General features: G+C 42.3%; 116 protein-coding genes, 1 tRNA gene and 2 pseudogenes (1 of these 119 running past the window's edge). 43 read left to right on the top strand and 76 right to left on the bottom strand.

Features of this window, described 5'->3' with window-relative positions; all coding sequences use genetic code 11:
- The 18 genes from gspJ to MSG93_RS04400 all read right to left on the bottom strand — a co-directional run.
- A protein-coding gene (gene gspJ, locus MSG93_RS04485; RefSeq protein ID WP_324620720.1) for a type II secretion system minor pseudopilin GspJ crosses the window boundary here: on the bottom strand, positions 1-94 show its start. Its footprint begins 521 nt before the window's first position; 94 of the gene's 615 nt are visible here — the first part of the coding sequence; it begins with the start codon at positions 92-94; the stop codon falls past the left edge of the window.
- Positions 91-519: a type II secretion system minor pseudopilin GspI gene (gspI, locus tag MSG93_RS04480; protein WP_324621013.1), complete on the bottom strand. Its 429-nt coding sequence runs from the start codon at positions 517-519 to the stop codon at positions 91-93. Before gspI ends, gspJ begins: the two co-directional genes overlap by 4 nt.
- A gap of 247 nt (positions 520-766) precedes the next feature.
- Positions 767-1315 (bottom strand): type II secretion system protein, encoded by a 549-nt coding sequence (locus MSG93_RS04475; protein ID WP_324620719.1) that lies wholly within the window; start codon positions 1313-1315, stop codon positions 767-769.
- An 11-nt stretch (positions 1316-1326) separates the two neighbouring features.
- The gene (locus MSG93_RS04470) at positions 1327-1935 is read right to left on the bottom strand and encodes a TetR/AcrR family transcriptional regulator (RefSeq protein ID WP_005230824.1); all 609 of its coding nucleotides are present in this window, start codon (positions 1933-1935) and stop codon (positions 1327-1329) included.
- A gap of 41 nt (positions 1936-1976) precedes the next feature.
- Positions 1977-2750, bottom strand: a complete 774-nt coding sequence (locus MSG93_RS04465; protein WP_324620718.1) for a TatD family hydrolase — start codon at positions 2748-2750, stop codon at positions 1977-1979.
- Between the two features lie 24 nt (positions 2751-2774).
- The gene (locus MSG93_RS04460; RefSeq protein WP_324620716.1) at positions 2775-3119 is read right to left on the bottom strand and encodes a PilZ domain-containing protein; all 345 of its coding nucleotides are present in this window, start codon (positions 3117-3119) and stop codon (positions 2775-2777) included.
- Positions 3120-3478: 359 nt separating this feature from the next.
- Positions 3479-3784 (bottom strand): hypothetical protein, encoded by a 306-nt coding sequence (locus MSG93_RS04455; RefSeq protein WP_005286255.1) that lies wholly within the window; start codon positions 3782-3784, stop codon positions 3479-3481.
- A gap of 206 nt (positions 3785-3990) precedes the next feature.
- Positions 3991-4974, bottom strand: coding sequence for a DNA polymerase III subunit delta' (locus MSG93_RS04450; RefSeq protein WP_279695195.1), 984 nt, complete (start codon positions 4972-4974; stop codon positions 3991-3993).
- Between the two features lie 4 nt (positions 4975-4978).
- Positions 4979-5740: a 3-deoxy-manno-octulosonate cytidylyltransferase gene (gene kdsB, locus MSG93_RS04445; RefSeq protein WP_324620715.1), complete on the bottom strand. Its 762-nt coding sequence runs from the start codon at positions 5738-5740 to the stop codon at positions 4979-4981.
- A gap of 9 nt (positions 5741-5749) precedes the next feature.
- Positions 5750-6757, bottom strand: a complete 1008-nt coding sequence (gene lpxK / locus MSG93_RS04440) for a tetraacyldisaccharide 4'-kinase (RefSeq protein ID WP_324620714.1) — start codon at positions 6755-6757, stop codon at positions 5750-5752.
- 2 nt (positions 6758-6759) lie between these two features.
- Positions 6760-8487: a lipid A export permease/ATP-binding protein MsbA gene (gene msbA, locus MSG93_RS04435; RefSeq protein WP_324620713.1), complete on the bottom strand. Its 1728-nt coding sequence runs from the start codon at positions 8485-8487 to the stop codon at positions 6760-6762.
- Positions 8484-8912: an ExbD/TolR family protein gene (locus MSG93_RS04430; protein WP_005230836.1), complete on the bottom strand. Its 429-nt coding sequence runs from the start codon at positions 8910-8912 to the stop codon at positions 8484-8486. Before MSG93_RS04430 ends, msbA begins: the two co-directional genes overlap by 4 nt.
- Positions 8913-8926: 14 nt before the next feature.
- Positions 8927-9556 (bottom strand): MotA/TolQ/ExbB proton channel family protein, encoded by a 630-nt coding sequence (locus MSG93_RS04425; protein ID WP_262753536.1) that lies wholly within the window; start codon positions 9554-9556, stop codon positions 8927-8929.
- A 47-nt stretch (positions 9557-9603) separates the two neighbouring features.
- Positions 9604-10491, bottom strand: coding sequence for a ParB/RepB/Spo0J family partition protein (locus MSG93_RS04420; RefSeq protein ID WP_005230838.1), 888 nt, complete (start codon positions 10489-10491; stop codon positions 9604-9606).
- Entirely contained in the window at positions 10488-11270 is a 783-nt protein-coding gene (locus MSG93_RS04415; RefSeq protein WP_324620712.1) for a ParA family protein, read from the bottom strand. Before MSG93_RS04415 ends, MSG93_RS04420 begins: the two co-directional genes overlap by 4 nt.
- A 17-nt stretch (positions 11271-11287) precedes the next feature.
- A complete protein-coding gene (rsmG, locus tag MSG93_RS04410) occupies positions 11288-11923 on the bottom strand; it encodes a 16S rRNA (guanine(527)-N(7))-methyltransferase RsmG (RefSeq protein ID WP_324620711.1) in 636 nt (211 codons plus the stop codon).
- A 452-nt stretch (positions 11924-12375) separates the two neighbouring features.
- Positions 12376-13065: an N-acetylmuramate alpha-1-phosphate uridylyltransferase MurU gene (gene murU, locus MSG93_RS04405; RefSeq protein ID WP_324620710.1), complete on the bottom strand. Its 690-nt coding sequence runs from the start codon at positions 13063-13065 to the stop codon at positions 12376-12378.
- Positions 13065-14078: an aminoglycoside phosphotransferase family protein gene (locus MSG93_RS04400; protein WP_005286286.1), complete on the bottom strand. Its 1014-nt coding sequence runs from the start codon at positions 14076-14078 to the stop codon at positions 13065-13067. Before MSG93_RS04400 ends, murU begins: the two co-directional genes overlap by 1 nt.
- A gap of 118 nt (positions 14079-14196) precedes the next feature.
- Here MSG93_RS04400 and MSG93_RS04395 point away from each other — a divergent pair, with 118 nt between their 5' ends.
- Positions 14197-16668, top strand: coding sequence for an LPS-assembly protein LptD (locus MSG93_RS04395; RefSeq protein WP_324620709.1), 2472 nt, complete (start codon positions 14197-14199; stop codon positions 16666-16668).
- A complete protein-coding gene (locus tag MSG93_RS04390; protein WP_262764290.1) occupies positions 16668-17984 on the top strand; it encodes a peptidylprolyl isomerase in 1317 nt (438 codons plus the stop codon). Before MSG93_RS04395 ends, MSG93_RS04390 begins: the two co-directional genes overlap by 1 nt.
- A gap of 105 nt (positions 17985-18089) precedes the next feature.
- Here the strand turns inward: MSG93_RS04390 and fba are convergent, their stop codons facing one another.
- The 3 genes from fba to MSG93_RS04375 form a co-directional block, all read right to left on the bottom strand.
- A complete protein-coding gene (gene fba / locus MSG93_RS04385; RefSeq protein ID WP_005230849.1) occupies positions 18090-19127 on the bottom strand; it encodes a class II fructose-bisphosphate aldolase in 1038 nt (345 codons plus the stop codon).
- A 203-nt stretch (positions 19128-19330) separates the two neighbouring features.
- On the bottom strand, positions 19331-20482 hold the full coding sequence (gene rhlB / locus MSG93_RS04380; RefSeq protein WP_005230851.1) for an ATP-dependent RNA helicase RhlB: 1152 nt from the start codon (positions 20480-20482) through the stop codon (positions 19331-19333).
- Between the two features lie 101 nt (positions 20483-20583).
- Positions 20584-20796 (bottom strand): cold-shock protein, encoded by a 213-nt coding sequence (locus tag MSG93_RS04375; RefSeq protein ID WP_004653893.1) that lies wholly within the window; start codon positions 20794-20796, stop codon positions 20584-20586.
- 356 nt (positions 20797-21152) lie between these two features.
- Here MSG93_RS04375 and MSG93_RS04370 point away from each other — a divergent pair, with 356 nt between their 5' ends.
- The 5 genes from MSG93_RS04370 (at position 21153) to MSG93_RS04350 (ending at position 23882) form a co-directional block, all read left to right on the top strand.
- Entirely contained in the window at positions 21153-21392 is a 240-nt protein-coding gene (locus tag MSG93_RS04370) for a sulfurtransferase TusA family protein (protein WP_005230859.1), read from the top strand.
- Positions 21393-21523: 131 nt separating this feature from the next.
- Complete coding sequence (rpoH, locus tag MSG93_RS04365; RefSeq protein ID WP_005230860.1) at positions 21524-22393, top strand: RNA polymerase sigma factor RpoH; 870 nt, start codon at positions 21524-21526, stop codon at positions 22391-22393.
- Between the two features lie 107 nt (positions 22394-22500).
- On the top strand, positions 22501-22866 hold the full coding sequence (locus MSG93_RS04360; protein ID WP_324620706.1) for a DUF423 domain-containing protein: 366 nt from the start codon (positions 22501-22503) through the stop codon (positions 22864-22866).
- Between the two features lie 9 nt (positions 22867-22875).
- Positions 22876-23073: a sulfur carrier protein ThiS gene (gene thiS, locus MSG93_RS04355; protein WP_005286303.1), complete on the top strand. Its 198-nt coding sequence runs from the start codon at positions 22876-22878 to the stop codon at positions 23071-23073.
- Between the two features lie 23 nt (positions 23074-23096).
- Positions 23097-23882: a thiazole synthase gene (locus tag MSG93_RS04350; protein WP_324620705.1), complete on the top strand. Its 786-nt coding sequence runs from the start codon at positions 23097-23099 to the stop codon at positions 23880-23882.
- A gap of 63 nt (positions 23883-23945) precedes the next feature.
- Here the strand turns inward: MSG93_RS04350 and MSG93_RS04345 are convergent, their stop codons facing one another.
- Genes MSG93_RS04345 through yaaA form a run of 4 tightly spaced genes read right to left on the bottom strand, consistent with a single transcriptional unit; the run spans position 23946 to position 26349 of the window.
- Positions 23946-24638, bottom strand: coding sequence for a hypothetical protein (locus MSG93_RS04345; RefSeq protein WP_324620704.1), 693 nt, complete (start codon positions 24636-24638; stop codon positions 23946-23948).
- 13 nt (positions 24639-24651) lie between these two features.
- Positions 24652-25272: a metal-dependent hydrolase gene (locus MSG93_RS04340; RefSeq protein ID WP_324620703.1), complete on the bottom strand. Its 621-nt coding sequence runs from the start codon at positions 25270-25272 to the stop codon at positions 24652-24654.
- Between the two features lie 9 nt (positions 25273-25281).
- The gene (locus MSG93_RS04335; protein WP_032881552.1) at positions 25282-25545 is read right to left on the bottom strand and encodes a hypothetical protein; all 264 of its coding nucleotides are present in this window, start codon (positions 25543-25545) and stop codon (positions 25282-25284) included.
- Positions 25546-25566: 21 nt separating this feature from the next.
- A complete protein-coding gene (gene yaaA, locus MSG93_RS04330; protein ID WP_324620702.1) occupies positions 25567-26349 on the bottom strand; it encodes a peroxide stress protein YaaA in 783 nt (260 codons plus the stop codon).
- Positions 26350-26475: 126 nt separating this feature from the next.
- On the opposite strand from yaaA, the gene MSG93_RS04325 reads away from it, so the two are divergent.
- The gene (locus MSG93_RS04325) at positions 26476-27105 is read left to right on the top strand and encodes a hydrolase (protein ID WP_324620701.1); all 630 of its coding nucleotides are present in this window, start codon (positions 26476-26478) and stop codon (positions 27103-27105) included.
- 95 nt (positions 27106-27200) lie between these two features.
- On the top strand, positions 27201-28271 hold the full coding sequence (locus MSG93_RS04320; RefSeq protein WP_324620700.1) for a DUF2157 domain-containing protein: 1071 nt from the start codon (positions 27201-27203) through the stop codon (positions 28269-28271).
- Here the strand turns inward: MSG93_RS04320 and rtcR are convergent, their stop codons facing one another.
- Positions 28272-29873, bottom strand: coding sequence for an RNA repair transcriptional activator RtcR (rtcR, locus tag MSG93_RS04315; protein ID WP_324620698.1), 1602 nt, complete (start codon positions 29871-29873; stop codon positions 28272-28274). It abuts the gene before it with no gap.
- A 67-nt stretch (positions 29874-29940) separates the two neighbouring features.
- Between rtcR and MSG93_RS04310 the strand changes: the two genes are divergently transcribed.
- The 6 genes from MSG93_RS04310 (at position 29941) to MSG93_RS04285 (ending at position 35432) form a co-directional block, all read left to right on the top strand.
- Entirely contained in the window at positions 29941-30903 is a 963-nt protein-coding gene (locus MSG93_RS04310) for a ribonuclease Z (RefSeq protein WP_324620697.1), read from the top strand.
- A 297-nt stretch (positions 30904-31200) separates the two neighbouring features.
- Positions 31201-32469 carry an RtcB family protein gene (locus MSG93_RS04305; RefSeq protein ID WP_005286329.1) on the top strand — a complete coding sequence of 423 codons (1269 nt, stop codon included), beginning with the start codon at positions 31201-31203 and terminating at the stop codon, positions 32467-32469.
- A 29-nt stretch (positions 32470-32498) separates the two neighbouring features.
- Positions 32499-33056, top strand: a complete 558-nt coding sequence (locus MSG93_RS04300) for a hypothetical protein (RefSeq protein WP_324620696.1) — start codon at positions 32499-32501, stop codon at positions 33054-33056.
- A gap of 27 nt (positions 33057-33083) precedes the next feature.
- Positions 33084-33542, top strand: coding sequence for a DIP1984 family protein (locus tag MSG93_RS04295; RefSeq protein WP_324620695.1), 459 nt, complete (start codon positions 33084-33086; stop codon positions 33540-33542).
- Between the two features lie 258 nt (positions 33543-33800).
- Positions 33801-34850 (top strand): RNA 3'-terminal phosphate cyclase, encoded by a 1050-nt coding sequence (gene rtcA / locus MSG93_RS04290; RefSeq protein ID WP_324620694.1) that lies wholly within the window; start codon positions 33801-33803, stop codon positions 34848-34850.
- Positions 34851-34862: 12 nt separating this feature from the next.
- A complete protein-coding gene (locus MSG93_RS04285) occupies positions 34863-35432 on the top strand; it encodes an RNA 2'-phosphotransferase (protein WP_324620693.1) in 570 nt (189 codons plus the stop codon).
- Positions 35433-35450: 18 nt separating this feature from the next.
- On the opposite strand, the gene MSG93_RS04280 is transcribed toward MSG93_RS04285, so the two are convergent.
- The 4 genes from MSG93_RS04280 to pheA all read right to left on the bottom strand — a co-directional run bounded on the left by MSG93_RS04280 (position 35451) and on the right by pheA (position 41120).
- Positions 35451-36911 carry an aminoacyl-histidine dipeptidase gene (locus MSG93_RS04280; RefSeq protein ID WP_324620692.1) on the bottom strand — a complete coding sequence of 487 codons (1461 nt, stop codon included), beginning with the start codon at positions 36909-36911 and terminating at the stop codon, positions 35451-35453.
- A gap of 103 nt (positions 36912-37014) precedes the next feature.
- A complete protein-coding gene (locus MSG93_RS04275) occupies positions 37015-37398 on the bottom strand; it encodes a hypothetical protein (protein WP_005286345.1) in 384 nt (127 codons plus the stop codon).
- 287 nt (positions 37399-37685) lie between these two features.
- A complete protein-coding gene (locus tag MSG93_RS04270) occupies positions 37686-39935 on the bottom strand; it encodes a bifunctional prephenate dehydrogenase/3-phosphoshikimate 1-carboxyvinyltransferase (protein WP_324620691.1) in 2250 nt (749 codons plus the stop codon).
- Positions 39936-40010: 75 nt separating this feature from the next.
- On the bottom strand, positions 40011-41120 hold the full coding sequence (gene pheA, locus MSG93_RS04265) for a prephenate dehydratase (protein WP_004772565.1): 1110 nt from the start codon (positions 41118-41120) through the stop codon (positions 40011-40013).
- 195 nt (positions 41121-41315) lie between these two features.
- Between pheA and MSG93_RS04260 the strand changes: the two genes are divergently transcribed.
- A complete protein-coding gene (locus MSG93_RS04260) occupies positions 41316-42254 on the top strand; it encodes an alpha/beta hydrolase (protein ID WP_324620690.1) in 939 nt (312 codons plus the stop codon).
- Positions 42255-42370: 116 nt separating this feature from the next.
- Entirely contained in the window at positions 42371-42997 is a 627-nt protein-coding gene (locus MSG93_RS04255; RefSeq protein ID WP_324620689.1) for a hypothetical protein, read from the top strand.
- A gap of 50 nt (positions 42998-43047) precedes the next feature.
- Here the strand turns inward: MSG93_RS04255 and MSG93_RS04250 are convergent, their stop codons facing one another.
- Positions 43048-44193, bottom strand: a complete 1146-nt coding sequence (locus MSG93_RS04250) for an acyl-CoA dehydrogenase family protein (protein WP_005286359.1) — start codon at positions 44191-44193, stop codon at positions 43048-43050.
- Between the two features lie 247 nt (positions 44194-44440).
- Between MSG93_RS04250 and MSG93_RS04245 the strand changes: the two genes are divergently transcribed.
- On the top strand, positions 44441-45439 hold the full coding sequence (locus MSG93_RS04245) for a glycosyl transferase family protein (RefSeq protein WP_324620688.1): 999 nt from the start codon (positions 44441-44443) through the stop codon (positions 45437-45439).
- A gap of 120 nt (positions 45440-45559) precedes the next feature.
- Positions 45560-45829 (top strand): hypothetical protein, encoded by a 270-nt coding sequence (locus MSG93_RS04240; protein ID WP_324620687.1) that lies wholly within the window; start codon positions 45560-45562, stop codon positions 45827-45829.
- A gap of 173 nt (positions 45830-46002) precedes the next feature.
- Here MSG93_RS04240 and MSG93_RS04235 read toward each other — a convergent pair whose 3' ends face one another.
- Positions 46003-46275, bottom strand: a complete 273-nt coding sequence (locus tag MSG93_RS04235) for a YeaC family protein (protein WP_005230905.1) — start codon at positions 46273-46275, stop codon at positions 46003-46005.
- A complete protein-coding gene (locus MSG93_RS04230; RefSeq protein ID WP_032869750.1) occupies positions 46272-47180 on the bottom strand; it encodes an NAD(+) kinase in 909 nt (302 codons plus the stop codon). Before MSG93_RS04230 ends, MSG93_RS04235 begins: the two co-directional genes overlap by 4 nt.
- A 234-nt stretch (positions 47181-47414) precedes the next feature.
- On the opposite strand from MSG93_RS04230, the gene mrcB reads away from it, so the two are divergent.
- Positions 47415-49829 (top strand): penicillin-binding protein 1B, encoded by a 2415-nt coding sequence (gene mrcB, locus MSG93_RS04225; RefSeq protein ID WP_005230907.1) that lies wholly within the window; start codon positions 47415-47417, stop codon positions 49827-49829.
- 21 nt (positions 49830-49850) lie between these two features.
- A complete protein-coding gene (locus tag MSG93_RS04220; protein WP_279694400.1) occupies positions 49851-50396 on the top strand; it encodes a tetratricopeptide repeat protein in 546 nt (181 codons plus the stop codon).
- Positions 50397-50398: 2 nt separating this feature from the next.
- Here the strand turns inward: MSG93_RS04220 and MSG93_RS04215 are convergent, their stop codons facing one another.
- Positions 50399-51310, bottom strand: coding sequence for an NUDIX domain-containing protein (locus tag MSG93_RS04215; RefSeq protein WP_324620686.1), 912 nt, complete (start codon positions 51308-51310; stop codon positions 50399-50401).
- 176 nt (positions 51311-51486) lie between these two features.
- Between MSG93_RS04215 and hemP the strand changes: the two genes are divergently transcribed.
- Positions 51487-51657 (top strand): hemin uptake protein HemP, encoded by a 171-nt coding sequence (gene hemP, locus MSG93_RS04210; RefSeq protein WP_004661888.1) that lies wholly within the window; start codon positions 51487-51489, stop codon positions 51655-51657.
- An 86-nt stretch (positions 51658-51743) separates the two neighbouring features.
- Here hemP and MSG93_RS04205 read toward each other — a convergent pair whose 3' ends face one another.
- The 5 genes from MSG93_RS04205 to tsaA all read right to left on the bottom strand — a co-directional run bounded on the left by MSG93_RS04205 (position 51744) and on the right by tsaA (position 56834).
- Positions 51744-53075 carry a HAMP domain-containing sensor histidine kinase gene (locus MSG93_RS04205; RefSeq protein WP_324620685.1) on the bottom strand — a complete coding sequence of 444 codons (1332 nt, stop codon included), beginning with the start codon at positions 53073-53075 and terminating at the stop codon, positions 51744-51746.
- Between the two features lies 1 nt (position 53076).
- On the bottom strand, positions 53077-53739 hold the full coding sequence (locus MSG93_RS04200) for a response regulator transcription factor (protein WP_324620684.1): 663 nt from the start codon (positions 53737-53739) through the stop codon (positions 53077-53079).
- Between the two features lie 102 nt (positions 53740-53841).
- Positions 53842-54207, bottom strand: a complete 366-nt coding sequence (locus tag MSG93_RS04195) for a NirD/YgiW/YdeI family stress tolerance protein (protein ID WP_324620683.1) — start codon at positions 54205-54207, stop codon at positions 53842-53844.
- Between the two features lie 87 nt (positions 54208-54294).
- Entirely contained in the window at positions 54295-56073 is a 1779-nt protein-coding gene (locus tag MSG93_RS04190; RefSeq protein WP_324621012.1) for a GspE/PulE family protein, read from the bottom strand.
- Between the two features lie 47 nt (positions 56074-56120).
- Positions 56121-56834, bottom strand: coding sequence for a tRNA (N6-threonylcarbamoyladenosine(37)-N6)-methyltransferase TrmO (tsaA, locus tag MSG93_RS04185; RefSeq protein ID WP_324621011.1), 714 nt, complete (start codon positions 56832-56834; stop codon positions 56121-56123).
- Positions 56835-56952: 118 nt separating this feature from the next.
- On the opposite strand from tsaA, the gene MSG93_RS04180 reads away from it, so the two are divergent.
- On the top strand, positions 56953-57732 hold the full coding sequence (locus tag MSG93_RS04180) for a ferredoxin--NADP reductase (RefSeq protein ID WP_004772583.1): 780 nt from the start codon (positions 56953-56955) through the stop codon (positions 57730-57732).
- A gap of 116 nt (positions 57733-57848) precedes the next feature.
- On the opposite strand, the gene MSG93_RS04175 is transcribed toward MSG93_RS04180, so the two are convergent.
- Entirely contained in the window at positions 57849-58409 is a 561-nt protein-coding gene (locus MSG93_RS04175; RefSeq protein ID WP_005230921.1) for a TetR/AcrR family transcriptional regulator, read from the bottom strand.
- 448 nt (positions 58410-58857) lie between these two features.
- Between MSG93_RS04175 and MSG93_RS04170 the strand changes: the two genes are divergently transcribed.
- Complete coding sequence (locus MSG93_RS04170; RefSeq protein ID WP_324620682.1) at positions 58858-59712, top strand: hypothetical protein; 855 nt, start codon at positions 58858-58860, stop codon at positions 59710-59712.
- Between the two features lie 174 nt (positions 59713-59886).
- Positions 59887-60342: a DUF441 domain-containing protein gene (locus MSG93_RS04165; RefSeq protein ID WP_005230925.1), complete on the top strand. Its 456-nt coding sequence runs from the start codon at positions 59887-59889 to the stop codon at positions 60340-60342.
- A gap of 77 nt (positions 60343-60419) precedes the next feature.
- Here MSG93_RS04165 and MSG93_RS04160 read toward each other — a convergent pair whose 3' ends face one another.
- The gene (locus MSG93_RS04160; RefSeq protein WP_005230927.1) at positions 60420-61340 is read right to left on the bottom strand and encodes a LysR family transcriptional regulator; all 921 of its coding nucleotides are present in this window, start codon (positions 61338-61340) and stop codon (positions 60420-60422) included.
- Positions 61341-61611: 271 nt separating this feature from the next.
- Here MSG93_RS04160 and MSG93_RS04155 point away from each other — a divergent pair, with 271 nt between their 5' ends.
- Complete coding sequence (locus MSG93_RS04155; protein WP_005286393.1) at positions 61612-62505, top strand: hypothetical protein; 894 nt, start codon at positions 61612-61614, stop codon at positions 62503-62505.
- A gap of 121 nt (positions 62506-62626) precedes the next feature.
- Complete coding sequence (locus MSG93_RS04150; RefSeq protein WP_005286397.1) at positions 62627-63298, top strand: epoxyqueuosine reductase QueH; 672 nt, start codon at positions 62627-62629, stop codon at positions 63296-63298.
- A 52-nt stretch (positions 63299-63350) separates the two neighbouring features.
- Here MSG93_RS04150 and MSG93_RS04145 read toward each other — a convergent pair whose 3' ends face one another.
- The gene (locus tag MSG93_RS04145; RefSeq protein WP_005286399.1) at positions 63351-64142 is read right to left on the bottom strand and encodes a DUF4198 domain-containing protein; all 792 of its coding nucleotides are present in this window, start codon (positions 64140-64142) and stop codon (positions 63351-63353) included.
- Positions 64143-64404: 262 nt separating this feature from the next.
- Between MSG93_RS04145 and MSG93_RS04140 the strand changes: the two genes are divergently transcribed.
- Positions 64405-65313 carry a nuclear transport factor 2 family protein gene (locus MSG93_RS04140; RefSeq protein WP_005286402.1) on the top strand — a complete coding sequence of 303 codons (909 nt, stop codon included), beginning with the start codon at positions 64405-64407 and terminating at the stop codon, positions 65311-65313.
- A gap of 230 nt (positions 65314-65543) precedes the next feature.
- The gene (locus MSG93_RS04135; protein ID WP_324620681.1) at positions 65544-66758 is read left to right on the top strand and encodes an MFS transporter; all 1215 of its coding nucleotides are present in this window, start codon (positions 65544-65546) and stop codon (positions 66756-66758) included.
- Positions 66759-66779: 21 nt separating this feature from the next.
- Here MSG93_RS04135 and MSG93_RS04130 read toward each other — a convergent pair whose 3' ends face one another.
- The 6 genes from MSG93_RS04130 to MSG93_RS04105 form a co-directional block, all read right to left on the bottom strand.
- Positions 66780-67388 carry a DUF2238 domain-containing protein gene (locus MSG93_RS04130; protein WP_324621010.1) on the bottom strand — a complete coding sequence of 203 codons (609 nt, stop codon included), beginning with the start codon at positions 67386-67388 and terminating at the stop codon, positions 66780-66782.
- A gap of 93 nt (positions 67389-67481) precedes the next feature.
- Entirely contained in the window at positions 67482-68435 is a 954-nt protein-coding gene (locus MSG93_RS04125; RefSeq protein ID WP_324620680.1) for a siderophore ABC transporter substrate-binding protein, read from the bottom strand.
- Positions 68436-68444: 9 nt separating this feature from the next.
- On the bottom strand, positions 68445-69209 hold the full coding sequence (locus tag MSG93_RS04120; RefSeq protein WP_312049082.1) for an ABC transporter ATP-binding protein: 765 nt from the start codon (positions 69207-69209) through the stop codon (positions 68445-68447).
- On the bottom strand, positions 69200-70156 hold the full coding sequence (locus MSG93_RS04115) for an iron chelate uptake ABC transporter family permease subunit (protein WP_324620679.1): 957 nt from the start codon (positions 70154-70156) through the stop codon (positions 69200-69202). The genes MSG93_RS04120 and MSG93_RS04115 overlap by 10 nt, the downstream gene beginning before the upstream one ends.
- The gene (locus MSG93_RS04110) at positions 70146-71102 is read right to left on the bottom strand and encodes an ABC transporter permease (protein WP_324620678.1); all 957 of its coding nucleotides are present in this window, start codon (positions 71100-71102) and stop codon (positions 70146-70148) included. Before MSG93_RS04110 ends, MSG93_RS04115 begins: the two co-directional genes overlap by 11 nt.
- A gap of 268 nt (positions 71103-71370) precedes the next feature.
- A complete protein-coding gene (locus MSG93_RS04105) occupies positions 71371-72354 on the bottom strand; it encodes an ion transporter (protein WP_324620677.1) in 984 nt (327 codons plus the stop codon).
- Between the two features lie 269 nt (positions 72355-72623).
- Between MSG93_RS04105 and MSG93_RS04100 the strand changes: the two genes are divergently transcribed.
- Entirely contained in the window at positions 72624-74081 is a 1458-nt protein-coding gene (locus MSG93_RS04100; RefSeq protein WP_324620676.1) for a DASS family sodium-coupled anion symporter, read from the top strand.
- A gap of 47 nt (positions 74082-74128) precedes the next feature.
- Here MSG93_RS04100 and MSG93_RS04095 read toward each other — a convergent pair whose 3' ends face one another.
- The 11 genes and pseudogenes from MSG93_RS04095 to MSG93_RS04045 form a co-directional block, all read right to left on the bottom strand.
- Positions 74129-74629 carry a hypothetical protein gene (locus tag MSG93_RS04095; RefSeq protein WP_032873050.1) on the bottom strand — a complete coding sequence of 167 codons (501 nt, stop codon included), beginning with the start codon at positions 74627-74629 and terminating at the stop codon, positions 74129-74131.
- A gap of 10 nt (positions 74630-74639) precedes the next feature.
- On the bottom strand, positions 74640-75221 hold the full coding sequence (locus MSG93_RS04090; protein ID WP_324620675.1) for a hypothetical protein: 582 nt from the start codon (positions 75219-75221) through the stop codon (positions 74640-74642).
- A 94-nt stretch (positions 75222-75315) separates the two neighbouring features.
- The gene (locus MSG93_RS04085) at positions 75316-76740 is read right to left on the bottom strand and encodes a formylglycine-generating enzyme family protein (RefSeq protein WP_324620674.1); all 1425 of its coding nucleotides are present in this window, start codon (positions 76738-76740) and stop codon (positions 75316-75318) included.
- 407 nt (positions 76741-77147) lie between these two features.
- Positions 77148-79787, bottom strand: a complete 2640-nt coding sequence (locus MSG93_RS04080) for a bifunctional aconitate hydratase 2/2-methylisocitrate dehydratase (RefSeq protein WP_005230954.1) — start codon at positions 79785-79787, stop codon at positions 77148-77150.
- A 259-nt stretch (positions 79788-80046) separates the two neighbouring features.
- Complete coding sequence (locus MSG93_RS04075; protein WP_324620673.1) at positions 80047-80406, bottom strand: hypothetical protein; 360 nt, start codon at positions 80404-80406, stop codon at positions 80047-80049.
- A gap of 104 nt (positions 80407-80510) precedes the next feature.
- The gene (locus MSG93_RS04070) at positions 80511-80969 is read right to left on the bottom strand and encodes a DUF4124 domain-containing protein (protein WP_324620672.1); all 459 of its coding nucleotides are present in this window, start codon (positions 80967-80969) and stop codon (positions 80511-80513) included.
- A 127-nt stretch (positions 80970-81096) separates the two neighbouring features.
- Positions 81097-81351 carry a hypothetical protein gene (locus MSG93_RS04065; protein WP_005286447.1) on the bottom strand — a complete coding sequence of 85 codons (255 nt, stop codon included), beginning with the start codon at positions 81349-81351 and terminating at the stop codon, positions 81097-81099.
- Between the two features lie 94 nt (positions 81352-81445).
- The gene (locus tag MSG93_RS04060) at positions 81446-81745 is read right to left on the bottom strand and encodes a DUF4189 domain-containing protein (protein WP_324621009.1); all 300 of its coding nucleotides are present in this window, start codon (positions 81743-81745) and stop codon (positions 81446-81448) included.
- A gap of 57 nt (positions 81746-81802) precedes the next feature.
- Complete coding sequence (locus tag MSG93_RS04055) at positions 81803-81961, bottom strand: hypothetical protein (protein WP_324620671.1); 159 nt, start codon at positions 81959-81961, stop codon at positions 81803-81805.
- Positions 81962-82358: 397 nt separating this feature from the next.
- Positions 82359-86864, bottom strand: coding sequence for a translocation/assembly module TamB domain-containing protein (locus MSG93_RS04050; RefSeq protein WP_324620670.1), 4506 nt, complete (start codon positions 86862-86864; stop codon positions 82359-82361).
- A 48-nt stretch (positions 86865-86912) separates the two neighbouring features.
- Positions 86913-89372 (bottom strand): annotated as a pseudogene (locus MSG93_RS04045) (autotransporter assembly complex protein TamA); the annotation flags it as partial.
- Positions 89373-89786: 414 nt separating this feature from the next.
- Here MSG93_RS04045 and MSG93_RS04040 point away from each other — a divergent pair.
- Together MSG93_RS04040 and coq7 are read left to right on the top strand one after the other, a co-directional pair.
- Positions 89787-91106, top strand: a complete 1320-nt coding sequence (locus MSG93_RS04040) for an MFS transporter (RefSeq protein WP_005286459.1) — start codon at positions 89787-89789, stop codon at positions 91104-91106.
- 3 nt (positions 91107-91109) lie between these two features.
- The gene (gene coq7, locus MSG93_RS04035) at positions 91110-91745 is read left to right on the top strand and encodes a 2-polyprenyl-3-methyl-6-methoxy-1,4-benzoquinone monooxygenase (RefSeq protein ID WP_009509536.1); all 636 of its coding nucleotides are present in this window, start codon (positions 91110-91112) and stop codon (positions 91743-91745) included.
- Positions 91746-91818: 73 nt separating this feature from the next.
- Here coq7 and MSG93_RS04030 read toward each other — a convergent pair whose 3' ends face one another.
- The 6 genes from MSG93_RS04030 to MSG93_RS04005 all read right to left on the bottom strand — a co-directional run bounded on the left by MSG93_RS04030 (position 91819) and on the right by MSG93_RS04005 (position 95883).
- The gene (locus tag MSG93_RS04030) at positions 91819-92271 is read right to left on the bottom strand and encodes a hypothetical protein (protein WP_005230965.1); all 453 of its coding nucleotides are present in this window, start codon (positions 92269-92271) and stop codon (positions 91819-91821) included.
- Between the two features lie 137 nt (positions 92272-92408).
- Entirely contained in the window at positions 92409-92960 is a 552-nt protein-coding gene (locus MSG93_RS04025; protein ID WP_005230966.1) for a DUF2799 domain-containing protein, read from the bottom strand.
- Positions 92961-93001: 41 nt separating this feature from the next.
- Positions 93002-93436 carry a 2-amino-4-hydroxy-6-hydroxymethyldihydropteridine diphosphokinase gene (locus MSG93_RS04020; protein ID WP_324620668.1) on the bottom strand — a complete coding sequence of 145 codons (435 nt, stop codon included), beginning with the start codon at positions 93434-93436 and terminating at the stop codon, positions 93002-93004.
- On the bottom strand, positions 93393-93773 hold the full coding sequence (folB, locus tag MSG93_RS04015) for a dihydroneopterin aldolase (protein ID WP_324620667.1): 381 nt from the start codon (positions 93771-93773) through the stop codon (positions 93393-93395). Before folB ends, MSG93_RS04020 begins: the two co-directional genes overlap by 44 nt.
- Positions 93774-93799: 26 nt before the next feature.
- Complete coding sequence (locus MSG93_RS04010) at positions 93800-95098, bottom strand: ABC1 kinase family protein (protein ID WP_004772617.1); 1299 nt, start codon at positions 95096-95098, stop codon at positions 93800-93802.
- A gap of 56 nt (positions 95099-95154) precedes the next feature.
- The gene (locus tag MSG93_RS04005) at positions 95155-95883 is read right to left on the bottom strand and encodes a HesA/MoeB/ThiF family protein (RefSeq protein ID WP_420714300.1); all 729 of its coding nucleotides are present in this window, start codon (positions 95881-95883) and stop codon (positions 95155-95157) included.
- 531 nt (positions 95884-96414) lie between these two features.
- On the opposite strand from MSG93_RS04005, the gene MSG93_RS04000 reads away from it, so the two are divergent.
- Positions 96415-97305, top strand: coding sequence for an alpha/beta hydrolase (locus MSG93_RS04000; RefSeq protein ID WP_324620665.1), 891 nt, complete (start codon positions 96415-96417; stop codon positions 97303-97305).
- A 166-nt stretch (positions 97306-97471) separates the two neighbouring features.
- Here MSG93_RS04000 and MSG93_RS03995 read toward each other — a convergent pair whose 3' ends face one another.
- Both MSG93_RS03995 and MSG93_RS03990 read right to left on the bottom strand, forming a co-directional pair.
- Entirely contained in the window at positions 97472-98506 is a 1035-nt protein-coding gene (locus MSG93_RS03995; protein ID WP_324621008.1) for a lipase secretion chaperone, read from the bottom strand.
- A 74-nt stretch (positions 98507-98580) separates the two neighbouring features.
- Complete coding sequence (locus MSG93_RS03990; RefSeq protein ID WP_324620664.1) at positions 98581-99597, bottom strand: triacylglycerol lipase; 1017 nt, start codon at positions 99595-99597, stop codon at positions 98581-98583.
- Between the two features lie 429 nt (positions 99598-100026).
- Between MSG93_RS03990 and MSG93_RS03985 the strand changes: the two genes are divergently transcribed.
- Positions 100027-100602, top strand: a complete 576-nt coding sequence (locus MSG93_RS03985) for a flavin reductase family protein (RefSeq protein WP_324620663.1) — start codon at positions 100027-100029, stop codon at positions 100600-100602.
- 44 nt (positions 100603-100646) lie between these two features.
- On the opposite strand, the gene MSG93_RS03980 is transcribed toward MSG93_RS03985, so the two are convergent.
- Positions 100647-101213, bottom strand: a complete 567-nt coding sequence (locus MSG93_RS03980) for a hypothetical protein (RefSeq protein ID WP_324620662.1) — start codon at positions 101211-101213, stop codon at positions 100647-100649.
- A gap of 162 nt (positions 101214-101375) precedes the next feature.
- The gene (locus MSG93_RS03975; protein ID WP_005286495.1) at positions 101376-102146 is read right to left on the bottom strand and encodes an SDR family NAD(P)-dependent oxidoreductase; all 771 of its coding nucleotides are present in this window, start codon (positions 102144-102146) and stop codon (positions 101376-101378) included.
- A gap of 143 nt (positions 102147-102289) precedes the next feature.
- Here MSG93_RS03975 and MSG93_RS03970 point away from each other — a divergent pair, with 143 nt between their 5' ends.
- Entirely contained in the window at positions 102290-103351 is a 1062-nt protein-coding gene (locus tag MSG93_RS03970; protein WP_324620661.1) for an AraC family transcriptional regulator, read from the top strand.
- Positions 103352-103364: 13 nt separating this feature from the next.
- Positions 103365-103997, top strand: a complete 633-nt coding sequence (locus MSG93_RS03965) for an FMN-binding negative transcriptional regulator (RefSeq protein WP_324620660.1) — start codon at positions 103365-103367, stop codon at positions 103995-103997.
- Here MSG93_RS03965 and prmC read toward each other — a convergent pair.
- On the bottom strand, positions 103994-104812 hold the full coding sequence (prmC, locus tag MSG93_RS03960; protein ID WP_324620659.1) for a peptide chain release factor N(5)-glutamine methyltransferase: 819 nt from the start codon (positions 104810-104812) through the stop codon (positions 103994-103996). The genes MSG93_RS03965 and prmC overlap by 4 nt on opposite strands.
- Entirely contained in the window at positions 104812-105900 is a 1089-nt protein-coding gene (gene prfA / locus MSG93_RS03955) for a peptide chain release factor 1 (RefSeq protein WP_004772635.1), read from the bottom strand. The genes prmC and prfA overlap by 1 nt, the downstream gene beginning before the upstream one ends.
- 239 nt (positions 105901-106139) lie before the next feature.
- Between prfA and yiaA the strand changes: the two genes are divergently transcribed.
- The 4 genes from yiaA to MSG93_RS03935 all read left to right on the top strand — a co-directional run bounded on the left by yiaA (position 106140) and on the right by MSG93_RS03935 (position 109041).
- Positions 106140-106607: an inner membrane protein YiaA gene (gene yiaA / locus MSG93_RS03950; protein ID WP_005286509.1), complete on the top strand. Its 468-nt coding sequence runs from the start codon at positions 106140-106142 to the stop codon at positions 106605-106607.
- A gap of 241 nt (positions 106608-106848) precedes the next feature.
- On the top strand, positions 106849-107277 hold the full coding sequence (locus MSG93_RS03945) for a hypothetical protein (RefSeq protein WP_005230980.1): 429 nt from the start codon (positions 106849-106851) through the stop codon (positions 107275-107277).
- Between the two features lie 146 nt (positions 107278-107423).
- Complete coding sequence (gene yegQ, locus MSG93_RS03940; protein WP_324621007.1) at positions 107424-108791, top strand: tRNA 5-hydroxyuridine modification protein YegQ; 1368 nt, start codon at positions 107424-107426, stop codon at positions 108789-108791.
- 1 nt (position 108792) lies between these two features.
- Complete coding sequence (locus tag MSG93_RS03935) at positions 108793-109041, top strand: YfhL family 4Fe-4S dicluster ferredoxin (protein WP_199973093.1); 249 nt, start codon at positions 108793-108795, stop codon at positions 109039-109041.
- A gap of 52 nt (positions 109042-109093) precedes the next feature.
- On the opposite strand, the gene glyA is transcribed toward MSG93_RS03935, so the two are convergent.
- Positions 109094-110347 (bottom strand): serine hydroxymethyltransferase, encoded by a 1254-nt coding sequence (gene glyA, locus MSG93_RS03930; RefSeq protein WP_324620658.1) that lies wholly within the window; start codon positions 110345-110347, stop codon positions 109094-109096.
- A gap of 162 nt (positions 110348-110509) precedes the next feature.
- On the opposite strand from glyA, the gene MSG93_RS03925 reads away from it, so the two are divergent.
- A complete protein-coding gene (locus MSG93_RS03925) occupies positions 110510-111337 on the top strand; it encodes a DUF695 domain-containing protein (RefSeq protein WP_324621006.1) in 828 nt (275 codons plus the stop codon).
- Between the two features lie 53 nt (positions 111338-111390).
- Here the strand turns inward: MSG93_RS03925 and MSG93_RS03920 are convergent, their stop codons facing one another.
- Positions 111391-112632 carry an alpha/beta hydrolase family protein gene (locus MSG93_RS03920; RefSeq protein WP_324620657.1) on the bottom strand — a complete coding sequence of 414 codons (1242 nt, stop codon included), beginning with the start codon at positions 112630-112632 and terminating at the stop codon, positions 111391-111393.
- A 246-nt stretch (positions 112633-112878) separates the two neighbouring features.
- Here MSG93_RS03920 and MSG93_RS03915 point away from each other — a divergent pair, with 246 nt between their 5' ends.
- Both MSG93_RS03915 and MSG93_RS03910 read left to right on the top strand, forming a co-directional pair.
- A complete protein-coding gene (locus MSG93_RS03915; protein WP_009509516.1) occupies positions 112879-113562 on the top strand; it encodes a putative quorum-sensing-regulated virulence factor in 684 nt (227 codons plus the stop codon).
- Between the two features lie 146 nt (positions 113563-113708).
- Positions 113709-114281 (top strand): hypothetical protein, encoded by a 573-nt coding sequence (locus tag MSG93_RS03910; protein ID WP_324620656.1) that lies wholly within the window; start codon positions 113709-113711, stop codon positions 114279-114281.
- A gap of 24 nt (positions 114282-114305) precedes the next feature.
- Here the strand turns inward: MSG93_RS03910 and MSG93_RS03905 are convergent, their stop codons facing one another.
- The 3 genes and pseudogenes from MSG93_RS03905 to MSG93_RS03895 all read right to left on the bottom strand — a co-directional run.
- Positions 114306-114848 (bottom strand): hypothetical protein, encoded by a 543-nt coding sequence (locus tag MSG93_RS03905; RefSeq protein ID WP_324620655.1) that lies wholly within the window; start codon positions 114846-114848, stop codon positions 114306-114308.
- A gap of 181 nt (positions 114849-115029) precedes the next feature.
- A tRNA-Arg gene (locus MSG93_RS03900) sits at positions 115030-115105 on the bottom strand.
- 146 nt (positions 115106-115251) lie between these two features.
- Positions 115252-115343, bottom strand: a pseudogene (locus MSG93_RS03895) (IS5/IS1182 family transposase); the annotation flags it as partial.

The following is a 115343-nucleotide window of genomic DNA, read 5'->3' as shown; positions in this document are numbered from 1 at the left end:
AGTCAAAAACTTTCCAGCCCAACATCGAAAGTACTGCAAAGATTGCAATGGCAACCAATAATTCGACCAAGGTAAATGCACGTGTGTATTTCATTGTGTTCTGGCCTTTGCAGGATAGTTAAAGAACACAAGATTGGTAATGCCCGCTTCGACCTTGCCTTGTTCATTATTAAATAAGCTGACTTGCAACTCGATGCGCTGGATCTTCGGACTAACCGTCGATTGTGCTTTTTTATCAATTTGCCACGTTTCACCTTGAGATGTGACTTGCTTGGATTGCGTACCGTCCAGCCACTCCTGGTTCATTTCCATCATCGCCACTTCATTCATCGCTACAAATTGTGCTTTGGTTCTTAAAATGGCATTCGATGTTGACTGGGTGTATTGCATTGCCACCTTCGTTAACGCAATTGCTGCAACTGCGAAGATCGCCAGCGCCACCATCACTTCAAGTAAGGTAAATCCTGAAGCAGGTCTCCGCCGAGCAACGCTCGGCCCTGCTGCAAGACGAGAAACTATGTTTCGAGTTGCAGGATGAGTGAAACATAGTTTCACCCTGAGAAGCCCAGCTTCGAAAGAAGGCGGAGAGCTATGCTCGATGTGAACACGATTAAATCGAGCAACACTCGGCCCTGCTGCAAGACCGAAAGCTATGCTTGAGGTGTGAGATTTGTGTTCTGTTGAAAGCCGAGAAGCTATACTTGAGGTGCAAGCTTTCTCTGCTTTCACAAGACAACAAGCATTTTCTGGAAGACCTGTTAAAGACTTAATTTTCATTGACCTTACCCAAATGATCCAGCTCTAACTCATGCCCAATCGGCTGTTGCTCATAATAAAACTGGATTCGAACAGGTTTGGCTTCACCGTTTCCGAACCAGATGAGTTGAGGAGCCTTACCCGCCAGCAAATCTTCATTTTTGGCTTTGTTATAACTCGCCGTATCTAAACTCTGAATCGTTAAAGAAACATTATTGGGCAATTGACGGGTCTTAAATTCTTTATAGAGTTGCCAGGTGCGATCAGCCTGCTGAATCTGTTCACGACTCTGGTCGTGATATTCAAATAAGTTGTAACTAAAAGGTGCGACATCTGTTGCATTTTGAGTATTTAAGGCAAAGACTTTGGCCTGATCAGTCGCTTCTTTATTGATTTTCTTCAGATCAAGAATAAACATCTCTCGGGCTTGCATGGCCCTACGCTGGTCAACGCCACCGATATTCAAAACCACGAGAGATGCCATAATCGTCATAATCACGATCACCACCATCACCTCAATCAGGGTAAAGGCTTTTTGCGAATGCTGTGGTGATCTCATGCGTTTTTCAACTATGCAAGAACAGGTTCGACCAGCTTCGGCAATGCCAAAGCCTGCTCAATATAAGCAACACGTAAAGTGTCTCGAGAACCTAAATAGCGTTGATAAAAACTCGAATTCAGAATCACCGCTGCACCATAGGTCAAAGACCAGATTGAAGCCAGATAATCACGTGTCGTCATGGTACTGTTTATATCCAGTAAATAACTTTCCGTCATACGGATAATGATACGCAGACGCTGCCTACGCACTTTATATAATTCACTGAATAATAATTGAATGCCTTGTCCCGTGGTAGAAAGCCGCTCTTCGATCTGATGAAAGAGCGCGGTACGCTCCGGATGATGTAGATGGTGCAACATAAAGAAAGCCAGATGTTCAGGAAATGCTTTTTCGGTATCCTGAATCATTTCCAGCAACATGCGCTCATTACGAATAATCAGCAACATATAGAGCTCATCTTTACTTTGAAAATGCTTATATAAGGTGCCCTTTGCAAGATCCAGCTCGGCAGCTAACGCATCCAGCGTCATCCCTGCCTCACCATTTTCTAATAGGAGTTGCTCCGCGATTTGAAAAATTAATACTTCTCGTGCTCTAAACTGAGCTTGACGATCCATTTTCACGTAATAACTCTCTTTCCTAGTACAACAAAAACCGTTTATTTCAAATTTAAGAGATTTTCAAAATTTTGTGTTGTAATCATGCCAATCTCTTCAACCGATTTATCATATACATCACTTAATGCTTTTGCTACAAAAGGAACATATTTCGGTTCATTGCTTTTACCGCGATAAGGCACTGGCGCTAAGTAAGGACTATCCGTTTCGATGAGCAAGCGATCAAGCGGTACCTGTTTAGCCACATCACGCAAGTCCTGCGCATTTTTAAAAGAAACAATCCCGGAGAAAGAAATATAATAACCACAATCCAGAACAGCTTTTGCTGTTTCCCAATCCTCGGTAAAACAATGCAAAATACCATGGGTAGACTGCTCTGCACGAATAATATCAATAGTATCGTGCTTGGCTGCACGGGTATGCACAACCACAGGCTTTTTCACGATTTTTGAAGCTTCAATGTGTCGCGCAAAGCAACGTTTCTGTTCTTCAACAAAATCCGTACTGTGATAATAGTCCAGACCGGTTTCACCCAAAGCCCACACTTTAGCGGACTGAGCCAGATTGACCAGATAGTCTGTTGTTGCACGCGCCATGACCTGTTCATCCTCACAGGGATGAACACCCACCGAATAGCCAACGTCTTTATGGCGGGCAGCAATTTCTGCCAGCTTGACATGATCTTCAAGATCAACCGAAATTCCCATGAATTTCGACACACCGGCAAGACGGGCTTGTTCCAGTGCCTGATCCAAGTCGCCTTGATAAGGACTTAAATCCAGCATGGTTAAATGGCAATGCGTATCAACAAACACTCTTCTATCCTATTTACTTCATTACTACATGGTATAACTTGGACGATCCAGACCTTTAGATCCCGCCAGCAATTTCTCAGCTTCATTTTTATAATACACGCCTTTTTCACCTGCGAGCTGTATGGCAAAACCTTGTGGCTTAAAATGCGTCTGTTTATGCGAAATCCAGATCACTTTTCCCGTTAATGGAATTTTTTGCGCTTGTTCCGGCAATGTGGCCAGTACAAAAACCTCCTGTCCCATTTTTACTGCTTGCTTGGTTGGCACAAATAAACCACCGCCTTGGACAAAAGACATATAGCTGGATTGTAAGGTCGCTTTGTCTGGAATATTGACCTGTATAATTCCGCCCATCATTTGTGGTTGCATAACTTTCCCCTGTTCAATACTAAATCATTAAAATACAGAACGTGTACTTGCGATTTATCTATAAAACTTCAAACGATATTTATCGGATTTATAGCATCATCTTTCATCTTCGTTCATTTAATATGTATACGTCTTTTATGACTGAATTATAGAAAACAATCCAGCAAACAACAAATGATGTTTAGGAAAATTGTGTTTTAAATACAGAAAATGAAATTTATTTACCGCTTTCCGTATCATGCACGCGCTTGGTTTAGAATAGATGACAATCGAAAAGAAATGACAAGAAATTTAAGGACTTGATTAAAAAAACCGCTGTCATCAGCGGTTTTCAATTCAATCCTGCAAAATAAAGTGGTTTATTTTTCAGTACACTTATAATCAAAGTCTAATTTACTGATCATTTGATCAGTATTTCTGGCAATGACCGAAATATTATTGGCTCCAGCTTCAATATAGAATTTGCCACTAAACTGACTGACGCCTGAACCTCGGACATGATTAAAAGAATAACTGTACACACATTCGTAAGCCTGTGACCCTGTATTGGAGGCATTAATCTGAAAAGACGACCCATTAATATTTGAAACGAACTTGGGTTCAGCCACTGCCATAGCTGGTAAAAGCATACAAGACAATGCAATCGCGATAGATTTGTTTTTCATCTCGATATTCCTTATTTTTTAATATTATTGTGAAGTGTTTCACATTTTATATTCTTTTTTGATCAAGGATTAAAGAGCAATGTACATTTTAGATACAATTTTTATATAAATCTCGCCAAGCAGGATAAGGTATTTATTTTAAAACATTTCCTTTACCCTGCTGTTTTACTCAGATCACAAACCAGCAGAATGATTTAAATATAAACTCAAGCCACATTCATGAGCTGAATAAACAGCTCATCCATGACCAGTTGTGTTTGAACATTCTGCTCAACCATGCGTTTTTTCTGTTGTAAGTCAGAATAGATGGTAAACAGCTGCTCAAGGTTATAACACTCAACCAGCTGACTAAAATCCAGATCATCATTCTTAAGTGACTGATTAAGTTTCAAACTCACCAAATCCCCCAGCAGATATTCAAACATGGTCAAGAATTCAGAAAAACTGAGCTCTTTAGACCACTTATTTGAGTAATGCAAAGGCATGTTTTTTTCCGCAACCAACTTCAGCCAGTCGGCAAGAAAGAGAGTACGTTTCTGCAGCCAGTCACTTTTTTCAATTTCAATCGCGGTCAGCGGCATATCATTGGCAAGATTTAATAATAATGACACTTGTTGCGATGAAATTTCTGGAATTTGCTGTTTGACAAAAGTCTGCGCATCCTCAAGCGTTAAACGATCTAATGCAAAATGCTGTAATCGACTGCGAATCGTGGCAGGTAATTTCAAATAATGATCGGCAAGTAAAATTAATACGACGCGCTCGCCGGGTTCTTCCAGTGTTTTCAATAAAGCATTTGCCGAAGCCGTGTTTAAGGCTTCTGCAGGCTCGATGACCACAACACGCCAGCCTTCCCCGGTTTGTTGCACAAATGGCAGTAAGTCACGTATTTTCTCGATTTTGATTTTTGCGTTTTGTTTTTTATTTTCTTCGTCTGTGGTGATATGTACATAATTCGGATGCGTATCCGATTTCAGCCACTGACAGCTAGTACATTCACCACAAGCCGCTTGCGCCTGTTTATTTAAACAAAGCACCCAAGCGACAAAACGTTCTGCAAACTCTTTTTTGGCGCAGCCTTGTTTGCCATAAAACAGTAGCCCATGTCCAAGATGAGGAAATCGTGTACTGAGCAGTTGCCATGTCTGTGCATGCCAAGGATAAAGAGTTTTAGTTTGTGTATCGACCATCATCTTATTCAAATGCACTTACAGGTAGAGTATTGAGACGATCTAAATCTGCCTGTGTGTCTACGCCTGGTGGTAAATTTGCTTCTGCAATATCAATGGCAATACGATGGCCATTTTCCAAAACCCGTAATTGCTCAAGGCTTTCCAGCTTTTCCAGATTACCCTGTTGCCACGTCACATATTCTTGTAACAATTTCACACGGTAAGCATATAAACCTAAATGGCGGAATGCCTGGGTATGTAATGCGGCGATAGCTTGCTTGGCGCCATCACGATCATAAGGAATGGTCGCGCGACTGAAATAAAGCGCCTCATTACGCTTATTCATTACCACTTTGACGATGCTGTCACGTTGAAATTCATCTAATTGATGAATCGGTTCACACAAGGTCGACATTGAGCATTGCGGATGATCAAGCAAAAGCTGTGTGACCTGCTGTACCAGTTGAGCTGGCAATAAAGGTTCATCCCCTTGTACATTGACAATCACATCATCTGCTGCCCACCCCTTAATGCGCGCGACCTCACTTAAACGATCGGTACCAGAGGGATGTTCAGGATGGGTTAGAACCACATCTACGCCTTCTGCCTGACAGACTGCTGCAATACGCGGATCGTCTGTTGCAACACACAAATCATCAAAACCGGCAACTTTTTTCGCCTGATCCACCACACGCAAAATCATCGGTCGGCCATGAATCAGGAGTAAGGGTTTTCCTGGCAAACGAGAGCTCGCAAAACGAGCAGGAATAACAATATGCTTCATGATAGATCTCTAAGAAAGTTGAATGCCAACCTGTTTTAATTGTTGCTTTAATAGCACATAACAGTCAGGCGACAATACGGCTTCGACGGGGACCACCCAGATCGGAATATTAAATTCAGGGTGTTGCTTTAATAATGCCTTAAATTTTACCGCATCTTTTTCAGTGGTAATGATTGCATCAGGATTATCAAAGCTTAGATCAGCGATTTCATAATCATGATGATCGGGAAATTCATGTGCCTGATACTGGTTAACATCTAACTTGTTCAATGTCTGATAAAACCGTTGGGGAAAACCAATGCCGACCACCGCATTAAAATACTGTTTCGGATCAAACCAAGGCGTATCCAGATGAGGATTGAGCAGATAAGGCTGACCCACTTCCAGATGCATATTCTGCCGAAGTTGTGCCGCTTTGGTATGTTCAATCACCGTACTGTGGTTTAAGCGAGATTTAGGTTCTCTTAAATAACCTTCCGGCAATAGTTTCTCATTGCCTAGACCACGATGCTGATCCAGCACAATCCATTCTATATCGCGAGCTAGAGCCCAATGCTGTAAACCATCATCACTAATAATCAGATCAAGCTGCTCATTTTGCAGTAAGAGTTCAATTGCAGCCTGTCGATTGGGACCAACAGCCATAGACACCTGAGTCGACTGGACGATCAGACAAGGTTCATCGCCAGCAATATCCGGTTCGGATGTTTGGCTAACCAAAAGCGGAAACGGCCCTTCAGCTCCATAACCCCGACTAATCACGCCGACCCGGACACCCTGCTGTTGCAAATATTTGACCAACTGGATCAGCAAAGGGGTTTTGCCGCTACCACCGACTGTAATATTACCAATCACCATGACCGGAACGGGGGCTTTATAGACCTTTTTTAATCCACTTTTATAAAGTGCCTGATTAGTACAGAAGCCCAATCGATATAACCATGACAGTGGGCGCAACACCACCAACCATGAAGCCTGTTCATTCCAAGCATCCTGTATACGTTGCGCCATCGACATGCTTAGTCTTCCTCAAAATTGCGTTGATGTAATTGATAATACATACCATGCTTGGCCAACAACTCAGCGTGGGTACCCTGCTCAATAATCTGGCCTTTATCCATTACCACAATCAGATCGGCATTCTCAACGGTGGATAAACGATGGGCAATCACAATCGTGGTACGCCCCTGCATTGCTTCATCAAATGCTTGCTGGATAAAATATTCAGACTCATTATCCAGTGCACTGGTTGCTTCATCAAGAATCAAGATTGGCGAATCTTTAAGAATGGCACGGGCAATCGCAATACGTTGACGCTGACCACCAGAAAGGTTTAAGCCCTGCGCACCCAGAATGGTATTGTAACCTTGTGGCAGATTCATGATGAAGTCATGGGCATAAGCTGCTTTTGCTGCCGCAATCACCTGCTCATCACTTGAATCCTGTAATTGACCATACGCAATATTGTCACGTACTGAACGGTTAAATAGTACAACCTGCTGATTCACTGTGGCAATTTGAGAGCGTAAATAAGCCAGCTCGATCTCTTTGACCGCAATGCCATCATAATAAATCTGACCTTCGCTCAACTCTTGAAAACGTGGCAACATGTTAACCAATGAAGTTTTACCCGCACCAGAACGCCCCACCAGCGCGACCGTTTGCCCCGCCTTGATGGTTAAAGATAAATCTTTAATGGCATGAGTACCATCGTCATAACGCAAGTTGGCATGATCAAATTGGATATTGCCTTTTAAAACCGGTTTTAACTGACCATTATTCACTTCTTCAGGTAAATCCAATAACTCAAATACCGAGTGTGCTGCAGCCAGACCGCGTTGCAGTTTTTCATTGATATCGGTCAAATTCTTTACCGGTTTAGAGATCAAACCAGCAGCGGTAATGAATGAAATAAACTCACCAGCAGAGGTATCACCAAATACCTGTGGACGAAGTGCTAACCAGAGGATAATCGCCATCGCCATCGACAACAACAGCTGAATGATTGGGCTGTTAATATTTTGCACCACAACCATTTTCAGGCCGCGACGTAAGTTTTCCTCAGAAGACTTATAAAAACGCTTCTGCTCGAACTCTTCGCCGGTAAAGCTCTTTACCACCGAGTTTGCAGTAATGGTTTCCTGTACCACATGGTTTACATCGCCCATGGTATTTTGTACCTGAATCGAGAGCTTACGCATCTTCTTCGATGCGATTCTGACCAGAATACCAATAAACGGCATGAATACCACGATACACAGGGTTAAACGCCAGTTGGTATAAAGTAAATAACTCAACAGGCCAAGAACAATCAAACCGTCTTTAATCAAGGTCTGCAAAGACTCAGAGGACGCTGCGGTAAGCTGCTCAACGTTATACATCAGCTTTGCGCTGATATGACCGGCACTGTTATCAAGATAATACTGAGCTGGCAGTCTTAAAAGCTTTGCATAGACTTCCTGACGAATACTGAATACCAGACTCCGTGAAATCACCGCAGAGAAATATCCACCGAGGAACAAACCCACGCCACGGAAAAACATAAGCAAGACAATCAGCGCAGGAAACCAGTCCAGATTCTCTCGACTACCATTTTGAATTGCATCGATAATGTATTTCAGCAACTTTGCCACAGAGACTTCTGTGGCAGCATTGATACCAAAACCAAGCAAGACAAATAAGGCAACGCCCCAATAAGATTTTAAATATGATATTAAGCGGACATAAACCTTAAAATCTTGATTCACTCAGTAAAACCTCTAGTTGGAACTTTAGTGCTGATATTGACGTTGACGAAGCCGAGCTGACCAGCCACATCCATCACCCGAATCACGTCTTGATGAGTGGCTTTTGCATCAGCAGCAATAATAAACATCAAATCGCGACGATCTTGTGCCACCTGCTTGATGGCCGTACTTAAATCAGCAATATCTTTACTGGATAAAGCCTGGCCATTCACAGAATAATGCCCTGTGGAGTCTACCATGATTTCAATTTTATGATCGAACTGTTTAGGCGGAACACCTTGCGCATCAGGCAGTGTCAGATTTATACGACTTTGCTGACTAAAAGTCGTGGATAATAATAAAAACACCAAAATAAATAACAAACAGTCAATCATTGGTGTCAAATTAATATGAATATCTTCAACTTGAGAACGTTTAAATTTCATGATGCCACCCCGGCTCAGCTTGCGCGACGGTGTTCTTGTAAAGGAGACGCTTTTTTATAAAAAAGCGCAGCATGAAACAAAGTCGATTGCTGTTCCAGCTCTGCAATATATTCATGCACGACACGTTGAAAATAACGATAGGCAATCATGGCAGGAATCGCAATCAGCATCCCCACTGCAGTAGTAATTAAGGCTTTTGAAATGCCGGGCATCATCATGCTGGCATTACCCGCAGAGCCCACATCAATCACCAGGAAAGATTCGATAATTCCCAGCACCGTACCCAGCAACCCCAGCAAAGGTGCAATTGCACTTAAAGTTCCAAGAAAATTAATATTTTTTTCGAGTGCGCCGATCTCTTGTGAAGCAGTTGCTTCCATTTGCGCACGTGCAAATTGTTCACCTTGTGCCTGATGATCATAACCTGCTTTTAAAATGCGTCCGAGTGGACTTTTTAAAGCTTCATCTTGCTCAAGCTGAGCAATTACCGTGTCAGCATCTGTTACATTGACCAGTAAGGCCTGAGGTAAAACTTGTGATCGCTTTAAACGAATATAGCGTTCAATCGTAATCGCAACCGTAAAAATTGATGACAGAATAAGGGGCAGCATTAACCAGCCACCCGCTTTCACAAGTTCCCACATATTATTCCCCAATAATATTTAAAATATAAAAGGACGTATCCTAAATATTAGTTAGGCAAACAAATATTGAGGATTCCATCCAACTCATCCAATGAGTGATAGTGAATGACCATTTTTCCTTTACCTTTCTGGTTATGGTCAATTTTGACATTTGCTCCGAAACGCTCTGAGAGTTTCTGGGTCAATTGTTCAATGTCAGGAGAAAGCTGCGCCTTTTCCTTTTCAGGTTTTGGTTCACTCCACTCACGTACTAACTGTTCAGTTTGACGTACCGACAAGCCTTTTTCAATCACGATTTGCGCCACTGAAATCTGGTCTTTGGTTTTTAACGCAAGAATGGCACGTGCATGTCCCATATCGATTTGACCCTGTTGCATCAGGTCTTTAATCGGATCAGCAAGGCTTAAAAGGCGCAATAAATTACTGACCGTGGTACGCGCCTTGCCAACGGTATCAGCAATTTCCTGATGGCTTAAACCAAACTCGTCATGGAAACGCTGTAGAGCCATTGCCTGATCAATTGGATTTAAATCCTGACGCTGAATGTTTTCAATTAACGCCAAGGCAATCGCCACCTGATCATTCAGATCACGGACAATTGCCGGAATTTCAGTCAGACCCGCCAACTGCGCTGCGCGCCAACGACGCTCACCGGCAATAATTTCGTATGGATGCTGTTCATCCTCAACAGGACGAATCACAATCGGCTGCATAACACCATGTTTTTCAATCGATGCTGCAAGCTCTTGTAGATCTTGTTCCTGAATAAAGCGACGTGGCTGATATTCACCACGCTTTAATAAATTGACATCAATCTGCTTGAGTTGACCATGGTCTAAGGCCTGTGCTTCAAGTTGCAATTTCTCTTTCTGAATTGAACCTAATAGCGCATCTAAACCACGACCTTTAGCCAATCCGCGTTTTTTGATGCTCATACAGCACTTCCTTTTTTCACTTTACTTTTCTTCAATATTTCTGCAGCGAGATTCAAATATGAAACTGCGCCTTTAGAACTTTTCTCAAAATAGATCACAGGTAAACCATGGGCTGGCGCTTCCGCCAAACGGATATTCCGCGGAATCACGGTCTCGTATAGTTTTTTACCAAAATATTGCTCTAACTCGGCAGAGACATCACGTGTCAATGCATTACGAGCGTCATACATGGTACGTAATACCCCTACAATTTCCAAGTTTGGATTCAGGGCTTTTTGTATACGGTCAATGGTTTGTGTCAGGTCAGCCAAGCCTTCCAGCGCATAGTACTCACATTGCATTGGAATAATCACGCCATTCACGGCAGCCAAAGCATTGACCGTAATCAGACTTAAGCTTGGTGCGCAATCAACAATAATATAGTCAAAAGCAGAAGCGACTTCTTGCAGTGCGTTTTTCAGAATGAATTCACGTCCTTCCTGCTCTGCAATTGCCAGTTCCACCCCAGCAAGTTCACGGTTCGCACCTAAAACCTTATAACCGACTTCTGCTTTTTGAATCGCAGTTTCAATCGGCACTTCACCCAGCAACACATCTGTTACCGAATACAGTAAATCATTCTTTTGAATGCCAGACCCCATGGTGGCATTCCCTTGTGAGTCCATATCAATCAACAAGACACGTTTTTTCAAGATCGCCAAAGAAGCAGCAAGATTGACTGCTGTCGTGGTTTTCCCTACACCACCTTTTTGGTTTGCAATCGCAATAATTTGAGCCATGATTACCCTTAATATTTTTATTGAATACGTTGAAGTAAAAGTAAATGACGTTGTTCATCTAATCTCGGGACACGAAGTTCAATGATCTTACATGAATACTCATCTTTCATTTGCTCAATTTCATCAGCTGGAATCAAGCCTTTCATTGCAGCAATAATACTCTGCTCATGCATATATGGTTGTGCTGCATCGACAAAGTCAGTCAAAGACGCAAATGCGCGACTTGTAATGACATCGAACTGACCAAGCTCACCAATACTCTCTTCATTTTCAACACGTGTCTGAACGGCAATGACGTTTTGCAGTTTCAAATCAGCAATAAACTGCTTCAGGAACCGGATCTTTTTCCCGTTCGAATCCAGCAGCACGCAAGCACGTTCTGGCTGACATAATGCAATGATCATGCCCGGCATTCCACCGCCAGTCCCTACATCTAATAAACGACCTTGTGGTAAATCATTCAGGATACTTAAGCTATCCAATAAATGTTTAACCAGCATTTCTTTCGGCTCACGAATCGCCGTTAAATTATAGGCCTTATTCCACAGCACCAGCGCATCTTGATATTTCAATAAGAGTGTTAGGGTGTCCTCACTCAGGTTCAGACCCAGAGCTTGACTACCTTGCTTTAATTCTTGAAAAAAAGGATGCATAACAGTGCAACATCTCGATAAATTTGCTGTGCAGTATACCGATTTCTGATACAAGGCACAGTAGGACTTGTTGAACGATTATGCAGTTAATCATTTACAGACATGATAAACTGCACAATCCATTAAGTTTTTGTCTTTTCTTAGGCAAATCCAAGATAGACAAAGCAATTTTTTTAGGGTCTGTTGACATTTCAGCCATGCATTGCGTTATGGCTAAAATGACATAAACAAGGCATGAAACGCTGGCAATGGCATTCCCTTGTCAAGTTTCATAACGCAGTTTATGGAGATTTTAGCCTAACCCTACGGGACAGGGATATTTTTTGCCGCTACTGCGTTATGTCTTGCTTACTTAGAATAACTAAGTTGCGCAAAACATGCCTTGTATCATCTAAAAAATCTCCCCTGTCGCAATGAGAGCTATAGCTCGTAAGGTGAAGTGTAAACAGACCCTATGCAAACGCACCTTGCTTGATCTGCTGATCAAGCTGCTCTAGACGCTCAGGTGTCCCGACATCGACCCAGATCGCCTGCATCTTTTCTGCTGAAACTTGCTGCTGTTGCATCGCCTCTTTCAACAACGGTGCCAAAGGTCGCTTGCCATTTTCTAGCCCAATAAACATGTGTGGCGCTAAAACAGCAACACCGCTATAGGTTAAGGCTTCGCCCAACTGCTCCTGCTCAAAAGTATAAGCTAAATCATTTGCCAGGATGAAGTCTCCCTTTAAATGTTGAGGCGGGTTTTCGACCAAGACCAAATGCGCCTGCTTATCTTCTAACTGAACATTTAACAGCGTTGAAAAGTCCATCGTTGTCCAGACATCCCCATTCACCAGAATGAAAGGCTCATCACCCAGTAATGGTAAGGCATTGATGATACCGCCTGCCGTTTCCAGACCTTCACCTTCGTGCGACCACAAGATCGTCACACCAAACTGAGAACCATCACCCAACGCAGCAACCAACTTATCACCTAACCACGCGGTATTGATTACAATTTCGGTGACACCAATTTTCTGTAGTTTTTCAATGTGCCAGACAATCAGCGGTTTCCCACCGACTTCTAGTAGCGGCTTTGGTGTATGCAACGTCAGTGGACGCATGCGATTACCTAAGCCAGCGGCAAGAATCATCGCTTTCATTATGCTGCAACCTCGTAATCACCGTATTTGGCAATAAACTTAGGCATCACCACATCATTGATAAATTGCATAAACTCATTCAATTCATCATAGCCTTGGCTTTCTTCAAGTAAGTACCACATTACACGTGGTAAATCTTTTAAATAGCCTGATTTACCATCACGTTCAAACAGACGTACAAAAATGCCTAAAATCTTGATATGGCGCTGAATCGCCATCAGGTCGGCATCACGTTTAAACTGCTCAAAACTACGATTTTCCTTGGCAGAAGCTGGCAACAAGTTATAGAACACTTCAAACCATTGATACACACGTTCAGCATTCCACTGCACATAGGCGTCACGGGTAATCGAAATCAGGTCATAGGTATCCGCACCAATCACCGCATCCTGAAAATCAATCACCCCCAGTTCCTGTTCACCTTCAATTTTCATCAGATTACGACTGTGAAAATCACGATGTACAATCACTTGTGGCTGTTGAGTCGCTTCAATTGCCAGAAAGTCAAACGCTTGCTCAATGGTTTCCAACTGCTGCTCTGTCGGTTGAATGTCTAATGACGGTAACATCCACTCGGTCAGCAAACGCATTTCAGCCATCAACTTGTCGTAAGAATAAGCAGGTAAATGAGCCTGCCCATCCACCTGTTGCAATTCAATCAGCTGTTTAAAACTTTGCGCATAGTAGTCATCTACTGTCTTATCATTCAGTAAGGTGGATAGCACCACATCACCAAAATCTTCCAGTAGCAATAAACCCAATGTCAGGTCTTTGGCAACGATATGCGGAACACGCACACCATTTTTATCAAAGAACTCATCGATATTTACAAATGGTGCACAATCTTCTTTTTCAGGCGGCGCGTCCATGAGCATATATGTTTTGTTTTGTAACTTAATTCGCGCATAACGACGAAAGCTTGCATCTCCTGCTAAAAAGTTGATCTCGAACTGATCGGATTGGAGAGTGGCATGAAGCCAAGTTTGTATCAATTGTTCACGTTGTGTATTCATTTGCAATAAAATCTAAAACTAGCTGAGATTTTGAAAGCTTAAGTGTAGCCACTTATCAACTTTTTCTCTATGATGCGACAATAATTAATTGTGAATTAGCGTACTGGTTAATGAGACAATGAAACATCAGTTTAAATTTAATCCTTTAGCAACAGCTATTTTGACACTCTTGTGCGGCGGCTCGATTCAATCCAGTTTCGCGGCACCAGCTGATGCTGTCTCTACGCTTGACAACAAACAGCTCAAAGCAGCCATTCGAAATCAAGGACAGCAAGACCAGGAAAGTTATCCTGGAGAAAGTTTTTTCCAGCAATATTACGTAGACAAATCTGCACCAGAAGCACAATTGCGCGACAACCGCTATTTAAGCTCCTCTTTTTGCCAAGGTACCTGGGTTACGCCGATTAATCCCGAAACCAAGGCAGGCGATGCAAGTACAACCACCTCGGTAATTACAGCGGATTATGGACACTACAATCCAGCGGGTGACTCTGTGCTTCAGGGCAACGTGGTTATCGATCAGGAAGGTCGCACTATTCGTGCCGATCAGGTGACTATTGATTCGACTCAAACGCATGCCAATGCCGAAGGCCGAGTGCAACTAGCGCAATCTGGCCTGCTCACCCAAAGTGATGCGATTAACTATAATTTAAAGACCCAGACCGGGGATTTAAATAACAGTTTCTATATCTCAGAACAACAACATGCACATGGTCATGCCAGTCAGATCAAACGTGCCAATGAAAATCTGGTGATCTTTAAAGATGCGAGTTATACCGCATGTCCACCAGAACAAAAACCGGCATGGAAGATTCAGGCCAAAGAAATTGAGTTAAATCAGGATACAGGTCGTGGTGTGACCCGTGGTACAAAATTTTACGTAAAAGATGTACCCGTCCTTGCCGTTCCTTATTTCAATTTCCCAATCGATGACCGCCGCACCACAGGTTTACTCAGCCCAAACTTTGGCTACAGCAATGATGGTGGCGCTCAACTTGCTGCGCCGGTTTATCTCAACCTTGCACCGAATTACGACCTTACGCTTACACCAAGCTTTATGAGCAAACGCGGTGCTAAATTAGATGCCGAATTCCGTTATATGACTGAAAACTTCGGTTCAGGTCGTATTTGGGGTGGTTATATTGCTCAAGATAATCAATATGATGATCAGGACCGTGAAGACCTTCACTTTCTTCATAACTGGAATATTAATGACCAGTGGTCGACCAATCTAGAATATAACTACGCATCAGATAAAGATTATTTTGCTGACTTTAATAACAACCCCAACACCCGTACTGATCTGAATTTACGTCGTGCCTGGGAACTTAACTATGCAAATGGAATTCCTGGTCTTAGAGCGCAGTTAAAAGTCGAAGACTTCCAGACGCTAGATAAAACGATTAAAGATGCAGACAAGCCTTATGCCCGACTGCCACAATTCTTATTAAATTATGTCACGGGTGACCCACAAGGTCTGCAATATGAATTTAATAACGATACCGCATACTTCAAGAAATCAATTGAAGATGGTTCTGCGCTGGAATCAAGCGGTACCCGTATCTACAACCAGTTTGCAGTCCGATACAACTACCTGACGCCATCATGGTTCTATGTTGTGCCAGAAGTTTCTGTGCGTAGCATCAACACCTTCTTCGATCAGGATTCAAAAGAAGGTCGTGGATTATCGGCTTCTGATGATTTAGAAAAATCAGTGGTAGTACCACAGTTCACCCTAGCAACAGGGATGACCTTTGAAAAAGACGGCAAGTATTTACAAAGCATTTCACCTCGTGCTTTTTATGCTTATTCGCCTTATAGAAAGCAAGACGATCATCCAAACTTTGACTCAACTTCTGCGTCAATCAATTACGATCAACTATTTAACCCCTATCGTTTCTATGGGCATGACCGTTTAGATGATAATAATTTCTTGTCACTGGGTGTAACTTATAGCCTTTTAGATACCGAAGGTTTAGAACGGATTAAAGCCAGTGTCGGACAAAGTTATTATTTTAGTGATCGTCGTGTCAGCCTAAATGAAAAACTGGATGAATTTGACACCCAACGCCGTACCGGCCCTATCGTCAGCCTGTCTAGTCAGCTTAACCAGAACTTTACCATTAGCTCTAACTCAGCCTGGATGGAAAATGGCGATAATGCGCAACGCGATTTCCAAGCCTACTATACCGGTGATAAAGGTAATCTATATAACTTAGGTTATTTCTATAGAAAGAAAATTGAAGATCGTCAAAATTCTTATGACCAAGTGGTTGCATCCTTTATACAACCTGTAAAAGACAATTGGCGTATTATGGGGCATGCTCAATATGACATCGACAACAACGTGATGCGTGAATATTTACTTGGCGTAAATTATGAATCTTGTTGTTGGGCTGTGTCAGTCTATGGCCGTTCTTACTATAACGATCTGGATGATCCAAATACCCCAGATGTGCGTAAAAAGAATGCGGTTATGGCTGAATTCACACTAAAAGGTCTTGGTGCTTTAAACAATAAGCTCGCTTCACTTCTGGAGAGTAGAGTTTTAGGTTTCAACAAAATTAATCAATCTTGGACACAACGTTAATGAAGATAAAACCTTTTCAACATATCTTTAGAGCCACTGTTCTCGCTGCCCTAATTTCTTCATCAATGCAAAGCTTTGCTCAACCAACGGATGAGGTTGTGGCAATTGTGGACAATAGTGTCATTCTTAAAAGTGATTTAGAACAAGGTGTTGCTGAAACAGAACATCAATTAAAAGCACAAAACAAAACAGTTCCACCGCAACAGTACTTGCAAATGCAGGTTTTAGACCAACTGATTGTCCGCCAAGCCCAGCTTGAACAGGTCAAGCGTTACGGCATTAAAGCAGATGAAAAAACCTTAAATGCTGCAGTGCTAAAAGTTGCCAATCAATCCGGTGCCAACTCGCTAGAAGCGTTTCAGCAAAAACTAGACGCTATTGCGCCTGGTACTTATGAAAACTTGCGTAACCGTGTTGCGGAAGACCTTGCTATTGGCCGTTTACGTCAACAGCAAGTTATGTCACGCATCAAGATCAGTGATCATGACGTTGAAAACTTCCTGAAATCTCCAGAAGGTCAGGCCGCACTCGGTACACAGGTTCACGTGATTCATATGCGTATTTCCGGTGACAATGCCGATGCCGCTCAGCAAGTTGCTCAACAGGTTAAACAATCCCTATCAACCAGTGATGATCCTAAAGCCATCAGCAGCAAACTTTCGACCGGTGCTGTAAAAGTCGATGGTCTTGATATGGGCTTCCGTTCATTATCAGAGATTCCGACCGAACTGGCAGCGCGCATCACACCACTTCAAGTGGGACAAACAACTGAACTGATCAATGTTCGTGATGGCATACATGTCTTAAAGTTACTCGAACGCAAACAGAATGATCAAAAAGCACTGGTTCCACAATACCAGACCCGTCACATCCTGATTCAGCCTTCTGAAGTGGTGAGTCTAGATCGTGCCAAGCAAATGATTGATAGTCTGTACAAACGTGCTAAAGCGGGTGATGATTTCGCGACCTTGGCTGCAACTTATTCAAATGATACAGGCTCAGCACGTGATGGCGGTAGCTTAGGCTGGGTTAGTCCTGGTGTGATGGTGCCTGAATTTGAAAAAGTCATGAAAGAGACTCCTGTTGGACAAGTCAGCCAACCGTTCCAGAGTCAATTCGGCTGGCATATTCTGCAAGTAACCGATACTCGCCAGCAGGACATGACCAAAGAAGTGCAAGAACGTATGGCACGTCAAATTCTGGGTGAACGCCTATTTGATACTGAAGTCGATAGCTGGATGCGTGAACTTCGCGCCAATGCTTATGTTGAAATCAAAGACGCCAACCTGGACTCTAAAGCTCAGCAAAAAAAGTAAGTTAAGCTCAAGTAGAATGCCAGCAATGTGCTGGCATTTTATTTTTCCAAAAATGACATAAAAAAATAGCGGACTAGCCGCTATTTTTTGTGCATTACAAATAAATTATTTGTAACGATCAACCATTTTCTCTAAAGAAATTGGACGAATCTTGTCTGCATGCCCTGCGGTACCAAATGCTTCGTAACGCGCAACACAGATTTCTTTCATTGCTTCAACAGTTTCGCCAAAGAATTTACGTGGATCAAATTCACTTGGTTTTTCTGCCATCATACGACGCATTGCGCCCGTAGAAGCCAAACGTAAATCGGTATCGATGTTAATCTTACGCACACCATGTTTGATCGCTTCAACCAGCTGATCTACAGGCACACCATAAGTTTCTTTAATATCACCACCGTACTGATTAATCACAGCTAACCATTCTTGCGGCACAGAGCTTGAACCGTGCATTACAAGATGCGTGTTTGGCAATGCAGCATGAATTTCTTTGATACGGTCAATTGCAAGAATATCGCCTGTAGGTGGACGAGTAAACTTATACGCACCGTGAGAAGTACCAACAGCAATTGCTAAAGCATCTACATTGGTATCCGCCACGAACTGGGTCGCTTCTTCAACAGAAGTCAGTAATTGAGAATGATCGAGTACACCTTCAGCGCCTACGCCATCTTCTTCACCCGCCATACCGGTTTCAAGGCTACCCAGGCAACCAATCTCACCTTCAACAGAAACACCGCAAGCATGCGCCATTGCAACCACGCGACGGGTTACATCAACGTTATAATCATAGGTTGTTGGTGTCTTACCATCCGCACCCAGTGAACCATCCATCATCACTGAGCTGAAGCCCAACTGGATCGAACGTTGGCAAACATCTGGACTTGTACCATGATCTTGATGCATTACCACTGGAATATGTGGCCACTCTTCAATCGCAGCTAAAATAAGGTGACGTAAGAAAGGTGCACCTGCGTATTTACGCGCACCAGCCGAAGCTTGCACGATGACAGGTGAATTTGTTGCATCCGCAGCGAGCATGATTGCACGCATTTGTTCTAAGTTGTTTACGTTAAACGCTGGTACGCCGTAGTTATATTCTGCAGCGTGATCCAAGAGCTGGCGCATTGAGATTAGAGCCATAATATCCTCCCAGGTAATGCGCCATATTCTACATGTTGATTTATTTCAATTCAGCAACTAATCACAGGAATTATAAAAAAATCTTTAGTGTTTTGTGTAATTTGGGTAGCAAATCTTACTAAATAATCAAAAAGGCCAAATCGCGGAATGATTTGGCCTTTTTTTCAGAAGCAATTGTTAGTCTTAATTAAACATATTAAGACTTAGCAATAACCTTCTAAACGCGTTAAAGGCAATTTCTTACCAATCGCTTTTTCAATTTCAGGCAAATAGAAAGCATCATCTTCCGACAAGAAGCTGATACTCACGCCTTGTGCACCCGCACGACCTGTACGGCCAATACGATGAACATAATCATCAGACTGTTCAGGCAAGGTAAAGTTAATCACATGCGAAACACCATCGACATGGATACCACGCCCCGCAACATCGGTCGCGATCATGATATTGTTCTTACCCTGCTTGAATTGATCTAGCATTTTCAGACGCTTATCTTGTGCAATTTCACCCGATAACATCCCCACACGATAACCATCACGTTTCAAATGATCATATAAACGACGCACCTGATCACGACGGTTGGCAAAGATCATCACTTTATCAATCGGTTCTTCACGCAGGATTTCTTGCAACAGTTTGTATTTATCTTCTTTCGCAACCACATAAACCCGCTGTTCAACATCGTTATTGGTTTTTTGCTCAGGCTCGATTTCAACTGTAACCGGCTCAAACAACCATTGACGGGCAAGATTAAGCACATCATAGCTAAATGTTGCAGAGAACATCAGGGTTTGGCGTTGCTCTTTAAACGGTGAAAAACGAACAATTCTCTTCACTGACGGGATAAAGCCCATATCGAGTAAACGATCCGCTTCGTCAATCACCAAGAATTCAATTTTGTCTAACCAGACTTCTTTTTGCTCGACAAAATCAATTAAACGGCCTGGTGTAGCCACAATAATATCGACAAAATTACGGTCCAGCATTTTCTTTTGCTTTTCAAAATCTACACCGCCCAACAAAGTGACCAGATGCAAATTTGAAAATTTGGTTAATGCTTGTGCATCACTTTCGATCTGTAACGCTAACTCACGAGTTGGCGCTAAAATTAACGCACGTGGCTCACCACGAAAACGCTGTTCTTGAACTGGATTATTCAACAGATCATTGATCACGCTAATCAAGAAGGCAGCCGTTTTACCAGTACCCGTTTGTGCCCGACCAATGGCATCATGCCCTGCTAATGTATATTTTAAAACCTTTTGCTGAATTGGGGTCATTTTTGTAAAACCCAAAGCATCAATCGCTTTCTTCAACTGCGGATGTAAATTTAAGGTTTCAAAACCAGTCGTCATATATGCTCTCGAACCATCAATGACCAAAAGAAAGTGGCTATTATAAACAAAAACGCCCCAAATTACATTGGAGCGTTTTTATATTGCGTTAAGGCAACAAATTAGTCTAAAGGCTGAACGTTTTCAGCTTGGAAACCTTTTTGTCCTTGAACAACACTGAATTCTACACGTTGGCCGTCACGTAAAGAACGGTGGCCATCGCCCATAATTGCGCGGAAATGAACGAATACGTCATCACCACCATTACGCTGAATAAAACCAAAGCCTTTAGTGTCGTTAAACCACTTTACTACGCCTTGTTCACGAGCTGTCATAAGTCAATCCTCAGATATTGAAAGATAAGGACCTTCCGGTGTTGCAAACAGCAGAGCCAACAAGGTTTTAAAATATTTATAATTTTAAAGCTTGTAATCATTCTGTAAAACTATCAACAATTTCCGGTTACATCCATTTGTTATAGGGTTTATTACATTAATTGTGTATTAAACTCTTCCTAAAACGCATCGAGCTTATCACGGGTTTATGACAATTAATAGAATTATTTTTAGTTATTTCCATCTGTTCTATCTGTTTTTTTCAATAATTTAGCTGTTTTTTTAATGGAATTTTTATCATAAAAATTACGCAGAAATTTGTTAAGATAATTTTGAATGAAGTGATTTAATTGAATATGACCGACACAATCAACACCCCGGAAATCATTGATGCATTAGGACAACCCTGTCCTATGCCCTTGCTGATGTTAAAACGCGCTTTAAAAAAAGCGGACCATTCCAAACAGTTTTTGTTGAAATCATCTGATCCACATAGTGAAATTGATGTAACACGATATTGCCAAATTCAGCAACTTCAATGCCAGACACAAAAAATTTCAGAGCACGAATTTCACTATTTAATTGAATCTATGTGATTCTTTGCTAAACTCTTGGTAAAGATAAAATAGTTTACTTTACATTTCTATACTCAAATTTCCTTAGTGATGAAGAGCATTCGCATTAAGATGAAATTGTTGACTTAAATACCATCCTATAAGGAGAATCCATGACTACTGACAGCAGCAATCAATTGATGCCCCTGTCATTGTCTGCGCCAGGTGTAAACCTTGGTGCATATATCAGTACTGTCAATCAAATTCCAATTTTAACGGCCGAGCAGGAAAAAGAACTTGCTGAGCGTTACTATTATGACCAAGACCTTGATGCTGCCAAACTTTTGGTAATGTCACATCTCCGCTTTGTCGTACATATCGCACGTAGTTACGCAGGTTACGGATTGCCACAAGGTGATCTCATCCAAGAAGGTAACCTCGGACTCATGAAAGCAGTGAAACGTTTCGACCCTAATATGGGGGTTCGTTTAGTTTCTTTTGCCGTGCACTGGATTAAAGCTGAAATTCACGAATATGTGATCCGTAACTGGCGTATCGTCAAAATTGCGACCACCAAGGCACAACGTAAACTGTTCTTTAACTTGCGTAGCCTCAAGAAATCGAGCAAGCGATTGACTTTGGAAGAAGCCAAATCGATTGCCAATGATTTGAATGTTACACCTGAACAGGTGTTAGAAATGGAAGGTCGTTTAACTGCCTATGATGCTGCGTTTGAAGCTCAAGGCGATGATGATGACGATACCCCGCATACTGCACCAGCATTGTATCTCGAAGATAATCGTTACGACCCTGCACGTCTGATCGAGGAAGAAGATTACGAAGAGCAAAGCACTTCTGCCTTGCATGAAGCGATGGACCAGCTTGATGATCGCTCACGTAATATTTTACAGCGCCGCTGGTTAGATGATGACAAATCCACTTTGCACGAACTGGCTGCTGAATATAACGTTTCTGCTGAACGTATTCGCCAGCTAGAAAAAAATGCAATGGAAAAAATCAAAACCGCCATGTCTGCGAGTTAAGATTACATCAAACACAAGGGCTTTCATGCCCTTTTGTTTTATCTGGCTTTGTTTAAACACCCGAATATGTTAACTTTGTTCATCAAGTTTCTAGTTCCATTATCATTATGTGGATAGCAATCTCGGCGCTTAATCTTGCGCTTGCAGTGATGTTAGGCGCTTTCGGTGCCCATGGCCTCAAATCTTTTGCCACACCAGAACAACTGGCTTGGTGGAATACAGCAACCCAGTACTTTTTCTATCATGCGATTGGATTACTGGTTTTAGGTGTCCTACATAAAACCACTGCAACCTTCCCTATAAAAATTCCTTATATTTTGATCCAAATTGGCATCATCTTTTTCTGTGGTTCGTTGTACATTATGGCGCTTGGTCTGCCTAGAATCTTAGGTGCCATCACCCCGATTGGCGGTGCATTTATGATCGTGGGCTGGATCATGCTCGCATGGCAAGCGATCAAGCATGCGAAATAAGGATTTATCATGCATATCTATTTAAACGGCGAGTCAACAGACACGTCTTGTGAAAATCTGCAGCAACTCATTCAAAGCCTGACGCTTGAAGGCAAACGTTTTGCTGTAGAAAAGAACCAACAGATTATTCCGAAAAGTAGACTTGAGCAGACATTGATTGCTCCTGAAGATCGTATTGAAATTATTCAAGCTGTTGGTGGCGGCTAATTGGCTAAAAATGGAGTAAGCCCATGCAAGATTCCCCTTTAATTATTGGTTCACGTACATTTCAATCACGTTTATTGGTCGGAACTGGTAAATATAAAGATTTAAATGAAACAGACTTAGCCATTCAAGCAAGTGGTGCAGAAATTGTCACCGTTGCGATTCGTCGTGTGAATATCGGACAACATACCGATCAGCCGAATCTGCTTTCAGTGATTCCACCAGAGAAGTACACCATTCTGCCGAATACTGCTGGCTGTTTTGATGCAGATAGTGCGATTCGTACCTGTATGCTGGCTCGTGAATTACTTGATGGTCACAATCTGGTAAAGCTGGAAGTACTCGGTGATGAAAAAACCTTGTACCCGAATGTGACAGCAACGCTTAAAGCAGCGCAAACCTTGATTGATGATGGTTTTGAAATCATGGTTTATACCTCGGATGACCCGATTGTTGCCCAAGAACTTGAGAGCATGGGTTGTGTTGCGATCATGCCTTTAGGCAGCTTGATTGGCTCTGGTCTTGGTATTTTGAATCCACACACCATTTCAATCATCAAAGAAAATGCCAAAGTTCCTGTATTGGTGGATGCCGGTGTGGGTACTGCCAGTGACGCTGCCATTGCAATGGAACTTGGCTGTGATGGCGTACTGATGAACACGGCGATTGCTGCAGCTCAAAATCCAATTTTAATGGCTTCTGCGATGAAAAAAGCCGTTGAAGCAGGTCGTGAAGCATTCTTGGCGGGTCGTATGCCTCGTAAGCGTATGGCCAATGCCAGCTCGCCTGAGACAGGTTATTTCTTTAAGTAAGAAAAGAAAAAGCAAAGGGAGCTATTTGCTCCCTTTTTTAATCGCCAAAACACTCATTTCTTTCTAGCATTTTAATGCTATCTGTAATGAACTTTTTATATCATTCACAATATATTTTGGTGCAAGGATAAACAAAAGCATTTCGGTCCAATACGGCTCACTCTTAGCATACACTTCCATTGATAATTTTTTCATTAATTGGCAATAATCATGATAAGCAATGCGGTGAGTTTTATAGTTCACAGGACCATCAAACAAATTAAAAATCGTATTAAGTTCATATTGAGTTATATCAGCATTCCTTCCAATCGGCTGAGGATAAAATTCTTTTAATGTTGAATATTTAAACAACAACCAGTTTAAAGAATAAATGACTCTGGAATCATAAACTGCATAAGCCCGATGATCCATAAAGGATGCGACTTTTGATAAAGAAGAGATCACTGAAAAAGTAGTTCTTGTTAAAGCACCTTTTGTAAGTTCACTTTCAAATTTAAGCAATAACAGGTCATTTTTAGGATTTTGCTTAAAAGAACGTATACCTCCCCACTCTTGAATCAACCAGTACCGACCAGCTAAATCGTCTGAATTCAATAAAGAATTGAAATTATGTTTTAAATAAATATTTTGCTCAAATATGGAGGCAAGATGCACAGGGATTGGTAATGGATTACTTTTTGGCAACTCCCATATAAAATATTTTTCTAACGGATGCTGTTTCGCTAGCTCTTTCAATGTTTGAATTAGCTGATCCATGATTCTCTCAATTCTAAATGTTTAATATTCGATTTAAATTTTGCTTCGCCCTTTGCTCAAAATTCTGTTGAAAATATTCCGTTTGATACAACGGTTCCGCTTGATAAAAATGTGCGAGAACTTCTTTTCGTTTAATGGAATAAACATCTGGATCCACCCAAGCATATTCTTGTTGAATCTGTTGCTCATATTCCTCGAAACGTTCTGGTGAAGCCGCTAGAATTGCCAAATCGATATCCAGTAAAAATTGCAAATCCAATTCGTTCGTCGATTCATGCTTTTGCGTCGCAATAATCCAACGCTTTATCTTTTCAACAATCTCAACAGATAGGTCCTGAGCCATATACTTTTCAAACAGCTCCGCACTTTTTAGCTCATTATCTTTTGCTTGCGGATCATAGATCGCATCATGAAACCACAGTGCTAACTCAACTGAATAAGCATCTTTTAAATCAGGTCGAATTGAATCAAGCAAGGTCAAACATTCATACAAATGCTGAAGCGTATGATAAGCCCGCTGCTTTTCACTATAGGCAGCAATCAACTTATTAAAAATTTTCTGCGGTTCAGAAGAATGATAATGCCGATGCAGTTCAAACCATGATTTTTCTAGTCGTGTTAAATACTGCTGCATTTCTAAGCCTCATTGAATTGCTTTATTCAGCCACTTTGCCAATGATTCAGCGTCTTTACGCTCAAGAAAGAGTTGATACAAGGTACAGGAACCAAACTCATGTTTCAGTTCCTGTTGACGGACAGGATGATTACCAAACCGGAACCGTCGAGTGCCATCCGTATCTAAAGGCAATGCATACACCCCATAACTCCGAGGTTCTGTCAGATGCCCTTTGATTCGGACTTGATCAGACGATATCGCGTGCTTTAATAAATGTTGTTTGGTTAACATCCCACCCTGCCCAAGGCAAATCTAAGCTGCGTGCTGTTCATCTCGCTTAAAGACCAATTCTTTATCCGATGAACTTGCAGCATCAAAGTAATACCCTTCACTATCAAATGCTTTTAATTGTTCTACTTGGCTTAATTTATTTTCAATCAAGTATCTCGCCATCAGCCCACGCGCTTTTTTTGCATAGAAACTAATGACTTTGTATTTTCCGTTCTTCTGATCCAAGAATACAGGCTTGATGATTTCTGCCTGAATTTTCTTTTCATTCACAGATTTATAATATTCGTCAGAGGCCAAATTTACCAACACTTTTGCATCAATTTCAGCTAAATCCTGGTTAATTTGATCGGTGATAATACTGCCCCAGAATTCATATAGATTATGACCACGGCTATTTTTTAGTTTAGTTCCCATTTCCAAACGGTACGGCATCATCAAATCCAATGGACGTAATAAACCATAAAGACCAGACAACATACGCAAATGCTGCTGTGCAAAATCAATATCCTGATCGTTTAAGTGATAAGCATCTAAACCGGTATACACATCGCCTTTAAATGCAAACAAGGCTTGACGTGCATTGGAAAAATCAAAATCTGCATTCCAGTCACGGAAACGTTCTACATTCAAGGTGGCGATTTTCTCGCTCACGGTCATCAACGATGCGATTTCACTCGCAGAAAGCTTGCGACATACATCAATCAACTGCTGTGATTGTTCTAATAAACGTGGCTGAGTATATGTATCCGTAGGTAAAGCCGTTGTGTAATCAAGTGTTTTCGCTGGAGAAATTAAAGCAAGCATAATCAATCAAAAAATAAATTTAACTTGATGAAACTATAACAGTTGATAATTTTTAATGCCAATTCGTGTTTTCATTCTTCATTATCGGTAAAATAGTGGATTCTTCCATTATCCATTGCGTATCTTATGTCTGAGCAATTATTCATCCAGGGTCCTGTTGGTCAAATTGAAATGTTTGTCGATCAACCTCAAGGTGAAGTCACAGGTTTTGCTGTGGTCTGCCATCCACATCCCTTGCAAGGTGGAACACCAAATCATAAAGTCCCTGTACTGCTGGCTCAGATTTTTAATGAAATGGGCTGTATCGTGTATCGTCCTAGCTTCCGTGGTTTAGCTGGCAGTGAAGGCACCCATGATCAGGGACACGGCGAAACGGATGACATCATGGCTGTAATTGAATATGCACGTGCAAAACATGCAGGTTTAACCTTCTATGCGGGTGGTTTCAGCTTCGGTTCTCACGTATTGGCAAAATGCCAAGCACAACTCAGCGAAGAATTACGTCCCAAACAACTGGTGTTATGTGGCTTACCTACGGGTTCGGTCGTCGATTTACGTCATTACAAGACCCCGGCTATCGACGGCGATATCCTGTTTGTTCATGGCGAGCAGGATGATATTACCCTGCTCTCAGATATGATCGCGTGGGCGAAACCACAAAAACATCCGATCACGATTCTGCCAGGCGCCAATCATTTCTTTACTGGTTATCTTAAACAATTGCGTCAGGTCATTACCCGCTTTTTAAAACTGTAGACTTAACAACAAATTACTAAGAAAAATATACGCCTATTGACTCCAATGTCTGTTATATCAGTAGAGATGTGCAGACATTTGGGGGTTCTTTAATAATGCAATTCAATAAAAAACAGGGGCTTTTTTTAAAGCAAACCATTGAACAATGGCAACAACAAGGCACGATTACGCCCGATGTAGCCAATGAGTTAAAGCGTAGCTTTTCGATTCGTCCGTTTGACTGGGAACGAATGGCAAAATACTCATTCTGGATTGCAATGATTTGTGCCGTGATTGCCATCGCTGCAATGACTGCCGATCAGTTCTTGATGGAGCTGATTGAAAAAATCTTTATCGATTCCAAGATTATCCCATGTCTAATTTTTGCTGTGGTGGCGGCCACCTTTTATGGCTTTGCCTATCGTCGACGTAGAACCAAACCCCAGCATCAATTTAGCAATGAAGCGATTATTTTCGCAGGCGTGCTGTCCACCGCAGCGTCGGTCGCCTATTTCGGTCAGGCGATTGATACAGGCAGCGGACATTTTTCTTTGTTATTCCTGCTTTCCACTATTATTTATGCAGCACTTGCGTTCTGGTTCCCATCCAGATTGATCTGGCTGTTCTCGCTGCTTGCGCTCGGTTCTTGGTTTGGGACGGAAACTGGCTATATGTCAGGTTGGGGTGCCTATTATCTTGGGATGAACTTCCCGTTACGCTTTGTCTTTTTTGGCGGTGCCTTAATTGGCTTAAGCCTGCTATTTAAACGCTATGCATATTTTAGAGACTTCGCCCATTCAACTTATGTCATGGGACTACTTTATCTGTTTATTGCCTTATGGATTCTCTCAATCTTTGGCAATTATGGTGACTTAGGCAGCTGGTATAACGTTAAACAATATGAGTTATTACATTGGGGCATACTATTTGCATTTATTGCCATGATCGCGATTGTCTACGGTTTAAAACACGATGATGCCACCTCACGCGGTTTTGGTATCACCTTCTTATTTATTAATCTCTACACCAAGTACTTTGAGTTTTTCTGGAATGGCATGCACAAAGCCATTTTCTTTATCTTGCTCGCTGCATCTTTCTGGTGGATTGGCCGATATGCCGAAAAACTTTGGAACTTAGAGTTTCTACCCAGCCAATCCCAAATAAAGAAAAATCATCCAGCCGAATGATTACTGAAAGTCACTCCAACTCAAGCCAAACCGAGCCAAATACTTTTTGACTCGGTCGCTGTCATTGGTGGTGTTACGTTGCTGGCGTGAAGCAGCAAACAACTGTCGCCCAGCATCCGCCATCGACTTGGCATGTTCACAGACTTGCAGCACGCCACGCAGCTGAATCTGATCAAACTCATCAATCGCGCTCAACTGGGTTTGGTCTAAATATTTGAGGAGAATATCTACATCTTTAGATTGGTTTTGTGTGGTTTGAATCGACCACAGTTGCTTTAAACGCTGAATCTCTTTTTCCACCGTCTCTAAACGGATCAGTTCACCACTGGATAATGTCGCTAATCGGGTCACACTGGCAGTTAAATCCCGGAAATTCCCCTGCCAGGATGCTTCCTTCGACTTGGCAAATTTCAAATACACATCAAGTGCATCACGTTGAAAACGTAATTGTCGTTGATGGTTCGCCGCAAAACGTTGCAACTCGAACTCAATATTGGGGGCAATATCTTCAATTCGATCTTTAAGATTGGGTAAAAAGAAAGTCCATGTATTCAATCGTGCCCATAAGTCCTCACGGAAACGCCCTGCTTGCACTTCGGTTCTTAAATCTTTATTTGTCCCTGCAATCAGTTGAAAATCGGCCTGAACCTCTTTATCACTTCCAACAGGAAAGAAGGATTTATCTTCGAGTGCCTTAAGCAGCATCGCTTGCTCATCTAGCCCAAGCTCACCAATTTCATCCAGAAATAAAATACCCTGATCAGCACTTTTTAATAAACCTGTTCGTGAAGCCGCTGCACCTGTAAATGCTCCCTTGATATGCCCAAACAAACTCGACATAGCACTATCACCACGAAGCGTCGCACAGTTCACATCAATAAAACGCCCACTCAAATGAAACTTGTCTTTCTTTAACTGAAAGATTTGTTTGGCTAAATGCGATTTACCTACACCGGTGGCACCCATAATCAAAATCGGTGCACTCGAACGTGTCGCCACCAACTCAACCTCGGTGATCAGTTGATTAAATTCGTGGTTATAGGTTGAAATATTGGCTTTTAACTGTTGCCAGTTTTGTTGCTGTTCATCTTCAAAACGTTGCTTGAGCACATCATAACGTGACAAATCCAGATCGATGACGCGGTATTCACCTTCTGGCGTTTTTTGTTGGTTGGGTGCACTTTGAATCAGCTTGGCAGGTAGATAATTGGCATCGACCAATAGATACCAACAGATTTGCGCAACATGGGTACCTGTGGTGATATGCAAAAGATAGTTATTATTTTCCGTATCAAAGGGATAAATTTTCACAAAGTCATACAGCGCACCATAGACCTCGGCAAAATCCCAAGGATCACGAATACTGACACGCTGGCCTGAGACAGTGGTCGATGGTGATAGCTGCTGGGCATCTTCAGCAATAAATTTAACTAGATTATGGTGTTGCCGATCATGCAACAGTACCAGTTCATCCACCATCAGATCTTCATGCATCAGAAGGCTCAAGGTTGGACGCCAGCGTTGCCAGCGGTCAGGACGCTTTCCCTGATCTAAAGTAGAGCCGACAAAGCCAATCACGACAGTTTTCTTTGCATTCAGCATAATTTCTATAATATTTTATATATGACTATCATATACAATACGCATTTCAATGATAAATTCCAACAATATGCTTCATTTTACTTTTTTAGGCACCTCTTCTGGTGTACCCACACTCACACGCAACGTCTCTGGCCTAGCTATCCGTAACAGCAAGAATAAAGACTGGATACTGGTTGATGCTGGTGAAGCTACACAGCATCGTATTCAACAGGCCAAACTTTCATTGCAAAGCCTAGTTGCCATCTGTATTACCCATGTGCACGGCGATCATTGTTATGGATTGGTTGGCTTATTGGCCAGTGCAGGTATGAATGCACGCACTGCGCCTTTAACCATTATTGCGCCCAAAGAAATTCAACAATGGATTAAGGTTACGGCCCAATTAACGGATTTACATTTACCCTATCCACTCAACTTTATCGATGTGAATGAAGCAACTCAGATTCTACCGTTAACCGATGAACTCTCGATTCAAGCTCATCCACTGAGTCACCGCGTACCCAGTTTTGCATTCAGTATTATTGCGCAATACACCCAAAAGAAACTAGATACACAGGCTTTAGTTCAACTCGGCGTACCTAAAGGTAAAGTTTGGGGAGACTTACAACACGGTCAAGATATTCAGTTTAATCAACAAACGTTGAAAGCAACTGATTTCACTCAAATCCAGACGCAACGTATACATGCCATCGTGGGTGGAGATAATGATCGTCCTGAGCTATTGGAAAAAGCCTGCCAAGATGTCCAACTCCTTATTCATGAAAGCACCTACACTCAAGCTGTTTTAGATAAAGTGGGATCAGGCCCCATGCATAGTTCTGCAAAGAGAGTTGCTGAATTTGCTCAACAGCAAGGGCTAAGTAATCTGATCTTGACGCACTTTAGTCCACGCCATCAGGACTATGCCGGGCAACAAGCAATTGCTGAAGAAGTTAGAAAATTCTATCAAGGCAACTTCTACTTAGCTCATGATTTTGATCAATTTAGCTTAGATGATATAGGCCAACTTACAAAAATTGAAAAATCTTAATAAGTTTGCAGTATGTGGGGAGACAGATAAAACTCACAACAACACCTATATCTTTTAGGATACTTTTATATCTTAATAAATATAAAAAATTTACTAGAACTAAGCCTTGATTGCAGTTTAAAAGATATTTAAAAATTTTATTTTAATTATTTATCAATGTTTTACTAATTATAAAAATTAAATTTAAAAAAGTTGGCACAGTCAGTGCAATAGTATAGACATACAATATCATTGGGATCTTGTGAATATCACCTGCCTGCAAACGCTTGGCAGGCAGGCTTTGAAAGGAAAATGAAAATGTCTGTCGTTGAACAAATCAACCAACAAGCTCAATTTGAACAAGAACAGCAACAACGTGCTTATCAAGTTTTAAAAAATGAAACGAGTATGCCAGTAAAAATGTGGACCAATGGTGTGCTTGTTGATGACAACTCCAAACAACAATTACTACAAACCGCACAAATGCCGTTTATTTATAAATGGATGGCCGTAATGCCCGACGTTCATTTTGGTTTAGGCGCAACCATCGGAAGCGTGATTCCAACCAAAGGAGCAATCATCCCTGCTGCCGTCGGTGTTGATATCGGCTGCGGGATGATGGCGACGCGTACCAGCTTAACTGCCTCTGATTTACCCGATAATTTATATGCTTTACGTACTGAGCTGGAACGTTTGATTCCGCACGGAATGACCAAACGTGGACGAGATAAAGGTTCTTGGGAAACTCCACCTGAAATGGTAGATCAGGCCTGGGCTGATTTAGTTGCAGATTTTGAATTGATCTGTGCGAAGCACCCTCGGCTTAAAAATACCAATAACCGCAAACAGTTGGGAACTTTAGGTACAGGAAATCACTTTGTCGAAGTCTGCTTAGACGAACATGACCATGTCTGGATTATGTTGCACTCAGGTTCTCGCGGTGTCGGTAATGCCATCGGTAATCATTTTATCGAACTGGCGCGTAAAGATATGCAAAAGCATTTTATTAACTTACCCAACAAAGATTTGGCATATTTAGTCGAAGGTACTGAGCACTTTGATGATTATTGGTTTGCTGTCGGTTGGGCACAACGCTTTGCCATGAAAAACCGTGAAATCATGATGCAGTCTGCGATTAAAGCCTTAGCGACGATTATCCCAAAACCGTTCCAAGCACGATTAGAAGCCGTGAATTGCCACCATAATTATGTGGAAAAGGAACAGCATTACGGCGAAGAAGTGATGGTGACCCGTAAAGGCGCTGTGCGGGCACGTTTGGGAGAATATGGAATTATCCCTGGTTCAATGGGAGCCAAGTCTTTTATTGTTCGTGGGCTTGGAAATCAGGAATCGTTCTGTTCATGTTCGCATGGTGCAGGTCGTGTCATGAGCCGTGCTGAAGCAAAACGTCGCTTTACCGTAGAAGATCAGATTGCGCAGACCGAAGGTGTTGAATGTCGCAAAGATGCAGCCGTGATTGATGAGATTCCGTCGGCTTATAAACCGATTGAAGATGTCATGAAAGCACAGCAGGATTTGGTTGAAGTGGTGTATACATTAAGACAAGTGGTCTGTGTTAAGGGCTAAATACCTGAGCACAACCAGAAGGTGCATATATGTTTGTCCAATTAGATCATTTGAAGAGCAAAGGATTACAATCTAATCTTGATGCCATACAAGCCGTATTTGAAGTTTTTTTGTTTGATGTCATACATCAAAGGGAATCTTTGAATACGCTGACTATTCATCAACAGATGCTATTGAATTGTGAAAGTTTAGCGTTGGAAAAAACGTTAGACTTGAACTCACTAGCGATAGAGCAATTAGATCGCAGCCTTATAAATCTTGATCGTTTGGACAGACCCGATTTATTTTCTGGACATAATTGGTTTTTGAGCTTGTTAGCGGCAATCATTGATCCACCCTATGGAACAATCCTTGCCTCGTCTCATCGGGCAGCATTCTTCCGAGCATTCTTGCAGCTATGCCTTTTCACGGAGAAAGACTGTGAAATATATGATTGGGTTGGCTACCCAGGTAGTGCTCGGGAAGAAAGTTCTGAATGGAATGATTATTTTGAACCTGGCCGAGAATGGTGGGGTAATTGGTGCTTAACCATTTATTCACCAGAGCAAAATAAAGGCTGCTTACTACTTGCCAGCTCAACAGATTAAAGAATAAATTTTTTAGGAAAATAAAAGATGAAACTCGCAGAAGCATTGTTACTTCGAAGCGATCAACAAAAAAAGCTCGCTTCATTAAAACAACGGATCAACGCCAATGTACTGGTACAAGACGGTGATGAACCGAGTGAAGATCCAAATGAACTGATCAAACAGGTGTTTGCTTTAACCCAAGAAAGTAATCAACTGATTTGTCGTATTCATTTGACCAATGCACAACCAAAGCTTGAGGATGGCAAAACTCTGCTGTCCCTATTAAGCTTGCGTGATAGTTATGCTGAACAGCATAAGATTCTGGTTGAGGCGATTGCCAATACCCATCGTGAACAGGATCGTTATAGCTCACGTGAGATCAAATGGAAGAAGGTTATCCCTGTTTCTAGCTTGCAAAAACAAGCCGATGATATCAGCGCGAAACTACGCGATTTAAATATCAAGATTCAGGCTGCCAATTGGCAAATTGATTTAGTCGAATAGACAACAAATTTTGTGAATTTAGTTCACAAGCACAGTTTGGGCATACTGGGCGAGTACAAGATCCTGCATTACTCCGATCTGAGGGATTGAAAATAATTCAGGCGGCTATGGCAGCATGTGAGCCGTGCATCAATCTTCACTGATTAGGCTCAGCACCATGTACCTAGCAAAGCTTTGCCGAAAGCAAAGTCACACGTTACTTCGCATTACCATGTACTGACAGTATGTTCATTAAATTACAAAATAAGGAAAACAGAAGTGAATAAAGCTTTGGCAAATATGCCAGCAGCCATCCAGATTGATGGCTCACAAGGTGAAGGTGGAGGACAGATTTTAAGAACCGCCCTTGCCCTTTCGATGATTACAGGTCAGGCATTTGAATTAATCAACATTCGTGCTGGGCGTAAGAAACCTGGCTTAATGCGTCAGCATCTGGTCTGTGTACAGGCATCTCAACACATCAGCCAAGCCTATGTGGAAGGTGCTGAACTTCATAGCCAGCGTTTGTACTTCGCACCACAGCATGTACAAAGTGGAAAATACCAATTCCAGATTGGTTCGGCAGGAAGTACGACACTGGTTTTACAAACGCTCTTACCGGCTTTGTTATTACAAAATGAAGCCAGTGAATTGACTATTTCTGGTGGCACTCACAACCCGCTTGCGCCAACGGCAGATTTTATCGAGCAATGTTTTTTGCCAGTATTAGAAAAACTTGGAATAGCGGTCGAGTTTAAGTTAAATAAAGCAGGCTTCTTCCCGATTGGTGCTGGTGAAATTCAAATCAAGATTCAACCTTGGCAACAACGAAACAAGTTAAATTTATTAGATCGTGGTACTTTGCAAACGACAAAGGCTTTTGCGGCAGTACTCAACCTTTCCGAAGAAGCACAAATCGCACAACGGGAATTGGCAACCTTAAATAAAAGACTAAAACTAGATACACAACAGCAGTTTCATTTAAACGGCATTAGCCAAGGTAATACAGTGTATGTCAAAGTTGAACATCAGCATCACATCCAGCTATTTACTGCTTTAGGTGAAATACGCAAAAGTGCAGAACAGATTGCCAATCATTTGGCGGAAAAGGTGAAGCAATATCTGGAATCTAATGCTTCAGTCGATGAGTATTTAGCGGATCAGTTGTTATTACCTTTGGCATTGGGACAAGGGGGTGAATTTACCGCACAATGTATTAGCGAACATACCCGTACACAAGCAGCGATGATTGAAAAATTTATTGATTGTGGAATTAAGTTTATCGAACTCGATCAAAACCTGTTTCAGGTCAAAGTAAACGTAGAATAGTGAATATTAAATATGAAAGAACATACTCAAATAAGCAAATTTTTAAGCCTGATATTACGACATAAGCCTGAACAAATTGGGCTTCAACTTGATCAAGAAGGTTGGGCAAAAATTGCTGAGCTTATTGAAGCTGCACAACAACACAATGTTCCTCTAGATGAAGCATTACTCCAAGTCATCGCAGAACAAAATGATAAAAAACGCTTCCAAATCTCAGAAGATGGTTTGATGATCAGAGCTGTGCAAGGCCACTCAACAAATACGGTACAACGGCAAATGATTGCGCTTGAGCCACCACAATATTTATATCATGGCACAGCGAGTCGATTTATAGATTCAATTCAGACGCAAGGCCTAATCGCTGGACAGCGCCATTATGTGCATCTAAGTGAAAATAAAGAAACGGCTTTGAATGTAGGCCAACGCTATGGTAAGCCTGTGCTATTCTTAATTAACACACTACAAATGTATAAAGATGGCTTTGAGTTTCATCAGGCAGAAAATGGTGTTTGGCTAACAATACATGTACCAACACAATATTTATCATTGATTGATCAGACCAAGACAGGATCATTGGTCTGATCTGATTAAAACATTAAATTAAGCTACACTCTCCAAAGCCGTCACCAACAACTTCCAGCATTTCTCTACCGTATCTACTTTAACCCGCTCACCAGGTGCATGCGCACCCTGAATATCCGGGCCAAAAGATACCATCTGCAAATCAGGATAATGCTCCGCAATAATGCCGCATTCCAAGCCCGCATGAATCACTTTCAAGTTTGGCTCAATCTTAAATGCAGATTGATAAGCTTGTTGTAGACATTTCAATGCAGCTGAATCTGGATTCGGTGTCCAACCTGAGACTAACGGCGTTAAATCTGACTGAATTTCAAAGCTGGCAAAATGCTGTTGAATATTATGTGCGAATGTCACTGCTTCTTGGTTCACCATCGAACGAACCATAATCAAAGTTTTGGCCTCATCTTTGGTCAGTTTGACCACACCAATATTATTCGAGGTTTCAACCACATCGGGTAAAGCACTACTCCACTCTGCTATGCCATAAGGACACGTTGCCAATGCTTTTAACCAAGCTTGTTGTTGATGCAGCGCAATCACTTCATTGATCTGATTGGTATTTTGCTGTGCGGTGATTTGCAACTGATCATCAATGCCTTGTAGTTTCTGCTGCCATTCAGCTTGTGTTAATGCAATCGCTTGTTCTAAGTCTGCCAGTTGTTCCGCTTGAATAGCAATGGTTGCCACGGCTTCACGCGGGATGGCATTGCGTGCTGTTCCACCTATAAATTCAACCAGTCGACCATCGGATTGTGCCAAATAATCATTGAGGAAATGGGCTAGAATGACATTGGCATTACCACGCCCCAGATGAATATCAACACCAGAGTGTCCACCTTTTAGTCCTGACACCAGCACATCTACATAAATTAAATTAGCGGGTGCTGTTTCATATTCAAGTGGCTGTCCTACTTCTAGGTCAATACTCCCAGCACAGCCAAGATAGAGTTCGCCCCATTCCTCTGTATCGATATTAAATAACCATTGTCCAGTTAAAACGCCTGTCTCAAGTAAACGGGCACCGCTCATTCCCGCCTCTTCATCAATAGTGAGTAGGACTTCAATCGGACCATGCGCAATATCATTTGATTCCAGGACTGCTAACGCCAGTGCAACTCCAATGCCATTATCGGCACCCAATGTGGTATTTTCAGCAATCAGCCAGCCATCTTTTAATACAGGTCGAATGGGATCTTTGAAGAAATCATGTTGGGTTCCGCGATTTGCCTGAGTCACCATATCTAAATGGCCTTGCAAAATCACACCTGCAACGTGCTCTTTACCTGCTGTAGCAGCTTTTCGAATAATTAGATTACCAATGTCATCCACATAGGTTTGCAAGTTGCGCTGTTCCGCCCAATCTTTTAGATGTTGTCTTAATTGTTGTTCATGTTTGGAAGGTCGAGGAATCGTACATAAGGTCTCGAAATGTTGCCAAACCACTTGCGGAGATAATTTAGAAAAATCGACCTGTATCATGCACCTATACTCTCAAATAAAGCGTTTAAATCAATATACACCATACACCTAAACGGTCTTGATGTTAAATCACTTCATTTAAGATTGTATTCGTAAAACTGTCTTAGCTTTTCCACACAAACTGGGAAAAGCTATGTTCGGCTTTTAAGCTATTTTCCACGGCTTGGGCCAATTGGCGAATAATACTTTGTGTCTCAATACGCTCAAACCAAGCTTGTTCTTGCTGTGGATTGGCTGAGATTTCACAAAGAATATGTCCTTCGGTATCCTGTTGCGAACATAAAATCGAAAGCGGCAATTGGTGATTGTCGATACATACTTCAATTTTTTCATGTTCATGACGAATATGCTGTGCATCGAAGCCATATTGTTCTAATTGTTTATACAACAATGCCGCCACGTATTCTTGCGTGATATAGCATTCATTCGGTGGATGATCGACCACTCCATGTTTTGGGCAATCTGCGATAAATTGCAAGGTTTTCATGCTATTCCCTCTATTTTTATATTTTAGCGCTGTACCACAACCCAAATCCAACGCATATACTCTGAATTATTATATATACAATTGTCTATAAACGATTAGCTGATTGTCTTAGTTGTATTGTTAAATTGATAAATTTCGACCCGATTAGATATGTACATCAGCAAAGTCATCATTTTAAGTATTTAAACGCTGAGTGAAGGCATTTAACAAATTATTTTTAACGATAAACACATAAAAAAAGCAGCATTCAACCATCTTGAGCTGAATGCTGCTTTAATCAAATCAGATTACTGATTGACTACACTTAAATCTAATCCTGCCGAATTTGCAAGCTCGGTAAAGGTTGGAAAACTTGTCGCTACGGTTTCGGTTCCATGAATGGTGATTTCACCTGAAGTACGTAGACCCGCCATGCTAAAACTCATAGCAATACGATGATCATGATGTGATTCAATTTCACCACCTGTAAAGATCGGTGACCAGTCCCCAGACTTACCTTTACCTTCGATGATAATGCCATCTTCGGTTGGGGTACAATCGATCCCCATGATTTTCAAGCCATCTGCCATCACCTGGATACGATCAGATTCTTTGACACGAAGCTCAGCAGCACCCGTCAACACGGTTTGACCTTCTGCACATGCAGCAGCAATAAACAATGCCGGGAATTCATCAATGGCTAAAGGCACTTGATCTTCTGGCATGTGAATGCCTTTCAGGGTTCTTGAACCTTTGATATGAATATCTGCAATCGGCTCACCACCTGCAATACGTTCATTCTCAACCGTCAAGTCAGCACCCATTTGCTTGAGGATTTCGATCACCCCTGTACGCGTCGGGTTAATCCCAACCGCTTCCAGCACCACATCGGCACCTTCGGTAATCGCAGCACCGACCATAAAGAAAGCAGCTGACGAAATATCCGAAGGCACCTGAATATCAGTACCCACTAATTTGCCACCACCGACAAGCGAGATTTTATTGCCTTCAGTTTTTACATCATAACCAAAGGCACGTAACATACGTTCAGTATGATCACGGGTCGGTTCTGGTTCAGTCACCGACGTTTCACCTTCAGCCCATAAACCAGCCAATAAAATACCTGATTTCACCTGAGCTGATGCCATCGGTAAATCGTATTGAATTCCTTTAAGTGCTTGACTGCCGGTAATACTCACAGGTGGCGTACCTTTCTCGCCTGTCGTCTGGATGAGTGCACCCATTTCACGAAGTGGTTTGGCAATACGCTCCATAGGACGTTTAGACAATGAGGCATCACCCGTCATGACTGAATCAAACTTTTGCGCAGACAGCATGCCAGACAGCAAACGCATACTGGTGCCTGAGTTACCCATATACAAAGCGCTTGCTGGCGCTTTTAAGCCTTGCATGCCCACACCATGAATAGTGACTTCACCATTCTTAGGTCCTTCGATGCTCACCCCCATGTCACGGAATGCCTGCAAAGTTGCGAGTGCATCTTCACCTTCCAGAAAGCCGGTCACATGGGTGGTACCTTCTGCAATCGCACCAAACATAATCGAGCGATGTGACACAGATTTGTCACCCGGTACGGTGAATTTACCTGTAAATGTTTTCTTTCCCGGTAAAATGCTAAATTGCTGTGTCACCTTGTTTTTCTCCATCAAAGGTTTTTTGGCTAACATATGATTAAAATGTTGGCGTGCTGCCTGCGCGTGGCCTAATAGCCCCATCAACGCTTGCGAATCTTCCTGTTCAATCAGTTTCTTTAAAACGGATAATTGCTGTTCAAAGCCATTAACCGCATTCAAAATTGCGGTTTTATTGGCAAAGAAAATATCATGCCACATCTGTGGATCACTGGCTGCAATACGAGAGAAGTCCCGAAAACCACCGGCTGCATAACGGAAAATATCGAGATTATCTTCACGATTTGCCAGTTGTTCCACCAGATTGAATGCCATTAAATGCGGTAAATGACTGGTATGTGCCAACACTTCATCGTGTTTAGCAACATCCATGCAAATTACTTCTGCTTTTGCCGCAGACCAAAGCTGAACCAGTTTTTCAACCGCCCACTCCGCGCTGGTCGGCAGTGGCGTTAGAATCACTTTGTGATTGACGAATAAATCAACTTTGCCTGCATGCACACCAGTATGTTCTGCACCTGCAATCGGATGTCCCGGTACAAAACCGACTGGTAGCTTTTCTCCAAACACTGCTTTTGCAGCTTCAACCACATTGCCTTTGGTACTACCTACATCGGTAATAATGGCATTGTCTGCAAGATAAGGCTTGATCTGCTCAAGCACTTTTTGTGTTGCACGCACAGGCAAGGCTAAAACAATTAAATCGGCATCCTGAACCGCTTCTTCAGGCGCCGCATAACCGTGTTGAATCAGGCCGAGCGCTTTGGCATCTTCTAATGTTTTTTTTGAGCGTGTTGACGCCACAATTTGAGATGCAAGTTGTTCTGCCACAATCACACGGGCAAGACTCGATCCAATCAGTCCAAGCCCAATAAATGCAACTTTTTTAAATAATGGTTGAGACATAAAACATATTTGCCTAATGAGACGACATTGATATGGATAGATACCGAAGTCATCTATCCATTCGATAAAACGGGATTATAAAACAGCGATTGGATATGAACCGAGTACACGTAACTCTTTCACCATTGGACGGATTTCTTCCAATGCCGCTGCAACATTTTCCTGTCCGATATGTCCTTCTAAATCGATAAAGAATACATAGGCCCATTTTTCAGGCAATGCCGGACGTGTTTCAATGCTGGTCAAGCTGATTTGATGTTTGGCAAATGGCGCAAGAATTTCCAGCAAAGCACCCGCACGATCATGCGCAGAGATCAATAACGAGGTCTTGTCATTACCGCTTTGAGGAATCTTTTCACGACCAATTACAAGGAAACGTGTAGTATTTTCAGGATTATCTTCAATATTGCTATGTAAAATCTCAAGATTGTACATGCTTGCCGCAATATCAGAGGCAATCGCAGCAGAATGCCATTCGTTACGAATACGGCGTGCCGCTTCTGCATTTGAGTTCAGTGCAACACGCTCAACGCCCGGATAATGTGCATCTAACCATTTACGACATTGCGCCAGGGTTTGCTGATGCGCATAAATCTGTTTAATACTGTCTTTACGGGTATTTTCCGATACCAGGAACTGGTGATGAATACGAAGTTCAACTTCACCAATCACATTGACAGTCGATGCTTTAAAGCAATCCAGGGTATGGTTGACAATCCCTTCAGATGAGTTTTCTACAGGAACAACACCATAGTGCGCGCTGCCCGCTTCAACTTCACGAAACACTTCATCAATGGTCGGTAATGGACGTACAACCGCATCTTTACCAAAATGCTTTAACACCGCAGAATGGGTATATGTCCCTTCTGGCCCTAAGAATGCAATGCTTTGTGGTGCTTCAAGCGCCAAACATGCTGACATGATTTCACGGAATAAACGTGCCATGGTTGCATCAGACAAAGGGCCCTGATTACGCTCCATGACTTTACGCAGCACTTGCGCTTCACGTTCCGGACGATAAAACAGTGGATTTTCTTCGGATGCAAATTTCGCTTTAGCTACCGCTTCTGCCAGTGTCGCACGGCGGTTGAGTAACTCTTGGATTTGTTGATCAACACTATCAATATCGTTACGAATTTGTTCTAAATTAAGTGAATTCGATGTGTTTTGTCCATCGTTTACCATTGAATGCAGCCTCAGCAAAATCATCTATAAGAATGGATTACAATCTATCTATGAATCGATTATCCGAGCTAGAGTATAACAATACTTTTAGGCATTAAACACGCTGAGTTTTAACTCTTTTTCTGATTAAACTTTATTGATAATAATTTTCATTATATATTACTTATCAAAATTTTGATGGGTGTAAATAAAGTGATGTTTAAACATCTTGGGATTTTGACTTTTTCTCTGCTCATGGCAACACCACTGGCTTTTGCTCAACCCAACACCTCCAGTGCAAATAAAGCGCCTCTCAAAGCACAGACCAATATTCAGCAAAGCTTTGTAATAGCATCCAAATATACAAAACATGATTATTTGATCCAGATCTCTGTTCCTGCTGGTGAAGCTCCACAGCAAGGTTTTCCTGTGCTGTATGTACTGGATGGTAATGCCGCATTTGATAGTGCTGCCAATATCGCTAAATCCGTGGGTGGTGGTGCCAATCGTTTAGGTTTGAGTCCGGTCGCCATTGTTGCGATTGGTTATCCTAAACAAAGCACTTTTGATGTAGAAAAGCGTGCTTTAGACTATACACCTCAGACATCGGCTGAGTTCCAAAAGCAAGCCAAGTACACTTATGGTGGTGCAGACCAATTTATTCAATTTATAGAAAAAGAGCTAAAGCCTGCAATTCAAACCAAAATTAAAGTCAATTCACAGCAACAGAGTTTATTTGGGCACTCCTTTGGTGGACTGTTTGTTTTACACACTTTCTTTAGCCAACCACACATGTTCCAGCGTTATATTGCCGCCAGCCCTTCACTCTGGTTTGATAATTATGCACTGCTCAACAAACAAAAGGACTGGTTAAACAATAAAGCAAATCGTGCTCAAGAGATCATGCTGATGACCACAGTGGGTACGCATGAACATGGACGAAGCCCAACACCAGATGCTGAATCCTTGCAAAAGCAGAACAACTTCTATCAAAACTTTAATCAGCAACGTTCAAAGCATTTCTTGTTCTGGAATTACCGCCATCCTGCCGAACAGCATCTCACCAATATGTATGCCAGCTTGCCGAAAGCGATTATGTTGGCAGGTTGTCAGCCGCAAAGTTGTTCAAATCTATTTGATGAACCAACGCCATAAATCTTGAATAAACACAACTGAATTTAAGCGAACGATTCTCTCCGCTTAAATTCAGACCTTTTGATAAGATAGATTGGTTATACTGCGAAAAGATCTAATAACAATAGTTAAATACAATGCATAAGATTTCCAGCTTAGGTTTATTGAGTCTAATCAGTATCGGTTTAACGGCATGTGGTGGCTGCCCTATGATTGCAGGTTGCAATGGCACCGACCGATCGCCTTACTTTATCACCCCGCTAAGCAATCAAGTTCGTGGACTACCTGTCCCGTCTCAAACCAAACTGACTTATCAATCACAACACTTTAGACAGATGCATCAGCAAACTCATGCCTTGAAAGAACAGAACTTAACAGGCATCACCTTGCCAGAAAATACCGCAATCCTTTGGGGAGGTATGCCGGTTGATAAGTTTTTTCAATTTTCAAATCCCGAAATGAAAGGTTTTAGCGTCTACCCTGCAATGGGATTTAAATCAGAACAATCGAATGTGTTCTTAAATTTATGGAAAAGTTGTGAAAGTGATTTAAGTATTTACTTAAAAAACCCAAATGATTGGTCATTTAATCCATCTAATATGGAAATAAGAGGCTGTGGCCGCTTTCAACAACGCAGTGAATATACGGAAGATATTTTTCGGCAAGATGAAGCCGATGAGTTTCTGAGAAAAATTAATCAAGCCTTACAGCAATTGCCTAAACAACAAAATTATCCAGTTCTTCATCAATCGAACAAAGAGTGAAAACAAAACAGCCCGCTTTCAAGCAGGCTGTTTGACGAGATAAATGCCGATTAAGCTTTACCGATAATGCCACGCGCCACAATTTCTTTCATAATTTCGTTGGTTCCGCCATAAATACGCTGGATACGTGCATCAACGAAGAAACGTGAAATTGGGTATTCAGTCATATAACCATAACCACCAAATAACTGAAGCAAGTTATCTGCAACTTTCATTTGCATGTCAGTACTGAAGCTCTTCAATGCCGCAGCAGTTTCTACATCCAGTTTACCTTCGTTATATAGCTCAACGTTTTGGTTATAGAAAGCAGCAGTTGCCAACTCATCAATTTTCGCTTGTGCCAAGACGAAACGGGTATTCTGGAATTGTGAAATTGCCTGACCAAAGGCCTGACGCTCTTTGACATACGCTGTTGCCAAGTCAATTGCGCCACGAATTGCACCTAAAGCGGTGGCCGCAATCGCAGTACGTTCACGTGGAAGCTCCTGCATCAAATAAGCAAACCCTTGCCCTGCCTGACCCAGTAATTGATCTTTCGGTACTTTGACATTATCAAAGAACAACTCTGAAGTATCTTGTGAATGTAAACCGATTTTGTCGAGGTTAGTGCCCTTTTTAAAGCCTTCCAGATGCGTATCCACCAGCATCAGTGAAACACCTTTGGCACGTGCTTGAGGATCAGTTTTCACTGCAAGCACCACCAGATCTGCATGCTGACCATTTGAAATAAAGGTTTTCGAGCCATTTAGCACATAGTGGTCATCTTGCAAAATGGCACTGGTCCGCATTGCCTGTAAGTCTGAGCCTGCACCTGGTTCAGTCATGCCAATGGCACCAACCACTTCACCCGATACCATTTTTGGCAACCAGTACTGTTTTTGTTCTTCTGTTGCAATGTGCTGGATATAAGGCGCAGCGATTTCAGAGTGGCATGAAATTGCAGTTGATAATGCACAGTAGCCCGCACGCGCCGACTCTTCGACCAACATCAATGAATAATGGGTTGGCACACCATAACCGCCGTATTCTTCCGGGACATCGACACACAGGAATCCATTTTCGCCCAATGCCGTCCATACTGAACGTGGCATGATGCCTTCGCGTTCCCATTGGTCATAATGCGGTGCAATCTGCTCGCTCATAAAGCGCTTAAAGTTATCACGGAAGAGTTCCAAATCTGCATCGTAAGCTAACATCATTATTTCCTTTCGCTTTCTTTGTTCTTAAAAATTCGTTCGCAGTCATGCTAATAACTTTTAGATAGGATGTCATGTCCCGTTTACATCAAATCACTAGACTGATTCGGTCAATAATTTTGTTTGCATCTTCATTGTTTAGACCACAGTTGCTTATTGATTAAACAGCTTGCTGGTTTTTTTATGCTACCTGACCCGATTTTATGTCATATTGATCTCATTCTCAGTGACAATCCCCAATACGGCCATGAACACAAAACGAAATATCTATAAAACCGCAGAACATCCATTTGCTCAATATGTTCGTATTTTGGGTAAAGGTAAAACCGGTTCACGTTCGCTGAGTTATGAAGAGGCCTATCACGCTTTTAGCATGATCTTGCAAGATGAAGTACTGGATGTTCAGCTTGGCGCCTTCTTGATGTTGCTACGTGTTAAAGAAGAATCCGTTGATGAACTGGCGGGTTTTGTACAGGCTACTCGCGACCAACTCAACTTTCAGCCTCTTGAGGTCGATCTGGACTGGTCGTCTTATGCAGGCAAGCGTAAGCATTACCCATGGTTCTTGCTGGCAGCCCTAACGCTTGCACATCATGGTTATAAAATTGTGATGCATGGCGCATCGGGTCATACCATTAACCGTGTTTATACTGAGCAGGTTTTGCAGTACTTAGGCTATTCTATTTGCCAGAATCAACAGGATGTCCGTGAGCAACTTCAACAGCACAACTTTGCCTACCTGCCACTGGAAGCGATTTCACCAATTTTAAGCGACCTGATTTCACTGCGAAATGTGATGGGATTACGCTCTCCGATTCACACACTGGCACGCCTGATTAATCCATTTAATGCCAAAGCCACCTTACAAGCCATTTTCCACCCGGCTTATCGTAGTTCACATCAGCAGACTGCTTTCCGTCTAGGTTATCAAAACAGTGCCGTGATTAAAGGTGAAGGTGGTGAGTTTGAACGTAATCCTGATGCCAAAACTTTAATTTGCGGGATTAAAAATGGTGAGTTGTACGAATACGAACTTCCAAAATTGACACCAGACCGTAGTCCGATTGAAGAAGAACTAGATCTGGCTGTATTTAAAGCAGTCTGGCTGGGTGAGCAGACGCATGAATATGGTGAATTGGCAGTCGTTGAAACCATGGGAATTGCGTTGTATACCATGGGTGTAGTCAGTACTTATGATGAAGCAATGAACAAAGCGAAAGAGCTTTGGGAAAGTCGTTTTAAGTAGATATAGTCACTTAAATACTAAGTCTTAACTTATCTAAGGCATATTTATAGAAAAGCTACTAGTTAGACAGGACAGATAGTACACAAGTTAAAAACACTGGAGAATGGGGAGATATAAAATATGTCGCATTCTGAAGATATAAATCAATTGAAATTAATCTTGCAAGGTGAAAAACCAAGTGTTGTATTAAATCGTATGCTAACGGCTAATCTAGAATTAGATAAACATGATTTGGCTTCTATTTTCCTCGAAGAATTTTGTCTTTTAGATGGCAAATCTCTATCTTTAATTTGGCACTGGAAAAGTATTAAGTCAGTTAGAGGAATATCTGATAAGCAATTTGACGACTTAATTATTATGCAAATGAGAGAGGCAGGATATTCTGTTTAATCTACTCATCTCACTACTGTGTAGTGAGATGCCAAATTAACTAAATGATAATTCATAAAAATTTATCAAGTTAATATATGGAAATCATACAACTATTGAATCAAATATAAACCTGAAAACAAAAAAAGCGATGACTTAATTAAAATCATCGCTTTAAATACTACTTATATTAATTAAACAAAACGAATCGGCTTAAATTCAGGTTCATTTTTATGATGGTCGTCATCACACTCTTCACCGTCTTTTTTGGTACCACGGTCGATATAACCACTGCGCTGTTCTTTTGGCAAATTTTCCATTTCCCACGCATACACAGCCTGCATACAGGTTTCACGCTGTTCTTTGGTGAGTGCAACGCCATTTGGCCATTTACCAATTTCAACAGCAGTACGAAGACGCTCAACAATTTCAGGATTTAAAATAGCGAGCATTTGTTCAATATTCATGAGTCATCCTGTTGAAAAGATTCAAAATCTTGATTCCACCCTAATTTGGTACGACATGCCATATAAAAGTCATAACCTGGTGGATGTAATAAGCTTAGTTTAAACGGATGTTTGCGGATATGCACCGTGTCACCTACATTTAATGCAACACTATGTTGACCATCGGCACTCACCATCGGCAGAACACGATTTTCACGGATGGTAATCTTGATTTCACTTTGTCCACCCACCACGATAGGACGTGATGACAAGGTGTGCGGATGCATCGGCACTAGTGCGATCGCATCCATACTTGGATGCAGAATCGGCCCTCCACCTGAAAGTGCATACGCCGTTGAACCCGTTGGGGTTGAAACAATCAGACCATCACTGTGCTGACGATAGACATATTGCCCATCAATGTTCAGCTCAAAATCGATCATATGCACCGATTTACCTGAGTGCAACACCACATCATTCAATGCAATCGCATCATAAATAGTTTCACCATTGGTACGCACTTCCATTTCCAGTAAGAAACGGCGGTCCAGCTGGAACTGGCCTTGTAATACCTGATCCAGTTTAAAGATGGCTTCGGCAGGCTTAATATCGGTTAAAAAGCCCAGACGCCCCCGGTTAATGCCGAGCACAGGCGTACTATAGCGTACCAAAGCACGTGCAGCATGGAGCAATGAACCATCACCACCCACCACAATCACTAAATCAACGACTTCACCCAGCAAGTTACGGCTCACGGTCTGGCCATGACTATAGGGGACAAGTTTTGCTGTTTCCTGATCAAAAACGGGGTTTAAGCCTAAATTGATCAAATGATCATGAATTAAACATAACGTTTCTACTACAGAATACTTGTCTGGTCGTCCAATGAGACCAATATTTCGAAAGGATTTATGTGAAATTTGCACGAATAATTCAGCTCCGTCGCGGTTATCGACTATCATATCATTAACAACCTATGTTGCGTTGATGATTGATTAAAAAGTATAAAAATGTCTATCCGTTGCTTTTTTATACCTTTAATGTCAACACATGCTTAAACTTTTTATTGCATGTTGCTATTTATTCACAGTTTTATGATTGCAAAATGACAATAAGCTATCGCATCATTACCGTCATTGTTTTGGTTTTAACGCAAATCTATGAAGTTTGAACGTGGTATTGGTTTTCTAGCACTCATTTTCTCAATGTTAGTGATAGGTGTCTTTGTTGCCTTTAGTATCTATCTGATCCGATTGGATAATATTATTCGTGACAAGTTTGAAGGTCAGCGTTGGGACATCCCTGCCAAGGTGTTTGCTCGCCCATTGGAAATTTATGCCAATGCACCGATTACTCAGGATAATTTTACCCAAGAGTTAAAATTACTGGGATATAAGAATACGGCTAACTACGACAAGTCGGGTAGCTATGTGGTTCAGGGTAACCAGATGTATGTGCATACCCGTGGTTTTGACTACGGTGATAGTACCGAACCTGAACAGGTGCTGGAACTGGCCTTTGCCAATGGCGAAGTCAGTGAAGTGCGCTCTACCAAACCCTCAAATACAGGGATTGCTCGCTTAGAACCTTTATTGATCGGTGGTATCTATCCGCAACATAATGAAGACCGCGTTCTCATTAAACTGAATAAAGTACCTAAAACCTTGATCGAAGCCTTGATCTCGACGGAAGATCGTAACTTCTATCACCATCATGGTCTTTCGATCCGTGGTACTGCACGTGCTGTCGTCAGTAATGTGACGGGTGGACGTCGTCAAGGGGGTTCAACCTTAACCCAGCAGTTGGTCAAGAATTTCTATCTTTCACCGGAAAAGACGCTGAAACGTAAGGTCAATGAAGCCCTCATGGCGCTATTGATTGAATTACATTACAGCAAAGACGAGATTCTGGAAGCTTACTTAAATGAAGTGAATCTGGGCCAAAATGGTAGCTATTCGATTAATGGTTACGGCTTGGCATCACAATTTTACTTCGGTCTGCCATTGCGTGAACTGAATATTTCCCAACAGGCCTTTCTGGTTGGTCTGGTTCAAGGCCCTTCTTTGTATAATCCTTGGCGTAATCCAGAATCAGCGAAAAAACGTCGTGATGTTGTCTTAAACAACATGAAAGTGATGGGTTATTTGACTGATGCAGAATATGAAGATGAAATTGCCCGTCCATTAAATGTGGTCAGCAAGCCAACTTTAGGCCCTGCAAAATTCCCTGATTTCCTGGATATTGTCCGTCGTCAACTCCGCACCGAATATCAGGAAAGTGATATTACCAATCAAGGCCTGAGAATTTTCACAACCCTTGATCCAATCGCACAGACTCAGGTACAGAACGCATTTAAGAGTACCGTCAGCCGTTTAGCCAATGCTAATCCGGGCCGTTTAAGAAACCTGCAAGGTGCGGTACTGGTTGCCCATCCTGAAAATGGTGAACTGGTTGCAGCCGTAGGTTCAACTCAGGACTTTACCGGTTTTAACCGGGCGCTTGATGCCAAACGTCAAGTCGGTTCTTTACTTAAACCGATCATTTACCTGAATGCAATCGAATCAGGCCGATACACATGGGCCAGCCCGATTGAAGACAGTGCCGTCAATATTCCAATTGATGGTGATAAGAGCTGGACCCCGAAAAACTATAGCGGTGGTGAGCATGGTGTTGTACCAATGCAACAAGCTTTGGCCAACTCATACAACTTATCCACTGTCCGTTTAGGCAATGAATTTGGTTTATCTGCATTCAGCAATAAATTGAGACAGTTTGGTGTGACTTCAGATATTCCGGCCTACCCTTCGATCTATCTGGGCGCAGTGAATATGTCACCGATGGAAGTATTAAGCATCTATAGCAACTTTGCCACCGGTGGCTTTAAATATCCGCCTCGCTCGATCCGTACGGTGGTGGATGCCAAAGGACATTTGCTTGAGCGTTATGGCTTGAATGTACAACAAACCATTGACCCTGCCGCAGCCTATATCCTGAACTTTGGCTTACAACAAGTGATGCGTTCTGGTACAGGTCGCTCTGCCTATAATAGTCTGCCTGAATCTTTAAATCTGGCAGGTAAATCAGGGACCACCAATGACACCCGAGATTCATGGTTTGCAGGTTATTCGGGCAATCATGTGGCAGTGGTGTGGTTAGGTCTGGATGATAACAAAGTCACTGGCTTAACCGGTTCATCTGGTGCATTACCAGTCTGGACCAATGTGATGAAACAGCTTCGTCAAGAGCCTGTTAATCTGCGTCAAACCGATAATGTGCAATGGCAGTGGATTGATAGCGCCAGCGGTGATTTATCTGCGCAAGGCTGTGATGGCGCAATGTATATTCCTTTAATGCGCCAAACTGTGCCACGTCGTGCCACGCTGTGTGGCCAGTCTCATTATGAAGTGGAACCGACCTATATTCCACAAACAGATGAAACACAGGGTGATCAGCAGGACGATAGCATTGGTAACTATATTCGTGAAAGTGAAAACCAGATGGATACAGACTTATCCAATCGCAGCCCGGCACGTGTGATTTCCAGCGGTAGTTATAACGGTAACGGTGAGAACTAAGCCTCAAAAGGATAATTGAACATGATCAAGAAAACAGCAGTTATTATTGGAATGCTTATACTGGCGGGTTGTACCACGGCACCTGAAAAGGCGCCAAGCAAGACCACGCCAACTCACCCACCGAAAAAGGAAAGCCAATCCTCTTCCGGAGTGAAAATCACGCCTTATGATCAAAAAGAGATTAAGCGTCAAAGCGTTCCTGTGGTTGTGCCGCAACAAAAGGTGCAGCAAAAGTTTAATGATGGTAGCCAACTGCCGGCATTTAAAACCTTGATGCAAAAAACCCAGGTCGCTTATAAACAGCAACAACTGGCAGAAGCTGAACGTTATGCCCTTCAGGCACAACGTATCGCGCCACAGGCCACGGAAACCTATTTGTATTTGGCTATGATTGCCGATCAACGTAAAGAATATGCCAATGCAGAAGCATTGGCCCGCCGTGGCTTAAGTTATGCGCAAAGCAATGCCATGAAAAAGCAATTGTGGTTAATTATTCTGAAAGCCAGTGAAGCCCGCAATCATTCGGTGAAGGCTCAAGAAGCGCGTAGAGCCCTTCAGGCACTTTAATCCTAGTCAATTGCACTAAACTGACGAATCCCGGCAAGCCCATAAGCATGATGCTTTTGGGCTTGTTTTAATTCAGCAGGCGCAACACCCCCTAAGGCAAAAACAGGAATATCACTGGTTCGGGCGAGTTCTTCAAAACCCTCCCAGCCCAATTCTTTCGCATCAGGATGCGTTTCAGTGGCCTGTACCGGACTTAATAACACCGCATCACAACCAATATGATGGGCATGTTGCAAAGAGACCGCATCATGACAAGCTGCGATAAAGCGCTTCCCAACGACCAAGCCAGCTTTACTGAAACTCATCAATTGTGATTGCTTTAAATGAATGGTTGAGATTTTATCGCGCAATTCAGCATCCAGTTGCTGCCACAGATCGACATTGATCATCAATTTCTGCAATTGCACATCGCTCAAGCTTAAAAGCTGCGACTGGATCTGATCAATATCAACAGAATCAGTACGCCAATACAAGAGCGCCTGTTGTTGCGGCAAGGCATCAATTTGATCACTGATCTTGATGAGATGAGGCCAGATCAAACGTTGTAAAATGGCATCATTGGCCTTTGGAAAATTTAAATCGGCCAGTTGCTCACGTTTGTACCAGCCCCATGGTTGATGAATCAGATCGAGCAATTCATCGGGTACATAGGCATGGAATAAATGCAGATTTACGATAATGTCGTCATACTCATGACGGATCACATCAAAAACATGCCAGTCCTTTAAACCGATGCCTACTTCTTCATAAATCTCACGGCGGCAAGCCTGCTCTGGTGTCTCACCGGCTTCAACTTTTCCGCCAGGAAACTCATGTTTATTGCCCTGATGCTGGCTGGCCTGTCGCCAGCCGACCAATACTTTGGTTTTGTGTAATAAAATTGCGATTGCAACATCAACTGTAGCTTTGGTCATAACAGACTAAAATCTCTCATCTTTTATCCCGATTTTAAGGCGTTTAAACACGAATTCACATGACCAAAAACAAAATTAATCACTGATTTTGTAAATTGTTAAAATTTCCGTTGACAGGTCTATTCGATAATGATTATCATTTAAAACGTTAAAGAACACACCACGGAGCATAACAAATGAACGCACCATTCAACCTATTTACTCGTAGTACAGATGCAGCTCAATCATTGCCAATGTTGCATTCAAACAATCTTTTTGCCTTGGGACGAGAAATCCGCATTATGCATGCGGGTGAGGAATACCGTTTACGTCTAACCCGTAATAATCGCCTGATTTTAACGAAGTAATATAATAACAACCGCATAATAATAAACGTGGGAATAAGCAGTATGTCAGCGCATGCTGCTTTTTTTTATGTTGCTTATGAGAAAATTTATACAGGCAGCTGAATACTCACCTTCAGTCCGCCATAGCAGGATTGGGAAAACTTGATTTTGCCCTGATGCAATTCAACAATTTTTTTACAAATCGACAGACCTAATCCCGAACCTTGGGTTTTAGTTCCTAAGGCACGATAAAAACGCTCACCTAAACGTTCCAGAATTTCAACATCCACGCCTTGCCCTTCATTTTCGATCACAAGTTCTATTGCATCTTCTTGTTGCTTCAAACTGATATAAATCTGTCCGTGCTCAAGGCTATAGCGGATCGCATTATCAATTATGTTGCGGATACAGGTAAATATCAGTTGTTGATTAGCATGCAGCATCTTGGGCTGCGTTGAGACATCCAGCTGTATTTGAATCTGCTTGTCCTGCACAAATAATGCCAAGGCTTGCATTGCCTCTTGTATTACCGCATTTAGGTCAAACTGAGTTTTCGGCAAATTATTCGCATGCTCAGGATCGAGACGCGCCAACAGCAGTAAATTTTCCAGCGTTTGAATGCCGCGATTGACATCTTGCTGCATCGGCACAAAATCACCTGCCCGTTCAGGATACTTACGTTGCAATAACTGCAATCGAAGCTGAATCGCAGACAAAGGCGAACGCAATTCATGAGAAGCATCCGCAGTAAAACGCTGTTCTGCTTGCAAGGATTGTTCGAGGCGCTGTAGCAGTCGATTGAGCTGCCCCAACATGGGCTGTAACTCTTTCAGCTCTACCTCTCCAGTTGATAGCGGGCTTAAATCATCTGCATTCTTTGCTGAGATTTCTGAAGATAACTGATGCATTACCTTAAATTGCCGTTTAATCAGGAAATGCAACATGATCCATTGCATTAGCCATACCAGTAGCAAGATCAAGGTATAACCTGCGAAATGATTCAGCAAATCTTTAAAACGTTCTCCTAGGGGTTGTAGAAGCAATACCTGCATAGGGGCATGCTCATCTTCGCCCGCATAACTCCGCCATAACTGTCCTTTTTGCCAAATCAGGCCAAAGTTACCCTGTCTGGCTGTAATCAAGCTGTAATGCTGTGGATCAAGCTGAAAATCTGTGGACTGGGTCAACACCAGCTGCGAATTGCGCAACTGATATTGGATATCAAATTCATCACTCAGTTCATCAATCTGCTGTCCTGAAGATTGGGTTAAGTCGGTTATCTGCAACATATCTGAAATCTCGTCCATGATCTCATCTTGCATCTGCATGGTTTGATATACCGAAATTACCGCGAACAAAAGTAAGGCCACACATCCAGCAATGATTGAACTGATTAATGAAGTTTTAACCAGTCTGGTTTGTAATGACACGACTTTCATCCTATTCACCCTGATGCATGCGATAGCCTAGACCGCGAATGGTCTTGATATATTGCCCGCCAATCTTTTTACGAATCTGATAGATAAACACCTCGATGGCATTACTTTCAATTTCATCACCCCATGCATACAGGGATTCTTCCAGTTGCTCCCGTGTCACAATATGTTCAGGTTGCTGGATTAGCTTATATAAAATCTGGAACTCTTTGGCCGTAAGATTCACCGCTTTCCCCTCCTGAACCAGGGTTTTGGCTTGGGGATCCAGTTGTAAATTGGCAAAATAAAGATATTGACCTGCTTGGGCTTGATGCTGACGCAATTGGGAACGAACCCGGGCAGATAACTCTTCCAGATTAAATGGCTTGACCAGATAGTCATTCGCCCCTAGATCCAGCCCCTCTACCCGATCATGGATGTGGTCTTTGGCGGTAATAAAAATCACCGGGGTTTTGCTATTTTGCCGGCGAATGTTTTTCAGAATTTCATCTCCTGACGCTTGCGGTAAGCCCCGATCCAGCAGAATACAGTCGTATTGATGCTGTTCGGCTGCCAGAATCGCATGATCGCCACGTTCCACCCAGTCAACGCTATAACCATCCATTTCCAGCCAGGCCTTGATACTTTCTGCCTGTGAGGCATCATCTTCAGCCAATAAAATTCGCATAAAACAGCCCACTGTATTGATCTTTCACATGATCTTAAAATAAATCATTAACAAAAAACCACATGATGATCATGTGGTTTTTTTATATTGATTCATCAATCTTTAGAATTGAACCTGATCCACATCCACTTCAACACGTTTCGCTGGTTTATAGTCGATGTCGATTTCACCAATTAAGGTTACCGGTGTTTTTGCTGATACCGGCTTACCTTGCCATAAATCATCATCAATATCGACCGTCATAGAACCAGTCTGGTCGCTAAACTGATATTTCTCATCACCTGTGGATTTGACCACATAACCTTTCAACTTGACTGGGCTATCATCTTTCAAGGTCAATGCTTGTTTAACGGTAGTGATTTGAGTTGGTGCCAGTGCTTGCTGATTTACCGCAGTGGTATTGGCTACAGCAAAAGTAGTTGCACCAACCAAGCCAGCAACAACTGCACATTTAGATAATAGGTTCATCTTGTTTCCCCTCATCGTGGTTTCATCATTTCGATGCATTCATTAAAACAAACCAAGATGAGGTGAATCTGAAGATGATGCTGTAGCTTAATTTAATGGTACCACGCGCAATACTTCTTCTAAGGTGGTTACGCCCTCAATCACTTTACGTGCACCCGCGATCCGCAAGGGCTCAACACCTTCTTTTTTCGCTTGTGCTTTTAGATCATTGAGTGTGCCATGCGCACTAATCAGTGACTTGAGCTCCAGACTAACCGGCATAAATTCGTAAATCCCGACTCGGCCCTTATAGCCGGTATGTCGACAAGCTTCACATCCCACCGCTTTATACATGCTGGTCGGCATGTCCATCATATAATCAAAGGTCAGATGTTCCCACTCCTGCTCATTGATTGGCGTCTGCTGTTTACACTGCGGGCAAAGCCGGCGAACCAGACGCTGTGCAAGAACCCCGAGTATTGTGGCGGCGGTCAGGAATGGCTGCACGCCTAGATCATGTAAACGCGTCAAACTGGACGGTGCATCATTGGTATGTAAGGTAGATAATACCAGATGCCCTGTTAATGCAGCCTGAATCGCCATATTGGCGGTGTCATGGTCTCGAATCTCACCGACCATGATAATATCAGGATCTTGACGCATTAAGGCACGTACGCCATCTGCAAAGCCTAATTCAATGTTTGGATTGACCTGCATCTGGTTAAAACTCGGCTCCAGCATTTCAATCGGGTCTTCAATGGTACAGACATTGACCTGTTCGGTTGCCAGCTGCTTTAAAGATGAATATAGCGTGGTGGTTTTACCCGAACCTGTTGGTCCTGTAACTAAAATGATGCCATGACTGTGTTGCGTCAGCTGCTGCCAGCTCTGCAATAAATGCCCTTCAAAACCCAGTTGCTGGAAACTCCGCACCAATACTTCCGGATCGAAAATACGCATCACCAGCTTTTCACCAAAAGCGGTCGGCAAAGTCGAAAGACGTAATTCGGTTTCCTGCCCTTTCGGTGTTCGGGTTTTTAAGCGTCCATCCTGCGGTTTACGCTTTTCCGCCACATTCATGCGGCCAAGAATCTTGATACGGGAAATTACCGCGGTCAGTGTATTGGCAGGCATGTTATAGATGGTATGCAGCACCCCATCGATACGGAAACGTACCTTACCTTTGTCTTTACGTGGTTCCAGATGAATATCGCTGGCACCTTGCTCAAACGCAAATTGCAGCACCCAGTCCACCAGTTTGACAATATGCTGGTCATTGGCATCAGGATTCTGGGTATCGCCTAACTGTAATAAAGCCTCAACGCCTTTATTTTCACGGTCATAAATACTGGCATTTTGTGAGGAACTGACTGCTCGGCTGACCTGATAGTACTCAACAATATAACGTTGTAACTGTTCAGGATTGAGCAAAACTTTTTCAATCTTTTTAGGTGCCAGACTCCGTTCCAGATTGTTCAACCATTCGCTGATAAATGGTTGATCGGTGCCAATCAGAATCCGGTCTGCATGTACTTCTACTGCTAGAATATGATTTCTGGCGGCAAACTCTTGTGACATGACACTGGTTAACGCCGCAACATCGGCTTTAAGTGGATCAATGATAAATAAGGGAAGATCAGCTTTCTCAGCCAGCCATTGACACAAACGATTCAACGATAAGGTACTACCTGCATTCAGCTGGTCTTTGAGACTGAAATTGGCAATCCACTGCAAAGGATGCCATTTCAACTGATCCTTTTGCCGATGTGTGGTCTGTACCAGCAGTTTGTCCCGTTCCGTGATACGGCCATCCTGCACCAATTGTTCCAGACACCAGGTCACATCGATCGTAAAAGAAAAGTTTGCGAATTTTGCCTGAGCTTGCATCACCGTTGATTCCCCAAATTTTTAACGAAATTTATATTTTTAAAGTTTTAACTTTGTTCCACTGCAACAATGGTGACATCCTGTTCACCCACCGTAAAACGTACATTCAACATGGCAAAGCGCATTCCATATACGCGTTCAGCATCATGCTGATAGGCAGGTCGAGGATCTAAAGATAACACTTGTTCAAGTTCATCGAATATCTTTTTATGCAAAATCCCCTGCTTTAATAACTGCTGTTGTTGCTGTTGTGCATTTTCCAACCAAACCACCGTTTTACGCTGTGGCTGCTCTTGGGCATAACCACTGACCGCCTCAGTCACCGCATCCGAATATTGTATATACGGCTTGATATCTAAAATCGGGGTACCATCCAGCAAATCACTGCCCGTGACATAGACCCGTACCGCTTTGCCATGCTTTTCAACGCGTAAAAACTGTACCACCGATAAACCGATCGGAGATGGACGATACATGCTTCGGGTTGCAAAAACCCCTATTTTCTGGTTGCCTCCCAGCCTAGGCGGACGCACTTGTGCACGAAATTTAGGCATTTGATTCAAGGTGTTATCTGGATTTTTATTCTCATGGAACTGCCATAGCAGCCATAAGTGGCTAAAATCTTCGATACCTTCAAATGCCAGAATATCGCTATAAACCGCCGTCATCTCTATATAAGACTCGACCTGCACCAGATTTGGCTGGCGTGGGATGCCGAATTTCTCACGATAAGGCGAACACATATGACCAATGATTGGCATCACTACAGAATTGTTCATCACTTTTTCTTATAAACACAATTAAATATATTCAGTTTATCGAGAATGATTTTAGATTAGAATAGCGATCTGTTTCTTTTAACTGTGATCGAGACCTTTAATGGCTGCTTTTAACGTTGAACGCATTACTCATGTTCACCACTGGAATGACACACTTTTCAGTTTTAAAACTACACGCGACGTCAGCTTACGTTTTAAAAATGGTCAGTTTGTAATGATCGGCCTTGAAGTGAATGGTAAGCCTTTAATGCGTGCTTATTCGATCGCCAGTGCGAATTATGAAGAAGAACTTGAATTCTTCTCTATTAAAGTACAAGACGGTCCATTAACTTCTATTTTACAAAAAGTACAAGTGGGCGACGAAATCCTGATTTCTAAAAAGCCTACAGGCACTTTGGTACACGACGATTTACTACCAGGTAAAAATTTATATCTGTTATCTTCTGGTACCGGCCTTGCCCCATTCCTTTCTTTGCTTCGTGACCCGGAAACTTACGAGAAGTTTGAAAAAGTGATTATGGTGCATGGTACACGTTATGTGTCTGAACTTGCCTACCAAGATTTAATCTTGAATGAACTTCCGAATCATGAATTCTTTGAAGAGTTAGGCATCAAAGACAAGTTGATCTACTATCCGACTGTGACACGTGAACCGTTCCATACTCAAGGTCGTGTAACTACGGCAATTGAGACTGGCGAACTGTTTGAAAAAATTGGTTTACCACGTTTTAACCGTGAAACTGACCGTGCCATGCTCTGTGGTAGCCCGGCGTTCCTGAAAGACGTCGCTGCGTTGCTCGATCAACACGGTTTGGTTGAATCACCACGTATGGGCGTGATGGGTGATTATGTGATTGAACGTGCCTTCGTCGAAAAATAATATTGCCCTATAAAAAGAACCGAGGATAAATCCTCGGTTTTTTATTTTAAGTTTTATAAAAATGTAATTTTATTTATCTAAAGGTTATTATTTAGCATAACTACAATAATAAGTTATTATGCTGCATCTAAATGGATTAATCGCTCGATATAATACCAGCACTCTTCGATCTGGGCATGATCTTTATTTACTTTTGCATACGAGGTCATCCCGTCCAGAATATTAATATACATTGCTGTTAATACATGAGGCTGATATACCTGTGCCTTTACAAACAAGTCTTCTACCAATGCCATTAACCACTCACGATATTCCATGATTGGACGAATAATGGAAGGATACTGTTGTAAAATTTCTAATGATGCTTTTTGAAACATACAACCATGAAAATCATCCGAATTAAACCAGCCGAGATGCCAAAAATAGACGGCTTTAATTTTACCTAAATAATCATCTGCTGCTTTCAGGCTAATTTCGTTTTCAATAGACGCCTGAATACTTTTATTCCTTCGCGACAGACACTCTTCAATCAGGTTCTCTTTAGAAGGAAAGTATTTGTAGAACGTCATTTTGGCAACGCCCGACTCACTGATAATTCGATCCACACCCACAGAGCTGTAGTTATGACGGTTAAAAAGGTCTAGAGCCGTTACAATGATATCTTCTTTTTTTGACATTTTATTATCCTTTTAGAATTCTATCAAAAAACTTAACATATTATTAAGACATAGTTTACATGCTGGAAATTTCTGGCCACTATGTATATTTATCTTATTTTAAGAGCAGTATAGAAAAGTCATACTTTCTTTATTGTTCCTGTTACAGGGTATGAAAAAAACGGCTGCTACACAAGATGATTTGTAAAAAAATCTTTCTATTTTTTAAATAAAAAAATATACCGTGAATTACTTCACCTTTTATTTACAGTTAAGTTAAATAATAAGCTTTCTTGCGATTTTTTAGCCGCTTTAATAAATTGATTTCACAAAAAAATAATTTTATATTTAAATCATCCAATAAAAAGATGTTTGGCTGAAACAATAGTTATATTCATAATCAGCCAAAGAAAATCTAACTAAATAATTGGAAAAGCAATAATATTATTAATTCATCGAGTACAAGACTATGCCAAAAAAATTTGAAAACTTTAACAACCCGAGACAGAAAGCTATTGAAGGCATGAAAAATAGTATTTCTGCGGATTTATGGAACAAGAACCTGGATTTTCTGAACAAACTAAGAGCAGAAATTTCAAATCATCCTGTTTCAAGACATCCTGCCATTCAACTTTTAAATGACGGTGTAATTGACAAAGAGACTTTAAAGCATATTCATCTTGAATATCGCCATGCCATTGTTCAGGTATTTACCGATGCCTTATTGATGGCTCAATTCCAGACCAAACAGTTAGAACCACGTTTATTGTCCGGTTCCAAAATGTTCCCACGCTTTTTATTGAACCTGAATATTCTGGACGAATTTGGTTTCCGCCCTGGTCTGGATCAGGAAGGTTATTATTCCGGCAACCCTGAATATGCACACTATCCATTATTTGAAGATGTGCTCAATGACTTTGATTTGAGCCAGTCTGAGCGTAATGACGATCAACCTTCACTGATTGCACAACGGGTACGTCATTATCTGGAAAATTCGTTTAACAGCTATCAGGCAGTTTCAGCTTTGCTCGCCGTTGCAGAAGAAGAAGTGATTTTATTCAGCCCTGCACTACGTCAGGCCACCAAGGCAGTCGGTTTTGATGTAGATAGTGGTTATTACTATGTCCATGGTGTTTCACATGATGCGACTGCCGAAGCGGCTGATGACGACCATGAAGATGATTTATGGTTTGTACTGGCACAGGCCTGCGTTGAATCTGAATACGATTCAATCCGTCAAATCTGTCTTGAATACTGTGATTTATGGGAACAGTTCTGGGATGAACAAATTGCTTACTACGGAACCTTCAAAAAACTGGCCTAATTTTCTCAGGAAAAGCCATTTCTAATTTTGGAAATGGCCTCCTTTATTTTTATTAACTTTCAAATACTTATAACCTTAAAGTTGTATCTATAGATGAGAAAAAAACGCTTTTTAAAATAAACCTCGATAAATTACGATATAATTCAACTTTATTTCCCTTCCCCATGCCCTGCGATGTTCTCTCAATTCGATATCAATTTAGTGGTGCTGCTGGTCTTATTAGGTTGCGGTATCTTTAGTCAAAACACGGCCGTCACTGTAGCAGCAGCGTGTCTGATCCTGGTCAAACTGACTCCTTTAAACCAGTTTTTTCCTTATATTCAGAGCCATGGACTGAATATTGGCATCATTATTCTCACCATTGGGGTACTTGCACCGATTGCCAGTGGCAAGATCAGCGGAGAAAGCATCCTTAAATCATTTATCAGCATCAAATCTCTGGCGGCAATTGCCGTTGGCCTGCTGGTGGCATGGCTAGGCGGACGGGGCGTTAAATTAATGAGTAATCAACCTGATGTGGTTGCCGGCCTTCTGATCGGTACAGTAGCAGGTGTCGCCTTGTTAAGAGGCGTTCCAGTTGGCCCGCTGATTGCTGCTGGGATTTTGTCGCTACTGATCGGGAAATCTTAACGCCTATTACATCTGCATAATCACCTCATAAAAATAAAGGTAGCGCATGGCTACCTTTATCATAAAAAGAACTTGAATTAATTTTCATAATACACGGCACGCATCTTGGAAAACTTTTCCAGTTGCTTGATAAAGCCTTCAAAATAGTTCTTCTCTTTATCCTCGACCCGATAACCCGCATACAATGTACGTCTCAGACCTTCCGGGGCGACACAATCCAGACGGCGGCTGACCACCCAGCCTTTTTGCTCATATTCATTGACCACCCAATCTGGCAATGCCGCAATGCCGCGTCCACTTGCCACCAGCTGGATCAGCATTTGGGTCAGATCTGTAGTGCGGATGTGCTTCGGATAGACATTGGCTGGAATAAACAGATGTGCCATGATATCCAGGCGATGCTTATCAACCGGATATGTAATCAGGGTTTCTTCTGCCAGATCCTGCACGCTCACCTGCTCGGCACGTGCCAAAGGATGCGTGCTAGAAAGAACCAAGCGTGATTCATATTTGAAAATTGGGAAATATTCAATTCCCTTCAATGCAATCGGATCTGCCGTGATCAATAGATCAAACTCGGCATTTTGCAACAGCTCGTGAGGATTCGACTCGAAACCCGCAGCAAAGTCCAGATCTACATCCGGATACTGATGACGATACTGATTCAATAACGGCATCAACCAGTCAAAACAACTGTGACATTCTGAAGAGAAGATAATCCGCCCCGTCTGGCCGTGCACGATACGGGTAATATCGGTCTGTGCGATCTGAACTTGCGGCAATACATCATCTGCCAGTTTAAGCAGCCGTTCCCCAACATTGGAGAAACTGACAGGGCGACTACGACGATTCACCACTTCTACCCCATACCAATGATCAAGTTCTTTTAACTGGTGAGAAATTGCAGACGGCGTCAGGCATAAATCGGTCGCGGCAGCCACCAGTGAGCCATGTTCTCTTAGCGCAAGTAATGTTTTTAAATGACGGAGTTCTAGCACAACAAAAACCAAAATTGAATTTATTTCATCTTAACACAAAATTAATTAGCAAGTCTCAACACCTATTGTTTAAAGTATACAATTCATTAATCAAGAATCACTCGAGTAGTAAGCACAAAGCCAAACACAGAGTATCACTTAATAATAAATTATATAATTTCAGAATAAATATTTTTTAATGTAAGTATCCTCCCAATTAAGTCAAATTCTATATTGTGTAATCATTACTAATCTCTTAAACTCAGGTATTTATTTTAATAGGGAATACTTTGTGTCTAACTCTGAAATATTTACAGTCGACACCGAATACGAAATTTATTATACGAATAAAAACTTTATACCTATTGATGAAATAATATCCAGCTTAAAAGCTTTGGAAAGTAATATACATCATACCTCCAAGTTTATTGAAAAAGCTTACCCTGATTTTAAAGTTTTAGATTCTGAAATTTTTATTGAAAATTTACAGAGTGGAAGTCTAAACCTTAAATTAATCATAAGAAAATCTTTACATGCAGCGAAAGCAAATGCTAAAAAAATCACCCATATAGCGCCGTCAAAGGAAACAATAAAAGATATTGTTAAACAAGCAACGATTGCTTTAATTGTGGAAGGTACAAAATTAGCTACTGCTAGCCCCCAAGTTCCTGTTACAAATCAAAATATTACGATAAATAATAACATTACCAACATTCAATCAATGAACTTATCTGAAAGTGACTATAATTCTATAATAAGTAAAATTTCTCAAAAAACATTAGCAGAGAATGCTATTAATATTACTAAACCAGCAAAACTTGAAGATGATGCCCAAATTAAGTTTAACCATAAAGATAAAGAGGAAGTTGTTTTTGACCGAAAAGTTCTAGATCCTATGCCTTCAACTTATACTCCACCTGTACAAGAGGAACGGGAAACTTTTCATCAAGATATTAAATTATCAATTTATGCTTCTGATAAGGATAGAAGAGAAAATGGATGGGCTGGATCTATCCATTCTCTAAACCATAATCGTGTAACACTAAAGCTTAATAATAGTGTTAAACCTGAACAATTGCATGGGCGCACAGAAGTTATAGCTAGTGTATTAGTACATGAGAAATTTAATTCATTGAAAAAGAAATATGAAATTTCATACATTGAAATTTTAGGATTTAAATCTTAGTTAAATATAATTAATATTTTCTCAATATGAAATAATTTCATTTTCATGTGAAATTATTTCATATTTTTTTTGAATAATTACTTCATAATTCACTATAAAATTTTACTCAATATTTTTATCTATGTTAAAACTTCAACGCCAAAAACTAAGCTTACCCGAAGGACATGACAAGTTACTGCTGCACTCATGCTGCGCGCCATGTTCCGGTGAAGTTATGGAAACCCTGATTGAATCAGGTATCGACTTTTCGATCTTTTTTTATAATCCGAATATCCATCCGGTGAAGGAATACCTCATTCGTAAGGAAGAAAATATTCGCTTTGCCGAAAAACACAATATTCCGTTTATCGATTGCGATTATGATACCGATAACTGGTTTGCGCGCGCTAAAGGCATGGAAAATGAACCTGAAAAAGGTATTCGTTGCACCATGTGCTTTGATATGCGTTTTGAACGGACTGCCCTTTATGCCTATGAACACGGTTTCAGCCTGATCAGCAGTTCGCTGGGGATTTCGCGCTGGAAAAACATGCAGCAAATTAATGACTGTGGTCTACGTGCTGCCGCGCATTATCCAGACATTCAATATTGGGATTATAACTGGCGCAAACATGGCGGTGCAGTGCGTATGCTGGAAATCAGCAAACGTGAAGAGTTCTATCAACAGGAATATTGCGGCTGCGTCTATTCACTCAGAGATACTAACCGCTGGCGTATGAGCAATGGCCGTGACAGGATTCAACTGGGTGTGAAATTTTATAGTAAAGCCATGGATGATGAATCTAGTCAATAACAATGCAGTCGAAATAAAAAGGCTAATTCTAGTGAATTAGCCTTTTGACATTTTAATGTACAGCTACACTGATAATGCTATAGAACTGATTGCCTGGCTTTTGTTTCATATCCACCGTTTCGCTGACTTCAATCAAGTATTCCGCCGCTTTTGGAAATAACAGTTCAGCACTGCCATCCGCCGCTGTTTTCAAGCTGATTCCTTGCTTATCGGTTGCACCTTTAGCACGAATCACCACTTCAGCATTGGCTAAAGCTTTATTGGCTTTCGATACTTTAATTTTTACCGCCTGATTGGCTTTTAATTCATTTGGATGGGTGAAGAACTCCACCTGAATCGGGGCTGTGCTTGCCTGAACGGGTGTATGTTTCTCCTTACTGACATAAGTCAATAATGTCCATTCGCGCGTGATTTCAACTGGCTTGATATTCTTGCTGTTTAGATCGGCAGGAATCACAAAATCGCGCTCAGCTTTTGCAGGCGCTTTATCGGCCGGCATATCAAAAAACATCTTCCATTGTTTTTGATCTTGCACGTATTTCAATGGATATGAAGCCTTGGTTTGCACCAGATAAGTCCCTGCTTCAGGCAGTTTCAAATCAAATACGGTCGCTGAGTCCAGTTTAGTATTCGCTTGAATGGTGGTTTTGGTATTGTTCGGCAGCGTGATCTCGAATTTTGCATCTTTCAAGGCATATTCACTGTTTAAGGCCTCTTCTGCATAACCGGAAATAATCGCGACCTGAGTCTGCTCGGTCTGATAAGCAATCGGCGCCACATAGGGTTCATGTGCAGCGCTATAGCCAGAAACAAGTAGCAATGAACTGATTAATAATTTTTTCACTTTTCCACCCCGAAAGTTGTCATTTAAAATGCATGACCTGCAGTATACACAAATGTAAATAATTATCATTAATATTATTATGATCATCTATTAATTTCACACCATGTGCTGGCTATTTATATTGCAATACCTCCATTTTTTACGGTTTCAGTAGCACCGTCACCGGTTACCAAGTCTTTACAAAATATGTCGTGATTGTTCAGAAGCCAGTGAAGCTTAACCCTATGCTTATTATTCGAGTTCTAACGATGGATTCATAATAATGAAGAAACTTTTTATTTTAACTGCCCTTCTGCTTCCTTTAGCCCTTAGCGCCTGTAATGACGATTCAAAGTCCGAGCAGGATTCGCAACAAAACAGCAGTGAGGCCCAAACACAGCAAACCGAACATAATAGAACACAAGTAATCACCTATTTTGAAGGTGTATTTAAAGATAAAAAAGTCAAGGAATTTTCTGACCGTTACCTCGCTGAAAACTATATTCAACACAATCCATTTTTACCCGACGGCAAACAGCCATTTATTGACTTCTTTGAGAAACGCTTTGCGGACAACCCTGATGCCCAGTACAACATTGTCCGTAGCCTAGCTGAAAATGATCTGGTACTTTTACAGGTCAAGGGTAAACTGAATACCGATGCGGCCACCAATGCGGGCTTTGACCTGTTTCGAGTTGAAAATGGCATTATCGTAGAACATTGGGATGTCAATCAATCTGTACCCGAAAACGAACGCACCACAACCAATCCGGAAGTAATGTTTGATGGAGCCAATAAAACAAATTTATCACCTGCCGAAACAGCAGCCAATAAAGAATTAGTGACTGCTTTTGTCAAAGGTGTGTTTGAGCAACACAAGGTCAGAGAGTTTTCCGACCGTTATCTTGCCGATCATTACATCCAGCACAATCCATGGATTGGAGATGGCAAAGCGCCTTTTGTTTCATTCTTTGAACAATTGTTTAAAGATGATCCATCTGCTGAATATGAAGTTAAACGCGTTATTGCTGATGGTAATTTGGTTGCTGTTCATCTACGCAGTCAACAAAGTGGCCAACCTGAAAATGCAGGTTTTGATATTTTCCGGGTCGAAAATGGCAAGATCGTTGAACACTGGGATGCAAATCAATCGGTTCCAGAAAACAGCGCCAATAGTAATACCATGTTCTAAGTTTCACCCGTGCCGCAACGCGATAACTCAGGATAAAGCTCATTTTCACAATGGGCTTTATTTACCTGTAATTCCTCTATATCGCTACAATAGCTACCTTATTCATGCCGCACCTAGCTTTTATGCCGCGCCTCCCTAATTTTATTTGAAAATTCCACTTTTCTCTCTATCGGTTTTGACAGAGGTATGAAAAAATAATCCCTGCTCCAGATATTATTTTTTAGAGACTCATGACCTCTCCAAGTTCTCCCACACCCATAACATCCCACTACTCCTTATTTCTGGTGATTTTCTCACTCGCCGTCGGTAGTTTCTGTATTGGAACAACTGAATTTGTGGCGATGGGACTAATTCAGGAAATCGCCACGGACTTAAATGTCAGTGTCCCGCATGCAGGCTATTTTATTAGTGCTTATGCATTGGGCGTGATGGTCGGCGCACCGATTATTGCTATCCTCGGCGCTAAAGTTCCACGTAAGACCTTATTGCTGGGCCTGATGCTGTTTTATGGTCTGGCCAATGCAGCGACAGCGTTTGCCACAACGCCAGAAACCATGTTGCTGTCCCGCTTTATTGCCGGTTTTCCGCACGGGGCTTACTTTGGTGTAGCGGCACTGGTTGCAGCTGAACTGGCAGGCAAACAACGCCGTGCCACGGCGATTGCCCAAGTGATGATGGGCTTAACCATTGCCAATGTGATTGGAGTTCCGATTGCCACATGGCTCGGTCAGCAATTTGGCTGGAAAGCAGGCTTTGAATTTTCTGCCGTGATTGCGTTTATTACCCTGATTGGCGTTGGCCTATTTGTTCCGAATATTCCATTGCAAAAAACCGCGAGTATTAAAGCGGAACTGGCAGGTTTAAAGAATATCAATATGTGGCTGACCCTTGCGGTTGGCGCCATTGGTTTTGGGGGCATGTTCTCGGTGTATAGCTACGTTTCTCCGATTCTCACCGAATATACCCATGCCAATATCAGTGTCGTGCCAATTGCTTTAGCGATTTGGGGGATCGGCATGGTCATCGGTGGCTTGGTGGCCGGCTGGCTGGCCGATAAAAACCTGTTTAAAACCATTATCGGAATTCTGATCAGTTCCGCGCTCGCCTTTGTAGCGGCCAGCTTTATGATGTCCAATCTGTATACCGCGATTGCAGCCTTATTCCTGATTGGTTTTACCGTGATTGGTTTAGGTGGAGCGTTGCAAACCCATCTCATGGACATTGCGGGCGACGCACAAACGCTGGCAGCTTCCCTCAACCATTCGGCATTTAACTTAGCCAATGCCCTTGGTGCATTTTTAGGCGGATGGGTACTCAGTCATAATATGGGCTGGTTAGCACCGATCTGGGTTGGCTTTGTCTTAAGTCTGGGTGGTTTAGCCATTTTATTGATTGCCTTGGCTTATGCCCGCTATTCACAGAACAATGAATCTGCTGTGTCTTAACAGCAGATGCCGCTATTGATATTAATGCATTAGCTTTGCAATTTGTCGATCATGCCAGTTTGATAAGAATAACAAGGCTGTGATCGACCCAAGCAAGGCAAAAAACATATCCGATTGTGTATCCCATTCATCACCTTGAGTTCCAAGGAATTCTTCTGCACCCTGTCCCAATAATAATGCGGCTGCCCATTCAATCAACTCATAACTGGCACTGATTGCCAGTACAATACAGATCACAATGAAACTGAGCATTTTGCCTTTGCTTAAAATATGCTTTCGAATCAGGATTTCACGCGCAACCATAGCAGGTACAAAGCCCTGCATAAAATGCCCGATCTTGTCATAAGGATTGCGGTCTAGCCCTAACCATTGTGCAATTTCAAAACCCAACGGTACACGCGCATAGCTGTACGCCCCACCGACAATCAATACAATGGCATGCAAGAAAATAAGCCCATATAACAACGGACTGAGCGGAAAAGCTTTATGTGTCACATACAATATCGGTATCACAATCAATACCGGTGTGACTTCAAGCCACCATGTGGTCCGGTCATAAGGCTGAATCCCAGAAATGACCAATAAAGAGACTAAAATCGCGGTGCCCAAATACAGTAAAGAAATACGCATCATCTTATAAGGTCGTGTTTATTTCCCTTTATCATATAAAAAACCCGAAGCGAGCGCTTCGGGTTTATTGTTATCACGCTGACAGACTGGATTTTACTTCACCGCATCGGCAACTTCTTTCAGCATGGCTTTCATGCCATCCAAACCATTATTCATCAAATACCAGTTACTCGAATCCAGATAAACTATGTTGCCGTTTTTAGCCGCTTTAGTCTGGTTAATGATCTGGTTATTTAACACCTGTTTTGCACCTTGCTGATTTTCAGTAATGGCTGCACCACGGTCAATCACAAACAGGTAATCAGGATTTTTCTGGGCAATAAACTCATGTGACACCGCCATACCATGCAATCCCACCTTGATCGAAGGATCTGCTGGGGTAAAACCATAGAGGTCATGAATATTGCCAAAGCGCGAACCTGGGCCATAAGCTGCAATCTTGCTGTTATTGACCAAAATCACCAACGCGGTTTTCCCTTTGGTCTTGGCTTTTAAGGCCACAATATCTTTTTCCAGCGTTTGTAATTGCTGCTCCGCTTCTGGCTTCTTGCCTACCATTTCAGCGATATTCAAAGTTTGCTGCTTAAACGAATTGAACTGATCATTGTAGTCCACATCGACAAAGTAGGTCGGCGCAATCTGCTTGATCTGATCGACCAAGTTTTCCATGCGACCACTCATCAGAATCAGTTCAGGCTGACTGGCTGCAATTTTTTCCAGATTTGGTTCTTTCACGGTCCCTACATCCAGATATTTACCTTCACTGAAATTTTGCAACACTTTCGGTAACGGCGTTCCTTTTGGCAAGGCCACCACTTTGTCGTCTGCGCCCAAGGCATGAATGGTATTGAGGGCGCTGGTATCCAGTACAGCAATACGGGACACATTCGCAGGAATGCTAATCTGACCGGCCTTACTGTTAAAACTTAAGGTATCCTGTGTAGCTGCAGTATGACTGTCCTGATTTGCCGAAGGTGTACTGGAATTACCACATGCAGCCAAGGCTACACTTAACATCATGACTGGCAATGTTTTTTTGAAAAGCATAACAAGCTCCTAACTAATAAAATACAAACCTAATTTATGTTGCTGAACCTGCTGGATCGGAATATGGAAATCGAAAATATCTTGGAGAATACGTTCATCCATCAACTGTTGTGGATGCCCTTGATACAGCAACTCACCTTCTTTCATGGCAATGATGTGATCGGCATAGACGGAAGCAAAGTTAATGTCATGAATCACCACAATGATGGATTTGCCATGATTCTCGGCCAAATCTTTTAACACCCGCATAATCTGGGAAGAGTGCTTCATATCCAGATTGTTCAAGGGTTCATCCAGCAAGATATAGTCCGTGTCCTGTGCCAGAATCATGGCGATATAGGCACGTTGTCGCTGTCCACCCGACAATTCGCTGATTTGTCGGTGGCGTAAGGCATCTAAATCCATATAGGCAATCGAACGGTCAATCACTTGACGGTCTTGTTCAGTCAGGCGTCCTTGTGAATACGGAAAGCGGCCAAAAGCGACCAGATCCTCGATACTGAGACGCAGCTCGGTATGGTTGGACTGCTTTAAGATCGCCAGTTTTTTGGCAATATCGGCACTTTTCATCTGTTGCAGATCTTGACCATCGAGTAAAACCTGCCCCTGATCCGCCTCGATTAAACGACTCATCATGGAAAGCACGGTACTTTTGCCTGCACCATTCGGCCCAATAAATGCGGTAAATTGCCCTTTGGCAATATTCAGCGATAGGTCATTCACGACCCGCTGTTGCTGATAGCTTTTACTTAAATGCTTGAGCTCTATTGCCATTTTTTATTTTCCTTCAATAAAATCCAGAAGAAATAAATTCCACCGACAAAATTAATAATCACACTGAGCGTAGTTTTGAAATTCAGCACATGCAGCACCATGAACTGTCCAAGCATCAGACACAGAATGCTGACCAGAATGATGCCCAGCAGTAAGATATGATGTTGATGGGTCTTAAATAGTTCCAGAGTAATGTTGAGTACCAACAGACCGAGGAACATCATTGGGCCAGCCAAAGCTGTTGCAGATGCCAGTGCCAATACCACCAGAATCAACAGCAAGCGACTGGTCTTGTCATAATCCAGTCCCAGATTCAGCGCATGATCGCGTCCGAGCGCCATCACATCGAGCGTGTGATAATGCTTTAAGCCATACAACAGAATCGGCACAATGGTGAGTAAGGACAACCCCACCGTTTCCATCTTCACCACATTAAAACTGGCAAAACCGGCATAGGCAGCAATCTGGAATTCATCCGGATCGAGCAAGACCTGAAAAAAAGTGCTCATGTTGTCGAATAAAGTCGAACAGATCAGCCCTACCAACAGCAGGAAATAAATATTTTGCTGCGCCACTTTCTGGAAAATAAAGCGATACAGCAGCAAGGCAAAAGTCACCATGAGCAGCAGACTGATCAGATAATCCGTGACAAAATTCAGTGACAATAACGTGCTGGCACCAAAGAAATAGATAATCGCCGTTTTAGACAGTTCATATAATTTATCCAGTCCCAATGCCTGCGGCGTCACCACCCGATTATTGACAATGGTATGGAAAACCAAAGTCGAAACACCGACCGCAGTTCCCGCTACCACGATGGCTGCAACCGTTTTTAAACGCAGATTTAAGGCATACTGCCAGGCCACGCCCAGATTCCAGCCAAGATAGAGTGCAATACTTGCAATCACAGCTACAGCTAAAATCATTAACTTGGTTTTATGCGGCATAGCGGTATCTCCTAAGCAGCAGCCACAAGAAAATGACACTGCCCACTACCCCCATAATCAGACTGACAGAGACCTCATAAGGGAAAATCACCACCCGACCAAATACATCGCAAAGCAGAACCAGCAAAGCGCCCAACAATGCAGTATGTGAAAGGGTTTTCCGGATATTGTCGCCCAGATACAGGCTCACCAGATTCGGTACAATCAAACCGAGAAATGGAATCGCCCCGACGGTCACAATCACCACACCGGTAATCACTGACACCAGTAACAGGCCAATAAAAAGCGTCTGTTTATAATTCAGCCCCAGATTGGTAGCAAAATCCTGTCCCAAGCCAGCCAGAACAAAACGATTGGCAAAGAAATAAATCAGGATCAGAACGGGCACGCTGAGATAGATCAGCTCGTATTGCCCATTTAAAATGGTGGAAAAGTCGCCTTGTAACCAACCCGCCAGGTTCTGTAATAAATCCAGTTGTAACGCAATAAAGGTGGTAAAGGCTGAAATGATACTGCCAAAGATCATCCCCACCAGTGGCACAAAAACCGTATCACGGTGCTTGAGCGTCGCCAGAATACTCATAAAGGCCATCGCACCAATAAGCGTTACCGCAATGGCAAAACCTGTTTTAATAAAAATTGAAGCACTGGGCAATAAAATGATTGAAACCAGAACGCCTAAACGGGCACAGTCATATAGACCTGCGGTGGTGGGAGACACAAAACGGTTACGACTCAACGACTGCATGATCAGACCGCAGACACTCAGCCCCGCACCCGCCACCACAATTGCCATCAGACGCGGTAAACGGCTAGTCCAGAACAGTTGCCAGTCTTGAGGGTTACCCGCCCACAAACCCGCAAGACTCATCTCGCCTACGCCGACAAATAAGGAAATCATTGCCAGTGGCAGTAACAATAAACTCAGATAACGCCGCTTAATCATGTCAGGAGAACTTCATCAGTTACATAAACTTAAAATAAGCTTAAAAATTACAATTAAATTACTAGAAAAGTAGCATAAATGAGAAAGATTATTGTTAACTTTTTTTAATCATGCTTAAAACTAATTTAAGCAGATCAGAATCAGAAAAATTTATGCAAAAAAAATTAAAATAATTCATGCTTCCTTACCTGCTTCTTCTTATTATTCAGATAAAAATAAATTTCTATGAAATGAAGTCTAATTTTAGGCGCTGTCTTTATAATTCAATTTATTCCGTCAGCTTTTCACCACAATGCGGGCAAAAACGGTAATGCTTTTTTTCCTGTTCCTGATCTTCAAGCAACTTTTCCCTGACCAGTTGCATGATAATTTCATGGGTCTGTTCTTTGGGTAAACCGACTTTCTTGCGGATCCGTTCAATTTCCAGCTGGTCATGCAGCAAGTCCAGCCCCTTGGCTTGCAAGACTTCACGAAACTCCTGTTCCAGTCGCTGATTTCGCATATTCAATTCATTGGCCAGACCCGAAGCCAGAATACCCGCGGGCAAAGCAGCAATACCGACACCGAGAATGGTAATAAATGCACCCAGTATCCGCCCCAAATTAGTCACTGGGGTCACATCGCCATAACCGACTGTAGTGAGGGTGACCACCGCCCACCACATCGATTGCGGTATCGAACTAAAGGCTTCAGGCTGGGCTTTATTTTCAACCACATAAATCGCAGATGCGGTCATGACAATCATAATGACCAGAATAAAAATGACCGCCTGAAATGAACCTTTTTCACGCTGGATGACGCGTAATAGAATTTGCAGGGAAACAAAGTAGCGCGTCAGCTTCAATAAACGGACTAAACGTAAGACTCGTAAGAAACGTAAGTCAATCGGCACAATAAAGTTGAGATAGGCAGGTAGAATCGCCAATAAATCAATAATAGCCCCGCCACTTTTCATCCAGCGAATACGTTGCTTCCAAGCCGCTTCTTGTGGCTCCTGCTCAACAATACTCCACAGCCTGAGTAGATATTCGCCACTAAAAATCATGATCGAGAGATTTTCAAAGATATCGAAATAAGGCTTATACAGTTGATAAAACTCGTTCACCGACTCCAGCAGAACGGCAGCAACGTTACCGATGATCAAGGCAATCAGCAAATAATTTACGCAGGTACTGACAGTACTTTTATAGTCATCATTATGTAGGTTGTTATAAACAAATCGTCTTAACTGTTGCCATGAAAGTTGAGTCATACCGTACTTATTGTTTGATCAAGCAAGCTCAAAATGTAGCATGATGCTTTCATATTTAATAAGAGATTTTAATCTGAAGCCCTATTTTCCCGCATCAAACAAAATCATTTGCCAATTCATTGCCCTGTATAACGCTGTTTCAACAAAACTTTCTTTGCAGTTGGGCCTCAGCTTCAACCATAATAAAAGCTTCGTGGTTATTTCTTTAACGATTCATTCATAAAGAACTATAAATTTTATTAAACCCGTGACAACAAGGGGAATTTAACATGGGATTTAAAGCTCTCCCGACGCTGATCTCTTTATTTATTGCATTAATCATCTGGTTCGTAATTCCTGTACCTGCTGGCGTCGATCCTGATGCATGGCATTTATTAGCGATGTTTGTCGGTGTGATTGCCGCCATTATTGGTAAAGCCATGCCGATCGGTGCAATTGCGATTATTGCCATTACTTTGGTCGCCCTGACCGGTGTCACCAACGATAGCCCAAGTGGTGCCATTCAGGATGCGCTCAGCAGCTTTGCCAATCCGCTGATCTGGTTGATCGGTATTTCGATCATGATCTCCAAAGGTTTGCAAAAAACCGGATTGGGCGCTCGCTTAGGCTATTTATTTATCGCGGTGTGGGGCAAGAAAACCATTGGTATCGGTTATAGCATGGTGCTGTCTGAACTGATTCTTGCACCCGTGACTCCAAGTAATACGGCACGTGGTGGCGGGATTATTCATCCGATTGTCCGTGCAATTTCTACCAGTTACGACTCTGACCCAGCCAAAGGCACCGAAGGTCGTATGGGGAAATACTTAGCCTTGGTCAACTACCAAGCCAATCCGATTACCTCTGCCATGTTTATTACCGCAACCGCCCCTAACCCTTTGGTGGTGGATCTGGTAGCAAAAGCAACCAACAGTCAGATTTCCTTGAGCTGGAGTACATGGGCATTGGCGATGTTATTACCGGGTTTGATCGCCTTGATCATCATGCCGTTGATTATGTACTGGATGTATCCACCTGAAGTTAAGGAAACCCCAAACGCAGCGCAGTTTGCCAAAACCAAGTTAAAAGAAATGGGCCCAGTCAGCAAAAATGAAATCATTATGCTGGGCGTATTTGGGATTTTACTGCTGTTATGGGCAGGCATCCCTGCCATGATTTTCGGTTCAGCTTGGGCGGTTGATCCGACCACGACTGCCTTTATTGGTTTGGGTTTGCTGCTGATTACGGGTGTACTGACTTGGGAAGATATCCTGACGCAAAAAAGCGCATGGGATACCATTACCTGGTTCGCAGCTTTGGTGATGATGGCAACGTATTTAAATAAACTCGGTTTAATCACGTGGTTCTCAGGCGTGCTGGAAACAGGGATTGGTCATTTGGGCCTCAGCTGGATGCCTGCCTGTTTATTGCTGATGCTGGCCTATCTGTATGCACATTATATGTTTGCTAGTACCACGGCACACATCACTGCCATGTTTGCAGCCTTCTATACGGCTGGACTGGCGCTGGGTGCACCACCGATGTTATTTGCCTTAATGATGGCAGCAGCGTCAAGCATCATGATGACCTTAACCCATTATGCAACAGGTACATCGCCTGTGGTATTTGGTTCAGGTTACACCACACTGGGTGAATGGTGGAAAGCTGGCTTTGTCATGAGTGTGGTCAATATCATTATCTTTGTGGTGATTGGCGGACTTTGGTGGAGGGTGCTGGGTTATTGGTGATTTAAAACTGAGGAACATTCTGCGCGAATAGGAATGTTCCTCTAAATTTAGATTCCCAAATGTAGAACATATAAACTATTATTAGAATCAATGACCTTCTGCATAAGTTCTGCCAATATTTCAATTTTTTGTATAACTTCATTCTTTTGCATAATGATTTTTTCATAACCTGCTGTTTGTCTTAAAATACGATCAACATTTTCATTTGGGTCAATCACATCATCATATGCATGAATAAAAGTATACTCGCCTGTTAAGGTTAAAACTTTTGGCGATAACTTTAAAATATTAACTAGACTAGAAAACAATTGAAATGCTTCTTTAGCTCCATCTCCATCAATCACTGTTACACCATAATAATTTAAACCAGTATGCCTAACTTTTAAACTTGGATTATAGGTAGGTATCCATTTTAAAAAATCATTAAAATAAATAATAAGATCATCATGGATTGAAACATCATGAGAAACCTTACCGACTAGCTCGCAGCAATCATCATAAGAGAATTCATTTTTATTTAATAAAACAAAATCATGTAGTAATGCCATAAATAGAACCTCAATTTAAATGGTAGTTATCTCTATCTATGAAAGCTTTCCACTCTTCATGGCTATAAAGTTTAAGATTTTCTAGCTGAGTTCCTACCAACAAAAAACGATCATCCCATGTCAGCACCTCTCTACAATCCTTTAGCTTTCTGTGTGAAAAGTGAGGTATTACTCTCCCATCAAAATTCATTAATCCAATTTCAAGTAAATGCTTAATCTCTTTAGGATTCTCAGGAATGGAATGAAATACGGGTATGTTCTCTATTAATTTACGAGCAATTTCATGAGGTTCAGAATCTAAATCATCTAAATACCATTTTTGGTCATCACAACGCCATAAATAGGCAGTAAAACCACCCTGCTCAATCAATAAAGTCTCTGTAATTGCGTTAGGGTCTTGATACCAAATAGTAAATGCCAAACTTTTAGTTGGAATAATTGAAAATTTTGGCGGTTTTAAATAAGGATAATCCTTTAATATTAGAGAAACCAAACCTTTAATTGCTGTTGCTAAATCCTCAACCTTATGATTTTTATGGATAATATTAACTAGTACAGAAATATTACCTTTTATATTCAAAATACTTTTCATTTTATAAAAAATAAGGGCTGATTTACTCAACCCCTATTTTTAGCTAAATCAATAAATTAAGTCAATTGAACAAATTCAGATTTCTTATTCTTTATCAAATTTCCCGCACTACACGAAAGCCCCACATGGTTGAGCTAGCTTGCGACGAATAATAGGCATTACGATAAGCAGTACGGACGTTATGTACATTGTAAATCCATGCACCACCACGTAATACAGGGAAATGACATAAGCCATTATTCTCAGCACCCCAACGTACCTGAGTAGTCGGTGCACCTTGATAATTGGCATGCCAACAATCCTCTACCCACTCACGGGCATTGGCAAGGACATCATATAATCCAAAGGCATTTGGTAAAAATGAACCTACAGGTGCGGTATAGGCATAGCCATCACTACAGTTAAATGAACGCCATGCCGCAGTATTCTTTTCGGTTGAAGTCGTGGTTATATCCAGAACATTGGCATATTTACAAGCTTGATCACGCTCAGGATCGTTCCCCCAATAAAAGGTCGTTGATGATCCCGCTCTAGCCGCATACTCCCATTCAGCCTCGGTCGGTAACCGATAGGTTTTTCCTGTCTTTTTAGAAAGCCATGCCGTGAATGCCTGACCATCTTCGCGGCGTACACACACGACCGGATCTTGGGCAGTTTGAGCAAATCCCGGATTACTCGGACTTAAATCATTGCGATACCACATATTAAAGTCACCATCACGGACCTCCCAATTGCGGCACCCTTGCACCTCCCAGCCTGTTTCTTTCTGGAATTGCTGAAATTGGGCTACAGTGGTTTCATGGGATGCCATTGCAAAAGGTTGCGTAATATTGACCTGATGTTGCGGCAACTCATAAGGTCTTGCCTGAGCTGGCACCTCTTCTCTTTCATGCTCGGCTGGTGTACCTCCCATCTGATAGCTGCCCTTTGGAATAACTGTTAACTCCGGGCAAAAGCTATCCGAGCAGTCCTTAAATTTAACCAAGGCCGCAGTATCTACACTTACTTTAGTATTTGTCAGTTTTGCCGGTTGAATTACCTTGTTCATTTGAGGAGGGTTATCTAACTGCCGGGTTAATAAATTAATGGTTCCCTGCCACTCACTGACCATTTCACGCAGCATGGCTGGGCGCTCCATACTGACGCCTGAACCATCATAATCTGGCGCATTACAACGTTGCTGCAGGAAGCTGGATTCTGACTCAAGTTGTAATAATTTAGGTAACATTCGCTGATCAATAAAAGCTGCGAGATTATTTTCGGAACTGGTTAATGATGCCCTCAGTTTCTGCAAGGCCGTTTTTGCCTTAAGGTTTTGATCAAGAATTCCTGCATATACTGCATCACATTGATTATTTTGCCATACCAAACGTTCACTTAAAGCCTTTAACGCAGTACTGGTCGCCTGTTGCTTGTATTCCGAACTGATTTCATTTTTATCATCATTACACGCAACCAGAAAATATCCTAAAAACAAGATACCAGCTGCTTTGAGATAGCCTTTAGATAAAGTCTTCATGCGAAGCTCCATTTTTTTAATTGAATACGTTCTTTATAAGCTCAAGAGAATGCACATAAGAATCATCTTTTTAAGCTGAAAAGGCCTATTTATTATTAATAAAAATTAATAATATTTTTAGAATTACGGGCTCTTAATTATCATAAAAAATAAGCAGGTTATAATTTTGCCAATAAAAAATACAGATTAAAGTTATTCCGAAAAGTAAATCTTCATTTTTAATACATTTGCTTTGCCTAAATTGTTAAGTCTTATCTGGCATTACACTCATGTACAGGATCAAAAAATAAGGGCTGATTAATCAGCCCTTATTTTCAGCTTTTGCCCAAGCAAATCATGGATTTGCTCTTCTTGCGAAGTGATACTTCTCAGGGAAAAGCCCTTCGGCTTTTCTTGATCCTAGCTCATTAAGTCAATTGAGCAGCTTGGATTTTCTTGGTATCAACTTGATCAGCTTCTTTTGTATATTCGCTCATCTTGTCGAAGTTCAAGTATTTGTAGATGTCAGCAGAAGCGCTGTCGATTTGCGACGCGTACTGTTGATATTCTTCTGGGCTTGGTAATTTACCAAGAACCGCAGCGACAGATGCAAGCTCAGCAGAAGCTAAGTAAACGTTTGCACCTTGACCTAAACGGTTCGGGAAGTTACGAGTAGACGTCGATACACATGTTGTGTTCGGTGCTACACGTGCTTGGTTACCCATACACAATGAACAGCCTGGCATCTCGGTACGCGCACCAGCACGACCGTAGATGTTGTACATGCCTTCTTCCATCAATTGATGCTCGTCCATACGTGTTGGTGGAGCCAACCATAAACGAGTAGACAATGAACCACCAGGTACTTTGTCAAGTAACTGGCCCGCTGCACGGAAGTGACCGATGTTAGTCATACAAGAACCGATGAATACTTCATCAATCTTGTCGCCTTGAACGTCAGAAAGAAGTTTCGCGTCATCCGGATCGTTCGGGCAGCAAAGAATTGGTTCTTTGATGTCAGCAAGATCGATTTCGTAAACTTTTAAGTATTCTGCATCAGCATCTGCTTTTAACAAGCTTGGGTTATCTAACCACTTCTGCATGTTTTCAGCACGGCGTGCAAGTGTACGCGCATCGCCATAACCTTCAGCGATCATCCACTTCAACATGGTGATGTTAGAACGTAGGTATTCAGCAACTTTCTCTTCTGAAAGCGTGATTGAACAACCAGCAGCAGAACGTTCAGCAGACGCATCAGAAAGTTCGAATGCTTGCTCAACAGTCAAGTCATTTTCCATTTCTGAAAGATCAATCTCAAGGATACGACCAGAGAAGATGTTTTTCTTACCTTTCTTCTCTACAGTCAAGTCACCCGCTTGGATTGCGTAGTAAGGAATTGCATGTACAAGGTCACGTAAAGTGATACCAGGTTGCATTTTACCTTTGAACTTAACAAGTACAGATTCAGGCATATCCAGTGGCATAACACCAGTCGCAGCTGCGAACGCAACAAGACCAGAACCCGCCGGGAATGAAATACCGATTGGGAAACGAGTATGTGAGTCACCGCCAGTACCAACGGTATCTGGAAGCAACATACGGTTTAACCAAGAGTGGATAATACCGTCACCTGGACGTAGAGATACACCACCACGGTTCATGATGAAGTCAGGTAATGTATGGTGCGTTGTTACGTCAACCGGTTTTGGATACGCAGCAGTGTGACAGAAAGACTGCATCACCAAGTCAGACGAGAAGCCCAAGCACGCCAAGTCTTTTAACTCGTCACGAGTCATAGGGCCTGTTGTATCTTGAGAACCAACAGTCGTCATCTTAGGTTCACAGTAAGTACCCGGACGGATACCTTGACCTTCTGGTAAACCACATGCACGGCCAACCATCTTCTGAGCTTGGGTGAAACCTTTGCCAGTGTCAGCAGGTTGTACTGGAGTACGGAACAATGTAGAAGGTGCAAGACCTAGTTCTTCACGTGCTTTCGCAGTTAAACCACGACCAATGATCAGGTTAATACGACCGCCCGCACGTACTTCGTCTAAAAGTACAGGTGTTTTAAGGTCAGCTTCTGAAATTTGAGCGCCGTCTTTGAATGCGGTTACTTTTGCAGCAGCATGATCAATTTTCAATACAACTTCGTCGCCCATGTTCATATTGGCAACGTCGATTTCTACAGGTAATGCACCTGCATCTTCCATGGTATTGAAGAAAATTGGCGCAATTTTAGAACCTAAGCACACACCACCGTCTTTTTTGTTTGGAATGTGTGGAAGTTCGTCACCGAAGAACCAAAGAACTGAGTTAGTTGCAGACTTACGAGAAGAACCTGTACCAACAACGTCACCTACGTAAGCAACTTGATTGCCTTTCGCGATAAGTTCTTTAATTTGGCTTAATGGACCAACTTCACCTGGTTTTTCAGGGTTGATACCATCACGCTCGTTTTTCAACATAGCGTTTGCGTGTAACGGGATGTCCGGACGGCTCCAAGCGTCTTGAGCTGGAGACAAGTCATCGGTATTGGTCTCACCAGTTACTTTGAACACAGTGATTTTGATTTCTTCTGGAACGTCTGGACGGCTTGTGAACCATTCAGCATCAGCCCAAGATTGTAAAACAGCTTTAGCTGCAGCATTACCTGCTTTGGCTTTGTCTGCTACGTCATGGAATGCATCAAATACAAGAAGTGTTTTCTTTAACGCTTCAGCAGCAAGCTCAGCAAGTTCAGCATTATCAAGAAGCTCAACAAGTGGCGCTACGTTATAACCACCAAGCATCGTACCGAGTAAGTATACTGCGCGCTCTTTGGTTACGAGTGGAGAGGTTGCTTCGCCTTTTGCAACGGCAGCTAAGAAAGCAGCTTTTACATATGCAGCTTGGTCAACACCTGCTGGAACACGGTTTTCTAGCAAATCAACCAGGTATGCTTCTTCACCTGCTGGTGGATTTTTTAATAGGGCTACAAGTTCAGCAGTTTGAGCATCATCAAGCGGCTTCGGTGGGACTCCGAGTGCGGCACGTTCTTCAACGTGTTGGCGGTAAGCTTCTAGCACAGTGTTATTCCTCTTTTTTAAAAAATTACTTGTAAGTTCCAGCTTTGTACAAGCTTTACAAGCAATGTGGACAGCAAAATTTTACTAGACTTCGCGTCAAATGTTAATGCAACTACCGTATTTCTACGTGATGTCCATTATTTTATAGCGAAATGATCCCCTCTTTTAAATACCGCTTTGGTCTAAGGTTAATGTCTAATAAAACAATAAATTACATCTATAAAAAAAGACAAACGATGTTGTCTTTTTTATGAACACATTAAAAAAGTTTATAGTTCGGTAGCTTGTCATGTGGTGTAGCCAAGCATTCGTCCATAAATTTTTTCTTTAAATTTTCACGTAATGCTTCTGGATCTTTTTTCAGTTCATCAACCGGGATTGCATAAACATTATCCAGAATATTAAAGATGAACTTACGTGTCATTTCATCTTCAATTTTGCCCGCATGTTCCGTTGCTTGCTTCTGGTCAATTCCATTTTGACGATCTAAAGTGATTGAGCGCGCAGCGTTCCCGACACTGACACAGTAACCATGCCATTGTTCTTCAGGGGTTAACGGCTTTTTCTCAGCACAACCAGCCAAAACTAAACCTAGTGCAATCAACAAAACTTTTTTCATCTTCATACTGCGGCTAATTTGATGCCCACCATCATACTGAAACTTGTTTATTTTGCAAAAAGGAAGCAGCTAAAAGCTTGCTTTCCGTAATAAAAACATACAAATCATTTATTACATTGCATGTTATTGGCGATCTTTTGACACTTCCCTCCATGTGCTGAAAGATAAGTCGTGCCCGCCACTAAATTATAAGACTTGCCTTTTGTATCCCAGCACCTTACGCCATTGCAGTTTTTTACGGGAATGAGGACTCCACTTGCTGCCGTCAGATTGCTGGCTGTGGCATTGCTTACAGGTTTGGATGTCGTTGCTGGAGTTGCAGTCATTGTGGCCGCTTTTGGCTCTTTAGGTGCAGTTGACTGCTGTACTGCGGTATTGCTGCTGTTCTTAACCGGATCGAGTTGTGGTTCGATTTTTTGTGCAGGTGGTGGCGTTGCTGAATAGGTGGTAACACCTTTGGCATCGACCCATTTATAGTATTCCTTGGCATTGACTTGGAGTGTGGAACTGAGCAGTATCAAGCCAAGCACTGCCCAAAGCTGACCGAAAGTGACAGTTTTCATGTGTTTTCTCCAAAAAATGTCTTAAATTCATTTATTATCAATGTCTTATAAAAATTCTATCATATTTTATCTATTCGAACCTTTGTTTTAAGTAGCTCGCTATGCCTATAGATCAAAACCTTAAAAATTATTGGTTGATCTTAAAGTATTTCTGACACCCCTCCATCCATTCTTCAGATACAGGAGGGTCATTTGGAAATTGAGTATTGGCTTTGTTGCAATCCTTTATATCTTCAAATCCCTTAGCGGCTGGATAGGTATACCCGTAAAATCCATCGGTATTTTCATCATACCCACCTGTTCGTTTATACTCTCTACATAAATAAACGATAGAAAATAATGTGATCGCTAAAATAGCGATTATTAGTCCTTTAAACATCATTCTTATGCTCTTTTATTTAATTTTGGATGCTTGCTTACCCTTTAAAAATCAAATTAATCGTCAATGAACAGATTTAAAATACCGTGATAAGCCATTAATATCTAATAAAACGTGGTTGACTACAGGCTGAGTAATGGACACGACAATTTGAATCTTCTGAATTACAGCTGTTTAAACCAGCTTTCGATGCTTCTTGTTCACTTTTCTCCAACCTGACAAAAAAAACTTTGTCCCCACTTACTAGAGCAGCACACTGGTTACTAAAGTTTGTTTGAATGATACAAGGGTTTCCTCCTTTATTACGGCATTGTCTTAAGGCTTCATCTTCAGCTATTTTTTCACTATTTTTATCCATAGCAGCCCCTAATATTCCTTTCACTCCATCTGTGGCAATAGAACCCCACTTTGACTCCCACGCTCCTGTAGGGCGAGGTGGCGATAATGGTGCTTGTTATTGCTGAAGTGGTGTATCATTACCACCAGGAATACACGTCCAGTTCTGTCCATTGTTGACTGGTGTCATTCCATTAGGGCAACCACCTTCTGCATAAACTGAACCACTTAGACCTAACAAACCTAAGCACAACAAATGTTTTAGAGATTTCTTCATTCCAAACCCTCCTTATCACGCACATCCCTCTATTGTGCAATTGTATAAACATCACAACAGATGCACTCAAAAAGTGGATTTATCTATTCAACTATAAAATCAACATCACTCGGACCAGTAATTTTAATTTTGGATCAAGAACTGAAATGACTTAAAAGACACCTATAAAAATCTAAATTACTATAATAAAACAATGACTTGAATCTTATACTTTTAGCATTATCCTTAGCATAGCCTCTAAAAAATTGGCATATACTGTTAATAGATCTGTCCTCATTATTTCTTTGTGACAATCAGATCTTAAAGTTTTCAGATGTGATTTTAGCCCATAAAAAAAGAGGAACTATTTCAGCGAAATAATTCCTCTTTCCTGTTCTAAGCCTAGCTTAAAGAAAGCTTAGAAACGCCAGTTATAGAATACGTCAATTGCACGTTCTAAGGACTGACTTGCTTCCAGATATAAACGGCGGTTCATCTGATAACGCAAGGTCAACTTGTTCACTGGGGTAAACACACCAATACCATAACGAATAAACAGATCTGGCGTGATATAGCCTGTCAGGCTGACCTGCGTATCATCACCGGTACCCTGTGCATCCAGCGCCAGACCACTTAACCCGAAGGTTCGGCCAATCTGGTTGGTCAAAGCACGTGTACCACCCAAGCCCATACTGATCCCTGCGGCAGCAATGGTATTGTTTACATCCGACTTAAAGCCCTCAGTATTACTTAAACCGCTGTTACCTTCATTAATACGGCCAGTCAATAAGGCATTCAATGCTTCCTGTTCAGATAAGCCAGCATCGTTATAAATCTGAATATTCGGCACGGTTGCAGTACCTGTAACACGGACACCGACCATGCTGCCCTGAACCGGTTTATTGGCATCAATATCCAGTGTCGGGTTTGCCAACGGTCCGTTAAAACGCGCAATCGCACGATTCAGGTCAAGGCTTTGACCATAGGCTTCGATCTTGACTTTCTGGCTGACACCAATGGCACCATTGGCACGCATGGCTGTTTCCAGACCACGTTGAGATAAATGCAAACGTCCAACCAGTGGAATGGTACTTTCGAAGCCCTGGAAGATCACCTGATTTCCAAGTGTCACGGTCATATCTGCACGAATATCCCAAGGCTTAGCCGCTTTCAGGGTAGCCAGCAAATCTTGTCCCTGTTGTACTACACGCACATCCGGTGAAAGATTGACGACACTTTCAGAGGTTTCTGGCATGGAAATACGCGCACGCGGAACATCCACCGTGCCTTTCAGGCTTAAACGCTTGTCAAATGGATAAACATCCAGACTCAGATCAGGCTTCACAATTGCCGTAATCATAGGTGCCTGACGCACCAGCAAATTATCGCCTTTCAAAGTCAGGTTTAAATGTGGATCATTCTTCCAGTCAAAGTTACCCTTTAAGCGACCCACACCTTGTCCGCTGTTAAATGCACCATCAATCGTGGCATAGTCTTGGCGAATCGATGAATACAGCTGGATGTTGCTTAAATTGACCGGCAGTGAAATCATGCTGATCGCACCATTTTTCAAGCGCATCTCACCGGTAATCTGTGGCTGGGTCAAAGTACCGTTGACTTTTCCGGCCAAGGACAAGGTGCCCGCCATTGAGCGCACATCCTTGATAAATGGCTTGAATACTTTGAGCTGTACATCATCAAATGCTACTTCACCACGCATCGGCATATTGTTCTGGAATGGATCAATAATCACATTGGCATATCCCGTTCCAATATCCGGTGTCTTCATATCGACACGGAATAACATGCCTTCACTGATACTTTTGGCAATCAGGCTTAGTTCATCATAAGTCACTGTCGTGGCAGGATCTTGCGGATCATCCGCGGCCAGACCAATCTCACCTTTACGTGTGACTAAACGCGCATCCAGTTTTGGATGACTGCCGTTCGCCCACGACGCTTTGGCATAACCATTGAGCTGTCCTGTAACCGCCAGACCTTCTGGCATAAAGGCGGTAAAGTCTTTTAGATCCAGATTCTTGGTAATCAGCGAGAAGTTACCTTTGGCCTTACTGATGCGGGCCGGCTGATCCAGACACAGCTGACTGTTTGAACTCTGCCAGCAGTGCTGTCCAATATAGAGTTGCTGCTGTGCTGCGGTATAGATAATCGGCGCATTCTGGTTTTGCACCAGACTGATATTACGCGAGGTAAAGTTACCTTTCTGAACCAGTCCTAACCAGTCATTGTTTGGATTAAAACCACCCGCCAGTTGTACATAGAAATTAGATTGTCGGTTTTTACTTTCAACCTTCAATACATGCGCTTTACGCGTTCCGGCCAGATTTACGGTGGCATTCTGGATTTCACGATTACCGTTACGTAACTGGGTTAACGTCGCCGTTAACTGGGTTGGAGTGGTTTCAGATGTTGGCAGTTCACCTTGTACACGTAATGACTTGATACTGACAAGATCATTAAAGGCAAAGTTGTCGACCGCCATGTTCGCGGTTGCTCTTAAACGCGGTTGTGACTGGACGTTTAGACTACCATAGGCACGGCCACGTAAGCCCGGATATAACTCATATAATGCAGGAGCATTGAGTTTAATTCTCAAGCTTTGTGCATTGCCTGTAGCCTGTAACTGGTTCTGTGCATAAGCCAGGAATAGGTCGTTGGCCTCAAATTGCTGCGGTAAAAAACCTTGCTGATTTGAATCAAGTAATAGGCTGAGATTACCACGACCGCGAACTGGCTTATTGTTGATGAAACCGGCTGCGTTAAGCTGGCGTATATCAATCCGTTTCAGCTTGTCTGACCAGACCCCTTGTGTTTTCACATGCCCGGAGACTTCACCTTTAACCGTAGAAACAAAATATTGTGGTTTGAAACGTACCAGTGAGGCATCAATATCCCAGCCCAGCTTGTCTTTCAGATTCACTGACCCGGTCGCAAATACTTTACCTGCGACACCATCGTGCTTTAATTCTTTAATATTAATGTATTCAGGCGTTCCGGCTACATTAATCTTTAATAAGCCATCCCCCTGATTTAAGGCGTTAAGCGAACCGTCATAATCCACTGCAAAGCTCTTGAATCCGCCACCCGCTTTTTCATCATGGAAAATTAAAGCGGCAGTACTTTTACCTTTCAGTGCAATGGTTTCTTTCTGGTTGGCCTGTGCCAGCTGACCTTTTAAATCAATCTGTTCAAACTTGATCACTTGCTGATTCGGTTTGGCAAAACCATTGGCTTTGATTTCCCCATTGAGCACATTGACCGGTGCAGCTGCAGCAATCGTTTGCGGATTAAAATCTTGTGCCTTAAGCTGCGCTTGCCAAGACAGCTGCTGCTTTTCGGTTGGTAATTTTACTTTGGCCTGACCAGACAAACTGGCTTTTTCAGCCAGATAACGGAAATTTTCAACATTTAACAGATTGTCTTTTAAATCCAAACGCGCTTCATATTTACCCGTTGGCAATAAACCCTGTTCATGCGGACGTACCGTGGTCGCAACATAAATATCCTGTTGACCCTCTTTTAACGCCACATTGGTATGACCTTCTTCACTGCTCAACCAGCCGATATAAGGCATGGCACGGTCAATGCCTTTCCATGAAATATCCAGCAACATAGGCTGAGCTTTGTTATTTTTTTCTTCGGCCTGATCCAGCTTGAGTGCCCAGCTTTCATATTTGTCAAAAGCCACTTGAGCGGTCAGCGCCAGACCTTTTTGCAAGGAACCGGAAGAACTGATATTGGCATCCAGTTTCGGCGGTAAAAAGTCCTGTGCGATCTGCGGTACCGTGGTATTTTCAGGATCTAAATGGTCCAGACGCCCTTTCAGATCCCAGGTGACATGCTCATGCCAGTTTACAATACCGTTCAGGCTCACTGCACCTTTCATCAGCTGGCCATTTAAATCACGGATATTTAACTGATGCGTTAAATCGGTATCCATCAGTGCCGTATATTTACCTTCCGGAATCTGCTCACCTTTTAAATCCGTATCAAGATTCAACACCAGTTTTTGTATATCACCGTTAAACTTGACCACACCATCTTTAGCAAACAGCTTCTGGTCTTTCAATAGAGGTAAATGATAATTTTTTAAGAACAATTCGCCCTGCATCGGCACATGTTCACGAACCGGATGCAGAATCGCCCGACCTGTGAGCAAATCAGGAGTGGTGGTCGCAACCCCCAGTCTTAAGGTATCTAAAGAACCGCGCGCTGCCACCTTAATGGTTTCGATATCCAGACTTTTTAATGAAGGAATGATCAGATCAGCCTTGGCATTTAAAGGATATTTCCCACTGAAATCCATATGACCTGAAGCATTCTGGACGGCGAGATAACCCATATCCATGCGCGAGTCTTCAAACTCCAGCTTGGTCTCAGACCATAAGGCATCTTTCAGATAGACATCGTTAAAATCAACTTTTGAAGTTGCGGTCTGGATTTGCAGATGATCCAGACTGGCTTCATCAATCCGTAAGACAAAAGGCAGCTTGATCGGCTCGAATCCAAAAGGTTCATCCGAAGGTGGTTTCTTATTGATAATTTTTAGATTACGGACATCGGCATGACTCAAATGTACTTCTTTATTTAGAATCGCGCGCCAGCCCAAAGAGACATCCGCCCGATCTAAAGAAACATCTACCGCCTGTAACTGCACCAGAATATTTTTCAGGATAATGCCCTTGAGCAGATTACCGCCTTCATATTCATATTTAATAATTTTCTGGCTTTGCAATACGCGATCCAGTAGAAAGCGGCTACCTTTATCGGTAGACATCATCACAATTAAAGAACTGACCAATAACAAAAGAATGATCAGCACGATCAGCGCAATATTACGACCAATGTGCCGTTTTTTTCTTGGTCCAGCGGGAGGTGTCAGTTGCTGTTCTACTTCCGTCATAATCAACCTGAAATTGTTTTGCCGCGTTAGCAGGCTAAATAAAAGTTTTTAAAGTTGTGGACCAATAAAGAAATGTAATCGAATCGGATGATTCTCATTGGAAATACCTGAAGCAACATCGAGACGAATTGGCCCAATTGGTGATCTCCAGCGAATACCGACACCCACGCTATATTCTGTTGGATTGCTAAACTGTTTGTCATAAGCATTACCAAAATCCGAGAACACGGCCGCACGCCAACCATCTTTAAACTGATAGTTATATTCAAGTGAGCCAACCCCTAAAGCCTGTCCACCCAATTTATAGCCATTTTCTTCTGGTGATAAGCTCTTATAGTCGAAGCCCCGTAGTGACTGATCCCCACCAGTAAAGAAGCGCAAGTTATAAGGTACTTTATTAAAGTCATCGGTAAAAATATAGCTGGCATCGCCACGACCGACAAACTGGTGATTGTCATTTTCACCCAGTGAATAAATAAAGCGCCAGCCGGCACTCACAATCGCCATATTGGCGTCAGACAGCAGCGATTCTGTGCCCAGTTCAACTTTATAGGTCTGTTTAAAGCCACGGGTTGGATTCAAACGGGTATTACTATTGGTTTTAGAAGCCTCGTATCCCAACAGCAAAGACTCTTGTTCCGAATCAATTCCGGAAACCTTGAAGGCATCCGGTAACTCATCGATATCGACATCGCCTTTTTTGGTTAAACGGTCTAGACGGTAACGTAAGCCAAAGGTATGTTGCCAGTCACCCAACGGATTTTTGATGACACGTTCACCACCCAGTACTGCAGATTCCACCAGCAAGTTAACATCTGGACCAATATCATCCCGCGTTTCCCGCTCATAACCACCCACAAGGTTAAAATAGTCATTTAACGGGTGCTTATAAGGAATGCTGTAACGGCCATCAATCGACTGGCGGATTTCAGATACTTCCACGTTGGCATCGAAAGAATGACCATATTTATTGACAATGGCACGACGGTACTGGGTACGGATACGGGCGCCGGTATCAGTCCCATAACCGATACCAGTCTCTAAACTATTTAAACGATCGGCATTTAAGGTCACCACTACCGGAATCTTCTGGTCAATACGCGCCTGTTGTTCCTGCTTCTGACGTGTCTCGTCATCATCCTCATGTGTTGGCATCGGCATTGATCGGGCTAACGAATAGCTCTGTGCCTGTTCGGCCCCCGAGAATTGCGATTCATCTACAACATCCTGAGTGACTTCTTCAGCAGAGGTAATTTTCGCACGGGCAAGATCCGCCTTTTGCTGGCTATTTAACAGCTGGGACTGTTCAATACGTTGCTGGTCGACCAAAGCTTGCAGATCCGGCGGCAACTCCAGCGGAGGCTGGATAGCATCCGGCTTGATGGTATCCACCAGCGTATAGTTAAAATAACGGGTATTGGTTAAGTTATTTGCCAGGGCATTTACACGCCAGAAGGCATAATCATCATCTTCATTCCACGGTGCCAGACTATCTAGCACTTTTTGGGTCAAAGGCAATGGCTTGCTCGGATCACTCATCCGGTATTCGACTTTCTTGAGTTTGTAACGCTCACCGGTTTCATATTTCAGGTTAATATCGGCGGTCTTTTCCGGCTGGCTGATCTTCACGTCATGCAGACGCCAGAACGCATCAAAATAACCGTTATCTGAGGCGACTGTGGTAATTTTGTTCTTGGTTTCTTCATATTTGCCGTGGTTAAAAATATCACCTTCATCTTGTTCCGGAATCAAACTAATGACCTGGAACTGCGGAATGTTAGCCCCTGCACCGGTAAATTCGATATTTTGTTCTTTGATTTTTACCGGTTCATTCGGTACCACAATCACCTTGACCTTGTTGTCACTTTCTTTGACAAAGGTGTAAGTGGCATTGTAATAACCGACAGCCTGTGCTGCCTGATTGGTTAAAGCACGCAATTGCGGTAAGGCGACATTGAACTCTTCAAAAGATTCCTGTGTAAAGCTGGATAATTTGGCCTTGATATTTGCGGCCAGAACAGGTGGTGCACCTGTCACATCGGCGGTAATACGTGGCACCTTATCTGGATTAAGCAAATTCTCTGGACGGAACCGATGCCAGATACGTTTAAAGAAACCTTCTTTTTCAGCATCCTGCTCAGTTTGGGTCTGAAATTCAGGTAAGGTCCGGCCGGCCTCGTTGGCTTCAACAACAATTTTACTGTCGGTCTGAATGTCGTGCATTAACTTGTCAATATTGACGGGTGCACTTTTAATCTCGGTCAGTTCGGTTTGAGAAACATCGCTCACCGAAACTTCAGGTGTTTTGGCGGTATTGTCACGATAATTTTTTGCTTCGTTTTTTGCATCTTCTGCTACACGGAAGATTTCATTGGCCATGCCTTGATCCACCGGAATCACCGGCAGATCTTCCAGATTATCGTCGAGCTGAATTGGTTTTAACTCGTCAATCTGGTTGGCCGCCTGCTCCTGATGTTTTAAGGCAGACAAACTGTCCTGCACAGACAACGGATTCTCCGGGCTATTGAGAAGCGCTTGCCGTTGTTTCATCAGTGCAGCTGCTGCATCCGCCTGTGGCTCAGTCTGATCCGCTGTCTGATTTTCAGGCGAGTCCGGAATTTGCTCTTGTGCACAAGCAACTGATATACAAGAACTAATTAAGAAACCGCTACAAATAAGTTTAGGAAAACCCTGCATTTTAAAGATTAAATGCATAGAATGAACCAGTGTTGACTGTTTAAACTTCGATTTAGATGGCATGTAGAACTCTAAACTTATTTTTTAATTTATCGTTTTTGATGGCTGAAATAACTTCAAATCTTTGATTTTTCATCCAATCAGACAGGGATATCATACATGCATTTCATCACATTTTTACAGTTCGTCACATTTTTTTATAAAACACAATGAAGTGAACACACGATGAAACAAGATGAGCGCTTAATGACATCACGTCGGTTTGCACCGATGTTTTTCACGCAATTTTTTGGAGCACTGAATGATAATGTTTATAAACAAGCGCTCTTATTGGTCATCACTTATGGCTGGATACAACAACAAAGTGCGCCAGTCAGTACTTTAAATAATTTAGCAGCGTTACTGTTTATTCTGCCTTACTTTTTCTTTTCGGCTACAGCCGGGCAAATTGCAGATAAATATGAACGTTCCCAACTGATTCGCTTCATTAAAATATTAGAAATCGTCATTATGCTGATTGGTACTGCAGGTTTCTTGCTGGGCAATCTGTGGTTATTGTTATTTGCGCTGTTTTTGATGGGAACGCATTCCACCTGTTTCGGGCCGATCAAATATGCCATTTTACCTGAGATTTTAAAGCCACAAGAGCTAATGTCTGGTAATGCCTTATTCCAGTCAGGTACATCGATCGCGATTTTACTGGGCATGATTCTTGGCGGTGCGGTAATTGCTTCTTCTGAAGGCAACCTGCTCTGGATCAGCGTAACTGTGGTGACTATTGCTTGCTTAGGCTATTTATGTAGCCGTTTTATCCTGCCGCAAAAAGTTGCTGCACCTGATTTAAAAATTGACTGGAACTTTTTCCGCACCAGTTTCCAGACCATTGGCTATGCCAAAAGCATCCCGGTTGTGTTTGTGATTCTGTTAGGTAATTCTTGGTACTGGTTCTATGGTGCAACCTACCTGACCCAGATTCCGCAACTGACACAGCAAAATTTACATGCTTCAGAAAATGTGGTCAGTCTGCTGTTAACCTTCTTCTCGGTCGGAATTGGTGTCGGCTCTCTGTTATGCCGACGCATTGGCGGTACAGAGATCAATATCAAGATGGTGCCCTATGGCGCAATTGGCCTGACGGTTTTTGCCCTTTATCTCGCTGCCAGTCTAGCGTTTGTACCTGAACGTACAGGTGATCTACTGACGTTGAAAGATATGTTTAGCCAAGGTGCAGTTTACTATCATGTGATGCTTGCCGTGACCCTATTGGGCATCAGTGGCGGTTTTTATATCGTACCGCTTTATGCCATGATGCAGGCCTATTCACCACGTTCTCATCGGGCGCGTGTGGTGGCAGCAAACAATATCCTGAATGCTGTATTTATGGTCTCTTCGGCAATTTTTTCAATTTTAATCTTAAGCATTTTAAAAATTGATATTAAGATCTTATTCACTATTACTGCTGTTTTAAGCGCAATTTTTTCGTTCTGGTTATTAAAACGACTCAAACCGTTACTGCAAAATGCGCCCAATACTCTAGAGGATTAATATATGCGTCAATACACAGGTCTCGATAAAGTTATTAATTCTTTTGATCAGGCTTTACGTAGTCTGGTACCGGGCGCGACCAGTGCCCAACGCGCCAATCCAGCCAGCGATGAACCTTCACAGCTGTGTGTCAGCGATGCACGCCATGTTGCAGGCTTGATGCGTGTTAACCATAGCGGCGAAGTGTGCGCCCAGGCGCTTTATCACGGGCAGGCATTGACTGCAAAACTGCCTCACGTGCGTGAAGAAATGCAGCAGGCTGCAATTGAAGAACAGGATCATCTGGCCTGGTGTGAAGATCGTTTAAAAGAACTGGATAGCCATACCAGTGTCTTGAACCCGATCTGGTACGGCTTGTCTTATGGCATGGGTGCAATTGCAGGGATTGCAGGTGATAAATACAGTTTAGGTTTTGTTGCAGAGACTGAACGTCAGGTCAGCCAGCACTTACAGGAACATATTCAGCAATTGCCAGCGCATGATGACCGCTCCCGCAAAATCCTTGAGCAGATGAATGAAGATGAGTTGCATCATCGGGATACCGCATTGAATGCAGGTGGTGTGGATTTACCGGTGCCTGTACGGATTACCATGACCGCGATTTCAAAATTAATGACAAAAACCAGTTATTATCTATAAATCATTCAAGGGAATTATGAATTTGTAATTCCCTTTTTATTTTAAAATCTTCATAAAAACGCTTCATCAGAGATCAGCGAAACACAATTTTTCCTTTATCTGTTGAATAACGGTCCGACCAGAAACTTTGTGGCTGCTTTTCCAGATCAGTAAAAATCGTATAGTTAATCTTGCCTTGTCTAAACTCAAACTGACCATTTTTCTGAGTGGCTGCCACCCGGGTATCGTTCACCCAGACACGTTGCTGCGGGTCAATTCGGATGGTTGCCAAGGTCGAGCCATCTGATCTTTCAGCAATCCATTGCGGTTGATTGACCGCAGGTTCCGGTGTTGCAACTGCATCGGGTATGCTAAAGCCAGCCTTGATATTTTCTTCTGCGGTCTTATTGATGTCACAGCCTTGCGCTTCACTGATTTGCGTACAGCCTGAACGTTCGAGTTGTTCTCTATATTTGGCATCAATGGCATAAGCGGAGTTCATGACTACATAGGCCATCACTCCAACCGTAATAAATTTGATGTGCATGCTGCATCCCTTGCGGTTGATTCAATTGAATATTTAAACATTGATCTGGACATGGGTCTGTAATTTAAATGTTTAATTCACAAAGCAAAACGCCTGTGACCAAAATCACAGGCGTATGAGAGCAAGATACTTGCAACTTAATTGAGGCCATGTTCAGCCTTAAAGCGCTCCATATTGCGGACCGCATTATGATAACGTGACTGGACACTGCTGCTATTGATACGAAGATCATATAAACGCTTCTTATAATCATCCCGGACTTTAGAGGATAGATCAGTACGCTCCAGCTCCTTTAAGTAACGGTTCATCTCACTCTGTGAGCGACTGAATTCCGCGTCAGCCAGATAATATTCATTGGCAGCCTGATAATAAGGTCGTAAAGTCTGGCGCTTTTCCGCCGGACAAACCCTGTAATCACCCCGTCCATCCAAGGCTTCACTAAAGATATTCTCAGGCTGGCAGTAATAGCCCAGACCTTGTTGATAGCCTTTTTCATACAGGCTTTGATTGGGAACAATATTGGCTTTCTGGCAAGAAGAATAATACTTATCTAAACGTGATTCATGCCCGGCCGAACCGTCTTTTTCACCCACACTCAACCAATTGGCCGTTTTACATTGCTCAACACTCATGGCTGCACAACCAGAAAGTAATACCGTCAAAGCCGATAAAATTAAAATACTTTTCATGAACAATGGTCCTAATTATTATGAGATTACATTCAAACAAATTACATTGTAATGACAGGATAGCTTATCTTTTGATCATAGCTTAAATCAGCATGTGGCCATAAATCAAATAAAGGAATTTTCACATCCAGCGCCAGAGGTAACTTCTTAGGATTAAACTGCATAGTGTCTAAATCCTTTCCCCAGGCAATTACATCAATATCTAGCGTGATCTGGTGTGATGGACGAATCCGTCCCGATTGCTGTTCCAGCCTTTTAAGCAATTCGATAACTTCATCAATGCCGAGTTGACTGCTTAACAGACATGCCGAGTTCCAGTAATCTGCCCCGATTCCATCCCGACAAGGAATTTCATAAATCGGAGAAAACACCACTCTACCGAGCTGGGCAATCTGCTCATAAGCAAAAGTGAAATTTTGTTGCTGCTGAAGATTACTCGCCAGTGCGAGCGCAAAAATTGTTTCTGTTGCGTTCAAGGCGAATTCCTACTGCATTAGCTTGAGCAATAATGGCGGGTTTGCGAATGGTGATACTGATCGATTCGATCGAAGAAAAAGTGATAAACAGACACTCAAGCACCAGTTGAGCAGCATGCTCAATCAATTTGGGTTGCGCCTCTTGAATGACTTGAGCTGCAAGCTCGCAAATTTGAGCATAGTTGAGCGTGTCTTCCAGCTCATCCGAGTGTGCAGCCTGGGATAGATCATTATGAATGGTGAGATCTAGCATTAAAGGTTGAATAATCTGGCGTTCCCAGTTGAAACAGCCAATGACCGTATCCACCTTTAGCCCTTCAATGATAATGGCATCCATAATGACCTATTGAACCGATAAATAAATTAATGCTTTAAAAACGAAGCAGGTTCAATATTGTGAACCATTTTCAAACGCTGGTCAGCATAAATATCGGTATAAGGTGCGAGAACACGCATGAAACGATCAAAATATAACATTTGCTTGAATAATAACGCGAAGTCACGCGGGAATTTGATGCCATGACGTTCACCCACAGCCACCATATCCATCATGATGTCATTCAGATCAGCCGGATTCGAACTCAGAATTTCTTGTGGATCTGCCAGCAATACGCCACTAAACAAACGCTCCAGATCATCTGCCAATACCTGAGTATCAATTTTCTGGTGGGTCATCCCCATCTTGAGCATATTCTCAGCCATTGCCACATAGTTGGTATGCTGTAACGCGTCCATAAAGGCCATACATGCCGTCCAGACTTCCGGCTTTAACTGACCGACAATACCGAAATCGATAAAGCCAATACGACCATCTTCCAGCAGCATTAGGTTACCGGCATGTAAGTCTGCATGGAAACTCTTGCACAACATCAAGCTACCAAACCAGGTATTCATGGCTGTAATCAGGACTTGGGTAGGATCTTTGGCATACTGCTTAACCACATCAAAGTCGGTTAATGGCACACCATATAAACGCTGCATGGTCAGTACACGACGGGTCGAAAACTGATGATACACTTTGGGTGCAGTCGCAGCCTGATTGCCTGAAATGTTCAGGTACTGGATAAAGTCATCCAGATTTTGGGCTTCTTCAATAAAATCAACTTCACGCACCATCCGTGTCTTGATCTCATCCACAATTTCGGAAAGCGATGCAAACTTGATTTTTGGCACGGCTTTTTCCAGTAATTTGGTTGCCCAGTGCACGACATTCAGATCGGTATACAGAATCGTTTCCACACCCGGCTTCTGCACTTTTAAAACCACATCTTCACCGGTGACCAGTCTGGCCGGATGCACCTGTGCAATTGAGGCAGACGCCAATGGTTTTTCATCAATAAAACTGAAAATTTCATTGAGGTTGCGACCTTCGAACTCTTCTGCCAAAACCTTTTGAATATAGCTAAACGGTAAAGTTGGTGTTTGATCTAGACAGCCCTGAAACTCCTGCACATATTCTCGCGGGAATAAAGACGGCGTACTGGCAATAAACTGACCCAGCTTGATATAAGTCGAACCAAGCGACTCAAAGGTTTCACGCATGAGTTTGGCATTGCTTGGTTTCTCAGTTGCATATTTCACACCTGCTTGTGCTGCAACCACCACTGTTTCACCGATACGTGCAACAGAGCGTAATCCATCGAATAAAATATTTCTTTTCATAATCTTTCTTGCCTCACAGATGGCATTAGTTTAGCAAATTTTGCTCATTTTACCGATCAAGTTGCCTGACAAACTGGACAATTTGCATCTTTTTCAAATTTAAGAATGCGTTGCGACAGGTTTAAGCCATTCCAGAGCAACAGTTTTTGCTTCAGTGGGGTTAAACCTAATCCTAAAAACAGCAAAGTGTGATGTGCTTGTAATGACGCTATCATTACAGGCGTAGTTGCCAATACGCCAGACTCGGCACAGCGTAACCCTTCATTAGCATGCTCTTCTTTTGGAAATAAGCATTCATAACAGGCCGAATCTGCCTCCACCATAAACATTTGCCCTTCAAAGCCAATGGCTGAAGCGCTGATTAACGGGACCTGATGCTTTTTACACACTGTATTGACCAGATAACGGGTGGTAAAATTATCGCAACCATCTAATACTACATCCTGATGCTGTACGAGTTCATCCGCATTTGTTGCATCGAAACGTATATTTTGATAATTGACCTGTATATGTGGATTAATGGCTTGGAGATGTTTTGCCAATATTTCAGCTTTGTATCGGCCTAAATCATTAGAGGTAAATGCAATTTGTCGTTGCAGATTACTGATCTCAATGGTATCTGCATCGATAATCGTAATTTTACCTACCCCGGCACGTGCCAACAGTTCGGCACTGGTACAGCCGATCCCCCCTGCGCCGATGATCAGTACATTGGCAAGTTTTAGCCGTTCTTGTGCCTCGAGATCCCAACCATCCAGTAAAATCTGACGGCTATAGAGATGCATTTCCTCATTGCTTAGCTCAAATTCGTTTTCTAAATGGTCTGACACGTGGCTTTACTTCTTTGTTCAAGGGAATGCTGATTCTAAGTCGATGGAAGGATGGAGGAAAGTAGTAAATTTTATCTCAAACAGTTTTCTGTTGGCGCAGCTTTATTTTTATCTCGCTAATTTCGACTTGTTTTAATGAAACTAAAAAGATTAATGACTGCAAAATACATTTTTATTAACAGTTCATTCCATTGTTCCACGTCTACTAAAGTAGATAGAATTGGGACCACCTCGCTATATCACCTGGGTAAGCCATCTTAACGTCAACTTGTCACACTTCTTTTAAAATCATATTTAGTTATTTAAAAACAAGAGCCTAACAGAGATAGAAAATTATTGTGTGTTCCTCAATCCAGTTGTATCCAGCACGGAATTATTCCGTCTTAAACAGCTGATATCCCAGTTCAACGCCTCTGCTCCAATTGACAAGCCTCCTCTCAATTTCTGTAATAAAGAACCATTTTAAGACCATCATGGAGTCGATATATGTTTTTGCTTAGGAATACTGCCTTTTTAATCTTGCTATTTTTGGCATTTGATTGCAGTGCAAAAATAATTCCAATCCCTACACAAGAACAATGGGTACATGCCAAGAAAAAAATACACCTCGATAATGGCATTAACCTGTCTTATATCGAAGCAGGTAATACTGACGGTAAACCGTTATTATTCATACACGGCTATACCGACAGCAGCCGCACTTGGTCTTTAATCATGCCCTATCTCAAAAACAGACATGTTTATGCGATTGATTTACGTGGCCATGGCCAATCTGGCGCGCCTGCATGCTGTTATGCCTATACAGATTTAGCCAGTGATGCCAACCTGTTTCTTAAAAAATTAAAAATCGCCAAAGCCGACGTCGTTGGGCATTCATTAGGTTCTTTAACGACTCAAGTATTGGCTACGGCTTATCCAGAGCGCGTCAATAAAGTCGTCCTGATGTCTTCTACACTGAATATTGGAATAAATGGGCCAGGCAATTGGCTATGGGATAATATTCAAACATTGCGTACGCCGATTGATCCCCATGGAAAGTTTATGCAGGAATGGAGATGGAACCCCAATCCGATTGATTCAAAACTTGAAGAAATATTAAGTCAGGAGAGCGCAGTTGTACCGCTGCATGTATGGAAAGGTGTATTGAGTGGAGCCATGTATGGAGATTTGAGCAATGCCGCAAAGCTGATGTCCGCTCCAATGCTGATCTTATGGGGTGATCAGGACCAACTGTTCGGCATCCAGCATCAAAACAAACTTCAAGCGGCCTATCCTAAAGCCAAATTTATTGCTTTTAAAAATGTAGGCCATAATATTAATTTAGAGCAACCGAAACAGACCGCCGAACTGATCGAAGACTTTTTAAATACTCGTTAGAATGACTTCCCTATAAAAGATAAAGTGGAATGTTGATTCTGCCAACTTAACTAAGCCTATTATTTGTATAGGGCCTAAACTGCTTTAGGCTCTATAAAATTCTCTCTAACCTCAAACCACTATCTTGAATGGCTGATTTCAATACAGGTTATTCAAACAAGCTATTTCATTTGCGATCATGCATCATTTCATAAGATTGCGCTCTCAATAACTCTTCCTTGCTGGCAAAAGACTGAGTTCTTAACTGGTTAATCGACTGCTGTTTACTGGCATCACTCGCATTACTTTTTAAAATCTGGTCACGCTCAGCCAGATATCCATTGACCTGTGTTTGCCAGCCAGCCTCTTCCTGATCAACCTTTTCCAGACGGTCTGCAGCCTCTGGCCCCAATAAACTTTCACGCATGTTGCGTAGCTCTTGCGCAGAGCCACCTTTGTCACGGATTTCCTGGGTCAATTGCTGTAATTCAGCAAATTGCATGGAAACCCGAACACCATCCGCCATGGTGGCAGGTAGTTGATCGATCAACTTTGCCAGTTCAACTGCTTTTTGCTGTGCCGTTAAAGTCTTATTGGCATGAATACGCATCTGCTCAATATTAAACTGGTTCAGCTTACGTTCATTACCAAACAAGGCATTGATCTCAGCCGCATTAAAAAACTGCTGCTGGACTTTATACATCTGATCAAGAACTTTCTGAAAGCTCTCAATATCACCCGTTTTAAAATTACCATTGGGTTTTAAATTTTTGAGGGTATGGCTGTACGCCACATATTGATCCAACAAATAAATGGCATAACCTGAAGCCGTCTCTGGTAATGTCGCAGTCAGATATTGACGAATATCAGCGATCAGCTCAGTTTCTGTTTTTTCACCCAGACTAGAAAAAAAATAATCAAAACAGCTACGGATACCAACCGTCAGTATCAGTTTACCGTTGCCATCCACCTGAATTGGACAATCAATTTCGGTGCCTTGTAATGAAGCCGCCAGAACAGGTAATTTTCCCTTTTGATGATCTTGTGTAGCACCGCCTGCAATATTGCTTTGTGCGGACTGTTGTTGAGCCTGCTGCCCTAAAGGATGTGGAACCGCTTGAGTATCTGGTTTAAATATCCAGTAAATCAAAGCCAATATCAGCAATAAACCGATAATGACACACAAACTGATGGTTTTATTATTTAAAAATTTACCGTTCATCATCCCTTGCTCTATTGATCCTTTTTTAAAATCATCCTGGCTAAAGGAGCACAGATGCCCCTTTAGCGCATTGATTATAGCCCCTGATTTTTTAAACGGTTGGCTTGTGCACGGAACGGCGTAACCGGATTTTGCAAGAAACCGACCAAACCTAATACCTGATTCACCTCATCCAAATGGTTAAATGCATAGTTATCACGAATGACCGTGCCTAAATGGCTCGAACAACGCGGTACCAAGCCATCATTTTCACCTGAAATGAGTAAAGAAGTTGCCGTTAACGCATAGTCCATCGGATCAGCCGCATTGGTAAACGGGCTGGTACCACTCCACGAATAATAACGAACACCATTCACCAGCTCGGCACCTGATCCACAGGCTGTGGTTGGTACACCTGCCGGGAAGCGCTGGTTAAAGTCTGCAGAACCGTTGGTGGTCAGTGAGTTTAACCCTGCAAGCGCATCCTGATCATAATAATGACCTGAGCCAATGCCGACCAAAGAGAAGAACGCATTTACGCCTGCTGCAATAACCGGTGCAAGTGCTGGACCAACAGGTGATTTCACCACTGAATCGACCACATCAGCGACATCTGAACCTTTGGTTGGACCTCCTACTGCTGTTACTGAAGCAATCTTATTCGGCAATAAGCTTGCCACATAACGAACCGATTGAGAGCCATGACTATGGCCAATTAAATTGATTTTTTCAGCACCGGTAATTGCCAATACCTGTTTTGCCTGTAACAGTAGCTGTTCACCACGTACTTCCGATGAGTTAAAAGAAGCTTGCTGTGCCACAAATACACTGGCCCCGTTTCCAACCAGATCTTCAGTAATCCCGTTCCAGTATTGCAATGGGCCAACCGCCGAGAAGCCGGCCATACCATGCGCCAGCAAAATCGGATACTTGGTTTTGGCATAACTGGAAGTGACGTTCGTACTACCGCCGACTGAGCAACCGTTCACATTACAGTTTTGCCATGAGGCCTTGGGTGATAGAAAATCAAATAAACCTGCATGAACCACGGTACCACTACTCACAAACATGCCTGCCATTAACGCCATAGCATTTAAATATTTCTTTTTCACGTTTTTGCTCCGAGCATTTTTCATTTTTATTACAAAGTGTTAGTCCTATACTTTTGTATGTGGAATCATTCCTACCATACAAAAACAATGTAAAATTTCCCCTCCTTGTATATTATTTAATTTTTAGACTAAAGCAAACTGCGCCAAAATCATAACAGTTCAGGCCAAAATTACGACTGATTGATAAAATTCCGATGAATGTACATGCGCAAAGCTGCAATAAGGGCTGTGCTCATCTGGACTACCGCATAAGAATATAAGCCGTGATAGCTATGGTAATGAATTGTCTGCCTGAATGTTCTAGACCGGAAAATCTGAATCACGCTTCCATTTTTGTTGCGTTTAACGTTATAAATACCGTAAAAATAAACCTTACTCCCTCAGAGATTATGCAACAATAATCTGTGTTATCTCCTTTCTGGATCGCGTATGAGTGCCCAACATATTACCGCCGTTGAACTTTCCAAAGCCTATCGTCTACTCAACCACGGCCCAACCGTACTGGTGTCGGCGCAACATGAGCAGGATACGGATGTCATGGCAGCAGCATGGGCATGTGCACTGGAACTTAGCCCAGCCAAGGTCACTGTTGTGCTTGATAAAAGCACCAAGACCCGTCAACTGGTTGAACAAAGCGGCTACTTTGCGCTACAAGTGCCCTGTTACGCGCAAATTGATATGGTGCACCAACTCGGTACGATTAGTAAATTTGACCAGCCCACTAAACTGGCAGATTGCAAAACCGAACTGTTTTATCAGGACGCTTTTCCTGTCCCGCTGGTCACAGGTAGTCTGGCATGGTTGATATGTAAAGTGATTCCGGAGCCACATAATCAGCAAGCACACGATTTATTTATTGGCGCTGTGGTTGCAGCCTGGGCAGATTCTCGCGTGTTTCGTGATGGGCACTGGCATTTTCAGGACGCTGCAAAAGAATTACGTAGTCTGCACTATATTGCAGGCGGCACCTTTTATTTGATTGGTGATGAAGTCAAAGCCAAATAATCGGCAAAAGCTCAGGCAATGATTTTCAGCATTGCCTGTGTTGTTTATTCAGCTTTCATCATTTCACGATACAAGGTATCCAGGAACTGCTGCTGTTTCTGGTTATGCTTAAAATAACGTTGATAATTGACACTACAACTTTCTACATCCGCAATATTGGCCTTGTTAAAAGACCAGTCGCTGGTATCTTTGACAGTAATCCCGAGATCATCATCGCAACTCTGCCACAATTGGGCAAATCGACTGCGCTGACTGTCATCCAGTTGCTGAAAGTCGGCATAAACAGAAAAGCCGTGCATCTCTGAATTAAAAAATTTCGAAATCATGCTGACAGGCACACCGCCCCAGCGCATGGGTTGATCTTCCGGAAAACGAATATCGGTGAGTTTCTCCTCAGGCATGATCTTATCTTGTTCACCTTCCTTTAAAAACTGGGTGTCATAGACCAGTGTAGTACCTGCAGGGACCAGAATTTTTTTCACCACACGGGCTTCACGGGTTTTGTAATAGGGATAATTCGGTGTTGAATTTCCACCCGTTGGATTCATATTGCCAACACAACCGCTCAGACACAGACCCAAGCATGCGGAGAGAATCAATCTATATGTCATATCAATCCTTTTAGTATATTTATTTTTATCAAGCCACGGTCTATTACCTTAGAAGCAAAGCTGTTCACAGACCATATAAAATTTGAGCGAAAAAAGAAAAAACAGTTGTGAAGGCGAAGTCCACAACTGTTCTATGGCGTGATTGAATCCTGTTAGCAAGGCTTATTTTGGTGCCATACGAATCGCACCGTCCAGACGAATCACCTCGCCATTCAGATATGAATTCTCGGCGATATGGGCCACCAAGCGTGCAAATTCTTCTGGACGACCCAAACGTGAAGGATACGGCACCATTTGGCCCAACGCATCCTGTACGTTCTGTGGTAAACCTTTTAACATCGGGGTTTCCATGATGCCCGGCGCAATGGTCATGACCCGTATGGCATGACGGGCCAGTTCACGTGCAATCGGCAAGGTCATCGCGACAACAGCACCTTTCGAAGCAGAATAGGCCGCTTGCCCGATTTGCCCGTCAAAAGCAGCCACCGAAGCTGTATTGACGATCACCCCGCGATCTTCATCGCCTTCCGCAACGCTATTCTTGCTCATGGCATCCGCTGCAAAGCGCAGCATATTAAATGTCCCTGTGACATTAATCTGTAAGGTTTTCGAGAACATCGCCAGATCATGCACGCCCTCTTTACCCACAACTTTTGCAGAGGGGCCAATGCCGGCGCAATTGATCAGGCCATAAACACTGCCATGTTTGGCAAGTACATCTTTAAAAAACTGTTCCGCAGCAGCTTCATCGGTCACATCCAGTTTTACAAATTCTGCCTGAGCTCCCAATGCCTGTGCCTGTTGTTCTCCCGCTTCAACATTCATGTCAACCAAGGTGACTGACGCACCTTTTTCAACTAAATATTCAGCTGTTGCCGCACCTAGACCAGAGCCACCGCCTGTAATAACAAAATGTTTTCCCTGAATTTTCATTTACGTTTCCTATCAAATTAAAGATATAAATTTTTATAACCAAGCCTAAAGGCAACTTTTTTCCGATACAATTTCAAAAAGTAGCAAATTGAATGCGACTTTTGAGCAGTCGATCTATTTATTCTCCTGTATATCATGTGCCTATGACCAAAAACCACAATCCCGATCTTAATGCGGCCAAGGATACAATTTCAAATGCTTTAATTCGGGAAGCATTAAGCGTTGCTGCGAGTCGCGGCTTAAATATTGTCAGTATTGCCAATCGGGCAGGCATTTCAGCTGAACTGTTAAGCTCAGGCAAAGCACGCGTTCCCGTTACCCAGTGTGCCCAATTATGGGTGGAGCTGGCAGAAAGCATGAATGATGAGTTTCTCGGCATGGATACCCATCCCATGCGCCGTGGCAGCTATCAATTACTGGCAAAACTTGCCTTTAATACAGAGAATCTGGAACAGGCCATTAAAGAAATTCTCAAGTTTTTGGCCCTGATTCTGGACGATATTCGCGGTGAACTGGTTCAAAAAGGCAATAAGGCCTATCTGGTCCTGCATGATCGTGAACAACCGAAGCGGATGTTTACCTATTCAACCTTTCTGATGCTGGTCCACAGCTTGATGTGCTGGCTGAGCGATCAACGTATCCATTTTCATAAAATGAGCTTTAGATGCCATCCACCTGTTGAGCTACAGGATTATCGTGTCCGTTTCTGTGAAAATATCCAGTTTCATGCCGCACAAAACAGCATAGAATTCGATGCACATTATCTGAAACATAAAATCAAAAAAGACAAACAGGCGCTCAATGATTTCCTGAGACATACCCCTTACAACCTGATCGTACGTTTCAAGAATGAAAATTCACTGAGCCTGCAAATACGCCGACAATTACTGCTGCAAGCACCTTCAGAATGGGCAGAACTGAAAGATATTGCCCAACAGTTGAATATGTCGACTGCGACCATCCAGCGCCGTTTAAAACAGGAAGGTGTCAGCTACCAGCAACTGAAAAATGACATACGCTGTGATATCGCCATTGAACGACTGAGCAAGACAGACGACTCGATTCAGACTATTAGCGACGATCTGAACTTTCATGATCCCAGCGCTTTTCATCGTGCCTTTAAAAAGTGGAGCGGTGTGAGTCCGGGCAGTTACCGGAAAAGCTCACCCTTGCAGAAAAACAGACGTAACCGCGTCGATGAGTAAAAGGAATCAAACTATGTACCTTCCTGAAATATTTGAAGAAAAAGACCCTCAAAAACTTTATCAACTGATTCAGGATTATCCGTTTGCAACGCTTATCAGCCACAGTAGCGAAGGTCTGGATGCCAATCATTTGCCTTTTAAGCTGATACCAGATGAACAAAATCAAACGGCGACACTGCTTGCGCACATTGCCAGAAATAATCCATTACACATGCAAATCCCAAATGGCACAGAAGTCCTGATTATCTTTTACGGTGAACAGGGTTATATTTCACCGAACTGGTATCCCAGCAAACAACAGCACCATCAGCATGTACCGACATGGAACTATCAGGTGGTACATGTCAAAGGTAAAATTAATTTCTTATCTGATGAAAGAGCATTACGCGGCATTTTGGCAAAGCTGACACGGACACATGAAGCCAATCAGCCTGTTCCATGGAAAATGTCCGATGCACCTGCCGAATACATTACTCAGCAACTGCAAGGAATTGTGGGTATTGAAATTCAGATCACCGAGATCACGGGCAAATTTAAACTCAGCCAGAACCGGGAAAAAGTCGATGCCTTAAGCGTAGTTAATGGGCTGGAAAAATACGGCAATCCCAATCTAGCAAAAGCCGTACAGCGCTATATAGAAGATTAAGCAGATTTTTGGGCTAAACTGACCCGATCATTGCCGCCATAGTCCTTGATGGTCTGGATTTGCTCAAAACCCTGCTGCTCAAAGATTTGACGAACAGCCTCACCTTGGTCATAACCATGTTCCAGCACAATCCAGCCCTCTGGTTTGAGCCAGTCCTGGCCTTGCTGGATAATGGTTTCAATATCTGCCATGCCATGGTGATCTGCAATCAGCGCACGCTCAGGTTCAGACTTGAGCTTTTGCATATGCACATCTTCTGGATCAATATATGGCGGATTTGAGACAATTAAATCAAACTGCTGCTGATCCAGTGCTTCAAACCAGGTACCACAGGCAAATTTCACCTGCATGAGACCATGCCGAAGCGCATTTTCCTGCGCAACCGCTAAAGTAGGCGCATAAATATCAGTCGCCATGACCTGCCACTGCGGACGTTCACTCGCCAGTGCCAACGCAATTGCCCCCGTTCCCGTACCTAAATCAACAATATTAGCCTGTTGATCCAGCGGCAGCTTTAATACCGTTTCTACAAGAATTTCAGTATCTGGACGCGGTACCAAAGTATCATGCGTCACTTTCAGGTCTAAGGTCCAGAATGGCTGTGAACCGGTGACATAAGCCAGTGGTTCACCCTGCTCGATGCGGGCCAGTCCTTCCAGAAAAGCATGCTCCTGCATGTCCGTCAATTCTTGCTCAAGCCGAAGTTTCAGTTCTAAGGCGTTAATCCCCAAAAGATGCTCAAGTAGCCATGCCGCCTCTTGACGCTCATAGCTATCAATTTCACCTTTAATCTCTAACGCTTGAGCAATATTCATTAGCCGCCATTTTCCTGTGCAAGCATTGCCAGCTGATCGGCCTGATATTCACGATGCAAGCTATCCAGTAATTCGGTTAAATCACCTTCCATAATCGCATCTAACTTATATAAAGTCAGGTTAATACGGTGGTCGGTCATACGACCTTGCGGATAGTTATAAGTCCGGATACGCTCTGAACGGTCACCTGAACCGACCAGATCACGGCGCATTTCTGAGGTTGCTGCATCGGCCGCTGCACGTTTGGCATTTTCCAGACGCGACACTAACAACGCCATCGCTTTGGCTTTGTTCTTATGCTGTGAACGCTCTTCCTGACATTCCACCACCACACCTGATGGGATATGGGTAATACGTACCGCAGAATCGGTTTTGTTAATGTGCTGACCACCCGCACCTGATGCACGATAGGTATCGATACGTAAATCGGCAGGATTGATTTCAACGGTGGTATCTACATCGACTTCTGGAAGAATCGCAACCGTACATGCCGAGGTATGGACACGGCCCTGTGATTCCGTGGCAGGGACACGTTGCACACGATGCGCGCCGCTTTCAAATTTCAGGCGACCATAAACTCCTTCACCATCAATCCGGCAAATGATTTCTTTATAACCACCGTGCTCACCTTCATTTTCAGAAAGCACTTCAATACGCCAGCCTTGGGTTTCAGCGTATTTACTATACATACGGAACAAATCACCCGAGAAGATCGCAGCTTCGTCACCACCCGTTCCGGCACGAACCTCAAGATAGGCTGCATTGGCATCGTTTGGATCTTTTGGAATCATCAACACATTCAGCTGATCTTCAAGCTCAACCAGCAGTGCCTTATTTTCTTTAATTTCTTCTTCTGCCATATCCTTGAAATCAGGATCTGACTTCATCATTTCAGCAGTTTCGATATCTTCTTCCGCTTGACGATACTTACTCCAAACTTCGGTGATTTCAGTTAAATCATTATGTTCACGAGACAATTTACGGAAACGTTTATTGTCCGAAATCACTTCTACATCAGCGAGTAATGCAGTCAGCTCTTCATGACGATCACAAAGTTGATCGAGTCTTAAACGGAGTGATGCTTTCATGGGTGGAATATCTCAAAAATCTAAAGACTCAGTGCAGATGAAGCATGAGTAAAATCAAAAAATTGCGCATAGTTTACAGACTCTGCCACTTAAAAGACATAGTGAAATAGTGGAACTTACCATTCCCCCATCATTTCATCACAAATTGTTCAGTTTTAGTTTTTACGACTTGTTCTCTGCTCAGCGCTTGGCTATAAATAATACAGGACAAATAGAATGATAAAACAACAGGATAAACCATGAATAATTTTATTAACCGCCCCACATCGGCCTTTATAGCAGCAAGCTGGGTGGCCTTACTCGCCGGTGCTGTCGGCTTTATGATTGGGTTGTGGAATGCCAACATGCCCTTGCATGAAAAAGGCTATTATCTGGTGATTTTACTTTATGGACTTTTCTCGGCAGCCTCCCTTCAGAAAACTGTCCGTGACCAGCTCGAAGAGATTCCGGTAACGGCCATTTACTATGGACTGTGCTGGGCCTCCATGGCAGTGTGTATTGTGCTATTACTGATTAGCTTATGGAATGCTGAACTGAGCATGAGCGAAAAAGGCTTTTATATTATGTCTTTCCTGCTCAGTTTATTCGGTGTGGTCGCCACTCAAAAGAATATTCGTGATCTTAATTATTTACGCCTGCAAACAGAACCTCATCCCCGTCAACTTAAGCTGGATGAGGATTCTGTAAAAGATCAACCACAGGATTAATACATATTTTTCAATAAAGGCTTAAAAAATATTTAAGCCTTGCTTTTAACATTATTCATCTAAGTCACTGTTTTTGAAAACTTATACAGTTTAAAAAAAGATAATCTAAAACAAAAGATTACAATCTGGACACCAAAGAGTAATACTTCTGGCATGCTTCTCCACACTTTCATTCTCAAACTTTGTTACATTTGCAGCCATTACAAAGAGGTCCGATTTTTTGGCGGACACGGAGTCAAAAATGAAATTAAACGCTTGGTTATGTGGTGCAATCTTTGCAACTTCATCACTTGTTACTGTCGCTCATGCCGATAACGGGACTCGTGTGGCAGCAACATCTGCACTCGGCAGTGTCGTGGGTACGGCACTCGGTAAACAAATTGGTGGCAATAACGGCGCAATGATTGGCTCTGCGCTTGGTGGCGCTGGTGGGGCTGCTGCTGCAAGTAGCAAACGTACACGTACTGAAGCTGCGATTGGTGGCGGTCTAGGTGGCGTGGGAGGTTATACCGTAGGACGTAACCTTGGCGGCACAACAGGCGGTTATATCGGTGCTGCTGCGGGTGCCGCAGGTGGTTCAGCCTTAGGCCGTAAAGTAGGTCAAGACCGTTATTATGACAATCACCAATCTAAAAAATACAAGAAAAAGAGAAAGCATCGTCATCACTAATTTCTTAGAAAGCACCTTCGGGTGCTTTTTTATGCGCTGAGCTTTCTCTACACGACAATAAAATCCTGAGCAAAATGCTAGGTTGAATCCTGTTCCTGAACTTTCTAGAATAATTCCCTATTTTTTATATGCCTTTTTTTTGCATGATGAATACCGAATTACTCTCTCCCGCCGGTTCCCTTAAAAATATGCGCTATGCCTTTGCCTATGGTGCAGATGCGGTCTATGCAGGCCAACCTCGCTATAGTTTACGCGTACGGAATAATGAATTTGACCATGACAATCTAAAAATCGGGATTGATGAAGCGCACGCCTTAGGCAAAAAATTTTATGTGGTGGTAAATATCCAGCCGCATAACAGCAAGCTTAAAAATTTTATCCGTGACCTTGCACCGATTATTGCCATGCAACCGGATGCATTGATTATGTCTGATCCAGGCTTGATCATGATGGTACGCGAACATTTCCCTGAAATGCAGATTCATCTTTCGGTACAAGCCAATGCCATTAACTGGGCCACAGTAAAGTTCTGGAAAGATTATGGTCTCAGCCGCATTATTTTGTCTCGTGAATTGTCAATTGAAGAAATTGAGGAAATCCAGACACAGGTACCAGAGATCGAACTGGAGGTTTTTGTGCATGGCGCCCTCTGCATGGCCTATTCCGGACGTTGTCTGTTATCCGGCTATATGAATAAACGCGATGCTAATCAAGGTGCCTGCACCAATGCCTGTCGCTGGGAGTATAAAATCCACGAGGCAAAGGAAGATGCCAATGGTGATGTGATACCTGTTCAGCAACTTGATACCAAAAATACTAGCTACGTTCAGCGCCCTGATACGACGATTTCAGCGCAAACTGTTCTGGTACAGCGTAATGATGAAGATATGTTTGCCGCTGAAGAAGATGAGCATGGCACCTATTTCATGAACTCAAAAGATTTACGTGCAGTGCAGCATGTGGATCGACTTACTAAAATTGGAGTAGCTTCACTCAAAATTGAAGGCCGTACCAAATCCTATTTTTATTGTGCCCGTACTGCACAGATTTACCGTAAAGCCATTGATGATGCACTTGCAGGCAAGGCTTTTGATGCAAGCTTAATGACTCAACTGGAAGGCTTGGCTAATCGTGGCTATACCGAGGGCTTCTTACGTCGTCATGTGCATCAGGATTATCAAAACTATGCAGATGGTTCATCTCAGTTTGACTACCAACAGTTCTGTGGTGAAGTGGTCGGGCGTAACGGCGACTATATTCGGATTGAAGTCAAAAACCGCTTTCTTGTCGGCGACTCACTGGAATTGATGACACCAAAAGGTAATATCAGTTTCATTCTGCAACAGATGCGCGATCTTAAAGGCAATGTCATTGAGAATGCCAAAGGCTCAGGCCATATTGTCGAAATACCATTCTCTTCTGAGATTGATATTGAATATGCACTCTTGATTCGCAATCTGCCACACGCCGCAACCGAGTTGCAATCTGCAGCGCTTGCCTATTCGGCAGATTAATATGGCACTGTTAATTACCAACGCATGTATCAACTGTGATATGTGTTTGCCTGAATGTCCCAATCAAGCAATTGATGAAGGTGCAAAAGTCTATGAAATCGACCCACTCCGCTGCACCGAGTGTGTCGGTTTTTATGAAGTAGCCACTTGTGTGGCGGTGTGTCCGATTGACTGTATCAAACCCGATCCGCACTACCCTGAAACGCAGACTGAACTTTTACAGAAGTTCAATCGTCTACAAATGGCATAAAACACAGCGATAAAAAAAAAGCGCCTGACGGCGCTTTTTTCAGCTATACAAATTAGTTTGCATATACCGGGAATTTTGCACAAACTGCTTCAACTTTTGCTTTTACATCAGTGATAACTTTCTCATCACCTTTGCTATCGATCACGTCAGCGATCCAGCCAGCAAGTTCACGCACTTCAGCTTCACCAAAACCACGTGTGGTCACTGCTGGTGTACCAATACGGATACCAGAAGTCACAAATGGTGAACGAGGGTCATTTGGAACCGCGTTTTTGTTTACAGTGATATGCGCTGCACCTAACCATGCATCTGCATCTTTACCCGTTACGTCTTGTTTGATCAAAGACAACAAGAATAAATGGTTTTCTGTACCGCCAGATACAACGTCATAACCACGTGCAATTAATACTTCAGCCATCGCCTGCGCATTCTTCACAACTTGTTGTTGGTAAGTTTTGAATTCAGCAGACATTGCTTCTTTGAAGCAGATTGCTTTTGCAGCAATCGCATGCATCAACGGACCACCCTGGTTACCCGGGAATACAGCCGATTGAAGTTTTTTCTCGATTTCTTCGTTTGCTTTAGCAAGGATCAAACCAGAACGTGGACCACGAAGGGTTTTATGCGTCGTTGTAGTAGTTACGTCTGCGATTTGTACCGGGTTTGGATATACGCCAGCAGCAACAAGACCAGCAACGTGAGCCATATCAACAAACAGATACGCACCTACTTTGTCAGCGATGTCACGGAAACGCTGCCAGTCTACAACTTGGCTATACGCAGAGAAACCGGCAACGATCATGCGTGGCTTATGTTCTAGTGCTAGACGTTCAACTTCTTCATAATCGATTTCACCCGTTTCTGGGTTTAAACCATACTGGATCGCATTATAAGTCTTACCAGAGAAGCTTACTTTAGCACCGTGAGTCAAGTGACCACCGTGCGCCAAGCTCATACCCAATACGGTATCGCCCGGGTTAAGAAGTGCAAGGTAAACAGCCGAGTTTGCTTGAGAACCAGCGTGTGGTTGAACGTTTGCGTAATCAGCGCCGAATAATTCTTTTGCGCGATCAATTGCAAGTTGCTCGATCACGTCAACATATTCACAACCGCCGTAGTAGCGTTTGCCAGGATAGCCTTCTGCATATTTGTTAGTAAGTTTTGATCCCTGTGCTTCCATCACAGCTGGTGAACAATAGTTTTCAGATGCAATTAACTCAATATGCGCTTCTTGGCGTACGCCTTCAGAAGCAATCGCTTGAGCTAATTCTGGATCAAATTCAGCAATAGAAATATTGGCAAACATTAGCGGAGGGTCCTATAAATTAGGGCTTTTAAGCCGTGCTAAAGATTGGTGCGTATTGTAGCACGAAGTTTGCCTTTTCACAGATTGATATTGATTAAATTCTTGCTGAATTTTACTGATCTTGCTTGGTATTCTATCAATCAAATAAAAAAGGATATGCAAATGGGATTTATTGACAAATTTCTTTTGAAGAAAAATCGTACACCAAACAACTCCGCTGAGAAGCAGATATTAGAAGTTCCTGAAAATTGGAATTTTTATATGTGCCAAATAGATGAGCAGCCTGCCAGTTATTTCTTAAATCTGGCTTTAGCAGATGTGGCACCGCTACCAGAAAGATCAACCTTAGTATGGGTGGAAATACAAATGAACCACTCCACAGAAGACGGGTTATCTTCCAGTGAAGAGTTCGATCATCTGGCCGAGATGGAAGATCAGATCATTCCCGCACTTTCAAATCACCATCCGGTGCTTTATGTAGGACGTTTAACCCATAATCACTTGAGAACATTTTATTTCTATGCTCAGGATGGCGTAGAGGTCGAACATAGCATTCATCACATCATGCAAAGGTATCCAGACTATAGCTATCGATTCAGTCAAGAGAGCGATTCAAATTGGTCAACCTATTTGAATTATATGTTTCCCAGTGAAGAAATCATGCAAACGATTTCTAATAGAGCGGTCATTGAGAACCTTCAAAGTCACGGAGACAATCTTGAGCTTGCCCGACCTGTAGATCACTGGATTTATTTTCAGAATGAAAATGACAGTACAAATTTTTTGAATGCCGTTAATGGCTTAGGTTTTGAAGTAGTGAATCAAACATACCTTGCGGAGCCAGCACATCACCCCTACCAATTACAGATTTCCAGAATTGATCACGTAGACCTACAGTCTATCGATGCATGTACCCTACAACTCTGGAAATTAGCCCAGCAATTTAATGCAAAATATGATGGCTGGGAAACCCAGATCATTAAAAACTGATAAAACAAGCCCAATCATCGTGATAAACCGATTGGGCTTGTCAGGATACTGACTTAATTATTCGCAGGCATCGCAGTTTTTACATCATTGACAATATTCCCGATATTCAAGACATAAGCTGTACCGTGATCCCATTCGGCACTAGTAAGATATTGGATTTTGGAGCCTTTATTCTGAGCGAGCACAACAAGTGCATCCGTTGCCGCTTTAGGAACGGTAGTATCTTGTGCGCCTTGATAAATCGTGACAGGCTGATTCAACTTCACTTGAGCGGGTTGTGAATCTTTTTCCAAAAATGTTTTTACCAATGGCACAGCCATGAAATTGGTTTGTGTACGAGGATAATTGGTTAAACTATTATTGTTTTTGCCAGCATAATCCAACATGGCGGCTCCAAACTTTTTACCTAGCACATCATAACAATCCGTTTCTGCATAATTCGCAATTTTATCCGTTGGCGACTGGAATACATTTGAATAGCTAAAGCTTGGTTCAAGATTTCTTAGTCCAGCGGTAATTAAGGCAGTAAATGTATCCAGTTGCGCATACATTTCAATTTTTTGTGGTAAAGGTGCATTTTCAACGGATGCATTACCATTAACCAAAATAGCTGCCAAATTAGATGCAGGTGCAACAGCAATCGTTCCTTTATAATCCAGCTTGGCACGGCTTTGATATTGTGCTGCCCCTAATGCCGCTTGCCCACCTTGTGAATGCCCTACCGTCATCCATTGACGTGATACAGTTTTACCCTGTCCTGCCAAATAATATCGTGCAGCAACTACTGCATCTGTAATAGAGAACGCCTCACTCTTAACATTCAAGAAGGGATGCAATTCTCGGCCGCTTGGTTCTCCCAAGCCTTCATAATCAGGCGCAACCACCACGTAACCAGCAGCAAGTAATTGCGTAATCATACTTTGAATGTAAGGGTTAGTTACATTACGACTTGGCGCACATTGATCTGCCACCCCTGTTGTACCATGTGCCCATGCAACAATTTTCCATCCGCCTGGAGGTGTTGGCCCGCCTGGAACAAACAACAGGCTGGTTGCCATCGTTTCCTTACCATTCTGTCCCAACATCTTATAGGTCAATACCGAGCTTTCCGTAGCCACCGCGCTAAAATCTGTTTTGGTATATGCTACTGGAACCCCCACAACCGGATCTTTAATATTATTCTCAGGAACTTCGGGTCTCGGTGTATAGGTTGTATCGCCATCATCACTGCCACCACATGCCGTCAACAATAGGCTCGAACTCAACATCACAATAGATAATAATTTCATTTTCATACAGTTTTCCCTGAACTATTTTGTTTTTCATTTTAATACTTAGTATTTTTTTTACTAAGGCAATTCCTTCCATAAGAATGCGCTTAATATCAAATTGTTCAAGTATTTTTTCAATTTTCGCTGTTAATTTATCCAAACTCAATTTTATGTTTAAAAAAAATAAAGTGACCTTTACGGATTCAATCCTGTTTCAAATAAATTTCTTGTAAGATATTGGCATTCTCCACTCAGATCAGGTCGACTTTCATGCAAGCCATTATCCTAGATACAGAAACACATACCTTGAATGGTTTGCCGATTGAAATTGCCTACGCTCCGATTGAAATCGAAAATGGAAAACTCAGTCTGGATAAAAAGCAGATTTTTGATCAGCTTTATCAGGTTGGACAACCGATTTCTTATGCTGCCATGGCAGTGCACCATATTTTAGAGTCTGATCTGGTGGGACAACCTTTTTATAATGAGTTCCAGCTTCCAACTCAAACTACCTATATTATTGGTCATAACGTTGACTATGATATTGCCGCTATTGCCCGTTGTGGTGTCGATGTATCTCAATTAAAGCCAATCTGTACTTTAGCCCTTGCACGCCATGTCTGGGAAAATGCTGAAGCACACAATATCTCCGCCCTCATCTATCTGATTTCAAAAGGTAGCGATAAAGCGCGTGAAATGCTTAAAGGTGCACATCGTGCCGATGCCGACATTATCTTAACCGCCAATATCCTGATGCATATTATTCATCAGCTGAATATTCAAGATATTGAACAACTCTATGTTGCCTCAGAACAGGCGCGCATTCCTAAAAGTATCACCTTTGGCAAACATAAAGGAACGGCCATTCAGGACCTTCCTGCCGACTATATTCAATGGTTGATGCGTCAGGAAGATCTGGACCCATATTTACGCAAAGCCTTAGAAGCAAAATGAGTCGAACAAACTCAAAGCCAAAGCAGCTTAACAGCCTTCGATCTTAATTTTAAAAGGCAGTAATATTTAATAAATTGTTAATATTACTGTCATTTTTTAACTCTATCTTAATTTCCGTCTTATCTTGATTAGGGGAAAATTAAGAGATGTCACATTTTTTTAAAACTGAACTTGGGCAAAATGCCTTACAACAACGCAGTATTGCTTTAACTGCCCGCCAACGTCGTTTATTACTTCTAATTGATCACGAAGATTTTAAAGAGCTTGATCAGGAGTATAAGCAACGGATCGCACCCACCGAACTGGTACAACAACTGATTGATATGGGACTATTGGCGCAACAGCAGTCCTCACCCATACATCAAGAACAAAGCCAAATAACGTTCACAATGGCTGCTTTTGATCAGGCCCTATCTACTCAATCGTCGCCAGTTCAAGAAAAGCAAATAATTCGACCGGCGCCTGCAGTTGAAGAAACACTTGAACTGGAAAAACTTGCTTTTGTTGAAATCCAGCAGGTCATGATTCAGACACTAAGCAGTTATTGTGGTTTGATGGCTCGCCCGCTAATACAAAAAATTCAGTCGATTGATTCATTAAATGAGCTGAAAGCTTGTCAGATGCAATGGATTACCACATTACAGGAATCACGGATTCCACCAAGCCAATTGAATCAGACCTTGAAACTGATTAATTATTCTGTACAGCATTTATCATAATTAAATAAAGTTTTGATTCATCATTTACGAGCTTTGAGTGACTGAACATACGAATGGAGCACCTCTTTCAAAAGGTTCTCCATCCAGTACAATCAGATATAGCCCTTCTGTTTTTAACAAGCTATTGTATTTTCGCCCTTGTGACGATGCCTCAAACTCTTTGGATAATTGATTAAATACATCAGCAAAATTGGGATTCGCAAGTTTCAATAAATCCCGACAATATTTTAATGCCTCATTTTTTGAAGCTTGATAATCATTCGGATATCTTGAAGAGACAACAACCTCGCTCCAACTTTCGAGATCGGGTCGTTTTGATACTTTAATATCTAACCAATGTTGCTCTGGCAAGAAAAAATAACTTGAGTTGGCATCTATATTATTAAATCTCACCTGATTCTTATCAGCCCGAACCTGAGAATCAAGATCAACCAACTGTTTAGAAAGTCTATCCAGAAAAGTAGTCATCGCCAGATAATCTGATCTTTCAACATCTGCGACCTTTTTATAAGAATCCGTACAACCTGCACTCAGAAGCAAACTTAATACTAATATTTTCTTATACATGTTTTATCCAACACACTGATGTTTTAGGTTGTAGCAATTATAAATAGGTTAATTTACCTGTGGACTGCAAAATTATCATAAGGAAAAAGCTGGGTAGCTACAATTGATGAGAAGTATTAATGGTTAAACGATTGAATAGATATAATATATGAGTAATTTTTTTAGTCTTAAAATGTAAATCTGGTGCGCTCAGCGGGACTCGAACCCACGCCACAGGCTTCGGAGACCTGTACTCTATCCAGTTGAGCTATGAGCGCATGCGAGCCACATCATAGGCAAAAAAAACATATTGGTAAACATGTAGGCTTAAACAAAAATGTTTTTTGCTTATTAAAACAACAATTTCATGTTTTTTATTACGATATTATTAGGGTCTGTTGACATTTAGGGTTCATAATTTAACCTACAAGGGGAGCCATAAAAATATACAAGCTAATGCAACAGAACTTTCATAGTTCCGTTTTAACTTGTCGTATCGAGTGGCTATCCCTCTAA

The sequence above is a fragment of the Acinetobacter sp. IK40 genome, assembly GCF_035615075.1.
In the GTDB taxonomy this organism is placed as follows: Bacteria; Pseudomonadota; Gammaproteobacteria; order Pseudomonadales; family Moraxellaceae; genus Acinetobacter; species Acinetobacter courvalinii.
This window is presented reverse-complemented; position numbering and strand designations above follow the sequence as displayed.

Excerpts from the sequence above, each read along its gene's own strand:
- MSG93_RS04010 (WP_004772617.1), bottom strand. The coding sequence starts at position 95,098 with ATGAAAAGAAATATTTTATTCGATGGATTACGCTCTGTTGCACGTATC.
- MSG93_RS04375 (WP_004653893.1), bottom strand. The coding sequence starts at position 20,796 with ATGACAGCTCGTGAACAAGGCGTAGTAAAGTGGTTTAACGACACTAAA.
- yiaA (WP_005286509.1), top strand. The coding sequence starts at position 106,140 with ATGAATAATTTTATTAACCGCCCCACATCGGCCTTTATAGCAGCAAGC.
- MSG93_RS04430 (WP_005230836.1), bottom strand. The coding sequence starts at position 8,912 with ATGAAATTTAAACGTTCTCAAGTTGAAGATATTCATATTAATTTGACA.
- MSG93_RS04200 (WP_324620684.1), bottom strand. The coding sequence starts at position 53,739 with ATGCGAATTTTATTGGCTGAAGATGATGCCTCACAGGCAGAAAGTATC.
- MSG93_RS04030 (WP_005230965.1), bottom strand. The coding sequence starts at position 92,271 with ATGCACATCAAATTTATTACGGTTGGAGTGATGGCCTATGTAGTCATG.
- glyA (WP_324620658.1), bottom strand. The coding sequence starts at position 110,347 with ATGTTTGCCAATATTTCTATTGCTGAATTTGATCCAGAATTAGCTCAA.
- MSG93_RS04025 (WP_005230966.1), bottom strand. The coding sequence starts at position 92,960 with ATGAAAAGTATTTTAATTTTATCGGCTTTGACGGTATTACTTTCTGGT.
- MSG93_RS04005 (WP_420714300.1), bottom strand. The coding sequence starts at position 95,883 with ATGCATCTCTATAGCCGTCAGATTTTACTGGATGGTTGGGATCTCGAG.
- MSG93_RS04360 (WP_324620706.1), top strand. The coding sequence starts at position 22,501 with ATGTGGATAGCAATCTCGGCGCTTAATCTTGCGCTTGCAGTGATGTTA.
- MSG93_RS03905 (WP_324620655.1), bottom strand. The coding sequence starts at position 114,848 with ATGTATAAGAAAATATTAGTATTAAGTTTGCTTCTGAGTGCAGGTTGT.
- rhlB (WP_005230851.1), bottom strand. The coding sequence starts at position 20,482 with ATGACGACTGGTTTTGAAACCTTAAATTTACATCCGCAGTTGAAGAAA.
- thiS (WP_005286303.1), top strand. The coding sequence starts at position 22,876 with ATGCATATCTATTTAAACGGCGAGTCAACAGACACGTCTTGTGAAAAT.
- MSG93_RS04470 (WP_005230824.1), bottom strand. The coding sequence starts at position 1,935 with ATGGATCGTCAAGCTCAGTTTAGAGCACGAGAAGTATTAATTTTTCAA.
- MSG93_RS04310 (WP_324620697.1), top strand. The coding sequence starts at position 29,941 with ATGCTTCATTTTACTTTTTTAGGCACCTCTTCTGGTGTACCCACACTC.
- MSG93_RS04295 (WP_324620695.1), top strand. The coding sequence starts at position 33,084 with ATGAAACTCGCAGAAGCATTGTTACTTCGAAGCGATCAACAAAAAAAG.
- MSG93_RS04345 (WP_324620704.1), bottom strand. The coding sequence starts at position 24,638 with ATGGATCAGCTAATTCAAACATTGAAAGAGCTAGCGAAACAGCATCCG.
- MSG93_RS04240 (WP_324620687.1), top strand. The coding sequence starts at position 45,560 with ATGTCGCATTCTGAAGATATAAATCAATTGAAATTAATCTTGCAAGGT.
- MSG93_RS04250 (WP_005286359.1), bottom strand. The coding sequence starts at position 44,193 with ATGTTAGCTTACGATGCAGATTTGGAACTCTTCCGTGATAACTTTAAG.
- rpoH (WP_005230860.1), top strand. The coding sequence starts at position 21,524 with ATGACTACTGACAGCAGCAATCAATTGATGCCCCTGTCATTGTCTGCG.
- yaaA (WP_324620702.1), bottom strand. The coding sequence starts at position 26,349 with ATGCTTGCTTTAATTTCTCCAGCGAAAACACTTGATTACACAACGGCT.
- pheA (WP_004772565.1), bottom strand. The coding sequence starts at position 41,120 with ATGGTAAACGATGGACAAAACACATCGAATTCACTTAATTTAGAACAA.
- MSG93_RS04065 (WP_005286447.1), bottom strand. The coding sequence starts at position 81,351 with ATGATGTTTAAAGGACTAATAATCGCTATTTTAGCGATCACATTATTT.
- MSG93_RS03925 (WP_324621006.1), top strand. The coding sequence starts at position 110,510 with ATGGGATTTATTGACAAATTTCTTTTGAAGAAAAATCGTACACCAAAC.
- MSG93_RS04260 (WP_324620690.1), top strand. The coding sequence starts at position 41,316 with ATGTTTAAACATCTTGGGATTTTGACTTTTTCTCTGCTCATGGCAACA.
- MSG93_RS04125 (WP_324620680.1), bottom strand. The coding sequence starts at position 68,435 with ATGCTTTTCAAAAAAACATTGCCAGTCATGATGTTAAGTGTAGCCTTG.
- MSG93_RS04150 (WP_005286397.1), top strand. The coding sequence starts at position 62,627 with ATGTTAAAACTTCAACGCCAAAAACTAAGCTTACCCGAAGGACATGAC.
- MSG93_RS03995 (WP_324621008.1), bottom strand. The coding sequence starts at position 98,506 with ATGAACGGTAAATTTTTAAATAATAAAACCATCAGTTTGTGTGTCATT.
- MSG93_RS03975 (WP_005286495.1), bottom strand. The coding sequence starts at position 102,146 with ATGAAAATTCAGGGAAAACATTTTGTTATTACAGGCGGTGGCTCTGGT.
- fba (WP_005230849.1), bottom strand. The coding sequence starts at position 19,127 with ATGGCTCTAATCTCAATGCGCCAGCTCTTGGATCACGCTGCAGAATAT.
- MSG93_RS04220 (WP_279694400.1), top strand. The coding sequence starts at position 49,851 with ATGATCAAGAAAACAGCAGTTATTATTGGAATGCTTATACTGGCGGGT.
- MSG93_RS04040 (WP_005286459.1), top strand. The coding sequence starts at position 89,787 with ATGAAACAAGATGAGCGCTTAATGACATCACGTCGGTTTGCACCGATG.
- mrcB (WP_005230907.1), top strand. The coding sequence starts at position 47,415 with ATGAAGTTTGAACGTGGTATTGGTTTTCTAGCACTCATTTTCTCAATG.
- MSG93_RS04425 (WP_262753536.1), bottom strand. The coding sequence starts at position 9,556 with ATGTGGGAACTTGTGAAAGCGGGTGGCTGGTTAATGCTGCCCCTTATT.
- kdsB (WP_324620715.1), bottom strand. The coding sequence starts at position 5,740 with ATGAAGCATATTGTTATTCCTGCTCGTTTTGCGAGCTCTCGTTTGCCA.
- MSG93_RS03935 (WP_199973093.1), top strand. The coding sequence starts at position 108,793 with ATGGCACTGTTAATTACCAACGCATGTATCAACTGTGATATGTGTTTG.
- MSG93_RS04135 (WP_324620681.1), top strand. The coding sequence starts at position 65,544 with ATGACCTCTCCAAGTTCTCCCACACCCATAACATCCCACTACTCCTTA.
- MSG93_RS04335 (WP_032881552.1), bottom strand. The coding sequence starts at position 25,545 with ATGTTAACCAAACAACATTTATTAAAGCACGCGATATCGTCTGATCAA.
- MSG93_RS03980 (WP_324620662.1), bottom strand. The coding sequence starts at position 101,213 with ATGACATATAGATTGATTCTCTCCGCATGCTTGGGTCTGTGTCTGAGC.
- MSG93_RS04100 (WP_324620676.1), top strand. The coding sequence starts at position 72,624 with ATGGGATTTAAAGCTCTCCCGACGCTGATCTCTTTATTTATTGCATTA.
- MSG93_RS04050 (WP_324620670.1), bottom strand. The coding sequence starts at position 86,864 with ATGACGGAAGTAGAACAGCAACTGACACCTCCCGCTGGACCAAGAAAA.
- MSG93_RS04090 (WP_324620675.1), bottom strand. The coding sequence starts at position 75,221 with ATGAAAAGTATTTTGAATATAAAAGGTAATATTTCTGTACTAGTTAAT.
- yegQ (WP_324621007.1), top strand. The coding sequence starts at position 107,424 with ATGAATACCGAATTACTCTCTCCCGCCGGTTCCCTTAAAAATATGCGC.
- MSG93_RS04280 (WP_324620692.1), bottom strand. The coding sequence starts at position 36,911 with ATGATACAGGTCGATTTTTCTAAATTATCTCCGCAAGTGGTTTGGCAA.
- MSG93_RS04450 (WP_279695195.1), bottom strand. The coding sequence starts at position 4,974 with ATGGTCGATACACAAACTAAAACTCTTTATCCTTGGCATGCACAGACA.
- MSG93_RS04455 (WP_005286255.1), bottom strand. The coding sequence starts at position 3,784 with ATGAAAAACAAATCTATCGCGATTGCATTGTCTTGTATGCTTTTACCA.
- MSG93_RS04370 (WP_005230859.1), top strand. The coding sequence starts at position 21,153 with ATGACCGACACAATCAACACCCCGGAAATCATTGATGCATTAGGACAA.
- rsmG (WP_324620711.1), bottom strand. The coding sequence starts at position 11,923 with ATGCATCCTTTTTTTCAAGAATTAAAGCAAGGTAGTCAAGCTCTGGGT.
- MSG93_RS04095 (WP_032873050.1), bottom strand. The coding sequence starts at position 74,629 with ATGGCATTACTACATGATTTTGTTTTATTAAATAAAAATGAATTCTCT.
- prmC (WP_324620659.1), bottom strand. The coding sequence starts at position 104,812 with ATGAATATTGCTCAAGCGTTAGAGATTAAAGGTGAAATTGATAGCTAT.
- MSG93_RS04140 (WP_005286402.1), top strand. The coding sequence starts at position 64,405 with ATGAAGAAACTTTTTATTTTAACTGCCCTTCTGCTTCCTTTAGCCCTT.
- MSG93_RS04215 (WP_324620686.1), bottom strand. The coding sequence starts at position 51,310 with ATGACCAAAGCTACAGTTGATGTTGCAATCGCAATTTTATTACACAAA.
- MSG93_RS04165 (WP_005230925.1), top strand. The coding sequence starts at position 59,887 with ATGTTCTCTCAATTCGATATCAATTTAGTGGTGCTGCTGGTCTTATTA.
- MSG93_RS03920 (WP_324620657.1), bottom strand. The coding sequence starts at position 112,632 with ATGAAAATGAAATTATTATCTATTGTGATGTTGAGTTCGAGCCTATTG.
- MSG93_RS04460 (WP_324620716.1), bottom strand. The coding sequence starts at position 3,119 with ATGCAACCACAAATGATGGGCGGAATTATACAGGTCAATATTCCAGAC.
- MSG93_RS04390 (WP_262764290.1), top strand. The coding sequence starts at position 16,668 with ATGAAGATAAAACCTTTTCAACATATCTTTAGAGCCACTGTTCTCGCT.
- MSG93_RS04120 (WP_312049082.1), bottom strand. The coding sequence starts at position 69,209 with ATGGCAATAGAGCTCAAGCATTTAAGTAAAAGCTATCAGCAACAGCGG.
- MSG93_RS04285 (WP_324620693.1), top strand. The coding sequence starts at position 34,863 with ATGAAAGAACATACTCAAATAAGCAAATTTTTAAGCCTGATATTACGA.
- MSG93_RS04075 (WP_324620673.1), bottom strand. The coding sequence starts at position 80,406 with ATGAAAAAAGTTTTGTTGATTGCACTAGGTTTAGTTTTGGCTGGTTGT.
- MSG93_RS04255 (WP_324620689.1), top strand. The coding sequence starts at position 42,371 with ATGCATAAGATTTCCAGCTTAGGTTTATTGAGTCTAATCAGTATCGGT.
- MSG93_RS04305 (WP_005286329.1), top strand. The coding sequence starts at position 31,201 with ATGTCTGTCGTTGAACAAATCAACCAACAAGCTCAATTTGAACAAGAA.
- MSG93_RS04110 (WP_324620678.1), bottom strand. The coding sequence starts at position 71,102 with ATGATTAAGCGGCGTTATCTGAGTTTATTGTTACTGCCACTGGCAATG.
- MSG93_RS04105 (WP_324620677.1), bottom strand. The coding sequence starts at position 72,354 with ATGACTCAACTTTCATGGCAACAGTTAAGACGATTTGTTTATAACAAC.
- prfA (WP_004772635.1), bottom strand. The coding sequence starts at position 105,900 with ATGAAAGCATCACTCCGTTTAAGACTCGATCAACTTTGTGATCGTCAT.
- MSG93_RS04235 (WP_005230905.1), bottom strand. The coding sequence starts at position 46,275 with ATGAATATTGAACAAATGCTCGCTATTTTAAATCCTGAAATTGTTGAG.
- MSG93_RS04415 (WP_324620712.1), bottom strand. The coding sequence starts at position 11,270 with ATGGCTCAAATTATTGCGATTGCAAACCAAAAAGGTGGTGTAGGGAAA.
- MSG93_RS04195 (WP_324620683.1), bottom strand. The coding sequence starts at position 54,207 with ATGAACCTATTATCTAAATGTGCAGTTGTTGCTGGCTTGGTTGGTGCA.
- MSG93_RS04340 (WP_324620703.1), bottom strand. The coding sequence starts at position 25,272 with ATGCAGCAGTATTTAACACGACTAGAAAAATCATGGTTTGAACTGCAT.
- hemP (WP_004661888.1), top strand. The coding sequence starts at position 51,487 with ATGAACGCACCATTCAACCTATTTACTCGTAGTACAGATGCAGCTCAA.
- tsaA (WP_324621011.1), bottom strand. The coding sequence starts at position 56,834 with ATGCCAATCATTGGTCATATGTGTTCGCCTTATCGTGAGAAATTCGGC.
- MSG93_RS04400 (WP_005286286.1), bottom strand. The coding sequence starts at position 14,078 with ATGAATACACAACGTGAACAATTGATACAAACTTGGCTTCATGCCACT.
- MSG93_RS04085 (WP_324620674.1), bottom strand. The coding sequence starts at position 76,740 with ATGAAGACTTTATCTAAAGGCTATCTCAAAGCAGCTGGTATCTTGTTT.
- MSG93_RS04420 (WP_005230838.1), bottom strand. The coding sequence starts at position 10,491 with ATGAGCATCAAAAAACGCGGATTGGCTAAAGGTCGTGGTTTAGATGCG.
- MSG93_RS04325 (WP_324620701.1), top strand. The coding sequence starts at position 26,476 with ATGTCTGAGCAATTATTCATCCAGGGTCCTGTTGGTCAAATTGAAATG.
- MSG93_RS04270 (WP_324620691.1), bottom strand. The coding sequence starts at position 39,935 with ATGTCTCAACCATTATTTAAAAAAGTTGCATTTATTGGGCTTGGACTG.
- MSG93_RS04395 (WP_324620709.1), top strand. The coding sequence starts at position 14,197 with ATGAAACATCAGTTTAAATTTAATCCTTTAGCAACAGCTATTTTGACA.
- MSG93_RS04130 (WP_324621010.1), bottom strand. The coding sequence starts at position 67,388 with ATGCGTATTTCTTTACTGTATTTGGGCACCGCGATTTTAGTCTCTTTA.
- lpxK (WP_324620714.1), bottom strand. The coding sequence starts at position 6,757 with ATGTCGATGGCGCAACGTATACAGGATGCTTGGAATGAACAGGCTTCA.
- MSG93_RS04170 (WP_324620682.1), top strand. The coding sequence starts at position 58,858 with ATGCCAAAAAAATTTGAAAACTTTAACAACCCGAGACAGAAAGCTATT.
- MSG93_RS04205 (WP_324620685.1), bottom strand. The coding sequence starts at position 53,075 with ATGAAAGTCGTGTCATTACAAACCAGACTGGTTAAAACTTCATTAATC.
- MSG93_RS04300 (WP_324620696.1), top strand. The coding sequence starts at position 32,499 with ATGTTTGTCCAATTAGATCATTTGAAGAGCAAAGGATTACAATCTAAT.
- MSG93_RS04245 (WP_324620688.1), top strand. The coding sequence starts at position 44,441 with ATGAACACAAAACGAAATATCTATAAAACCGCAGAACATCCATTTGCT.
- MSG93_RS04350 (WP_324620705.1), top strand. The coding sequence starts at position 23,097 with ATGCAAGATTCCCCTTTAATTATTGGTTCACGTACATTTCAATCACGT.
- MSG93_RS04190 (WP_324621012.1), bottom strand. The coding sequence starts at position 56,073 with ATGCAAGCTCAGGCAAAATTCGCAAACTTTTCTTTTACGATCGATGTG.
- coq7 (WP_009509536.1), top strand. The coding sequence starts at position 91,110 with ATGCGTCAATACACAGGTCTCGATAAAGTTATTAATTCTTTTGATCAG.
- folB (WP_324620667.1), bottom strand. The coding sequence starts at position 93,773 with ATGGATGCCATTATCATTGAAGGGCTAAAGGTGGATACGGTCATTGGC.
- MSG93_RS04115 (WP_324620679.1), bottom strand. The coding sequence starts at position 70,156 with ATGCCGCATAAAACCAAGTTAATGATTTTAGCTGTAGCTGTGATTGCA.
- MSG93_RS04320 (WP_324620700.1), top strand. The coding sequence starts at position 27,201 with ATGCAATTCAATAAAAAACAGGGGCTTTTTTTAAAGCAAACCATTGAA.
- MSG93_RS04055 (WP_324620671.1), bottom strand. The coding sequence starts at position 81,961 with ATGAAGAAATCTCTAAAACATTTGTTGTGCTTAGGTTTGTTAGGTCTA.
- MSG93_RS03970 (WP_324620661.1), top strand. The coding sequence starts at position 102,290 with ATGACCAAAAACCACAATCCCGATCTTAATGCGGCCAAGGATACAATT.
- MSG93_RS03985 (WP_324620663.1), top strand. The coding sequence starts at position 100,027 with ATGAGTGCCCAACATATTACCGCCGTTGAACTTTCCAAAGCCTATCGT.
- murU (WP_324620710.1), bottom strand. The coding sequence starts at position 13,065 with ATGAAAGCGATGATTCTTGCCGCTGGCTTAGGTAATCGCATGCGTCCA.
- MSG93_RS03965 (WP_324620660.1), top strand. The coding sequence starts at position 103,365 with ATGTACCTTCCTGAAATATTTGAAGAAAAAGACCCTCAAAAACTTTAT.
- MSG93_RS04475 (WP_324620719.1), bottom strand. The coding sequence starts at position 1,315 with ATGAGATCACCACAGCATTCGCAAAAAGCCTTTACCCTGATTGAGGTG.
- MSG93_RS03915 (WP_009509516.1), top strand. The coding sequence starts at position 112,879 with ATGCAAGCCATTATCCTAGATACAGAAACACATACCTTGAATGGTTTG.
- MSG93_RS03910 (WP_324620656.1), top strand. The coding sequence starts at position 113,709 with ATGTCACATTTTTTTAAAACTGAACTTGGGCAAAATGCCTTACAACAA.
- MSG93_RS04275 (WP_005286345.1), bottom strand. The coding sequence starts at position 37,398 with ATGAAAACCTTGCAATTTATCGCAGATTGCCCAAAACATGGAGTGGTC.
- rtcR (WP_324620698.1), bottom strand. The coding sequence starts at position 29,873 with ATGCTGAATGCAAAGAAAACTGTCGTGATTGGCTTTGTCGGCTCTACT.
- MSG93_RS04000 (WP_324620665.1), top strand. The coding sequence starts at position 96,415 with ATGTTTTTGCTTAGGAATACTGCCTTTTTAATCTTGCTATTTTTGGCA.
- MSG93_RS04175 (WP_005230921.1), bottom strand. The coding sequence starts at position 58,409 with ATGTCAAAAAAAGAAGATATCATTGTAACGGCTCTAGACCTTTTTAAC.
- MSG93_RS04070 (WP_324620672.1), bottom strand. The coding sequence starts at position 80,969 with ATGAAAACTGTCACTTTCGGTCAGCTTTGGGCAGTGCTTGGCTTGATA.
- MSG93_RS03945 (WP_005230980.1), top strand. The coding sequence starts at position 106,849 with ATGAAATTAAACGCTTGGTTATGTGGTGCAATCTTTGCAACTTCATCA.
- MSG93_RS04180 (WP_004772583.1), top strand. The coding sequence starts at position 56,953 with ATGGCTGCTTTTAACGTTGAACGCATTACTCATGTTCACCACTGGAAT.